General features: G+C 51.3%; 105 protein-coding genes and 2 pseudogenes (2 of these 107 running past the window's edge). 84 read left to right on the plus strand and 23 right to left on the minus strand.

Annotated features, from left to right (window positions below):
• The 4 genes from asd to gatB all read left to right on the plus strand — a co-directional run.
• A protein-coding gene (asd, locus tag JNE38_RS03630; RefSeq protein ID WP_203355282.1) for an archaetidylserine decarboxylase crosses the window boundary here: on the plus strand, nt 1-214 show its end. 629 nt of this gene lie to the left of the window's left edge; 214 of the gene's 843 nt are visible here — the last part of the coding sequence; its start codon lies beyond the left edge, outside the window; it ends in the stop codon at nt 212-214.
• 545 nt (nt 215-759) lie between these two features.
• The gene (gatC, locus tag JNE38_RS03635) at nt 760-1,050 is read left to right on the plus strand and encodes an Asp-tRNA(Asn)/Glu-tRNA(Gln) amidotransferase subunit GatC (protein WP_055747706.1); all 291 of its coding nucleotides are present in this window, start codon (nt 760-762) and stop codon (nt 1,048-1,050) included.
• A gap of 30 nt (nt 1,051-1,080) precedes the next feature.
• Nucleotides 1,081-2,553 (plus strand): Asp-tRNA(Asn)/Glu-tRNA(Gln) amidotransferase subunit GatA, encoded by a 1,473-nt coding sequence (gene gatA, locus JNE38_RS03640; protein ID WP_203355283.1) that lies wholly within the window; start codon nt 1,081-1,083, stop codon nt 2,551-2,553.
• A gap of 4 nt (nt 2,554-2,557) precedes the next feature.
• The gene (gene gatB / locus JNE38_RS03645) at nt 2,558-3,994 is read left to right on the plus strand and encodes an Asp-tRNA(Asn)/Glu-tRNA(Gln) amidotransferase subunit GatB (protein ID WP_203355284.1); all 1,437 of its coding nucleotides are present in this window, start codon (nt 2,558-2,560) and stop codon (nt 3,992-3,994) included.
• Between the two features lie 110 nt (nt 3,995-4,104).
• On the opposite strand, the gene JNE38_RS03650 is transcribed toward gatB, so the two are convergent.
• The gene (locus JNE38_RS03650; RefSeq protein WP_203355285.1) at nt 4,105-4,395 is read right to left on the minus strand and encodes a hypothetical protein; all 291 of its coding nucleotides are present in this window, start codon (nt 4,393-4,395) and stop codon (nt 4,105-4,107) included.
• 134 nt (nt 4,396-4,529) lie between these two features.
• On the minus strand, nt 4,530-6,275 hold the full coding sequence (locus tag JNE38_RS03655) for an RNA polymerase sigma factor (RefSeq protein ID WP_203355286.1): 1,746 nt from the start codon (nt 6,273-6,275) through the stop codon (nt 4,530-4,532).
• Between the two features lie 176 nt (nt 6,276-6,451).
• On the opposite strand from JNE38_RS03655, the gene JNE38_RS03660 reads away from it, so the two are divergent.
• The 5 genes from JNE38_RS03660 to JNE38_RS03680 all read left to right on the plus strand — a co-directional run bounded on the left by JNE38_RS03660 (nt 6,452) and on the right by JNE38_RS03680 (nt 10,255).
• Complete coding sequence (locus JNE38_RS03660; protein WP_203355287.1) at nt 6,452-6,811, plus strand: hypothetical protein; 360 nt, start codon at nt 6,452-6,454, stop codon at nt 6,809-6,811.
• 69 nt (nt 6,812-6,880) lie between these two features.
• Nucleotides 6,881-7,339, plus strand: a complete 459-nt coding sequence (locus tag JNE38_RS03665; protein ID WP_203355288.1) for a hypothetical protein — start codon at nt 6,881-6,883, stop codon at nt 7,337-7,339.
• 43 nt (nt 7,340-7,382) lie between these two features.
• Nucleotides 7,383-8,111: an ABC transporter ATP-binding protein gene (locus tag JNE38_RS03670; protein ID WP_203355289.1), complete on the plus strand. Its 729-nt coding sequence runs from the start codon at nt 7,383-7,385 to the stop codon at nt 8,109-8,111.
• Nucleotides 8,111-9,292 (plus strand): ABC transporter permease, encoded by a 1,182-nt coding sequence (locus JNE38_RS03675; RefSeq protein WP_203355290.1) that lies wholly within the window; start codon nt 8,111-8,113, stop codon nt 9,290-9,292. The genes JNE38_RS03670 and JNE38_RS03675 overlap by 1 nt, the downstream gene beginning before the upstream one ends.
• A 54-nt stretch (nt 9,293-9,346) precedes the next feature.
• A complete protein-coding gene (locus JNE38_RS03680) occupies nt 9,347-10,255 on the plus strand; it encodes a DMT family transporter (RefSeq protein WP_203355291.1) in 909 nt (302 codons plus the stop codon).
• Nucleotides 10,256-10,336: 81 nt separating this feature from the next.
• Here the strand turns inward: JNE38_RS03680 and JNE38_RS03685 are convergent, their stop codons facing one another.
• The gene (locus tag JNE38_RS03685; RefSeq protein WP_203355292.1) at nt 10,337-11,308 is read right to left on the minus strand and encodes an ROK family glucokinase; all 972 of its coding nucleotides are present in this window, start codon (nt 11,306-11,308) and stop codon (nt 10,337-10,339) included.
• 149 nt (nt 11,309-11,457) lie between these two features.
• On the opposite strand from JNE38_RS03685, the gene JNE38_RS03690 reads away from it, so the two are divergent.
• The 4 genes from JNE38_RS03690 to JNE38_RS03705 all read left to right on the plus strand — a co-directional run bounded on the left by JNE38_RS03690 (nt 11,458) and on the right by JNE38_RS03705 (nt 15,922).
• A complete protein-coding gene (locus JNE38_RS03690; RefSeq protein WP_203355293.1) occupies nt 11,458-12,348 on the plus strand; it encodes a diacylglycerol kinase in 891 nt (296 codons plus the stop codon).
• A 112-nt stretch (nt 12,349-12,460) separates the two neighbouring features.
• A complete protein-coding gene (gene rlmD, locus JNE38_RS03695; RefSeq protein WP_203355294.1) occupies nt 12,461-13,903 on the plus strand; it encodes a 23S rRNA (uracil(1939)-C(5))-methyltransferase RlmD in 1,443 nt (480 codons plus the stop codon).
• Between the two features lie 366 nt (nt 13,904-14,269).
• Nucleotides 14,270-14,950: a GntR family transcriptional regulator gene (locus tag JNE38_RS03700; protein ID WP_203355295.1), complete on the plus strand. Its 681-nt coding sequence runs from the start codon at nt 14,270-14,272 to the stop codon at nt 14,948-14,950.
• A 12-nt stretch (nt 14,951-14,962) separates the two neighbouring features.
• Nucleotides 14,963-15,922, plus strand: a complete 960-nt coding sequence (locus tag JNE38_RS03705; protein WP_203355296.1) for a DMT family transporter — start codon at nt 14,963-14,965, stop codon at nt 15,920-15,922.
• Between the two features lie 444 nt (nt 15,923-16,366).
• Here JNE38_RS03705 and JNE38_RS03710 read toward each other — a convergent pair whose 3' ends face one another.
• Nucleotides 16,367-17,227, minus strand: coding sequence for a hypothetical protein (locus JNE38_RS03710; protein ID WP_203355297.1), 861 nt, complete (start codon nt 17,225-17,227; stop codon nt 16,367-16,369).
• A gap of 18 nt (nt 17,228-17,245) precedes the next feature.
• The gene (locus JNE38_RS03715) at nt 17,246-19,108 is read right to left on the minus strand and encodes a hypothetical protein (RefSeq protein ID WP_203355298.1); all 1,863 of its coding nucleotides are present in this window, start codon (nt 19,106-19,108) and stop codon (nt 17,246-17,248) included.
• A gap of 292 nt (nt 19,109-19,400) precedes the next feature.
• Between JNE38_RS03715 and JNE38_RS03720 the strand changes: the two genes are divergently transcribed.
• On the plus strand, nt 19,401-19,730 hold the full coding sequence (locus JNE38_RS03720; protein WP_203355299.1) for a zinc-binding dehydrogenase: 330 nt from the start codon (nt 19,401-19,403) through the stop codon (nt 19,728-19,730).
• Nucleotides 19,731-19,896: 166 nt separating this feature from the next.
• Here JNE38_RS03720 and JNE38_RS03725 read toward each other — a convergent pair whose 3' ends face one another.
• The 3 genes from JNE38_RS03725 to JNE38_RS03735 form a co-directional block, all read right to left on the minus strand.
• On the minus strand, nt 19,897-20,403 hold the full coding sequence (locus JNE38_RS03725) for a DinB family protein (RefSeq protein WP_203355300.1): 507 nt from the start codon (nt 20,401-20,403) through the stop codon (nt 19,897-19,899).
• A 71-nt stretch (nt 20,404-20,474) separates the two neighbouring features.
• The gene (locus JNE38_RS03730; RefSeq protein ID WP_203355301.1) at nt 20,475-20,843 is read right to left on the minus strand and encodes a VOC family protein; all 369 of its coding nucleotides are present in this window, start codon (nt 20,841-20,843) and stop codon (nt 20,475-20,477) included.
• 133 nt (nt 20,844-20,976) lie between these two features.
• Nucleotides 20,977-21,963 carry a sigma-70 family RNA polymerase sigma factor gene (locus JNE38_RS03735; RefSeq protein WP_203355302.1) on the minus strand — a complete coding sequence of 329 codons (987 nt, stop codon included), beginning with the start codon at nt 21,961-21,963 and terminating at the stop codon, nt 20,977-20,979.
• A 624-nt stretch (nt 21,964-22,587) separates the two neighbouring features.
• Between JNE38_RS03735 and JNE38_RS03740 the strand changes: the two genes are divergently transcribed.
• The 9 genes from JNE38_RS03740 to JNE38_RS03780 all read left to right on the plus strand — a co-directional run bounded on the left by JNE38_RS03740 (nt 22,588) and on the right by JNE38_RS03780 (nt 30,672).
• Nucleotides 22,588-24,543 carry an elongation factor G gene (locus JNE38_RS03740; RefSeq protein ID WP_203355303.1) on the plus strand — a complete coding sequence of 652 codons (1,956 nt, stop codon included), beginning with the start codon at nt 22,588-22,590 and terminating at the stop codon, nt 24,541-24,543.
• 95 nt (nt 24,544-24,638) lie between these two features.
• Complete coding sequence (locus JNE38_RS03745; protein ID WP_203355304.1) at nt 24,639-25,346, plus strand: DNA alkylation repair protein; 708 nt, start codon at nt 24,639-24,641, stop codon at nt 25,344-25,346.
• Nucleotides 25,347-25,419: 73 nt separating this feature from the next.
• Nucleotides 25,420-25,929, plus strand: coding sequence for a tetratricopeptide repeat protein (locus JNE38_RS03750; protein WP_203355305.1), 510 nt, complete (start codon nt 25,420-25,422; stop codon nt 25,927-25,929).
• A gap of 167 nt (nt 25,930-26,096) precedes the next feature.
• A complete protein-coding gene (locus JNE38_RS03755) occupies nt 26,097-26,645 on the plus strand; it encodes an NADPH-dependent FMN reductase (RefSeq protein ID WP_203355306.1) in 549 nt (182 codons plus the stop codon).
• A 179-nt stretch (nt 26,646-26,824) separates the two neighbouring features.
• Nucleotides 26,825-27,274 (plus strand): YhcN/YlaJ family sporulation lipoprotein, encoded by a 450-nt coding sequence (locus JNE38_RS03760; protein ID WP_203355307.1) that lies wholly within the window; start codon nt 26,825-26,827, stop codon nt 27,272-27,274.
• A 337-nt stretch (nt 27,275-27,611) separates the two neighbouring features.
• Nucleotides 27,612-28,385 carry a hypothetical protein gene (locus JNE38_RS03765; RefSeq protein WP_203355308.1) on the plus strand — a complete coding sequence of 258 codons (774 nt, stop codon included), beginning with the start codon at nt 27,612-27,614 and terminating at the stop codon, nt 28,383-28,385.
• Between the two features lie 15 nt (nt 28,386-28,400).
• Nucleotides 28,401-29,069, plus strand: a complete 669-nt coding sequence (locus JNE38_RS03770; protein WP_203355309.1) for a hypothetical protein — start codon at nt 28,401-28,403, stop codon at nt 29,067-29,069.
• A 207-nt stretch (nt 29,070-29,276) separates the two neighbouring features.
• Entirely contained in the window at nt 29,277-30,152 is an 876-nt protein-coding gene (locus tag JNE38_RS03775) for a radical SAM/SPASM domain-containing protein (RefSeq protein WP_203355310.1), read from the plus strand.
• A gap of 85 nt (nt 30,153-30,237) precedes the next feature.
• A complete protein-coding gene (locus JNE38_RS03780; RefSeq protein WP_203355311.1) occupies nt 30,238-30,672 on the plus strand; it encodes a HEAT repeat domain-containing protein in 435 nt (144 codons plus the stop codon).
• 75 nt (nt 30,673-30,747) lie between these two features.
• On the opposite strand, the gene JNE38_RS03785 is transcribed toward JNE38_RS03780, so the two are convergent.
• Nucleotides 30,748-31,146: a carboxymuconolactone decarboxylase family protein gene (locus JNE38_RS03785; protein ID WP_203355312.1), complete on the minus strand. Its 399-nt coding sequence runs from the start codon at nt 31,144-31,146 to the stop codon at nt 30,748-30,750.
• Between the two features lie 254 nt (nt 31,147-31,400).
• Here JNE38_RS03785 and tnpA point away from each other — a divergent pair.
• The 6 genes and pseudogenes from tnpA (at nt 31,401) to JNE38_RS03815 (ending at nt 38,485) form a co-directional block, all read left to right on the plus strand.
• Nucleotides 31,401-31,801 (plus strand): annotated as a pseudogene (tnpA, locus tag JNE38_RS03790) (IS200/IS605 family transposase).
• Nucleotides 31,794-32,894 (plus strand): IS200/IS605 family element RNA-guided endonuclease TnpB, encoded by a 1,101-nt coding sequence (gene tnpB / locus JNE38_RS03795; RefSeq protein WP_428993692.1) that lies wholly within the window; start codon nt 31,794-31,796, stop codon nt 32,892-32,894. Before tnpA ends, tnpB begins: the two are co-directional and overlap by 8 nt.
• A gap of 100 nt (nt 32,895-32,994) precedes the next feature.
• Nucleotides 32,995-33,396 carry a MerR family transcriptional regulator gene (locus JNE38_RS03800; protein WP_203355313.1) on the plus strand — a complete coding sequence of 134 codons (402 nt, stop codon included), beginning with the start codon at nt 32,995-32,997 and terminating at the stop codon, nt 33,394-33,396.
• A gap of 278 nt (nt 33,397-33,674) precedes the next feature.
• On the plus strand, nt 33,675-36,101 hold the full coding sequence (locus JNE38_RS03805; RefSeq protein ID WP_203355314.1) for an ABC transporter permease: 2,427 nt from the start codon (nt 33,675-33,677) through the stop codon (nt 36,099-36,101).
• Between the two features lie 28 nt (nt 36,102-36,129).
• The gene (locus JNE38_RS03810; RefSeq protein WP_203355315.1) at nt 36,130-37,215 is read left to right on the plus strand and encodes an ABC transporter ATP-binding protein; all 1,086 of its coding nucleotides are present in this window, start codon (nt 36,130-36,132) and stop codon (nt 37,213-37,215) included.
• A gap of 34 nt (nt 37,216-37,249) precedes the next feature.
• Complete coding sequence (locus tag JNE38_RS03815; RefSeq protein WP_203355316.1) at nt 37,250-38,485, plus strand: efflux RND transporter periplasmic adaptor subunit; 1,236 nt, start codon at nt 37,250-37,252, stop codon at nt 38,483-38,485.
• 85 nt (nt 38,486-38,570) lie between these two features.
• Here JNE38_RS03815 and JNE38_RS03820 read toward each other — a convergent pair.
• The 3 genes and pseudogenes from JNE38_RS03820 to JNE38_RS03830 all read right to left on the minus strand — a co-directional run bounded on the left by JNE38_RS03820 (nt 38,571) and on the right by JNE38_RS03830 (nt 41,921).
• Nucleotides 38,571-39,304, minus strand: a pseudogene (locus JNE38_RS03820) (SDR family NAD(P)-dependent oxidoreductase).
• Between the two features lie 57 nt (nt 39,305-39,361).
• Nucleotides 39,362-40,975, minus strand: coding sequence for a flavin-containing monooxygenase (locus JNE38_RS03825; RefSeq protein WP_203355317.1), 1,614 nt, complete (start codon nt 40,973-40,975; stop codon nt 39,362-39,364).
• Nucleotides 40,965-41,921 carry an alpha/beta hydrolase gene (locus JNE38_RS03830; protein WP_238933550.1) on the minus strand — a complete coding sequence of 319 codons (957 nt, stop codon included), beginning with the start codon at nt 41,919-41,921 and terminating at the stop codon, nt 40,965-40,967. Before JNE38_RS03830 ends, JNE38_RS03825 begins: the two co-directional genes overlap by 11 nt.
• 148 nt (nt 41,922-42,069) lie before the next feature.
• Between JNE38_RS03830 and JNE38_RS03835 the strand changes: the two genes are divergently transcribed.
• Genes JNE38_RS03835 through JNE38_RS03845 form a run of 3 tightly spaced genes read left to right on the plus strand, consistent with a single transcriptional unit; the run spans nt 42,070 to nt 43,650 of the window.
• Nucleotides 42,070-42,762 (plus strand): LuxR C-terminal-related transcriptional regulator, encoded by a 693-nt coding sequence (locus JNE38_RS03835; RefSeq protein ID WP_203355318.1) that lies wholly within the window; start codon nt 42,070-42,072, stop codon nt 42,760-42,762.
• A 29-nt stretch (nt 42,763-42,791) separates the two neighbouring features.
• Nucleotides 42,792-43,163 carry a DUF4180 domain-containing protein gene (locus tag JNE38_RS03840; protein ID WP_203355319.1) on the plus strand — a complete coding sequence of 124 codons (372 nt, stop codon included), beginning with the start codon at nt 42,792-42,794 and terminating at the stop codon, nt 43,161-43,163.
• A gap of 16 nt (nt 43,164-43,179) precedes the next feature.
• Complete coding sequence (locus JNE38_RS03845; RefSeq protein ID WP_203357409.1) at nt 43,180-43,650, plus strand: GNAT family N-acetyltransferase; 471 nt, start codon at nt 43,180-43,182, stop codon at nt 43,648-43,650.
• Between the two features lie 72 nt (nt 43,651-43,722).
• Here the strand turns inward: JNE38_RS03845 and JNE38_RS03850 are convergent, their stop codons facing one another.
• Entirely contained in the window at nt 43,723-44,106 is a 384-nt protein-coding gene (locus JNE38_RS03850; protein WP_203355320.1) for a VOC family protein, read from the minus strand.
• Nucleotides 44,107-44,335: 229 nt separating this feature from the next.
• On the opposite strand from JNE38_RS03850, the gene JNE38_RS03855 reads away from it, so the two are divergent.
• The 14 genes from JNE38_RS03855 (at nt 44,336) to speD (ending at nt 60,379) form a co-directional block, all read left to right on the plus strand.
• Nucleotides 44,336-46,102 carry an amidohydrolase gene (locus JNE38_RS03855; protein WP_428993714.1) on the plus strand — a complete coding sequence of 589 codons (1,767 nt, stop codon included), beginning with the start codon at nt 44,336-44,338 and terminating at the stop codon, nt 46,100-46,102.
• Nucleotides 46,103-46,870: 768 nt separating this feature from the next.
• Nucleotides 46,871-47,920: a Delta(5) desaturase DesA gene (locus tag JNE38_RS03860; RefSeq protein ID WP_203355322.1), complete on the plus strand. Its 1,050-nt coding sequence runs from the start codon at nt 46,871-46,873 to the stop codon at nt 47,918-47,920.
• Nucleotides 47,921-47,986: 66 nt separating this feature from the next.
• A complete protein-coding gene (locus JNE38_RS03865) occupies nt 47,987-49,126 on the plus strand; it encodes a sensor histidine kinase (RefSeq protein WP_203355323.1) in 1,140 nt (379 codons plus the stop codon).
• On the plus strand, nt 49,123-49,722 hold the full coding sequence (locus tag JNE38_RS03870; RefSeq protein WP_203355324.1) for a response regulator transcription factor: 600 nt from the start codon (nt 49,123-49,125) through the stop codon (nt 49,720-49,722). The genes JNE38_RS03865 and JNE38_RS03870 overlap by 4 nt, the downstream gene beginning before the upstream one ends.
• A gap of 191 nt (nt 49,723-49,913) precedes the next feature.
• Nucleotides 49,914-50,663, plus strand: a complete 750-nt coding sequence (locus tag JNE38_RS03875) for a DeoR/GlpR family DNA-binding transcription regulator (protein WP_203355325.1) — start codon at nt 49,914-49,916, stop codon at nt 50,661-50,663.
• 28 nt (nt 50,664-50,691) lie between these two features.
• Nucleotides 50,692-52,218, plus strand: a complete 1,527-nt coding sequence (locus JNE38_RS03880; RefSeq protein WP_203355326.1) for an FGGY-family carbohydrate kinase — start codon at nt 50,692-50,694, stop codon at nt 52,216-52,218.
• A 22-nt stretch (nt 52,219-52,240) separates the two neighbouring features.
• The gene (locus tag JNE38_RS03885; protein ID WP_203355327.1) at nt 52,241-53,341 is read left to right on the plus strand and encodes a M42 family metallopeptidase; all 1,101 of its coding nucleotides are present in this window, start codon (nt 52,241-52,243) and stop codon (nt 53,339-53,341) included.
• A 33-nt stretch (nt 53,342-53,374) separates the two neighbouring features.
• Complete coding sequence (locus JNE38_RS03890; RefSeq protein ID WP_203355328.1) at nt 53,375-54,190, plus strand: BtpA/SgcQ family protein; 816 nt, start codon at nt 53,375-53,377, stop codon at nt 54,188-54,190.
• Between the two features lie 53 nt (nt 54,191-54,243).
• Entirely contained in the window at nt 54,244-55,308 is a 1,065-nt protein-coding gene (locus tag JNE38_RS03895; RefSeq protein WP_203355329.1) for an autoinducer 2 ABC transporter substrate-binding protein, read from the plus strand.
• A 34-nt stretch (nt 55,309-55,342) separates the two neighbouring features.
• Entirely contained in the window at nt 55,343-56,827 is a 1,485-nt protein-coding gene (locus JNE38_RS03900) for a sugar ABC transporter ATP-binding protein (protein WP_203355330.1), read from the plus strand.
• 40 nt (nt 56,828-56,867) lie between these two features.
• On the plus strand, nt 56,868-57,866 hold the full coding sequence (locus JNE38_RS03905; RefSeq protein WP_203355331.1) for an ABC transporter permease: 999 nt from the start codon (nt 56,868-56,870) through the stop codon (nt 57,864-57,866).
• A gap of 24 nt (nt 57,867-57,890) precedes the next feature.
• On the plus strand, nt 57,891-58,937 hold the full coding sequence (locus JNE38_RS03910) for an ABC transporter permease (protein ID WP_203355332.1): 1,047 nt from the start codon (nt 57,891-57,893) through the stop codon (nt 58,935-58,937).
• A 139-nt stretch (nt 58,938-59,076) separates the two neighbouring features.
• Nucleotides 59,077-59,445: a hypothetical protein gene (locus tag JNE38_RS03915; RefSeq protein ID WP_238933696.1), complete on the plus strand. Its 369-nt coding sequence runs from the start codon at nt 59,077-59,079 to the stop codon at nt 59,443-59,445.
• A 133-nt stretch (nt 59,446-59,578) separates the two neighbouring features.
• Nucleotides 59,579-60,379 (plus strand): adenosylmethionine decarboxylase, encoded by an 801-nt coding sequence (gene speD, locus JNE38_RS03920; protein ID WP_428993715.1) that lies wholly within the window; start codon nt 59,579-59,581, stop codon nt 60,377-60,379.
• A gap of 63 nt (nt 60,380-60,442) precedes the next feature.
• Here speD and JNE38_RS03925 read toward each other — a convergent pair whose 3' ends face one another.
• From JNE38_RS03925 to JNE38_RS03940, 4 genes are all read right to left on the minus strand, one after another.
• A complete protein-coding gene (locus JNE38_RS03925; RefSeq protein WP_203357410.1) occupies nt 60,443-61,108 on the minus strand; it encodes an ankyrin repeat domain-containing protein in 666 nt (221 codons plus the stop codon).
• 98 nt (nt 61,109-61,206) lie between these two features.
• Nucleotides 61,207-62,700: an S-layer homology domain-containing protein gene (locus JNE38_RS03930; RefSeq protein ID WP_203355335.1), complete on the minus strand. Its 1,494-nt coding sequence runs from the start codon at nt 62,698-62,700 to the stop codon at nt 61,207-61,209.
• A gap of 138 nt (nt 62,701-62,838) precedes the next feature.
• Nucleotides 62,839-63,534 (minus strand): response regulator transcription factor, encoded by a 696-nt coding sequence (locus JNE38_RS03935; RefSeq protein WP_203355336.1) that lies wholly within the window; start codon nt 63,532-63,534, stop codon nt 62,839-62,841.
• On the minus strand, nt 63,531-65,009 hold the full coding sequence (locus tag JNE38_RS03940) for a sensor histidine kinase (RefSeq protein WP_203355337.1): 1,479 nt from the start codon (nt 65,007-65,009) through the stop codon (nt 63,531-63,533). Before JNE38_RS03940 ends, JNE38_RS03935 begins: the two co-directional genes overlap by 4 nt.
• A gap of 145 nt (nt 65,010-65,154) precedes the next feature.
• Here JNE38_RS03940 and JNE38_RS03945 point away from each other — a divergent pair, with 145 nt between their 5' ends.
• The 4 genes from JNE38_RS03945 to JNE38_RS03960 all read left to right on the plus strand — a co-directional run bounded on the left by JNE38_RS03945 (nt 65,155) and on the right by JNE38_RS03960 (nt 69,565).
• Nucleotides 65,155-65,952, plus strand: a complete 798-nt coding sequence (locus JNE38_RS03945) for a carbon-nitrogen hydrolase family protein (protein WP_203355338.1) — start codon at nt 65,155-65,157, stop codon at nt 65,950-65,952.
• A gap of 350 nt (nt 65,953-66,302) precedes the next feature.
• Nucleotides 66,303-66,551, plus strand: a complete 249-nt coding sequence (locus JNE38_RS03950) for a GlsB/YeaQ/YmgE family stress response membrane protein (protein WP_203355339.1) — start codon at nt 66,303-66,305, stop codon at nt 66,549-66,551.
• A 151-nt stretch (nt 66,552-66,702) separates the two neighbouring features.
• Nucleotides 66,703-68,091 carry an L-cystine transporter gene (locus JNE38_RS03955; RefSeq protein WP_203355340.1) on the plus strand — a complete coding sequence of 463 codons (1,389 nt, stop codon included), beginning with the start codon at nt 66,703-66,705 and terminating at the stop codon, nt 68,089-68,091.
• A gap of 208 nt (nt 68,092-68,299) precedes the next feature.
• Nucleotides 68,300-69,565 carry an MFS transporter gene (locus JNE38_RS03960; RefSeq protein WP_203355341.1) on the plus strand — a complete coding sequence of 422 codons (1,266 nt, stop codon included), beginning with the start codon at nt 68,300-68,302 and terminating at the stop codon, nt 69,563-69,565.
• 65 nt (nt 69,566-69,630) lie between these two features.
• Here the strand turns inward: JNE38_RS03960 and JNE38_RS03965 are convergent, their stop codons facing one another.
• Nucleotides 69,631-71,277, minus strand: a complete 1,647-nt coding sequence (locus JNE38_RS03965) for a peptide ABC transporter substrate-binding protein (RefSeq protein ID WP_203355342.1) — start codon at nt 71,275-71,277, stop codon at nt 69,631-69,633.
• Between the two features lie 211 nt (nt 71,278-71,488).
• On the opposite strand from JNE38_RS03965, the gene JNE38_RS03970 reads away from it, so the two are divergent.
• From JNE38_RS03970 to JNE38_RS04025, 12 genes are all read left to right on the plus strand, one after another.
• On the plus strand, nt 71,489-72,793 hold the full coding sequence (locus tag JNE38_RS03970) for a hypothetical protein (RefSeq protein WP_203355343.1): 1,305 nt from the start codon (nt 71,489-71,491) through the stop codon (nt 72,791-72,793).
• Nucleotides 72,794-73,255: 462 nt separating this feature from the next.
• Nucleotides 73,256-74,794, plus strand: a complete 1,539-nt coding sequence (locus JNE38_RS03975) for an AbgT family transporter (protein ID WP_203355344.1) — start codon at nt 73,256-73,258, stop codon at nt 74,792-74,794.
• 39 nt (nt 74,795-74,833) lie between these two features.
• Nucleotides 74,834-76,093, plus strand: coding sequence for an amidohydrolase (locus JNE38_RS03980; protein WP_203355345.1), 1,260 nt, complete (start codon nt 74,834-74,836; stop codon nt 76,091-76,093).
• A 61-nt stretch (nt 76,094-76,154) separates the two neighbouring features.
• Nucleotides 76,155-77,558: a M20 family metallopeptidase gene (locus JNE38_RS03985; RefSeq protein ID WP_203355346.1), complete on the plus strand. Its 1,404-nt coding sequence runs from the start codon at nt 76,155-76,157 to the stop codon at nt 77,556-77,558.
• A gap of 656 nt (nt 77,559-78,214) precedes the next feature.
• Nucleotides 78,215-78,718: a GNAT family N-acetyltransferase gene (locus tag JNE38_RS03990; protein WP_203355347.1), complete on the plus strand. Its 504-nt coding sequence runs from the start codon at nt 78,215-78,217 to the stop codon at nt 78,716-78,718.
• Nucleotides 78,719-79,184: 466 nt separating this feature from the next.
• Nucleotides 79,185-80,210: a dihydroxyacetone kinase subunit DhaK gene (locus JNE38_RS03995; RefSeq protein ID WP_275296677.1), complete on the plus strand. Its 1,026-nt coding sequence runs from the start codon at nt 79,185-79,187 to the stop codon at nt 80,208-80,210.
• A 16-nt stretch (nt 80,211-80,226) separates the two neighbouring features.
• A complete protein-coding gene (dhaL, locus tag JNE38_RS04000; RefSeq protein ID WP_203355348.1) occupies nt 80,227-80,877 on the plus strand; it encodes a dihydroxyacetone kinase subunit DhaL in 651 nt (216 codons plus the stop codon).
• Nucleotides 80,878-80,910: 33 nt separating this feature from the next.
• Complete coding sequence (locus JNE38_RS04005) at nt 80,911-81,825, plus strand: dihydrodipicolinate synthase family protein (RefSeq protein ID WP_203355349.1); 915 nt, start codon at nt 80,911-80,913, stop codon at nt 81,823-81,825.
• Between the two features lie 171 nt (nt 81,826-81,996).
• Nucleotides 81,997-83,016, plus strand: coding sequence for a LacI family DNA-binding transcriptional regulator (locus tag JNE38_RS04010; protein ID WP_203355350.1), 1,020 nt, complete (start codon nt 81,997-81,999; stop codon nt 83,014-83,016).
• Between the two features lie 106 nt (nt 83,017-83,122).
• On the plus strand, nt 83,123-83,578 hold the full coding sequence (locus JNE38_RS04015; RefSeq protein ID WP_203355351.1) for a tripartite tricarboxylate transporter TctB family protein: 456 nt from the start codon (nt 83,123-83,125) through the stop codon (nt 83,576-83,578).
• 11 nt (nt 83,579-83,589) lie between these two features.
• Complete coding sequence (locus JNE38_RS04020) at nt 83,590-85,095, plus strand: tripartite tricarboxylate transporter permease (protein WP_203355352.1); 1,506 nt, start codon at nt 83,590-83,592, stop codon at nt 85,093-85,095.
• A 75-nt stretch (nt 85,096-85,170) separates the two neighbouring features.
• A complete protein-coding gene (locus tag JNE38_RS04025) occupies nt 85,171-86,160 on the plus strand; it encodes a tripartite tricarboxylate transporter substrate binding protein (RefSeq protein ID WP_203355353.1) in 990 nt (329 codons plus the stop codon).
• Between the two features lie 112 nt (nt 86,161-86,272).
• Here JNE38_RS04025 and JNE38_RS04030 read toward each other — a convergent pair whose 3' ends face one another.
• On the minus strand, nt 86,273-87,631 hold the full coding sequence (locus tag JNE38_RS04030) for a TrkH family potassium uptake protein (RefSeq protein ID WP_203355354.1): 1,359 nt from the start codon (nt 87,629-87,631) through the stop codon (nt 86,273-86,275).
• Between the two features lie 152 nt (nt 87,632-87,783).
• On the opposite strand from JNE38_RS04030, the gene JNE38_RS04035 reads away from it, so the two are divergent.
• The 8 genes from JNE38_RS04035 (at nt 87,784) to JNE38_RS04070 (ending at nt 99,363) form a co-directional block, all read left to right on the plus strand.
• Entirely contained in the window at nt 87,784-89,262 is a 1,479-nt protein-coding gene (locus JNE38_RS04035; RefSeq protein WP_238933551.1) for a spore germination protein, read from the plus strand.
• Nucleotides 89,246-90,343 (plus strand): GerAB/ArcD/ProY family transporter, encoded by a 1,098-nt coding sequence (locus tag JNE38_RS04040; protein WP_203355356.1) that lies wholly within the window; start codon nt 89,246-89,248, stop codon nt 90,341-90,343. The genes JNE38_RS04035 and JNE38_RS04040 overlap by 17 nt, the downstream gene beginning before the upstream one ends.
• A complete protein-coding gene (locus tag JNE38_RS04045; RefSeq protein ID WP_203355357.1) occupies nt 90,340-91,497 on the plus strand; it encodes a Ger(x)C family spore germination protein in 1,158 nt (385 codons plus the stop codon). Before JNE38_RS04040 ends, JNE38_RS04045 begins: the two co-directional genes overlap by 4 nt.
• A 330-nt stretch (nt 91,498-91,827) precedes the next feature.
• Nucleotides 91,828-93,579, plus strand: coding sequence for an ABC transporter ATP-binding protein (locus JNE38_RS04050; protein WP_203355358.1), 1,752 nt, complete (start codon nt 91,828-91,830; stop codon nt 93,577-93,579).
• A gap of 4 nt (nt 93,580-93,583) precedes the next feature.
• Complete coding sequence (locus JNE38_RS04055; RefSeq protein ID WP_203355359.1) at nt 93,584-95,617, plus strand: ABC transporter ATP-binding protein; 2,034 nt, start codon at nt 93,584-93,586, stop codon at nt 95,615-95,617.
• A gap of 287 nt (nt 95,618-95,904) precedes the next feature.
• A complete protein-coding gene (locus JNE38_RS04060) occupies nt 95,905-96,687 on the plus strand; it encodes a sulfite exporter TauE/SafE family protein (protein WP_203355360.1) in 783 nt (260 codons plus the stop codon).
• 33 nt (nt 96,688-96,720) lie between these two features.
• The gene (locus JNE38_RS04065; protein ID WP_203355361.1) at nt 96,721-97,923 is read left to right on the plus strand and encodes an FAD/NAD(P)-binding oxidoreductase; all 1,203 of its coding nucleotides are present in this window, start codon (nt 96,721-96,723) and stop codon (nt 97,921-97,923) included.
• 24 nt (nt 97,924-97,947) lie between these two features.
• Complete coding sequence (locus JNE38_RS04070) at nt 97,948-99,363, plus strand: MBL fold metallo-hydrolase (protein ID WP_203355362.1); 1,416 nt, start codon at nt 97,948-97,950, stop codon at nt 99,361-99,363.
• Nucleotides 99,364-99,484: 121 nt separating this feature from the next.
• On the opposite strand, the gene JNE38_RS04075 is transcribed toward JNE38_RS04070, so the two are convergent.
• Nucleotides 99,485-100,315 carry an undecaprenyl-diphosphate phosphatase gene (locus JNE38_RS04075; protein WP_203355363.1) on the minus strand — a complete coding sequence of 277 codons (831 nt, stop codon included), beginning with the start codon at nt 100,313-100,315 and terminating at the stop codon, nt 99,485-99,487.
• Between the two features lie 251 nt (nt 100,316-100,566).
• Here JNE38_RS04075 and JNE38_RS04080 point away from each other — a divergent pair, with 251 nt between their 5' ends.
• Nucleotides 100,567-100,893 (plus strand): DUF1904 family protein, encoded by a 327-nt coding sequence (locus JNE38_RS04080; RefSeq protein WP_203355364.1) that lies wholly within the window; start codon nt 100,567-100,569, stop codon nt 100,891-100,893.
• A 131-nt stretch (nt 100,894-101,024) separates the two neighbouring features.
• On the opposite strand, the gene thrC is transcribed toward JNE38_RS04080, so the two are convergent.
• The 3 genes from thrC to JNE38_RS04095 all read right to left on the minus strand — a co-directional run bounded on the left by thrC (nt 101,025) and on the right by JNE38_RS04095 (nt 103,835).
• On the minus strand, nt 101,025-102,287 hold the full coding sequence (gene thrC, locus JNE38_RS04085; RefSeq protein ID WP_203355365.1) for a threonine synthase: 1,263 nt from the start codon (nt 102,285-102,287) through the stop codon (nt 101,025-101,027).
• 200 nt (nt 102,288-102,487) lie between these two features.
• Nucleotides 102,488-103,174 carry a 23S rRNA pseudouridine(2604) synthase RluF gene (rluF, locus tag JNE38_RS04090; protein WP_203355366.1) on the minus strand — a complete coding sequence of 229 codons (687 nt, stop codon included), beginning with the start codon at nt 103,172-103,174 and terminating at the stop codon, nt 102,488-102,490.
• 13 nt (nt 103,175-103,187) lie between these two features.
• Nucleotides 103,188-103,835 carry an MOSC domain-containing protein gene (locus JNE38_RS04095; protein WP_203355367.1) on the minus strand — a complete coding sequence of 216 codons (648 nt, stop codon included), beginning with the start codon at nt 103,833-103,835 and terminating at the stop codon, nt 103,188-103,190.
• A 131-nt stretch (nt 103,836-103,966) separates the two neighbouring features.
• On the opposite strand from JNE38_RS04095, the gene JNE38_RS04100 reads away from it, so the two are divergent.
• From JNE38_RS04100 to JNE38_RS04160, 13 genes are all read left to right on the plus strand, one after another.
• Nucleotides 103,967-105,415, plus strand: coding sequence for a nicotinate phosphoribosyltransferase (locus JNE38_RS04100; protein ID WP_203355368.1), 1,449 nt, complete (start codon nt 103,967-103,969; stop codon nt 105,413-105,415).
• Nucleotides 105,416-105,577: 162 nt separating this feature from the next.
• Entirely contained in the window at nt 105,578-106,495 is a 918-nt protein-coding gene (gene metA / locus JNE38_RS04105) for a homoserine O-acetyltransferase MetA (RefSeq protein ID WP_203355369.1), read from the plus strand.
• Between the two features lie 61 nt (nt 106,496-106,556).
• Nucleotides 106,557-108,002: a dipeptidase PepV gene (gene pepV, locus JNE38_RS04110; RefSeq protein ID WP_203355370.1), complete on the plus strand. Its 1,446-nt coding sequence runs from the start codon at nt 106,557-106,559 to the stop codon at nt 108,000-108,002.
• 21 nt (nt 108,003-108,023) lie between these two features.
• Nucleotides 108,024-108,746, plus strand: coding sequence for an SDR family NAD(P)-dependent oxidoreductase (locus JNE38_RS04115; RefSeq protein ID WP_203355371.1), 723 nt, complete (start codon nt 108,024-108,026; stop codon nt 108,744-108,746).
• A gap of 82 nt (nt 108,747-108,828) precedes the next feature.
• The gene (locus JNE38_RS04120) at nt 108,829-109,947 is read left to right on the plus strand and encodes an Ig-like domain-containing protein (protein WP_203355372.1); all 1,119 of its coding nucleotides are present in this window, start codon (nt 108,829-108,831) and stop codon (nt 109,945-109,947) included.
• A gap of 143 nt (nt 109,948-110,090) precedes the next feature.
• Nucleotides 110,091-110,975 (plus strand): LysR family transcriptional regulator, encoded by an 885-nt coding sequence (locus JNE38_RS04125; RefSeq protein ID WP_203355373.1) that lies wholly within the window; start codon nt 110,091-110,093, stop codon nt 110,973-110,975.
• 97 nt (nt 110,976-111,072) lie between these two features.
• Nucleotides 111,073-111,462 carry a CidA/LrgA family protein gene (locus JNE38_RS04130; protein ID WP_203355374.1) on the plus strand — a complete coding sequence of 130 codons (390 nt, stop codon included), beginning with the start codon at nt 111,073-111,075 and terminating at the stop codon, nt 111,460-111,462.
• Nucleotides 111,440-112,138: an LrgB family protein gene (locus tag JNE38_RS04135; RefSeq protein ID WP_203355375.1), complete on the plus strand. Its 699-nt coding sequence runs from the start codon at nt 111,440-111,442 to the stop codon at nt 112,136-112,138. Before JNE38_RS04130 ends, JNE38_RS04135 begins: the two co-directional genes overlap by 23 nt.
• A 123-nt stretch (nt 112,139-112,261) precedes the next feature.
• Nucleotides 112,262-112,702, plus strand: coding sequence for a GNAT family acetyltransferase (locus tag JNE38_RS04140; protein ID WP_203355376.1), 441 nt, complete (start codon nt 112,262-112,264; stop codon nt 112,700-112,702).
• A gap of 42 nt (nt 112,703-112,744) precedes the next feature.
• A complete protein-coding gene (locus JNE38_RS04145; RefSeq protein WP_203355377.1) occupies nt 112,745-113,656 on the plus strand; it encodes a DMT family transporter in 912 nt (303 codons plus the stop codon).
• A gap of 116 nt (nt 113,657-113,772) precedes the next feature.
• Entirely contained in the window at nt 113,773-114,585 is an 813-nt protein-coding gene (locus JNE38_RS04150) for a protein-glutamine gamma-glutamyltransferase (RefSeq protein ID WP_203355378.1), read from the plus strand.
• Nucleotides 114,586-114,689: 104 nt separating this feature from the next.
• Entirely contained in the window at nt 114,690-115,016 is a 327-nt protein-coding gene (locus JNE38_RS04155) for a helix-turn-helix domain-containing protein (protein ID WP_203354637.1), read from the plus strand.
• On the plus strand, nt 114,956-115,343 hold the beginning of the coding sequence (locus tag JNE38_RS04160; RefSeq protein ID WP_203354636.1) for an IS3 family transposase. It continues 497 nt past the right edge of the window; 388 of the gene's 885 nt are visible here — the first part of the coding sequence; its start codon is at nt 114,956-114,958; its stop codon lies beyond the right edge, outside the window. The genes JNE38_RS04155 and JNE38_RS04160 overlap by 61 nt, the downstream gene beginning before the upstream one ends.

The raw sequence follows: 115,343 nt of genomic DNA on the forward strand, positions 1-115,343 counted from the left end.
CAATACCGCGACGACCAACATCAAGCACGGTCGCCAAACCAGCGAGTCGATCGTGGACACCCCGCATTATCAAAAAGGGGATGAGCTGGGCTGGTTCGAATTCGGCTCGACCGTCATCCTGCTGCTCGAATCCAACCACCTGAAGTGGGCGGAAGGCATCGAGAGCGGAAAAAGCCTTCTCATGGGCCAATTGCTGGCGGAGAAGACCGAGTAAGGGATACCTTACTTGATGATGCCAATTGTATAAAAAGCTCCAAGGTTGCTGATTGTCAGCCAACCTTGGGCTTTTTTCGTTGGTATGGAGCTTCGTTTCACTTGTTTCTCCTTTGAAAGTCGGAGAAAGATCCCATAAAGAAACAACATAGAAAATGCTAACAGGGATAGTTTTAAACTGTCTTTGAACGAACGGTGCAGCTGGTCCGAGGAAAAAGCAGAAAAAAGCGCAAGGTATTAGGGACACAGCCGAGGCGGAGGGAAAAAGAGGAACACGCTTGAGCGTCCAACTTGAGACACTGCCCAGATACCAACTGCTTTTGGACGCCGTTCCTCTTTTGGAAAGGAGCCGTGCAGGGATGACCCCCGAGCAAGTGTCCCTACTAACCTGGAGTGTTTTCTGCTTTTTCCTCCTCTCTACCACAGACCGAGCAATATTACCCCGGTAAATCTTTTTTTCCTATGAGAGAAACCCGGTGAAAATTGACTGAACCCGCTCTTTTCAAGTAAGATCAAAGTTATGTGATACGATTCGGAGGTGGAAACATGAGTGCCATTACACGTAAAGAAGTGGAGCACGTAGCTAATCTTGCCCGCTTGCAACTGACAGAAGAAGAAGCGGAGCGTTACACAAAAGATCTCAATGCGATTTTGGAGTTCGCTGCCAAGCTGAATGAACTCGATACATCCAATGTAGCACCTACCAGCCATGCGACGGATGTGAAAAACGTCATGCGTGAAGACGTGAATCGCCCGTCCCTGCCGCGTGAGGAAGTGCTGAAAAACGCACCGGACCACGAAGAAGGACAGTTTAAAGTACCGGCTGTATTCGAGTAATTTCAGGAGAAGAGAAGGGAGGAACCCACTGTGTCGCTGTTTGACAAGCGATTGTCCGAAGTACATAGCGCTCTGCGCGCAAAGGAATTGTCCGTGACAGATCTGGTGCAGGCTTCCATCGCCAGCATCAAGGAGCACGACAACGAAATCAAATCCGTTTTGCATGTAGATGAAGAAGGGGCTCTTGCTCATGCCCGCGGGTTGGACGAGCGTCTGGCCAAAGGGGGCGAAGAGCTGGGGCTGCTGTACGGTCTTCCTGCAGGGCTCAAGGACAACCTCATTACGAAAGATGTGCGCACCACCTGCGCCAGCAAATTCTTGGCCAATTTCGATCCCGTTCATGACGGGACTGTATCCAAAAAAGTGAAAGATGCCGATGCTGTCATCGTGGCCAAGCTGAACATGGACGAGTTTGCCATGGGCGGTTCCAACGAAAACTCCGGCTTCTACCCAACCAAGAACCCTTGGAACACCGAATACGTACCTGGCGGCTCCAGCGGTGGTTCGGCGGCAGCGATGGCTGCACGTCACTTTTACTTTACCCTCGGTTCCGATACAGGCGGCTCTATCCGTCAGCCAGCGGCATTCTGCGGCGTGGTTGGTCTGAAGCCGACGTATGGCCGCGTATCCCGCTTTGGTCTGGTTGCCTTTGCTTCTTCCCTTGACCAGATCGGTCCTGTGACGAAAAACGTGGAGGACTCCGCCTACGTCCTGCAAGCGATCGCTGGACATGATCCGTACGACTCGACTTCCGCGAATGTAGAAGTCCCTGACTTCCTCTCCGCGCTGACGGGAGATGTCAAAGGGCTCCGCATCGGGGTACCGAAAGAGCTGATCGGGGAAGGAATCGATCCAGAGGTCCGCGATGCTGTACTGGCAGCGCTGAAACAGCTGGAGAGCATGGGTGCTACCTGGAGCGAGGTTTCCATGCCGCACACCGAGTATGCCGTGCCTGCTTACTACCTGCTGTCTTCCTCGGAGGCATCATCCAACCTGGCTCGCTTTGACGGCGTCCGCTACGGCGTGCGTGCCGACAATGCATCCAATCTGATCGAGCTGTACAAAGAATCCCGCAGCCAAGGCTTCGGTCCAGAGGTGAAACGTCGCATCATGCTCGGTACGTATGCTCTGTCGTCCGGCTATTACGATGCGTATTACAAAAAGGCGCAGCAAGTGCGCACCCTGATCATTCAGGACTACAACAGCATCTTTGCCGATTTTGACGTCATTCTTCATCCGACCACGCCGTCTACGGCTTTCAAGATCGGGGAGAACGTGGACGATCCGGTCAAAATGTACCTGGAAGACATCTGCACGGTACCGGTCAACCTGGCAGGCTTGCCAGCGATCAGCGTGCCTTGCGGATTCTCGCAAAAAGGCCTGCCGATCGGTCTGCAGATCATCGGGAAAGCGTTTGACGAATCCACTGTGCTGCGCGTGGCTCATGCCTATGAACAATCCGTAGGCTTCCATGCGCGCAAGCCGGAATGGGTGAGGGGGTAAGAGCATGAGCAAGTACGAAACCGTCATCGGCTTGGAGGTCCATGCCGAGCTGTCCACCAACAGTAAAATTTTCTGCGGCTGCAAAACCGAATTCGGTGCGGAGCCCAATACCCATACCTGCCCGATTTGCTTGGGCCATCCAGGCGTGCTGCCCGTGACCAACAAGCAGGCAGTCGAATTCGCGATGAAAGCAGCGCTCGCTCTGAACTGCGAAATTTCCCGCGAGACCAAGTTCGATCGCAAGAACTACTTTTATCCGGATTCTCCGAAAGCGTACCAAATCTCCCAGTTTGACCAACCGATCGGCTACAACGGCTGGATCGACATCGAGGTAAACGGAGAAACCAAACGCATCGGGATCACCCGCCTGCACCTTGAGGAGGATGCGGGCAAGCTGACGCACAGCGACTTCGGCGGCGAGTCTTTGGTAGACTTCAACCGCGTAGGTGTTCCGCTGGTAGAGATCGTATCTGAGCCAGATATCCGTACGCCAGAGGAAGCGCGTGCGTATCTGGAAAAGCTCAAAGCAATCATCCAGTACACCGAGGTATCTGATGTTCGCATGGAGCAAGGCTCTCTGCGCTGCGACGCCAACGTGTCCATTCGCCCGTATGGCCAAGAAGAATTCGGGACCAAGGCCGAGCTGAAAAATATGAACTCCTTCCGCAATGTGCAAATGGGCTTGGAGTATGAAGTCATGCGTCAGACAGAAGTGGTTTCCTCCGGTGGTAAGGTCGTGCAGGAAACGCGCCGTTGGGATGAAGCAAACAAGAAGACATTGACGATGCGTTCCAAAGAAGAAGCGCATGACTATCGATACTTCCCAGATCCTGACCTCGTGCGCATGCAGATTTCCGAAGAGTGGATCGAAGCGGTACGCGCCACGATTCCTGAGCTCCCGGATGCTCGTCAAGCGCGCTATGTCAATGACTTCGGGCTGTCTAAAGACGATGCCGGCGTCATCACGATGTCCAAGGAAACGGCAGATTTCTTTGATGAGACCGTGGGGACAGGGGCAGAGCCAAAAGCGGTCGCCAACTGGCTGATGGTAGACCTCCTGGCTCACTTGAACGCCAATAATCTGGTCTTTGCTGACGTGAAAATGACGCCGCACGGGCTGGGCGAGATGATCAAGCTGATCGCAGACGGCACGATTTCCTCCAAGATCGCGAAAACCGTCTTCAAGGAAATGGTGGAGACAGGCAAAGAGCCGAAGAAGATCGTAGAAGAAAAAGGCTTGGTGCAAATCAGCGACGAGGGCGCGCTGCGTCAGATCGTCGTCGATGCCATCAATTCCAATCTGCAGGCTGTTGCAGACTACAAGTCCGGTAACGAAAAAGCAGCTGCTTTCTTCGTCGGCCAAGTCATGAAGCAAACCAAGGGCAAGGCAAACCCGCCGATGGTGAACAAGCTGATTGCGGAAGTTTTGAAAGAAATGTAAGGCGTGATAAAGAAGCGCTCTCCCGATACAAGGGAGGGCGCTTTTTGTGATGCAGCAAGGTGGGAATCGTCATTCCCACGATGACAGGAGAACCCTACGATAGCCCGTCATTATGTACGTGGTAGAGTGTTTTGCGGCAAGGTAGCCAAAACGGATTCAAGGTCCGCACGCAGCACTTCCATTTCGCTTCTGTTTACCAAAAGAGGCAGAGTACCTGTGGTGACGACTAAGGATTCATCGCCCCTTTCCAGCACCTGTAGGAGTAACTCGTACATCTCCCTCACTTGCTGGATGCTCCATACCGAATGAGTGGAGATGGTTTTCAGCCTGGTCACGGTAAATTCGTTTGCTTCCCTATCCAGCTCTCCGGAGATGATGCTGCCGAGAATGGCATGTTCCATGGTGGTTGCAACTCCTGTCCCGTCTGTTTTCGGTATTATGCCCTTTAGGGTGAATAAATTTTCCATACGGATACGCAAAAGGCTGCACCGCAGCTGAGATTCCAGCGTACAGGGCAGCCCCTTCCTTCGGCCTATCATGCCGTCAGCGCTTGCAGCATATCCTCCATCAAAGCCACGACCTGGCGTTCCTGACCCTCGATCGTCGTGAGCAGCGCGATTGCCTGCTCGTTTTGGGCAGGATCGTTCGGTTCTCCGCCAGCCGGGAACGGGAAGAGAGTGCAGAGCTGAGCGAATCCATCCGCGATCTTTCCATACAAGTCAGAGACTTCCAGGCAGGCGGGGCGAATGTCATCAAAAGCGGGATCTGCCCATGTCTCGGCGATTTCTTTCCAAAATGCGGACGCATTCCGGCGTGCATCCTGTGCGATAGCGAGAGTGTAGGAGTTTCCGTTCGGTTCGATGGTTTTCTTTTCAAACGCATCCAGCCACTTGGCGTAAGCATCCAAGCCATGGGCTGCTCCGCAGGTGGGCTCCTCCCCGTGATAATGGGCGATTGCCATCTGAAGCGCACCGATCAGCATCTGCCGTTGGGTGATTTCAAACGATTCGTCCAGCGCGAGGACAAACAAATCCTCGATCAAGCCGCGGCCTAGATGATCGTACGGGATCGTCGTCTGGTGACCGCAGTTGTCGCCTGCATGCAAAAGCTTTTGTTCGTCATCATATCCGTAAATCAGCCCGAACTCAGGGATAAACAGATCCCATGCCAAGACAGGGTAACCACGATCCACTGAACGATGGATCAACTCCAGCGCTTGCGGGAGCGTTTGGGAGAGCTGTCTTTTTTCACGAGCGTTCGCGCTGAGCAGAGAGGGTTCGACCTGATTGGCGTTGATGCTTGCTGAAGGATTTGGTTTGAATTCGCTGACGGAACGCGAGGAAAAGCCGAGATTGCGGAGGCCTTGCTCCAGCACCCGTCCGAAATCGAACATGGTGGGTCCTGCAATGTGTATGTTTTCCGGCACGACTGTCAATCGGAATGCATGACCGGAAAGACCCATCACCATCGGGAGAGACATGCTGCGCTCGGTTGCGGCCAGCATGCCGTGAAGGGCCATGACGCCAGTCACCCATGTCCGGAGAGAAAAGGCTTCCGGTTTATTCAACACTGCTTTTTTCATATTTCCCGCTTCCTTTCGAGATTGCACGTATTGGTCAACAGCGACACGAGTTTTTTCCTGGATCAGCTTCTTGCGTGAACGCGACAAAACCTGATACACATTGGCTTGGGAAATCTGGAACAGCCGGGCGATTTCCAGCGGAGAGAGATGATCAAAGAAATGAGATTCCACGATCTGCCGCTCCCGTGGATTGAGGCAGTGAAGCATCCCGGTGATCGTCTGGAGCAGCTCCCTGCGCACCAGCACTTCCTCGGGATTCGTATCGGCATCAACCGGCTGCGACCATCTGCGGCCCAAGCGGTGCAGGATGCTGTCCAGGTCCTCCCAGTCAGTGTGCGACGGCTCCGCATGGTCAGAGCGCAGCCCGGAAAAGACGTGCTCGCGCTTTTGGGGATTCTTCTGCAATCGGGTATACGCCTGGTTGCGTACAATGCGATGCAGCCAAGGGAGGAAGCGGCGGCTGTCGATCAAGGTCCCCAGGTGCAAAAAGGCACGGATCAGAGCTTCCTGCACGATGTCTTCCGCCATGAAGGGCTCTTGGGTATACGAGCGAGCGTACCCGTACACTTTGGCACGATGACGCCTGACCAGCTCGCCAAATGCTTCGCGATCGCCTTCCTTGGCCCTCTCTACCAGAATGTCATCCGCAATTCGTTCGTCTTGCTGTTCCTCATGTCGATTCAAGATCAAGGCATCCATCGAAAAACCCCTCGCTAGTTTGTTGACTTGAAACATAGACTTTATCGAAGCGGGTTTTCTGACAAAGTCTCCAAAAAAAATTTTTAAAGCATCCGGAAAGGGATTATTTGTAACGGTTTCCACTCTCCCCTATAATGAAACATACATGCTGGATTGAAAAGGGGGAAGGACAGGTTATGAAACTGATTTCCGTCACGGGGGAGAACGTACCTCCAAGCAAAGGAGGATCTCCTGCAGAGACGTTTGACCGTTCACTTGCTACGTGGGAGGAAAATGGGCAGCAAAAGACACTGACCGTTACCTATGTTCGTTACTTCGCAAAGGTCTTGGCCGAAAAGGGGATTTACGACCAAGAGGCAGAGGGAGTGCCTGTCCATCATCTGGTTGCGCTGTTGTTCGCAGAGAAGAATCCGAACCTTCCGGAAAAACGCCATTACATCAATGATACCGATTCTTTTTTGGAGCTGTTCGAAGGGTTTTCGCTGGCCGCCTATCTGGAGCGCTACCCAGGATTGCTCGCAAAGTCTGCGGTCTAGCCAAAGGGCACATAGCACATAACGCTGGCGGGGCATGCTAAAAGCATCCATTATTTGGAGTTGATGAGCATGCTTCCTTTATTCTTGTCACTGTTCTTGATGAGCTCGATGGAGGGGACGTTCAGGCTTCATGACGGCAGCCCTCGCTTCGTTTTTGAGCAGGCAACGCAAGAGTTCGATGCGTACCTGCAGCATTGGAAAAAAGGCCAGAAGCTTCAGTTGAAGCATCCGTTGTTCAGCTTGTCGGAAGTAGCTTCGGGGCCCACTTCTCTTCAGACGATCGTATTCACGGGAAGAACTGGTGGAATGCCAGGAGAAATTACGCTGGCCTTTTATACGATGGAGGGTGATCAGGTATTTGCGCCGCGGGGAACCGTCCAGACTGTGCGCGTCGATGCCAAGCAGCGTGAGTTTCGTATAGCGGCAGTGGTTCCGCGCTTGCTCGTGGGCCGAGCGGGGATGATCCAGGTGACGTTTGCAGGAGAAGGCGGCAAGCGTGCGGCATATTACGTGAAAGCGGAATTTTAAAGGAAAGAGGCTGTGTCCGCATGCAAGGAGAGGAGGAGTGCGGATGATTGATGTCAAACAGGTCGGCAAACGCTTTGGCCATTTTGCAGCCGTGCAGGATTTATCCTTTCGCGTAGAAGCCGGGGAGGTATACGGCCTTTTGGGCGAAAATGGCGCGGGGAAAACGACAACGATGCGGATGATGGCCACCATCTTGCAGCCGACCGAGGGAGATATCGAGATCAGCGGATTTTCGGTCCGCCGTGATCCGGTGGAGGTGAGGCGGCGGATCGGGATTCTCTTTGGGGGCGATGTAGGACTGTACAACCGCTTGACAGCACGGGAAAACATCGCGTATTTCGGCAGCTTGTACGGACTTGAGCCAGCGAGGCTGCGGGAGCGAATCGACATACTGAGCCGGATGCTGGACATGGAAGAATTCATAGACAGGCGAGTGGGGGCCTTTTCGCGCGGGATGAAGCAAAAGGTGGCGATCGCACGCACACTCGTCCACGATCCGGATGTGATCCTGCTAGATGAACCCTCGACAGGTCTGGACGTGACGGCAGCCAACATCTTTCGGAGAATGGTCAGCCGCATGCAGGACGAAGGTAAGACCATCCTTTTTTCCAGCCACAATATGGGCGAGATCAACAAGCTGTGCAAGCGCGTAGCCCTGATCCACAAAGGACGGCTCCGCTTTGCCGGGACGCTGGAGTGCTTGCGCGAGAAATTCGGGATCGTGGATCTGGACGATATCTTCATGGCAGTGGTGGAAGGGAGCGAGAACTGATGGGCAGGAGTGTCGTCTGGACGGTATTTCAAAAGGAGCTGCTCGATCTGTTCCGCGATCGCAAGACATTGCTGGGGACTTTTTTGGTGCCACTGGTCATTATTCCGTTCGTCTTCTTTTTACTCGGGATGTCCTATAGCAATGTGGAAAAGGAAGCGCGTGCCTACGTGCCGATCGCAGTCGACGGGTCGTCCGGACTGGTGAACGCTCTTCAAAAAATACCCGGCGTCCGCATCCTGAAGCCGGATCAAGCGGAGCAGGCTTTGCAGGCCGGGACGCTTCGTGCCATCATTACGATACCTTCCGATTTTGACGAGCGGGTTCAGGCAGGAGGCACGGCAGATCTGACCGTTGCCTACGACTCCACCAACCAGAAGTCTGTGTACGCGCGGGAAGTGATCGAAAAGACGGTGAAAGCGTACAGCCAGGAGATTGTCGTCAAGCGTTTGAAGCACGCAGGCTTGTCCGAAAAGGCGATTGCGCCAATCACGACCAACTATCAGAACGTCGCTTCGGAGGAAAGGCTGTCCGGGGGAATGCTGGCGGGGATCATCCCGTTGATGCTGGTGGTTTCCTTGGCATCTGGGGGAGTCGCATCTGCCAACGATCTGGTCGCAGGTGAAAAAGAACGCGGAACCCTGGAGTCTTTGATGACAGCTCCTATCGCTGCCAACCATATTTTGACTGCCAAGCTGATGACCGTCATGGTGATGAGCACACTCAGCGCTGCTGCTTCCCTGGTGTCTGTGTCGCTGGTGCTCACCTTCGGCCCATTGGATACGGAGGGTGCCGGATTCTCGCTAGGCTTCTTTTCGCCTGCCACTTTACTTGTCCTGATCCTGACCATCCTGCTCCTGTCAGCCACTTTCGCTGGCTTGGAGCTCGTACTCAGCACGATCGCAAAGTCGTTCAAGGAAGGCCAGACCTACATGAGCGGGGTCATCTTTGCGGCGATGGTTCCGTCTTACATGCTGATGCCGCTCAATCCGGTCGATATTCCCACTTACTACTACGTGCTGCCTGTCTTCAATGGTGTGGCGCTTTGCAAGGAAGTCTTTTACGGCAAAGTCGATCCCCTGCATGCCCTCATCGGACTGGGAGCTTCCTTGCTGTATGTTATCGTGATTATTATGCTGACGTCCCGACTGTTTCGGCGGGAAGGCGCCGTCGTCAAAAATTAAAAAGCCTTAATGGGAAAGACGTCGCGGCTAAGAATGGAAAGCTGGTGAAATTGCGTGAGTCCACTTTATCTAGGGGTCTTGTATGTATTTGTATCTGCTGCTGGCTTCGGCGTCATGTCCATCTTTGCGGTCTACGCTTATGGAGCAGGCGTGTCAGTCTCCACGCTGCTGTTTTTGCGGTTCCTTTTTGCCTCCGCGCTTTTCTTTGGCTGGCTCGCGCTTCGCAAGGAATCCCTGAGACTTCACCGAAAGCAGGCGCTGAGCCTGTTCTGTCTGGGAGGCGTCCTGTATACGCTGCAATCGCTCAGCTTTTTTTCATCGGTTCAGTATATTCCGACATCGATGGCGGCTTTGCTTCTGTATACGTTTCCCGTGTTTGTCGCGATCCTGAGCTACTTCGTGGACAAGGAAAAGCTGCGAAAGAAGACGGTCATCGCGATGCTCATCTCGCTCGTGGGTCTCGGCATGGTGCTGGGACTCTCCTTTGGGGGGATTCGACCGCTCGGGGTCGTGCTTGCGCTGGCTGCAGCCTTGTTTTATTCCGTCTATATCATCACGGGAAATCGGGTGGTGAAAGGACTTTCTCCTTTTGTCACATCGGCGTACATTTCTCTGTTTGCGAGCCTGTCCACGTTTTTGGTGGCCCAAAAAGACGGAGGGATTGATCTTTCTTTTGGTGTGCAAGGGTGGTGGGCACTCGGCGGCATCGTCGTGTTTTCTACGGTGCTGGCCATCAGTACGTTCTTCCGCGGACTTCAACTGATTGGCTCGACAAAAGCCTCCGTCCTCAGCACGTTGGAGCCTGTCGTGACGTTTGCCTTTTCCGCGCTGCTACTGGGGGAGTCGTTTCAATGGCTGCAGCTGCTGGGAGGGGCGGCCGTGCTAGGCGGGGCTGTCCTCATCGTCTCCGGCAGGGAGGAAGGGCCGGGACAAGCATCCTCCGCCAGCAAATCAGCATCGTAGGAAGAGAGCCCTTGCTGCAAGATCGCATAAGGAAAGGCGCTCCCGACGATTAGTTCTCGTGATCGGAGCGCCTGTTTCATGTTAGTCGTTCATTTGAGAGCGGATCATCCAGCCTGCGCCGTATACACCTGCGTCATTGCCCAGGCTCGCTGCCACAATCTGCGTAGACTCCACGACGTACGTAAACGGTACGAAGCGAGCAAATGCCGCGCGGACGCGGGAAAAGAGGAATTCCCCTGCGGCCGCTACGCCACCGCCGATCACGACCTTTGCCGGGTTTAGCAGAATTGCCAAATGGGACAGGGCGAGACCGAGGTAGAGGGAAACCTGATCGACGATCGCTAGAGAAGCAGCATCGCCGTTCACGGCTGCGTCGAGGACGTCCTTTGCCTTGATATCCCCGCGCTTGGCAAATATGGCCGCCAGTACCGGACTGGTTCCGTTCTGTGCTGCCAGCCGGCCTTCGCGGATGATGGCGGTGGCAGAGGTATAGGTCTCCAGGCAGCCTGTTTTGCCGCAGTTACAGATGGAACCGCTGCCAGGCGTCATGGTGATGTGACCGATCTCTCCCCCTACACCGTTGATGCCATGGACCACATTCCCATGGACGATGATACCGCCGCCGACTCCCGTACCGAGCGTGATGGCGACCAGGTCCTTTGCACCTTGTCCGGCACCCTGCCACATTTCGCCCAACGCAGCCATGTTTGCATCATTTTCCACAGCGACGGGCAGGCCTGTCAGCGCTTTCAGTTTATCTCGGAGAGGGACAGGCTTTCGCCAATGCAGATTGACAGCTTGCAAGACGACACCGTTTTTGGCATCGATCGGACCGGGGACGCCAACACCGATTCCCAGAGCCTGTTCTTTGGAATACCCATGTTTTAGAAGCAGTTCTTCTGTCATTTGCGCTATTTTTTGCAAGATACCGTCTTCGCCCTGCGCGACGGGTGTGGGCTCCTGGATTTTGGCCATCAGCTGACCTGCTGGGGTAATCAGGGCCATCTTGATTGCGGTTCCGCCGACGTCCACGCCTACAATGATTTGTTCCACCGACTGTCCCTCCCGTCCATTTTTTTGCCATCTTTTTCTATCTTAACATGCCCAAGACAGCATAGCGATTCCCAAAAATGGCTATACAGGATATGATGGGTACAGAAGCGATAAAATCCGTGAGCGAGGGAAGGAAGAAGGGATCTGCCTTGAAACGAGCCAGATTAATCTACAATCCGAGCTCCGGCCGGGAGATCGTGCGGCGGCGATTGCCGGATATTCTCGATTTGATGGAGTCGGCCGGATACGAAACATCATGCCATGCGACAAGAGGAGAAGATGATGCGACCGAGGAAGCGGCTCGTGCCGTTGCCCGCGGGTATGACCTCATCATCGCCGCTGGCGGAGATGGAACGATCTATGAAGTGGTAAATGGGATGGCGGAGCAAAAAGCACGCCCGACCTTAGGAATAATCCCATGCGGAACGAGCAATGACCTCGCCCGGGCAGTCGGCATTCCGAAATCAATCAGCCGAGCCTGCGAGATCATCACCAAAGGGAAGAAAAAGAAAATCGACATCGGCAAGATCAACAACCGTTACTTTATCAATATCGCCGGTGGCGGCTCACTGACGAATCTGACATACGAGGTCCCGAGCAAGCTGAAGACGATGATCGGACAGATGGCGTACTACGTCAAAGGACTGGAAAAACTACCTTCGCTGCACCCGATTCGCGTCCGCCTAGAAAGCCGCAAAGAGGTGCTATTGGACGAGGAGATCATGATCTTTCTCATCGCCAATAGCCATTCGGTCGGCGGCTTCGACAAGCTGGCACCTGACGCCGATCTGTCAGACGGCAAGCTGGACGTCATCGTGGTAAAGAAGACGAATATCGCAGAGTTTATCCGCTTGGCGACGCAAGCAGTGCGCGGCGAGCATCTGAAGGACCCGAACATCCTCTATTTCCAAGCCGATTACATCAAGGCGACCTCCCCGGGAGGCGAGAATGTGCAGCTCAATCTGGACGGGGAGCTTGGAGGACAGCTGCCTTGCGTGGTGGAGGCTTTGCCAGGTCATATCGAGTTGTTCGTGCCGTAGGAAGATAGTAAAATGAATAACAACTACTGAGGGGATGCCGATGACGCATCCCTAACGTTTGCCCAAACGAGGAATGAGGCAGAGAGCTGCCTTGCAAAGGAGCAAAGAAACTGTGGCCAAGACAACAAAGAAGCGGCGCGGACCGCAGCCGGCAGCAAAGGCGGAGCTCAATGTGCCCGTCCGTGTCGGACAAACCGTGGAAGTGGAGATTACCGGACTGAATCACGAAGGAGCCGGCGTTGGCCGGATTGAAGGATATACGCTTTTTGTCGATGGAGCACTGGCAGGAGAAAAAGTACAGGCCCGCGTCGATCATGTGAAGAAGAACTTCGGTTTTGCCAAGCTGGCAAGCGTCGTGGAAGCGAGCACCTTCCGTTCGATGCCGCCCTGTCCTGTCTACGACCGTTGCGGCGGCTGTTCGCTGCAGCACCTCGCCTACGAGGAGCAGCTGCGCCACAAGCAGCAGATCGTCCGGGACAACCTGCGCCGTATCGGCGGCTTTCCCGTGGAGGGAGAAGGCGCGATCCCCGTTCATCCGACACTCGGCATGAGCGAGCCTTGGCGCTACCGCAACAAGGCGCAGGTTCCCATAGGCGAAGAGAACGGAGCGTTGGTCGGCGGCTTTTACGCGGAGAAATCCCACTCGATCATCGACATGGACGAGTGCCTGATCCAGCATCAGGCGAATGACGAGGCCGTGTCTGCAGTGAAGCGGATAGCCGCGAGTTTGAGCATCCAGCCCTACGATGAAGTGCGACACACCGGCCTTTTGCGTCACGTCGTAGCCAAGATCGCTGTGAAGACCGGAGAACTCATGGTCGTCCTGGTGACGACAGAGGAGACCATTCCGCGCATGGACGAGCTGGTAGACGCGATCCGGACCCAAGTGACGGGCGTGACCAGCATAGTCCAGAACGTCAATCCGGACAAGACCAACGTCATCTTTGGCAAAAAGACCGTAACCCTCTGGGGAAGTGACGTGATCTATGATTATATCGGCCCGATCAAATTTGCCATCTCCGCGCGTTCGTTCTATCAGGTGAACCCAGCGCAGACAGAAGTCTTGTACAACAAGACGCTGGAGTACGTAGGGGCAACCGGTACGGAGACCGTCATCGACGCGTACTGCGGCATCGGGACTATCTCGTTGTTTCTGGCGCAGAAGTCCAAGCACGTATACGGCGTGGAGATCGTTCCGGAAGCCATCGCGGATGCGAACCGCAATGCCGAGCTGAACGGCGTGAAGAACGCAACGTTTGAGACTGGACCGGCTGAGGTGGTCATTCCAGCGTGGAAAGAGCAAGGGATTCGCCCCGATGTCATCGTGGTCGACCCGCCGAGAAAAGGCTGCGACGAGGCCCTGCTCACAACCATTTTGGAGATGCAGCCGCAGAAGGTCGTGTATGTTTCTTGTAATCCGTCAACGCTGGCGAGGGATTTGAAGGTGCTGGCGGAGTCGTATGAGGTGCGGGAAGTGCAGCCGGTGGATATGTTTCCGCATACGGGGCACGTTGAGAGTGTGGCGCTGTTGGTGAGGAAGGATATGGATCGCTGAGATTGCAGTGGTGGAGCGGGTTTGAGGAGTAGCGTAGATGGAATGGAATCGTGAAACAGAAGCTCGAGAATAATAGGGTTGAATCGTAAGACATCAGTTTTTCATCTGTGGATGAAAACAATTTGCGGGATGGATTGAAGAAGTTGTGCGGAGTTATTAGCAACGTGGTAGATGGTAAAAGTTGATACGGCAAACTAAAAAACAGTTATCGCAGAGGACGAATTCTGAGATAACTGTTTTGCATGTTCAAGGATATTTAATCATTTGAAAATGAATGCTTGAAAACTAATTGACGAACGTAGATAACGGAGTAAAATATTTCATATGAGATATATCTCATATCTTTCCAAAAAAGGAGCGATTGTTTTGCCAATCCCCAAAGACATCGCAAAGGTAGAAAAAGCTTCAACCAAGAACAGAGTGCTGCATATGCTTCAAAATTGGATTATAGACGGAACCCTAAAACCAGGGGAAAAAATTTTGGATAAAGAATTAGTCGAATTATTAGGCGTTAGCAGAACTCCAATTCGAGAAGCACTGCAAAACCTCCAAACCTTAGGCTTTGTTGAGATCAGCCACGGAAAGGATACAAGGGTAACGGCACTCCAGCCGGATGAATTATCCGATTTATTTCCTACCCTTGCAGGATTAGAAGCATTAGCAAGCAAAATGGCAACAAAAAAAGCGGATGATGAGCTTATTCACCAGCTTACTGAAATAAATGAACAGTTTCTCCAGGCCATTCAGGCAAACGATAAAAATATGGCGATTGATTTAGATGAACAATTTCATTCCATGATCGTCGCTAAAGCGAATAACAAATACATCACTGAGTTTACAGCCGTACTTCACCTGCATATGAAAAGGTTTAAGTATATCTATTTTACTCCCTCCATGCTCCCTGCAATGGAATCTTACAAAGAGCATCAGCAAATCATTGAGGCTTTAAAAACGCGAGATGAGACGAAAGCTGCCTTGCTTCTGGAACAAAACTGGTTACGCGGAATGGAAACTGTTTCCAATTATATTCATGGCCAATTATCCTAGGGAGGGACTGCTGTGTTCGGGACTCGCTTGAGGAACAATCAACTTTTCTATTACGGCTTATTGGTTATCACCATGCTTTTTTGGGGGAGTGCTTTTGTCGGTTCCAAAATATCTGTAGGAATGGTACCTCCTACCGTTGCGGCGTTGCTTAGGTTCGGATTTGCGACTCTCTTTATGTTTACGCTTATCTTGTTCATAACCAAGGGCAAAAAAGAAAAAACCATTCCTAAAACCCACTTGCCACGCATCGCGCTTCTTGGTTTAATCGGCGTCGCGCTTTACAATCTGTTATTTTTTTGGGGGCTTTCGTTTTCTTATTCATCCGACGGTAGCGTGATGATTCCTACCTCCAGCCCGATCGTCACTGCTTTGCTTGCCGTGTTTTTCTTAAAAGATAAAATGAGCCGGAAACAGTACCTTGGTCTCGGAATTTGTCTGGCTGGCGGCATATTGTTTTTTGCGGGTGTGCATAATGACGGGAAGCTGGTCACGCAGCGTTTTCTTGGCGATCTGCTGTTTCTACTCTCCGCCTGCTGTTGGGGGTTATATACGATGCTAGGGAACAAGGTGCTGAAACAATTTTCACCGCTTCTTGTAACGGCATATGCCATGCTGACAGGTACAGTGATTTTATTTTTATTCGCCTTGAAGGATTTATCCTCTATCGACTGGGGAAGTTTTGATTATCGTTTTTGGATGATTCAATTATATTTGGGCATTTTTTCGACCGCACTCGCGAACTGGTTTTATTATATGGGGGTCAAAATGATTGGAGCGGCAAGAGCTTCTGCGTTTATGTATTGCGTTCCGGTTATCGGTTTATTTTTGTCCACCACGCTATTGCACGAAACACTCACGATTGCACAGCTCGCCGGGTCGGTCATAATGATTGTGGGGGTTTGGTTTGTAAACAGGCGTGCGAAGGATGCCACGTTGAAGCTGCATGATAAAGGAAAAGCAATTGATACATAACAAAAAAGGCACCCTCAAGGGGTGCTTTTTTTACTATTGTTAGTGGAAACTGCCTCACTGGCTACCGGGGTAACAATGCTTAGAATGCTCTTCGATAATTTCCCTTCTGCACGATCAATATACGTTCTTCCTGCAGGGATAAAAACAGGCCTTCTATTTCCAAGGATGCTTTCGCATTTAATAGAGCACGTCAATTGGTTGAAGCAATGGAGGCAAGCATGTTGCAGAGTTTGTTACGATTTGGATGGCTGCTATGAATGAACATGACAACAACGTGATTTGAAGAAATGACTTAAAAGAGCAAAAAGGAAAAAGCGTCGATTCAGATCGGCGCTTTTTCTATTAGAAACCCTATAGCTATCAAAGACTTCAAAATAAAGTCTTAGACTGGCTGATGTTTATATTGAACCACACGAACCTCAGCTCAAAAGGGGTTGTACGGCATCAATGATTGACGTAAATTTTTGTCAGCGCGTATCGAAGCAATGTCGCTGCTACCGGACGGGTAAATGGACGACCCTGATACGTCCAAGTCGTAAGTTCGCGATACATCGCGCTAGTTTTGTTAGCATTGGCGTTATAGACGGAGATTAATTGATTTACATAATCAACGACGTCTTGACGACTGTCCCATATCCATTCGTCGCCGGGAAAAAGGTCGATCGTATAATCCATAAACAGGATTTGATCGGCAATTGTCAGGGGAGGGTTCCCTTTTTCCACGTAATTGGCCAGATCGTTCCAATACTGTGCGTCTGGTTCGTTTATCCATTGACGAACCATTTTTCTTATTTTTTCATAAACGTCGGAAGGCAATTGGGGAGGTCCTACCTCCTCATCGTTCATGGCATCGCGTATTACGGTGTAAATAAATGCTACGGAAGCGGGAATGAGGGTCGTTGCCGTAAATACTGCTGTCGCAAACCCGCCGATTGCCGTCCATTTTTCCCAGTTCCATGACTTTTTTTTCGGAGTGGAGTTTGCTTGTATGGCATGATGGGCTTCTTCGTTATGTTGATCCAATTGATTCAATTCGGAATTGGGCTCTTCACCAGAATATCCGATCGAGGATGAGGAGCTGGATCCGCTCTGAACAGCGTCCAGCGCGGAGGGGTCACCAAAATCCTGGAGCTCAATTTCTTCTAGCGATTTTCTAAGATCAGTTGCTGCTTCCTTATTTTTGCTGGCAAAAGACTCCTCATTCTCTCGAAGTTCTTCTTCTGATTGTTCTAACTCCTCTTTTCGTTGCTCTTCTTCACCAGGGACATCCGATAGCTCTTTTTCTTTATCTTTCTCCTGCGGCATGTTAAGGTGACCTCCTTCTCAACGATTATCTTTCCATGTCGTTTCACTGACTTTTGGAATGGCGACGCATTGAATGATGGACTCGCCGGATGGTTTTTCGATCCGCCTGTAAACGCGATAGCGATCAGCCAATTTCAGCGGGTCTTGAGGGATATCGATCAATGTGGGATGCGCTTTTCCTTCGAGGGTTACTGGATCGGTCCATGGCCCAATTCCTGAAGGTCCCTTGTTATTGACAAACGCTATAGCATAACTGAGTCTTGCTCCGTCAATCCACGGTTCGGTTCCTGTCGTTCCGCTCCATCCTTCCTCCGCAATTTTTGGAGCTTTGGTCGGGGGCTGTGGCGGTTGTTGGGATTTCCATCCATCCAATATTCCCTTCCAAGCTCTGGCGACTTTCAGCCCCTTCTCGAATTTGCTGGAATACTCTTTTCGAATATCGTCAATGAGCTTTTGTCGGTTTGCATTTGCTCGGTCTTTATGCTCGACCGTGTGGGACCCGCTGCAGCAGTCGCCTCCTTCTTGGGTGTCTGGGACAAAATGGGTGAGATCGCTATCACGCTTCAAGTTATCTTTAAATGTCCAACCCCAATTGTCTACCCAATGGCATTGAGCGATGGTTCCCCCATATCCGCTGCATTCCTGATGCCTGTTGTTGTACCGGTAAACCTCCGTGATTTGGGCAAGTCTATCGGCTAACGTTTTCTCCGTGTAGGACTCGACTCTCTGGATAAATCCCATGATAGAGCCTCCGTCGGGGAGTTTCCCACCGGCAATCTGACTTTCCAGCAATGCGAAGTCAAATAACCAAAGGGATTGGTATTTTACAAACCTAGCGTCATCATGCTGGTCATAATGGGAAGCAAGCTGTGCTTCAAACAGAAGAATCATTTTGCGGGCTAGCAAGTAAAGACCAATCGCGCTGACATACAGATCAAAGACTCCGTCTTTATCCAAGTGATCTTCCAAGCTATACACGGCGTCATGTAAGTTCTCACCCGCCGGACTCACCACTTTTTGCAGATCATCAAGAAGTTTTTTCAATGGGTCCACATAACTGTCCCCGTTTTTCATGAGTTTAAGCTCAGATAATGCAATCAAATTGGCCTGAAGCCAATCTGTAAATCGTTTCAGCATTTCAACCGACTTGTTGATTTCCTCTTGGACCATGAAGTCCTCAAGTCGTTTAACTGCGATATCAATCATCTGTTTGATCGCATCGGATTTCGAGTTCTCAGAAGGGAATAGAAAATCAAAGGCTGTGATACTGCCGTCTATGACCGGCCCCCAAGGCATCGGTAGTACCCATGCCAATGTGGATGTTATCTGTTCACCTACTTTGATGATGTCAGAACCACTTGCGGCATAGATGGTCTCGTCAAGCTCAGCGGTTAAATCATTTTTCGCTTCGGGGAAAAATAATCGGGGGGTGCCGCTATTTACATGAACTTTGACATGCTTCAACACGAACATAACAACAGCTTGGTTAGTATCACGGATATAAACGATAGTGCCTGGAGAGATATTGTCGTAAGCTTCGCTTACCATGGCTATTTTTGAAGATTGGAATGTTTCGGATGGAAGTAGGGGAATGGTGGAATCTAAAAGCAATTTCAATTGTTCTTCCAATCGGAGCAGGTTTTTCTGGACATCAGGTTCATACTTTGACAATACTTGAGCGGAACCTTGGAGAGAGAATGGGATATTGAGTAATGGAACATACTTGGTGCACCATTCTACTATTTCCGGGGTAAGCTCGCTCAAGGTAGTTTCATGCCAAAGTTTCATGAAGTCCCGAGCATACCCGACGGAATCATTGGTTGAAATGGAAACGATGATCGGAAGCGCTTGAAGATGGATAGGAACCTTAACAGGCAACACGTTGAATTCCTCCCTGTTTTTGATAGGTAGAAGGTCAATCGTATTTTGGTTTTATTCTATCGCATCACCCTCCTATCTAAGAGAGAATTCGAACACCTGTAATTTCTACTAGATGCATATTTTTCCTTCTTTTGTATTTTAAGTTAATAATACGCAAAGTTGTTTTGGAAAAATGGGTAACTTTATTATCATACATCTCATTAATTCCCATAGTATTTATTTCGTTACCTAAAAATGAGAGGCTCTCGCTTATGATTTGGGAGTACTTCATACGGCAACGAAGTTTACTTTCATGCTGGACACCCTTGGAGGAGAGTCTTACGGGGAAGCTTTGAATTTCATGGAACGGAAAGGAAAAGTGGCAACGATTATCAGCGAGCGTGATGCAAAGTGGCCTGATTACGCAGATGCTATGGAAAAAGAAAAGGACTTGTCCGTAATGTTTGTGTTTACGCGACCAGACGGAAAAAACATGAACCATATTCGAGAATTGGTGGAAGCAAGAAAAATAAGGCCATTTTTGACAGAAATGTACCCATTAACAGTCGAAGGTGCACAAAAAGCACATTTATCCAGTCAAACAGGAAGAGTTCGAGGTAAGATTGTGCTAGTTAATGAGTGAAATCATTGGATGATTTGCTTTACGAGGATACTGGGCTGGTTAGCCTAAACAGTTATCTGTTTGGGAAAATTATATGTCAAATGTGTTGCATGAAAAAACCGGACCTACAAGGAAGTCCGGTTCTCGCAAAAGCAAGCGTGGTTCAACTAACAAGCCCTTCGATCGATTAGTCAGTCTGTTTTAGCAGGCCATACTCTGCCCATTCTTCCTGTGAAGGTCCATATACACCAGGTACTTTCAAACCTGCTTGACGCATGAGAACCGTCATTTGTCCGCGGTGGTGAATGAGATGGCAATTTAAGATGAAAAGTGTTAGTCCATTCGGCCAATTTTCTCCATGTATAACGTTTATTTCTTTTAATGACTCGTCTGTCCATTGCTGTTTTATTGCGGCAATCATGGATTCGCTTGACTGACGAAAGCTATTACCGAATTCCTTTGCAGAAGCGGGAACCTGGCTCCCATGACTCCCCACTGCATCGAATATTAATCCGGTTTTAGACATCATATCGTGCAAAGAAGTAATGATATGCCAAGCTAGTTCGCCCAGTGTTCTATGACCTTGAACTACCTCTTGGTTTAATGAAGCATCTGTCAGCACATCCATGACTTTTTGTGTCGAGTTTGCTTCATGGTTCCAGTTCCTCATAAATTCTTCGATTGTACGATACATTCTTCTCAGCCTCCTCGTGTTCAAATGGGTTTTGCAATACCATTTGGATGCAAGCTACAAAAGTCACCCACTTACAAATGCTGTAGCCCGATGCGATTGCCTTCGCTGTCAATAAACATGCCTAAGTATCCTGCGTTTTCCCCAGCATATGTCTTCTCCATAATGACTTTTCCACCAGCTTCATGTACTCGGGATAGAATGGTTGCCATGTCTGGGCTTCCATCCAGGTATACAGTGAGACCCTCTGCAGATGGTTTGTGATTCGGTCCCTGTACTAAAGCCCCGCCATTAAACTGCTCTTGAACCGGGAAAAATGCGTATTCGGAATCATACATCGGAACCACTTGCAATTCACACTGAAAAATCTGCTCGTAAAAAATTTTAGCCCGTTTCAAATTCTCTGCTGGAATCTCAACCCAAATAAACAAACGTTGCAGCATCCTCAAACCTCCGTCGACTATAGTTTGAAAGCCTTTCGCTATTCACATATATAGACGAATAAGCGGTTCCAAAATCATCGGTGTGTCCCAAAAAGAACACGGTATCTGCTAGTTCGAGACCGACCGGTTGAATTTAAACTTCAGGTTGCCTGCCGGTGGATGTCCTCGCGTTTAACTGTGTGGGAAGACCAAACCGTGAATACAGGGCAGCATCGATGAATGTGTGGATGTGAGCGATTTTTCCATCTTTAATCTCTAGCACATGTAGGCCCCACGGTCTCAACGTCCCATCGGGTTCAGTAGGTGCATATTGTGCATAGGCAGGATTTTTACTGTTGACGCTGACCGGAAGGAGCCGGGAACCAAAACAATGGCTTCGTGTTGCTTCATAGAAGGAAGCGAGGTTGGCACGGTCGCGAACCCACATAACGAATGGAGGCATCGACAAGCTGCCGTTCTCGTGAAATAACTCCATTAGAGCATCGATATCGTATTGTTCAAAAGCTTCCACGTAACGGGAGAGTAGCTGGTGGTCTGCTTCGTCGTCCATATCCCGAAGCTCATCCGACCGAAGATTCACACGAGACATCGTCGCCCGCGCTCTTTGTAAAGCACTATTGACGGCTGCCGAGGTCATCCCCAGTGCTTCCGCAGTTTCTTTAGCCGACCATCGGAAGACATCATGGAGGATGAGCACCGCGCGCTGGCGAGGTGGTAAGGATTGCAGCAGAGCAATAAAGGACAATCGCAGGGTGTCCTTCCGAACGAGAAGATCCACTGGATCGCATGCAGTATCAGGAACCGGCCAAATCCAAGATGTATGGGGTAAAACCGTTCGAGGTTCCACAATCGAAATGGAGGGACCAGACAGGTCCATTGGAAGTGCACGGCGCTTTGCATACCTTAGCTTATCTAGACACACGTTTGTAGCAATACGGTACATCCAGGATCTGGGCGAGGAGTCTTGCCTAAATTGGTCCCAACCTTGCCAGACACGAATAAGCGTGTCCTGAACAGCGTCGTCAGCATCGAAAATGGACCCTAACATTCGGTAACAGTATGAAGTTAACTCCTTCCTAAACTCCTCGACCAACTCTAGCTCTACAGGCTTTTCGATCATATTACCTCCATTATCGACAATGGAATTTCCAAAGCGTTTACACCATATCCTGCTCAGATAGCGTAATATTCTCAGGTGATAAAACCCGATTCTACAAGCTGAATCGGATTCTCTTTTTTAAAAAATTTTACTTCTCTCAGTAAAACCAAAGAATTCTGAAGGTTTCGTATACAAGGCTATTATAATACGTTCAAGGGTTTCAAGAGAAATATTCCGTGCTCCTGCTAAGTTTGCTAAATTCCCCATGACAACCACATTAACTTAAAAATAGGCGATATAAAATTGCTTCTCACCGTATGTCTTAATAACCCTGTAAAATGGCACCCAAAGACTCAAGATTAATAAATAAATCACGAAAGAATAATAGATGTTATATCCATGTTGATAGTGAAAAACCCCTATGATTCGTTCCAACGATTGAAAACAAGGAGATCTGCCAAACACCTCCCTAAAAATCCCGGAGAAGCACCGTGAAAGAATGATAGCGGACTTTATGCTTTTTTAGGACTTTATCGGTAGCCCTCATCAAACATTCCTCCGCCTAGCAACCCTATTCTTGCCCACAAGTCTTATGTTTTAATGAGAAAAGAAAATGTAGTCGAGTAGCTACGGAAGAGGGATAACATGAAGCGCCTAACGATCGGCTTGTTTGCCCACGTGGATGCGGGCAAGACGACTTTCGCAGAACAGCTGCTATACCATACGAACAGCATCCGATCGCGAGGCAGGGTAGATCATCAAGATGCTTTTCTGGACAGCCATGACATCGAGCGGACAAGGGGGATCACCGTGTTCGCCGATCAGGCGGTTATGCACTATAAGGGCGACGTTTATTATTTGATCGACACGCCTGGACACGTCGATTTTTCCTCCGAGATGGAACGAGCGATAGGGGTCATGGATTACGCGATTGTGATTGTCAGTGCGGTAGAAGGCGTCCAAGGGCATACCGAGACAGTTTGGCAGCTGCTGCGCAAGCATCGGATTCCGACGTTCTTCTTCCTTAACAAAACGGATCGGATCGGCGCGGATGCAAAGCGAACAGAGGAGGAGATACGCCGTCATTTGACAGGTGATGTCTGTTCGATCAAGGACCACTTTGTCAACGGTATCGTCGGTGAGGGGTTGCGGGAGATGATGGCGGAGCGGGACGAGTCTTTGCTCGAAGCGTTCCTGGAGGAGAAGGATGATCAAGCTTTTTGGCTGGGCGCCTTGCGGGAGATGACACGAGAGGGCCGTCTCTTCCCCTGCACCTACGGATCGGCGCTGCAGGATGAGGGCGTTGATGAATTCCTGGATCAACTGCACCTGTTGACGACATCCTCTTATGAAGAAACGGCTCCGTTCGGGGGCCGCATCTATAAAATTCGACATGCCGCAAACGGACAGAGGCTAACGTTCATCAAAGCAGTGAGCGGCACGCTGAAGGTCCGGGAGCTGCTCAGGTATGAGAGCGGCGGACTACCATACGAGGAGAAGATTACCCAGATCTTATTGTACAACGGAAGGAAATCGCAGGCGGTTGAGCAAGTGGCAGCCGGCGATTTGTTCGCAGTCGCCGGCTTGTCTGAGGCCGAGGCTGGACAAGGGGTGGGGCATTACACAGACAAGTTTGCTTACGAGACTGAGCCGACGCTGCAGTCGAAAGTGCAATTCGACGATTCGCTTCACGTGCAGCAAGTGCTTGGTGCGTTCCGCATTTTGAATGCGGAGGATCCGTCTCTGAATGTGGTTTGGGAAGAGAGTCTGCAAGAGATTCACATTCGCGTCATGGGTCTGATCCAGCTAGAAGTGCTGGAGCAGGTAGTGAAGGAGCGCTTCGGTTTCGCAGTCTCTTTCGGCCAGCCGGAAATCTTGTATAAAGAAACGATCCAGTCTGCTGTGACCGGCTATGGACACTTTGAACCGCTCAGGCATTATGCTGAAGTGCACCTCCTGCTGGAGCCGGGGGAGCGAGGCAGCGGGATCCACTTCACTAGCCTATGTCATCCTGATGACCTGAGTTTTAACTACCAGAACCTGATTCGGTCTCATCTGTACGAACGGGAGCATCATGGGCTGCTGACAGGCATGCCGGTCACCGATTTGAAAATCACTCTGCAAAGAGGCCGTGCGCATAACGAACATACCCATGGGGGCGACTTTCGTGAGGCCACCTTCCGCGCGCTGCGGCAGGGACTGGAGAAAGCGGATAACCTCCTGCTGGAACCCTATTATGACGTCAAAATCAAGGTGGGAATGGACGAGATGGGGAGGGTGCTGTCTGATATTCAGCGAGCCTCAGGCACGTTCGAGCCGCCGCAGATGTCGGATACCCATGCGGTCATTACGGGAAGGGTGCCCGTGGCGACATTCATGAACTACAGCGCCGAATTCGCTTCCTTCACGCATGGACGAGGCAGCATCCGCTGCGTGTTTGGCGGCTACGACCGCTGCCATAATGCGGAGGAAGTGATCGATAAGAAAGGCTACCAAAAGGACGCAGATCCTCTCTATACCTCTTCTTCGATCTTCTGCGCCAAAGGGGCCGGCTATTCGGTGCCTTGGGACGAGGCGGAAGCCAAGATGCATCTGCTCTGAGCGGAGCCACAGGAACGGCATCATGCTTGCTCTTACGTTTAGATAAAAATAACAGTGATAAAAGCCATTAAAGTGAAGGAAGGTCGTGTCATACCATGAATGCAGAATGGGTCATGCAGGAGCTCGAAGCTCTCGGCAAGGAACGACTCAAGAAAATGTACATGTCCAATGGAGCGCACGAACCGCTTTTTGGCGTGGCGACGGGCGCGATGAAGCCCATTGCCAAGCAAATCAAAATCAATCAACCTTTGGCTGAGCAGCTATACGCCACAGGAAACTACGATGCCATGTACTTTGCTGGCATCATCGCAGATCCGAAAGCGATGACCGAGGAGGATTTTGAGCGTTGGATGGATGGAGCTTATTTTTATATGCTATCCGATTACGTGGTTGCCGTAACCTTGGCGGAAACCGATATGGCGCAAGAAGTTGCCGATAAATGGATCGCAAGTGGCGAAGAGCTCAGAATGTCAGCGGGATGGAGTTGTTATTGCTGGCTTTTGGGAAGTCGGCCGGACGCTGAGTTTGCCGAAAGCAAAATCGCTGGCATGCTGGAGCTTGTGGAAAAGACGATTCACGATTCACCCGAACGCACGAAATCTTCGATGAATACTTTTATGTACACCGTCGGGGTGTCCTATCTGCCGCTCCATGATCAGGCGGTCGAGACCGCCAAGGCGGTAGGCCCAGTAGAAATGAAACGGGACAAGAAAAAAAGCAGCATCTTGCACGCTTCCGAAAGTATTCAAAAAGCGGTAGAAAAAGAGCAGCTTGGTTTCAAACGAAAATATGTAAGATGCTAAACGTCTAAGAATACGAGTCTTGTGGAGTCGGTGGCAGGGGATAAAAACAGGGGACAAAGGGGAGCGAAAATCGATGTTGAGAGATCGTTTGCCAGAAGCGATTCAGCTGCGAGAGGAGGGACGGGCCAAGCAAGACGAAGCCATCCTGAAGGAAGCCAGATCGCTCCTTTTGGAATTGGCGGCTGTTTACCCCGATGACGCGGAGATTCTCTTTCAGACGGGAGTGGCCCATGACAATTCGGGATTGGGAGCGCAGGCCATTCCGTATTATGTTCGAGCCCTCGAATTAGGGCTTTCCGGACCAGACCTGGAGAGATGCTTGCTCGGCTTGGGCAGCACGTATCGGTATTTAGGACACTATCTGCAGGCTGAGGAAACGCTGCGTCGAGGAGTGAAAGAGTTTCCTCACAATAGGGCGATCCAGGTCTTGCATGCGTTGTCCCTATACAACACGGAGTGCTACAAGGAAGCGATGGAAATCGTTTTAACGAATTTGCTGGAGACGACATCGGACGAGAAACTTCAGTATTTCAAGCGAGGCCTCATGTATTACGCCACTCATCTTGATGAAACTGCAGATTAATCTGTACGAAAGCAGTCTGCAAATAAAGCAGCCTTTGGGAATGAGCAGGAGTGAACAGGCGTATATATACTTCCTGAGGATAAAGAATTTTTAAGGAGCCATTCTAAAAGTGCCATAGCCTAAGTAACATAAAGTGAGTTAATAACTTTACTTCTGGAGGTAAGGTAATGGCTAACCAACACTTGAAGATTGGCATTATTCTGGGAAGCACTCGGCAGGGGCGTGTCAGCCCGCAGGTTGGGGATTGGATCAAGAAGCTGGCGGATGGTCGCGGGGATGCCGAGTATGAAGTGGTTGATATTTCTGCATACCAATTGCCTTTCTTTGGCGAAGGAACGGGGCAAGAGCCGGGACTTGCAGCGTGGCAAGCGAAGGTTGAAAGCCTGGACGGATTCGTATTTATCGTACAGGAATATAATCACAGCATTACAGGGGCTTTGAAAAACGCCTTGGATTCGGCGCGTGATCCTTGGAACAACAAAGCTGCCGGAATCGTGAGCTACGGCTCTACAGGCGGAGCAAGAGCGGCAGAACATCTTCGCGGGATTTTGGGTGAGCTGTTGGTCGCAGACGTCCGAGCTCATCCTACCTTATCCTTATTTACCGATTTCGAGAACTTTTCGGTATTCAAGCCAGCGGGGCTTCACCAGACAAACGTCCATGCCATGCTGGATCAAGTGATTGCTTGGAGCGGTGCACTGAAAACGTTGAGATAAGTGCTTTACATGGCGAGGGAGCCAGCCTCCCTCTGACAGTGGGGAAAGGAGTGAGGAAAATGGGGAAGCCCAGGGACCTCAAGCCTTTCCCCTGTTTTTGCATCGAGACTTGATGAACATAGAAACAGCGAGATAGGAAAAGCTATGCGTATGTTATCGCGATAGGAGGCTTTTCCATTTTGCGTACCCTACTACTTGTCGTGTCCATGTGTCTACTCATCGCAGGCTGCAATCCGAAACCAAACCAACAGGCCAAGACCCAATCCGCAGCAGAAGATCCGATGTGCAAACCGACACCGATTCGTTACTTTGATTCGGAACAAAAAGCAAAGGCAATCACAGAACAGGTAAAAGGCATCGATAAAGTAGTCGCCGTCCGGATCGACGATGAGCTGGATGTCGCTATTCAAGTGAGCAACTTTAATCGCTTTCGCTTGAAATCCATTGAAAAAGAAGTAGCGCAGAAATTAAAAAGCAGCTTTCCAAATGCCAAGATTCACGTAACGTCGGATAAGAAATTGATCATGGAGCTGCAAAAGCTGAGCGATACTCCTTGGTCGAACAAGCAAGAGGAAGCCTGCAAACACAAGAAAACGCTCAAAAAAATTGAGGAAGATATGAAGGGGTAAAAAATGAAGAACCTCCCGCCGCATAAGGCTGGGAGGCTTTTTGGGTTCAAAAGTAGCTTTGGAGCGAATTAAGGACATGATGAACGACATCGACAAAGACACTGATTCTATTCAAAAGCCACGTACGCAGTGGTAGTGGATTTAAAGGATTTTCATAGTAGCCGGGGATCAACGCCTCAAAGGGTTCCCGTTTCTAGACGACACCGGCGCATTTACCGTGTGTCGTTATTTTTATTAATGACAAAATGTATCAAGGATATTGGTTGCCCATTTACATTAGCTCATTATCTTTGTATATTGGATAAATGAGAAATCCGAAAATCGAGGAGGAGCTTACATGGCCTGGTCCCATAAAGATTCCCTAAATCTGGAACGCGTGGCAGTTGCTCTAGAGAAGCTTGTTGAGGCAGTCAGTGGCAATAAATTCTCTGCTCCTGTTGGTGCTGAACAGCCTGCTGGTTTTTCAGTTGAATCAGAGTTCTTTCGGAAGATCGCAGAAGTTTATGCGGAGGAAGAGGAACTAAAGCAGGAAAAAAATCTAAAGCGCAAATCAGGAGTGCGGCTATCCCATAACGTGACGGCTGCAGTCAGGAGTTTTTTCCAAGGGGCTTTATCTGAAAACGGTATGGATGTTACGAATGAGGGTCCATTGCTGTTTGTTTACAAAGGCCAAGAAGCAACAGCTTGCATAAGGTTTTATGCCGATTTGGGGTTTCATCGCGGTGACCATTTCTATGGGGAAATCGAAAAGGTCGTTCATCAGGCAGCGTCACGAGGGGTTTCGAATAAGGATGTATTCGTTATCGTCTCTTCCCTTGTCAACAGTATCGACGGTTCTCACGTCAAGCAATTAATGGGGGAGAACGTGCCTGACACAGCGTCATTACTCACTCTGTCGTATCGAAGCTTGCTACAGGAGTATATCGAGTTGTATGTGAATAACATCTCTTCTCTCGCCAATCCGATCCGACAAGTTTTCTTTCTGTCTGCCGAAAATCATCCGAACGTGGCAGGTTGGAATTTTGTCACGAATAGAAAACCGATTCCACAGGATATCATGTGGCTTCGTCCATCAATAACGGAACTGCTGAGTAAGCTAAAATCTTATTAAAGCGGGGGAAAGTTAATGTCAAAGAATATCGATAATAATTTATTATTATTCCAGGCGTATCAGATGTTAAAGAAGGATTTGGAACGGCCCGAATTCCAACATATAGAATCGACTGCAACAAAATTCTTGCATCAATTACAGTATGAAATACAAGAATGGGATGGAATTTCGAACAAAACTACTTTTGATAAGTATTGGACAGCACCGGAAGCGAATGCGGTCTCTGCCGAAGGTATTGCAAAGATGAATAAATCCAACTTTACCGAACTGTTTCTCAAAGACGCCTATACGCAAGACAAAGTTCGTCAACTGCTCTTTATTCGGCAACAAGAATCTTTAGACTTCAGATTGGTAAAAAAAATAGCAGATGTAGGGCTCATTGAGCATTTGGATAAATACCCGTTTTCATTTGGGAAAAAACCACTCTTTTACGTCCATCGGCTCGAGATCATGATTTTTCCTGAATTGGTTACATCAATTGCAGACAGAAAGAAATTAGAGGATACAGCCAAGGAGCTTGGTATTAACGGTAACAGTGTTGGATTTGAGAAGCTTCAGTATCAGATCCGTGAAAAAATTGATACTTTCATTCAGGAAAATAGTCTAGAGAGCGAGAGTGACTTTGTAAAGAGAGGTATAGCATGGTGGGCGATTGATGCTGCCAAGGCTATTAGAAAAAAATAAATTAGGTAACACAGCCCGATGCAGGTCAATCCATCTGCAAAGGGCCACTTTTGTTTTCTTAAGAATGAACCTACCATTTTCCTCACAGGAGTAGTCCCCAAGCCCAGAAACCTCCGTTACCCCCCAACCCCCTCCTATGTTACTATGAAAGCTATATGATCTAGCAATCGACTTCCAAACAGAGACATCCGGAATGGGGACAAAATCTTGAAAACGTTTAAAAAAGTGTATATAGAAATTACCAGCGTCTGCAATCTCGCCTGCCACTTTTGCCCGCCGACGGAGCGAGCGAAGAGCTTTATTCAGGTGGAAGATTTTTCGAAACGTTTAGATGAGATCAAGCCGCACACCAATTACATCTATTTGCACGTCAAAGGGGAGCCGCTTCTCCATCCCAAGATCGATGTGCTGCTGGATATCGCCCACGAGAAGGGCTTCAAGGTCAACATCACGACGAACGGCACGCTGATCGCCAAGAACCGGCATAAATTGCTCGGCAAGCCGGCGCTGAGACAAATGAATTTCTCTCTCCACAGCTTCGATGGGCATGAGGGCTCCACCGACCGCGAAGGGTATCTGCGGGAGATCTTGTCCTTTGTACGGGAGGCGGAGCAGCATAAAGTCATCTTTTCCTTCCGTTTGTGGAATTTGACGCAGGACAACATCACCAACATGCAAAGGAAAAGAAACCGCCAGACACTCGAAGTCATCGAGAAAGAATTCGGCTTAGACTATAGGATCGAAGAAAAGGTTGTGCCGGGCAGCGGAGTGAGGATCTCCGAGACCGTCTATCTGAACCAGGATTATGAATTCCAGTGGCCGAGTCTGACAGCGCCTGAGGATGACGGCAAAGGCTTTTGCCACGGACTTCGCACACAAGCAGCGATTCTTGAAAACGGGACGGTGGTTCCATGCTGTCTGGATGGCGAAGGGGTCATCAATCTGGGCAACATCAACGAGACATCTTTTTCCGACATCGTAGAGGGCGAGCGAGCCAACCAGCTCGTGGATGGATTTTCACGCAGGGAGGCTGTCGAAGAGCTCTGCAGAAGATGCGGGTATCGCCAGCGTTTTGGGGCATAGGGAAGAGATTTGCGTATCCGTTGGCGTTGCTGCTGTGTAATTGGCTATACTGATAGGGAAGATAGACCAAAGGAGAATGAGCCGTTTGAATGCGAATGAAGTGAAAAATGAGTTTCCCCCTCATTATGAGGAATTGAAAAAATCAGCGAATCGAACATCGAATTGGAGAGAACGTTTAGAAGCCGTTGAAGAGTTGGGTAAGTGGAAAGACGCCCAGACAATCGGTCTTTTAAAACGCATTTTGGAAAACGATTCCGTGTACCAGGTACAGCAGGCTGCCTATCATAAGCTCAAGGGGTTTGGCGAAGCAGTCCATTTGCCGCCGCAGAAAAAAGGCGACCTGATCAAAGGAACGACGAAGAGCCTGGTGAGAATCAAGAAGAGCCTGCCGAAAGGGCACACGTTCGAAGAGTTCAAAGAGAAGCTGCAAAAGATGCGGACGGATATTTACGATGCGTACGAGGGCGAAAAAGGGGCTGACTTTGAGCAGTGGCTCCAAAGCACATGGGCCTCGTTGTAGGCAGCAGGAAGGAAACGGAAGGGGAGAGGGTGGAGAGAGGCAAGTTCTCTTTCCACCCTTTTTTTGTGAGACAGCTTATTCAGGAGCCTTGGTCGGCATCACGTTTCGCTCTTCAAAAACACGCTTGGCCGTAAACACGGCATTGAGGGCGCGCGGGAATCCTGTGTAAGGAATGCAATGCGTGATCGCTTCGATGATTTCATTTGCAGTGAGGCCCACGTTCAGTGCGGCGTTGATATGGACGGTGAGCTGAGGCTCGCATCCCCCTTGAGTGGTCAGGGAAGCGATCGTCACGAGCTGCCGCTGCTTCAGATCCAGACCTTCTCTGGAATAGATATCGCCAAAGGCAAATTCAACGACGTACCTTCCCAGATCAGGTGCAATGTCTTGCAAACTTTCAATGACGCGCTGGCCTCCTTCCCCATCCACTTCCATCAATTTTTCCCATCCTCGTGTAAAGCGTTCTGCAGCCATGCGATAACCTCCCGGAGTGCGTAATCATTCATTCGAGAATAAATGGTATCGTTTCGAGTGCGCTCTAATGCAAGGTTTTTTTCTTGGAGTATAATCGCTTATCATTCGTGCCGTAAAACCTCTTGCTTTAGCTATAGGGATATAAGGCACTTTGCTCTGTATCCCCCTTTAGGGGGGCTAAGAGCAAGCAAAAAATAGTTCTTTTTTTGTATATATGTTAGATATCTTTCCTTCATCTAACGTAGAGTTGTATCATTAACCATAGATCAGTGGAAAGCAACCACAATATCGTATTTAACTGTAAATATCACGTTGTCTTTTGCCCAAAGTATCGTAAAAAGGTTTTGAAAGAACCTGTAGACATTCGATTAAAGGAGTTGCTTCTTAAAAAGGCAATGGAATTACTGGCTGAGATTGTTGAAATGGAAATCATGCCTGATCATGTTCATTTGCTCATCAAATGTGATCCGCAATTCAGAATTCATCGAGTTGTAAAACATTTGAAGGGCTATACATTCAGAGTGTTGCGGATGGATTTTAGACATCTCAAAAGCAGACTTCCCTCGCTATGGACAAACTTGTTGCCACAGTTGGAACTGTTCAACTGGATGTGATTAAGAAATACATTGAGTTTCAGAAGGAAAGGAGTGATTGAATATGCACAGGCGTACAAATTCCGTTTATATCCAAACAAAGAACAAACGACACTCATTAACAAAACAATCGGATGCACTCGCTTTGTATTCAATCACTTTCTTGCGAAACGAAAAGACGCTTACGAACAAGAAATGAAAACGCTGAATTACAGCGACTGTTCTGCTATGCTAACTCAACTAAAAAAAGAGATTGAATGGTTGAAAGAAGTAGATTCTACTGCTCTACAATCCACATTGAAAGATTTGGATTCCTCATACAAAAAGTTTTTTAAGGAGAAAAAAGGCTACCCAAAATTCAAGAGCAAGAAGAATTCAAAACAGTCCTATACATGTAAAATGAACATCAAAGTAGAAGGGAATCGCATCAAACTTCCTAAGCTTGGATGGGTTGCATTCGCCAAGTCCAGAGAAGTGAAAGGGCGCATTCTTTCAGCTACGATCAGACGTAATCTTTCAGGCAAATACTTTGTGGCTATTCTATGTGAAACAGAGATTCAGCCACTACCAGAAGTTAAGCAGACAGTAGGAATTGACCTTGGTATTAAGGATTTCGCTACTCTCTCTTCAGGTGAGAAAGTGGAGAATCCCAAATACTATCGCAAGTTTGAAAAACAATTGGCGAAGTGGCAACGGATTCAATCTCGCAGACAAAAAGGTAGTAAAAACCGCAATAAAGCACGTATTAAAGTAGCTCGGCTCTATGAAAAAATCGCAAATACCCGCAACGATTTCCTACATAAGCTGTCAACCAAGCTGATCAACGAAAACCAAGTAATCTGTTTGGAAGACTTACAAGTGGAAAATATGGTCAAAAACCAGAAGTTAGCAAAATCCATTGCAGATGCTTCATGGTCTATGTTTCGTACGATGCTGGAGTATAAGGCAGAATGGTATGGCAGAAAGGTCTCAATTGTTGGAAAACAATTCCCTTCCAGTCAGCCCTGCTCGACTCTAAACTGTGGATACCGTAACAAGGACGTAAAAAATCTAAATTTGCGTAGTTGGATATGCCCGAACTGTGGCGTACAGCATGATCGTGACCAAAACGCTGCCATCAATATTGAGCAAGAAGGACTTCGATTGTTGGCGTAGCCAACTAAACTGTGGGGCACACAGGGATAGCTTGGAATATTTCACTCTGTTAGGAGTGACTACCCAAGAATCCCCTGACTTTAGGCATGGGGAGTGTCAAATGGACAAACGATTCAGTATTCAAGAAGCAGCCAAAATCACAGGGCTGACCGTGCACACGCTGCGTTACTATGAAAAAATCGGACTATTGGATGGAGTGGCGCGAAACGAGCAGGGCTACCGCCAGTATGCGAAGTCTGATCTCGACTGGGTCGATTTTTTGATGCGTTTGCGAGAAACGGGCATGCCCATCGCGGAGATGAAGCGTTTTTCGGATTTGAGGAGCAAAGGGATATCGACCGTACCGGCGAGGAGGGAAATGCTAGAATCGCACCAGGTGCAGATTGAGCTGCAACTGAAATCACTGGAGGAAAATCTGGAGAGCATCAGGAAGAAAATCGATTACTATCAAACGCTGGAGGAAGAAGTCTCCCGTGGCCAACCGCAAAATCAAACAGATTGAGCGTTGGAAGCTTCGCTGTCTACTCCCGAATCAGGATGAATGGCAGTCTGGGTGAGTGAGACATTTGGCAGGGGGGAAGGGAGCCTATTAGGGGCTCCTTTTTTGGTAGAAAATTAGATCCAACAATGATATGATTCCGTATGTGAAAAGTGGGAATATTTCTTATCCTTCAGTATTTTCATGAGGAGAATGACATATGCAATCGGCAATAAAATTCATCGACGCGAGCTTTATCCTCATCGGAACCAGCATCTGCAACCAGGAGGCATCTCTTTCCCATGAATGAAAGGTATTTCTCCCCGCGTCTCGCGAAAGTACTCCGTGACCTGTGGATGTACAAGGGACGCTCTCTCTTGGTGGTGCTGACCATTGCCGTCGGCGTATCCGGCGTCGGAGTCGTTGGACAAGCCATGGTCGTCCTGAGCCGTGCCATGGCAGATACACAGCATGCGGTGTCTCCTTCGCAAATTACATTGATGACCGCTCCGTTTTCGGATGAAGATATGGTGGAAGAACTCTTGGAAATTCCGAATCTTTCACAGGCGGAAGCTCTCAGCTACTATCGTTTGCGGATCAATGTGACGGACGATGGCAGCGGCCAGCCTGACGCAGAGGCTTGGACAAATTTTGATTTATATGCGCTTCCCGATATTTCGCAGGCGCAGGTGGGGCGTATCACTCCCGAAGAGGATGTGAACGAATGGCCACCTGCAGATGGACAGCTTCTCCTGGAGCATCTGGCTGCGCAATACTTGGCGGTAAACGTGCATGACCGCGTGTGGATCGAGACTCCGGACAGCGAGCTTCATGCTCTCGCGGTGGATGGCACGGTGAGAAATCCGGGAATGGAGTCTGCCACTTTATCCCGGGTAGGCTCCGGTTTTGTTTCCATGAATTCCCTCGAGGATCTGGGATTGCCTGCTGGAACCAACATGATTGTCCTGCGCGTCCAAGGGGAGGGGACAGACCGTAAGCTGCTGGAATCGGTAGCAGCCTCGTCGAGAGAGCTGCTGCGAGACAGAGGGATCGAGGTGAAGTCGACCTTGATACCGGAGCCAGGAAAGCACTGGGCTTCGGATATCGTGATGTCGATGGGCTCGATTCTACAGTCTTTAGGGGCATTGACGCTCATTGCGGCAGCTTTCCTGGTCGTGAATACGATGCTCGCCATTTTAGGCAGTCAGCTGCGGCAGATCGGTGTGATGCAAGTATTGGGAGCGGAGCCAAATAGCCTGATACGCCTGTATATGATACAGGCAGGCATATACGGGATCCTGGCACTCGCTGTCGGACTGCCTATCGGTTATGTGGGTGCGAGGGCATTGACCGGCCAATCCAACTACTTGCTGAATTTCCCAAGCGAAGGGTACAGCTTGTCGCTCGGAGTGATGGCCATGCAGGTGGCCATCGGTATTGGCCTTCCCTTGGCAGCTGCCTATCTGCCTGTCTGGCGGGGCACGCGCATCAGTGTAAGAGAGGCGCTGGGAGGAGCGGGGGCAAAGCGCGGACGCCACTCCCGGTTTGACCGATTCATGGAAGACATTCGGGGACTTCCTCGCCCGCTGTTGCTCTCCTTGCGCAATACCTTTCGGAAAAAGGGACGTTTGCTGCTTACTCTCGTTACGCTCGGTTTGGGCGGAGCGACGGTCGTCTCCGTTTTTAGCGTTCATGCATCCCTTATGAACACTCTCGATCAAACTCTGCAATATGCGGATTACGATGTGCGTGTCACGACGGCAGAGCCTCAGGCTGAAAGAGAGCTCGCCGACATTGCGATGAGTGCGCCAGGCGCCGTCCAGACAGAGCAGTGGGGTCTTATCCGCGCGCATCGTTTGTACGAGGATGGGAGCGAGAGTGCCGAGCTGACCGTGCATTCGCTCCCGGCAGACTCTGGATTCATTCATCCGCAGCTGCTTTCGGGGGAGTGGCTGCGTCCGGGTGAAGACGATTCGATCGTATTGGACTCGTATCTGCTCCGCTATTTCCCAGAGCTGCAAGTAGGGGATTCCATCGTACTGAAAATAGAAGGTGAAAAAGAACGGAAATGGCACATTAAAGGCTTCGCGCGAAAGACAATCGGCGAGGTCGTGAGCTACATAACCAAGGAAGGGATGGGGAGAGCGATCGGGGACGACTCGCAGGCATCTCTCATCCACCTGAGAATGGGGGAGCATGACTCCGCTTCCCAATCTGCTGCGCAGCGGGAGCTGAAAGAGCGGCTAAAAGAGGAAGGCTTCGAAGTGACGTCCACCGAAGTCACCACGGAAATGCGCAGCATTCAGGAGGCTCGCATGAATATCGTGGTCGTTTTCCTATCTGCTATGGCGGTCTTGCTGACGCTTGTGTCTTCGCTTGGGTTGACAGGAACAATGAGCCTGAATGTGCTGGAGCGGACTCGGGAGTTCGGCATTCTGCGTTCGATCGGTGCGACGGACGGGATGGTTGCTGGAATCGTCATGGCAGAAGGAGTGCTTCTCGGCATCATAGGCTGGGGAGCCGGCTGCCTTTTGGCAGTCCCCGTCTCCTATTGGCTGTGCCAATCCGTAGGGCTCTCGTTATATCAGGCTCCGCTCGATCTGGTGTACTCGTGGACGGGTGTCGGTTATTGGTTGGGCACTGCAGTCGGGCTTTCCGCGCTCGCGAGTCTCATCCCTGCCTGGAACGCTATTCGGCTGCCCATGCAGGAAATACTCGCGTACGAATAATTCGAGCAACTTTTAGGAGTGGGTTTCATTGAGCGTCATCCTGAAGAATGTGCACAAATCGTATGAAAGCGAAAGCGGTGTGCATCCGGTCTTGAAGGGCATTGACCTGACGATTCAGCCGGGAGAATTCGTTGCGATCATCGGCAAGTCAGGGAGCGGGAAATCGACCCTCCTGAACATGATCACCGGGATTGACAGGCCGACTACTGGATCGGTTCGGGTCAACGATACGGATTTGCACAGCTTGCCTCCCAGAAAGTTGGCTCCGTGGCGAGGAAGACAGATCGGCGTGATCTTTCAATTTTTTCAATTGCTTCCGACTTTGTCTTTGCTGGAAAATGTCATGCTGCCCATGGATTTTTGCGGGATGTATGCCCCGCGGGAACGCCTGCAACGCGCTATGGGGCTTCTCGAACAGGTGCAAATGGCCGAACATGCCCATAAAATGCCGTCAGCAGTCTCCGGTGGACAACAGCAGCGAGTCGCCATTGCCCGTGCTTTGGCAAATGATCCACCCATCATTGTTGCGGATGAGCCGACCGGAAGCCTCGATTCCAAAACGGCTGATTCCGTTTTCACGTTGTTTCGCCATCTCGTAGAGCGAGGCAAGACGGTCATCATGGTCACGCACGATAATGATCTCGCCCATCAGGTTCAACGGACAGTCGTCGTCGTAGACGGGGAGATCGTCAATGAATATGTCATGCAGGCTTTTCCGCATCTCGATGCTGAGCAGTTGGGCCATCTGCATTCGCGGTTGGAGAGAGTATTTGTTCCGGCGGGATCTATGATCATCCAGGAAGGCGACGAGGCTGACCGTGCGTATATCATCGTTTCTGGGGAAGCTGACGTGCTCATTCATCAAGGATTTGGGGAAGATCGTGTCGTCAACCGCTTAGAGCCAGGCCAATACTTTGGTGAAATCGCATTGATCCATGGGAGCCGGCGCACGGCCTCGGTCCGGGCGAGGGAGGACATGGAGCTGCTAGCATTCGGGAAAGAAGAGCTCAGTGGACTGTTAAACCGCTCCACCATGACAGTAGAAGAGATGAACCAAGAGGTGAGGGAGCGGTTGGCACAGCTCGCGACAATGAAACAGGCAGTCATGAAATAGCAGAGATCTTCCGAGAGAGGAAAGATAGGGGACAATGCGCAATAAACGATGGTTTTTCCTGGGTGCCGCACTTCTGCTCGCAGGCGGAGGAGCATGGTACGCCTTGGGAGCAGCTGCTTCTGTAAAAGCAGTAAACATACAGCAGGCTGACTTGGTACAGTATGTTCAGGCAACTGGCCAGGTAAAAGCCGCGACAGAGCAATCTTTTTTTGCCCAGACGAGCGCCAAACTGCTGCATGTCTATGTAAAGGAAGGGGACCGCGTACAGGCAAATCAACTGCTTGCCGAGCTCGATCCCACCGATGCGCAGTACAAGCTAGAGCAACTCGGTTTGCAGCTGGAGCAGGTACAGGCGGAATGGTCCAAACTGCTGGAAGGGCCAAAGGCGGAAGAAGTGAAGGTACTCGAAGAGAGCGTACGTCAGCAAGAAATCAACTTGGAGGTCAAGACGAGAGAATGGAATCGCTTGAAGGAAGAGTACGAGGCCGGTGCCGTGCCTCGAGCGGAGTGGCAGAAAAAGGACGATGAACGGAAGCTGGCAAAGTCAGGTCTCGATGAAGCAAAGCATAATCTCGCACTGCTACATGCCGGACCAGGTGCATCCGATGAAGCAAAGTATCAGGCGAAAGTAAAAGAGATACAGCTGCAGCGGGAGCAATTGACGAATGAACTGCAAAGCATGCGGATCATGGCCAAGGGGAACGGAACGGTTACAGAGGTGCCAGCCAAAGAAGGGCAATGGGTAGCGGAGGGTACAGAGCTGCTGACGGTGGCAGATCTGTCTACTCTTCAGGTCGTATCAGATGTGAAGGAAACGTACATCTCGCAAATACACCTCGATCAAGAAGCAGTCATCGAAGGGGCTGCCATCGGCAAAGAACAGCTGAGCGCACGCGTAACGAAGATGGCTAGTGTTGCGAAGCCTGCCTCCGGGGTCAATCCAGACAAAAAGGCAGTTGTGGAAGTCACTCTTGCGGTTGAGGAAGGAGGCGCGAAGCTGCTCCCTGGCTATCATGTGGATGTGAATTTTGTCATCCATGAAGCAGAATCAGCTATTCAGGTCCCCATCGGTGCCGTGAAGCGAGGGGCAGATGGCCTTCCTTTCGTATGGACGGTGCAGGGGGAGAAGGCGGTCCGCGTACCAGTCGAAACCGGGATCAAAAACGATACGTTCATCGAGGTGAAAAAAGGTCTCGCCAAAGACAGCCTGGTGATTGTGAATGTGCCGGATTCATTGCGGGATCACCAAAGGGTGACCTTGATCCCCTGAGGATAGGGAGTCTGCCATACATGGATAAAAACGGGCAGAACGGTCGAATGGCATTGCCAGACCGTCCTGCCCGTTTCATTTAGCCTTAGCTCGTCAAGCCGCCATCCACGGGAATAATCGCTCCGTTCATATAGCTGGCTTCGTCTGATGCCAGGAAGCATACGACATTTGCAATTTCATGGGCGTAGCGGGGCGCCGCGACGGTCCATTCTGCTCCGGGTTGGACATTTCCATCCCTTTGGTCATATTGGTGAGCACGCCTCCAGGGCAGATCGCATTGATCCGGATTCCCTGTGGGCCGTACTCTACGGCAGCCGTTCGCGTCAGGCCGACGACCCCATGCTTGCTTGCAGAGTAGACCCCGAGATGCGGGCAGCTTTCGATCCCGGCAGCTGAAGAGGTGTTCACGATGACTCCGGATTGCTGCTGCTCCATGACCTTGAGCACATGCTTGATCCCGAGGAACACGCCTTTCAGGTTGACGGCCATGATGCGGTCAAACATTTCTTCTGTCTGGTCTGCCAAAGGCGCAGGCGCTCCGAGAACTCCCGCATTGTTGAAGAACACATCGATGCTTCCGTACGTTTCCATCGCTGCCGCTACATATTTCTCCACGTCGGCATTCTTCGATACATCCGCCTGGACGAAGATTCCCTCTCCACCGAATTCCTTGACCAAAGTCAGTGATTCCTTGCCAAGCTGCGCGTCATAATCGACGAGCACGACACGATAGCCTTGTCCCGCCAGTTTCAGGCTTGCTGATCGGCCGATGCCTCCGCCAGCCCCCGTAATGACCGCTACACGATTTTGTCCGGACATGTGTATACCCCCATTTCGTATCATTCAAAAGCTTTGCCGAGCAAGACGGTTGTCCACTTAGGACACAATCTTGGGAGAGGGTGCGAGTGTGAAGCCTTCGTATCCTTTTGCAGCTATATCACTGCAAATCTGACGGTAGCTGCCAAATCCCCCGAGATAGATGAGGAAGCTTCGCGGCTTGCCTGCGATATTGGCGCCGGTGTACCAGGAATCGGCCTTGGGATACAGCGTGGCGTCTGCGACTTCCTTGCAGTGACGGCTCCAGGCGGCTTCTGCTTCTGGCGTCGCTTCGATCGTCTCCAGCCCGTTCTGGCGCATATACGTGAGGCAATCGCCGATCCAGTCGACATGCTGCTCGATCGCCAGCGGCATGTTTGCGAGGACGGAGGGACTCTCCGGGCCGGTAATCATAAAGAAGTTGGGGAAGCCTGCGTTTGCGAGACCGAGATAGGTCTGGACGTTGGAGCCCTCTGACCATTTTTCCTTGAGTGTCCATCCATCCTTGCCGCGAATATCGATCTTCAGCAGGGGACCTGTCATGCCGTCGTAGCCCGTCGCAAACACGAGGATATCCAGCTCGTACTCGGCATCGGCTGTTCGCAGACCTTTGGGAGTGATCTCCACAATGGGTGCCTTTTTCACGTCCACCAATGTGACGTTCTCACGGTTGTACGTCTCATAGTAATGCGTGTCGAGAATCGGTCGCTTGGTCCCAAAATAGTAAGAAGGGAGCAGCTTTTCGGCCACCTCGGGATTGTGGACCGTCTCGCGGATTTTGCTGCGGATGAATTCGGCTGCCGTCTCGTTCGCGGCTTCGTTCATGGTCAGATCGTGATAGGCGTACGAGAGGAAAAAGCCGCCTTTTGCCCAGGCTTCCTCATAGACTTGCTGACGGACGTCCTGCGGGTCTTCCAGTGCCGAGCGGACGCTGGGTGCGATCGGGAAGCCGCCCCATGATTCACGCATTTGCGGGATGATCTCCGGGTAGCTTTCTTTTGTTTGGCGGATGAATTCGTCCGAGTAGGGATGGTTCCTCGCGGGGATGGTATATTGCGGCGTTCGCTGAAAAACCGTGAGATGCTCGGCTTCCTGGGCGATGACAGGGATGGACTGCACCCCGCTGGAGCCGTTGCCGATCACTCCGACTCGCTTCCCTTTGAAATCGACTTTTTCGTTCCGTGGCCATTGCCCGGTGTGGTACCACTCGCCCCCGAACTGCTCCAATCCCTTGAAGGGAGGAAGGTTGGCAGCGGACAGGCAGCCTACGCCGGAAATGAAATACGTCGCGGAGACTTGCGTGCCGTCGTCGAGGGTAATCAGCCACTTGCGGGTCGCTTCCTGGTAATGGGCCGCTGTCACTCTCGTCTCAAACTGGATGTCGCGGCGCAAATCGAATTTGTCCGCTACGAAATTGAGGTAACGCAAGATTTCCGGTTGCTCGGGATAGCGGGAAGACCAGGTCCACTCTTGGAGAAGCTCAGCGGAGAAGGTATAGTTGTAATAGATGCTTTCCGAGTCGCAGCGTGCACCGGGATAGCGATTCCAGTACCAGACACCTCCGACACCATCCCCAGCCTCGTAGACACGAGCAGTGAAACCAGCCTCGCGCAGACGGTGGAGCATATACAGCCCGGAAAAGCCAGCTCCGATCACGATCGCATCATAACTCATGCTGCATCAGCCTCCCTTGATTCGCAGTCTCATCTAAAAACCGAGAGATTCTGGCCAGGATCGCGTCGATTCGCTCCGAGAAATGCAGGACATTGGAGAAGTAACCGTGAACCAAGCCTTCCTCACAGACCGATTCGACCCTGACCCCTGCTTCCTGCAAGCGCTTGGCGTACGCCAGACCTTCGTCGCGCAGCACATCAAACTCTGCGGTGATCACGAATGCGGGAGGGAGCTTGCCGAGGTCCTCAGCCAGCAAAGGAGCGACATACGGGTTTACCCGGTCTTCACCTTTGACGTAGTGCTCGCCAAACCACATCATCAGCTCGCGGTCCAGACCGAATCCTTTTTGGAACGATTCATACGATCGAGTGGTATAATCGAGATTGGTGACCGGATAGAACAACACTTGAGCGGCAATGGAAGGACCGCGTTCATCCCGGGCTTTCAGCGCGACGACTGCAGCCAGATTCCCGCCAGCGCTGTCCCCGCCGACGACGATGTTGGAAGCGTTTCCATGAATGTCCGAAGCATGCTCATGGACCCACTTCAAAGCGGCATAGCAATCCTCTACAGGAGTCGGATACGGATGCTCAGGAGCGAGCCGGTACCCTACAGAAACGACGACTCGGCCTGTGCGATTGGCGAGCAGACGGCAGCTTGCATCGGTCATCTGGATGTCACCGATGACCCAACCGCCGCCATGATAGTAGACAAAGAGAGGCATGGGACCTTGCCCTTCCGGAGTGTAGATCCTCACAGGGATATGGGTATCGCCATCGACCGGGATTGTTCGGTCCTCTACTTTTGCGAGGGGGGCCAGCTCTACGTTCAGCGGGGGAGCTTGAGAGAGTAACTCTCGAACGGCATGCGGTTCCATCGATGGGAAGCTCGACATCACTTGAAACATTTCCACATGCATCACTGCTTTTGGGTCCAGGTTTGCCACATCAGATCTCCCTTTCTCGAGTGGATGGTTTCATCACTCTGCCAAACGCTCTGGCGTGCATCGTGACTATCCTCAGCATAGTTCGAATGATAAAATCTGAATATTCCTCATTTTTCGCATGCAACTTACCCGAAAAGGAGATGATCAGATGGTTTCCACTACTACCTTTCAGGAGCAAATGCAAAAGCTCGAGGCCGTGTCAAGCCATGAGGAGCAATTGTACATGATCCTCCAGATTTACCTGGAGCTCTTTCCCGTACGCAATGCATACCTCATGAGATACTCACCGCTCGGGCATTTGGCTGAAGGCATCATTTCCTTGCAAGCGACGGGGATGGTTCACATAGGGGAGATACGAGAAGACGTCCGTTCCTACCCTATTATTTTCACCGCCATTCGGGAGCGCCAGGCCAAGTTTTGTACGGGTATTGACTATCTCAAGCAAATGAGCACCAAGGACATCATGCCTTCATCCATCCATTCCATGCTCGTGGTGCCCATCTGCAGCGGGCCTGTCGTCGTCGGATATATTTGCAGCTCTGATTTTGACCCGCTGCCCTTTGACGAGAGCTTGCTGCCGTCTATGACGATGTATGGCAAACAGGTGGGTAGACTGATGCTAGGCTCCGCCGGCGCGGATAATGAACAGCACGTGCTGAGCAAAAGGGAACTGGAGGTCATGCGGCGAATAGCGTGGGGAGAAAATACAAAAGAAATGGCAGATTCGATCAAGATTAGTGAGTTCACCGTGAAGCAGTACGTCAAATCCGCCATCAAAAAGCTGGGAGCACAAAATCGGTCCCATGCGATCGGGGAGCTGTATCGCAGAGGGTATATGTAACGGGAGCGAAGTGCAGAAAGGAGCTGTCCATGGTTGTAAAGGTAGACCAAAGAGGGGATTCAAAAGTCGCGATAGTCGTACATGATGAAGTCGTGATCAACAGTGTGCAGGATGCGCTGGACCTGATCGCAAATGTCCACTATAACGACGGATGCGACAAAATGATCGTGAAAAAAGAGCACATCACAGAAGATTTCTTTGAACTCAAAACAAGGCTGGCCGGAGAAATCCTGCAAAAATACACGAATTACCAAATGAAGCTCGCCATTGTCGGGGACTTTAGCGGGTATAGCAGCAAGAGCCTAAGCGATTTCATCTATGAGAGCAACAAAGGGAAAAGCGGCGTCTGGTTCCTCGGAACCGAAGCAGAAGCGCTCGATGTGCTGCATCAGAACGGATGAGGAAGAGGAATGGATGATGAATATCCAATTGAAGCCGGTGACGAGAGACAACTGGCTAGAGGCTTTGGAGCTGCAAGTGATGGAGGAGCAGAAAAGCTTCGTGCCGACTGTGGCCGTATCCTTGGCGAAGGTGCACATCAAGCCGGATGGGGACGGGGTCGAATACCTCCCCTTTGCCATTTACCACGAAGAAAGTATGGTCGGGTTCATCATGCATGCTTTTGAAGAAGAGACCCGGGACATGTACTGGATCAACGGCTTTCTGATCGATGCCAGCCACCAGGGAAGAGGGTATGGAAAAGCAGCGCTTCTACAGATGATCGACTATATCACCCAACGCTTCTCCCAGTGCCAGGAAGTGAGGCTGACAGTCTGCCCGCACAATGAATCGGCCCTGAAGCTGTATCGCCGTACGGGTTTTGCAGAAACAGGGGATGTGTATGGCGGAGAGCTGGTCATGAGGTTGCCGGTAACAGGCTCCCTTTAGCATGAGCGAAAAAGAAAAAGAATGACCGAAAGCCACTCCCGCGAGAAGAGTGGCTTTCTCTATGAAATGCGGTTATCTCTGGAAAAATTCGACCCATTCACCCTCGGGTCCGAAGATGAAGAAATAGCGGTAGCCATTTGGCAGCGCCACGATTTCAGGGTCTACGAACTGTGCGCCGAGCTTTTTGACACGCTCGTACTCTTCTTCCAAATTGTCTACGTTCACAGCGAAGTGATGGACTTTGCCCTCGGAAGGGAGGTTGTCGTTGTAGCCATGGATGATTTCCAGCTCCGTCTCGTCCGCGTTGCCGAAGCCGAGGAACGCCAACTGGAATACTCCGTTGGTGTGCGTGATTTTTCCTTTCAGTTCAAAGCCGACGATTGTTTGATAGAACTCGATGGCTTTCTCAAAATCCTTTACGACCATGCCGATATGGTCAATTCGCTTCTTTGCCATGTGAATTCGCCCCACTCTCATTTGTGATGAGTTCTTCTTTTCATTTAAAAATTACAATTCCGAGTTGTCAAGTAAGAATTGGTTGGGAAGTTTACGAATGTGCATATTGGGAAGAGGAAACTCATGGAATTTTCTGAGTTGCAATGCTACAATCTTCCTTGTGCTTTCAGATCTTTCAGACAGAGAAGCAACATGAAGTAGATAGGTGGGGATCTATTTGTTCAAGAAAATGACCAGCGCCCTGCTCGTCACGGCACTGATGAGTCCGATGGCGGCAATGGCGCAAACGACGGGAGCGCCGCAACCGCAAGCAGCAGGACAAGCTGTAGTGAAGACAGTGGCAGCAGTCGTGCAGCCAGCGGATCAGGTATTTACGAATGCCGTGGTGTATACCGTGGATCGCAATCGGAACATCGCTCAGGCGATAGCTATCCGCGGCGGCCAGATCGTCTATGTGGGAAGCGACGAGGGCGCGAAAAAGTTCATCGGGAAAACGACAAAGGTTACGGATCTGAAGGGCAAGATGGTGCTTCCGGGCTTCATCGACAGCCATACGCACGCCAGCAAAACAACCGGACTCATTTATTCCATCGATTTGTTTGACGGCGGCTCCGTAGAAGAGTATGTAGCAACGATCAAGGACTTTGTCAAAGCGCACCCAAACGAGGAGACTCTGCAAGGCCGCGGTTGGAGCAATCCGGTAGTGCCAGGGATCGGTCCACGCAAGGAAGCGCTGGATGAAATCGATGCGACGACACCAATCGCACTGACCTCTGATGACGGACACTCCCTGTGGGTGAACTCCGCAGCGCTGAAGCTCGCGGGAATCACCAAGGATACCAAGAATCCGGAGGGAGGCATCATCGAGCGCGACCCGAAAACGGGAGAGCCATCCGGAACCCTGCGTGAAAAAGCCATGGACCTCGTGCTTAAAAAAATCGGCGGCTATACGATTCAGCAATACAAATCCGGCATTGAGGAATATCAGGAAAAGGCAGTCGAGCGCGGCGTAACGACTGTGCGCGACCCTGACATGCTCCGCTATCCAAACGTACTGGAAGCGTACGAAGAGCTGGCAAAAGAAAACAAGCTGACTATCCGCTTCCGCAATGCTGTGACAGCGAATCCTGACAAAGGACCGGAGCAAGTCGCAGAATTCGTGAAGATCCGAGAGCGCGATCATTACCCGCTGTTCCAGGTGAACGCGGTGAAAATCTTCATGGACGGAGTAGTCGAGGGAGCAACCGCCTACCTGGAGAAGCCGTACGAGCATAAAGAAACGAACGGCGAGCTGATCTGGAAAGTGGACAACTACAACAAGACAGCAGCGGCGGCAGACAAGGCCGGCTTCCAGCTGCACGTCCACTCCATCGGGGATGCTTCCACACGCATCGCGCTGGACGGGATGGAATACGCCGAGAAGCAAAACGGCGCACATGATGCCCGCCACTCGCTCGTGCATCTGCAGCTGGTCAACCCGCAGGATATCGAGCGCTTCAAAAAGCTCGGGGCAGTCGGCATTGTTCAGCCGTTCTGGTTCATGCAGGAGGATGGCTTCTATGACGAGATCGAGGTGCCGTACCTGGGACAAGAGCGCGCAGAAAAAGAGTATCCGATGAAGAGCTTTCTCAATCAAGGCGTACACATCGCGTCCTCCAGCGACTACATCGTGACGCCTGAATTCAATCCGCTGCACGGCATTCAGCAAGGGATTACCCGCATTGCAGAAGGGGAGACCGATCCGAGCAAAATCGCCAACCCTGACGAGCGTGCCACCCTGCCGGACATGATCGCGAGCTTTACCATTGACGGTGCTTACGCAAACCACGTCGAGGACATCACCGGATCACTCGAGCCAGGCAAAAAAGCTGACTTGGTCGTTTTGGATCAAAACCTGTTCACAACGCCGGCTACCGAGATCAAGGATGTGAAGGTTCTCTTGACGATGGTGGAAGGGAAAGAAGTGTACCAGGCGCAAAAGGTAGAAAAGAAATAGGCATGTAAATGAAAACGGGTGCTCCCGAGTCGATTTGAACGACTTTGGGGGCATTTTTTTGTATATATCAACTTTGCTGGGGGGAGGAGAAGCAGGCTTCCGATCTATGCTCCGGAGTCGCTCCGCCTGGAAACCTGCTTCTCCTGCGAGCTGTTGTGGTTTCTAGTCACCTTTTTTGCGGTTATTCAAGGGGAAAAGCTTTTTCTTTTGATTGCTTCACTTCGAAGGTATCGGTGAAACAGGAAATGACAAGCCTCCATTCTCCAAAGAGATTGCTCCATGTAGGGTTTTCTCAAAGAACCTCCTTGAAAAGCCCACAAAATAAGGCAACTGGGAGATCCAAGGCTGGCTGAGGAAAAAGGAGAAATAAGCGGAAGATCTTTGGGGCCCAGCCGAAGCGGAATGGAAAAAGAGAAACACGGTCTTAAGCGTCCACCTCTGAGATTCAACTTGAAACGGCTGCTTTGGACGCGGTTTCGCTTTTTCCATGGAGCTGTCCAGGGATGACCCCTCAGCAGGGGACCCAAGAAGTTGGAGCGTTTTCTCCTTTTTCCTCTCCTCCACTAAAGCCCGAACACCCAAATCATCCCTTACTTGTAAAAAACCTTGAAGAAATCGCTTTCACCCATGACATTTGTCATATCCTTGACTTGACGTTTATGACTACAGCGAAAAGTCTGTATTTTCTACAATATAAGTGAAAAGCTTGCAGCGTAAGACACCTGGCAGACAGGCGTCCTGCGTCTGTCAGATCAAGGAGGATATGCGATGCACCAAGCGAACATTGCCCATTTGAAGAAAGATGTGGCCCCTTATGAAAAAACGGATACGAAAATGAGTATCCGCCAAGTAGTCAACACGATCGGACCACTGCTCTTGCTTTGGTATGCGGCATATCTTTGCCTGTCTGTCTCTTATTGGCTCACCCTTCCCCTGACCATCATCGCTGCGGGATTTACCGTCCGCACGTTTATTCTCTTTCATGATTGCTGTCATCAGTCGTTTTTCAAAAGCCGTCTGGCCAATGACATTCTCGGCAACATCACCGGTGTGCTGACGCTGTGCCCGTATGAACAGTGGAAGAACAGCCATTCGATCCATCACGCTACCAGCAGCAACCTCGACAAACGGGGTGTGGGTGATATCTGGATGATGACAGTGGACGAATATGTGGCCGCACCGGCATGGCAGCGTTTCTTTTACCGAATCTATCGCCATCCGATCACTCTGTTTATTTTCGGTCCTACTTTTGTCTTCGTTTTCCAATACCGTTTCAATCGCAAAGGCACGAGGCGCAAAGAGCGTCTGAATACGTATCTCACCAATGTTCTGATCGTCGGGCTGTATGCTCTCATGATCTGGGCGGTGGGCTGGCAAGCGTTTTTGATGATTCAAGGTCCGATCTTCTTCGTATCCGGACTGCTTGGCGTTTGGCTGTTTTATGTGCAGCACACCTTCGAAGATTCTTACTTCGAAGAGGAGGCCGATTGGAGCTATGTAAAAGCTGCGGTTGAGGGAAGCTCCTACTACAAGCTGCCCAAGGTGCTGCAATGGATCACAGGCAACATCGGATTCCATCATGTCCACCATTTGAGCCCGAAGGTACCGAATTACAACCTGGAACGGGCGCATAACGAGACCAAGCCGCTCCAGCAAGCGACGACCATCACGCTGAAATCGAGCCTGAAATCGCTGCGCTTCCGCCTGTGGGATGAAGAGAACAAAAAGTTTATCGGCTTTCAGGACATCCGTCGTCAGGCGGCTGAATCGCTGACAGACTCGATCCCTGTGCCAAGACCGAGCTTGGAAGGAAAATAACCCTGCCATCCGCCTTCCGTTTCAGATACACTTAGCGTAAGTGGCGAAGAAAAAAGGTGGGCAATCATGCAGAAGTGGTATCAAATCCTTCATAAAAATACGGGACTGAGCCCCTACGTGTGGGTGGTCTTCTACATCCTCCCGTTCTATTTCATATTCCGGTCCTCCTCCACGTATGAGGTCGTGATCGGAATCGTGATGATCCTGATGTTTTTTGTTTGCTATGTGCTCGCCTTTTTGTCCAAAGGATGGGCGGTTTATTTCTGGACGAGCCTGCAAATCATCATATCGATATTGATGACCGTTCTGTTCGGCTATGTGTACTTCTCGCTGTTCCTGGCGTTTTTCATTGGGCATATCCAAAACAAGGTCGGGTTCATCACACTGTACACGATCCATCTGATCAGTATGATCGTCACGGTCAATATCGGCTTCTTGTCGAAGAACGCGGAGTTTTTTAACCAGCTGCCATTTGTTCTCGTGAGTCTTGTCGCAGTGATTCTCCTGCCCGTCACCACATACAACTGGAACAAGCGGGAGAAGCTGCAGGGACAGCTGGAGGATGCAAACAAGAGAATTTCCGAGCTGGTGAAGCTCGAGGAGCGTCAGCGCATCGCCCGGGACCTGCATGATACGCTCGGGCAGAAGCTGTCCCTGATCGGGCTGAAGAGCGATCTGGCCTCCAAATTGATCAGCAAAAATCCGAGCAGGGCGCAAACGGAGCTGGAGGAAATTCGCCAGACAGCGAGGATCGCCCTGAAGGAAGTGCGGGAAATGGTCACTCAGATGCGCGGGACTAGGCTGGAGGATGAGCTGTTTCGGGTCAAGCAGATCACAAAGGCGGCGGAGATCGATTTCATCCTGGAAGGAGATCCGAATCTGCAGAATACGTCGCTGATGACCGAAAACGTGCTCAGCATGTGTCTGAAGGAAGCCGTCACGAACGTCGTGAGGCACAGCGGCGCGACTACGTGCTCGGTACAGATCGAGCCGTCGCGCACCGATCTGGTGCTCAAAGTCAAGGATAACGGGATCGGCATGGCAGCGGAGTGCGCGTACATCCGAGGGAACGGACTGCGGGGGATGAAAGAGCGGCTCGAGTTTGTAAACGGCAGCATGGAAATCGAATCAGAAAAGAATGGAACCACGGTCGTAATCAAGGTGCCAAACGTCTTCAAACAACCGGAAAAGGAGGCGGGGGTATGATTCGTATCGTCATCGCCGAGGACCAGCGGATGCTGCTGGGTGCGCTGGCTTCCCTGCTCGATTTGGAAGAGGATATGAAGGTCGTCGGTCGGGCGAGCAACGGGGAGGATGCCGTCAAGCTCGTCCACCTGCATCAGCCGGACATATGCATCATGGACATCGAGATGCCGGTCAAAAGCGGGCTGGATGCCGCGGAAGAATTGAAAGGCTCCGGCTGCAAAGTGATGATCCTCACGACGTTTGCCCGTCCAGGCTACTTTGAGCGTGCATTGAAGGCCGGAGCTAATGGTTACTTGCTCAAGGACAGCCCCAGTGAGGAGCTGGCCAGCTCGATTCGCAGCATCATGGCGGGACGGCGCATCTACGCTGCAGAGCTGGTGGACGAAGCGTACGGACAGGAAAATCCGCTGACCGAGCGGGAAAAGGAAGTGCTGGAGCTGATCGCCGACGGGAAAAATACCAAGGAGATCGCAAGCCAGCTGTTCCTCACGACGGGCACCGTCCGCAACTACATCTCGGTGATTCTCGACAAGCTCGGAGTGAGCAACCGCATCGAGGCCATTACGCATTTCAAGGAAAAAGGCTGGTTTAAATAGAAAATCACAGCAGCAGCTAGTCGTCTCCATAGGCTAGCTGCTGTTTTCATTTTCCCGTATTGCAATCGCATTAGTGATCAAATATGATCGAAATAACATTTTGAAATGATCAATTTCTGATAATTCATGATTTATAATTGATCGAAGATGATCATTCATGTATCATTTCATTCAAGAGGAGATCGATAAGCATGGCAACAGATCGCGAGAAAGAGATTCTGAATTTTCTTAACAATAAGTCCCCGATGACAGTAGAAGAATTAGCGGCTTGCTTGTACGTGTCGGAGGTCACAATCCGCAGGGATCTTACTTCGATGGAGAAGCAGGGAATGATCGTCCGTAAAAGAGGGGGAGCTTCCCTTCCCGAGCTGGGCTTCGAGCCGATGTTCAACCAGAGGCAAAAGAAAAATATCGAGCTTAAGCAAGCCATCGCCAAGTATGCGGCAAGCACGATTCAAGAAGGCGAGGTCATCGCGCTGGACGTCGGAACCACAACGGCAGAGCTGGCGAGGGAGCTTACGAAGCGCTCGGGAATCACGGTGTTCACCTCCTGCATTCAGGTTGCATCCATTCTCGCCAAAAGCGATCTTCAGGTGTACATGATCGGCGGTTTGATCCGCAAAAGCGAAATGTCGATGGTTGGCAGCATCGCCCTGGAAACGATCATGAAATTCAACTTTGACCGCTTTTATCTCGGGGTAGCTGGGATTAGCTTGAAAGCTGGTATTACGGATTACAGCATCGAGGAGACGGAGATCAAGAGAGCATTTATTCATCGTTCGAAAGAGGTGATCGCTCTCGTCGACCGCACCAAGTTTGGCGAATCTTCCTTGATCAAGGTATGTGAGGGCGAGCAGATCGGCGAGATGATTACGAACAAAGGCGACATTACAGCAGAACGTCCCGAAGATCACTTCCGAGGGAAAATCACTTACGTGTAAGGCTTAGTTCGCTAGGGGAGTGAAAAATGTGGCCTATGTGTTGGGAATCGATATAGGCACCTATGAATCAAAAGGAGCGCTGGTAGATGAGACCGGGAAGCTCCTCGTAAGCAAGTCTGTGGCCCATCACCTGGAAATCCCGCAAAAAGGCTGGGCGGAGCACGATGCTGAGCAAACGTGGTGGCATGATTTTACCCATCTGAGCAGGACCATCACGCAACAGGCCGTCAAACAGCATGGAATCAGACCGGAGGAGATCAAGGCAGTGGGAGTCAGCTCTATTGCCCCGGCGGTAGTACCGGTGGACTCTGCGGGGAAGCCGCTTCGCAAAGCCATCCTGTACGGAGTAGACACGCGTTCCCAAAAGCAGATCCTAAGGCTAAATGAGTCAGCGGGCGAGGAACAAATCTTTCGAGTGGCTGGGCAGACCTTGTCGGCTCAGTCGGCCGGACCGAAAATTCTCTGGATTCGTGAGGAGGAGCCGCTCGTTTATGAACGAACAGCCAAGTTTCTCTGCGGTTCGGGCTATCTCGTTTACAAGCTAACCGGCGAAATGATCATCGACCGCTATACAGCAGCGTCCTACTCACCACTCTTTGACATCCACGAGCTTCAGTGGAACCGTGAAATGGCGAGTGGCATCTGTGAAGTGGATCAATTACCTCGCCTCGTCTGGAGCCATGAAATTGTAGGGGAAGTAACGAATCAGGCATCTGCTCAAACTGGATTGGCTCCGGGTACAAAAGTAATCGCAGGGACAGCCGATGCACTGTCTGAGGCGATCAGCGTGGGAGCTGTGCACACGGGTGATCTGATGCTCATGTACGGCAGCTCTACGTTTTTCATCCTCGTCTCTCCCCATTTGCCGATCACCAAGACATTGTGGGCGAATTTGCATGCTACTCCTGGACGACATACGATTACGGGCGGGACGGCTACCGCAGGATCGCTCACCCGATGGTTCATTGATCATTGCTTGTCAATTTCGGGGCCAGCTAGAAGCATGAATGTCGATGAAGCGTACACGTACGCAACTAGACTGGCGGAGCAAAGCCCCCCAGGTGCAGGAGGACTACTTACGCTGCCTTACTTTAGCGGAGAGAGGACACCCATTCACCACGCTGCAGCGAAAGGCGTCTTTTTTGGACTGACGCTGCATCATACGCAATCAGATATGTACCGTTCGATACTGGAAGGCATCTCTTTTTCGATTCGCCATAACATGGACGAAATCAGAAGCATGCAGGTGCCCATTACTCGTGCGATCGCTGTCGGGGGAGGGGTAAAAAATCGTCTGTGGCTGCAATGCGTGAGCGACATCTGCCAAGTGACACAGGTCATTCCAGAAATCACGCTTGGAGCCGCTTATGGCAACGCCTTTCTATGTGCGCTGGGTCTCGGCTGGTACTCCGATCTCTCGGATATGGACCGATGGGTGCGGGTACAAGAGGAGATTACTCCCAGCCAGACGCATCGTGCTATTTACGAGCGCCATTACGAGCTCTATCAACGGCTGTATAGACAAACGCGAGATTTGATGGATGAGCTAACCTAACCAAGCATCGGGGGAACGAAGCATGATTCCAGATTATCAAAAATGGAAAGAAGTCCTTCGCGAATTGACGTCCTGCCTAGCTTTGTCCGGGTATGAGGATTCCGTCATCCGCTATGTAAAGGAGAAGCTGGCGGGCAAGGCAGAAGAGATCGGGGTTGATCCGCTGGGAAATGTCATTGCACGCATGAATTCGTCAAAGATGAAGGATCCGTACCGCGTCATGGTGTTCGCGCATATGGACGAGTTGGGAATGATCGTGACGAAGATCGAAGAGGATGGCTTTTTACGAGTGGAACGGTTGGGCGGAATTCCAGAGAAAAGCTTGGCGGGCACCACCCTTTTAATCGAAGTGGATGGGAAACGGTGGCCTGGGATCGTCGGTACAAAATCCCATCACGTCACGAGGCAGGACGAGAAATATAAAGTGCTGCCGATCAACGAGACATATGCCGATTTTGGCTTTCGGAGCAAGCGTGATGTCCTTGCGGCAGGAATATCTCCCGGCACTCCGGTAGGTTATGCCCGGCAGTTTTTTGACAACGGTTCGATTGTTTTCAGCAATACACTCGATAACCGTGTAGGTTGTCTGGCCTTGCTGGAGCTGGCAGATCGTTTGCAGGCCACAGAGCTTCCATGTGAATTGTACATCGTCTTTTCCGTCCAAGAAGAGTTCAATCTACGCGGGGTGCTTCCGGCAATCCGTAAAGTAAATCCGCATTTGGCAATCACACTTGATATTACAATAGCGACGGATACCCCCGATCTGAAGGGTAGCGCAGATATCCGTTTGGGCGGCGGTCCCAGCATGGGCATGTACACTTTCCACGGGCGAGGAACGCTGGGAGGACTGATCCCCAACCCTAAGCTGGTGAGGCATGTGCAAAAAATAGCCAGAGAGCATGATATACCCTTGCAGCAAGCTGTCTTCATGGGGATATTGACGGATGCGTCTTTTAGTCAGCTGGAGAACGACGGCATCCCGATGATCGACCTCGGTTATCCGGCCAGGTACACGCATGCTCCAGTGGAGGCGGTCGACTTGCATGATGTTGAGCAGCTTATTTGTCTACTGGAGAAATTGGTGCTCACGTGCGATCACCGGCTGGACCTGAGCCGCGGCTAACCAATTTACATAGCAGAGGAGTGGAATCAATCAATGACTTGGTTGAAAGAAGTAATCGGTACGGAAAAAGCCATCATCGCCATGTGTCACTTGCTCCCATTGCCGGGGGATCCTTCTTTCCAAAAAGAAAAAGGGATGGAATACGTCGTGGAGATGGCACGAAAGGATTTGCATGCCCTGCAGGAAGGCGGAGTAGATGCGGTCATGTTCTCAAACGAATTCAGCCTGCCGTATTTGACAGATGTAAAGACAGAAACGGTAGCGGCCATGGCGAGAATTATCGGAGAGCTCAAGAGCGATATCAAGATTCCTTTCGGGGTGAATGTGCTGTGGGATGCGAAAAAGTCGCTCGATTTGGCAGCGGCGACGGGAGCGCTCTTCGTGCGAGAGATCTTTACGGGTGTGTATGCAAGTGACTTCGGGATCTGGAACACCAATGTAGGGGAAACGGTGCGGCATCAGTATCGGATCGGGGCAGAAGGGGTAAAGCTGCTTTTCAACATCGTTCCAGAAGCGGCAAAGTATTTGGCAGACCGGGATATTGAAAATGTCGCAAGGTCAACGGTTTTCAACAACCGCCCGGATGCCCTGTGCGTATCCGGACTGACGGCAGGGACGGAGACAGATTCCCAAATCCTGAAGCGGGTGAAGGAAGCGGTGTCGGAAACGGTCGTTTTGGCGAATACGGGAGTCCGCATGCAAAATCTGGAGCAGCAGCTAGCCATCGCAGATGGGGCGGTCGTAGGAACGACGTTCAAATTAGACGGAAAATTCGAAAATCATGTAGACCAAGAGCGGGTACGTGCCTTCATGGATAAGGTCAAAGCGTTTCGACAAGGTAGTGCATGACATGTGACAGTGTCATTTTCATTACACACAGTAGATAAGGGAGGTCGACGTTCATGAACAGGGGCAATAAGAGCATGACGCTCGTGAGCCTGATGCTGGCTGTCTTTCTGCTCTTCCTGACAGCATGCAGCGGAGGGGGAGGCGGGCAGAGCGGAGCGGGCACGCAACCACAGGGTCAATCGGGCGGGGCGGAGGGCGGCAAAAAGTACAAGATTGCTACGGTAGTCAAATTGACGGGTGTCGCCTGGTTTGACCGGATGAATGAGGGTATCAAGAGATTCGGCGAGGAAACAGGCAACGAGACGTTCATGCAAGGGCCGCAAAAAGCAGATGCTGCACTGCAGGTCCAAATCATCGAGGATCTCATCGCGCAAAAGGTGGACGCGATCACGGTCGTGCCCTTCTCGGCAGAAGCGTTGGAGCCGGTGCTGAAAAAGGCACGTGAAAAGGGCATCGTGGTAATCACGCACGAAGCAGATGGCTTTGAGAATACGGACTTTAACATCGAGGCGTTCGACAATCTGGATTACGGCGCGTTCTTGATGGACAGTTTGGCCAAGGCGATGGGGGAGCAAGGTGAATACATGACGACGGTGGGCAGCCTGACGACGAAATCGCACATGCAGTGGGAAGAGGGTGCTTACAAGCGCCAGCAGGAGAAATACCCGAACATGAAGGCCGTCGCCCGTAAGCTGGAGACCAATGACGATCAAAAGACGGCGAGTGAAAAGTTCCGTGAGACACTCAAAGCATACCCGAACCTGAAAGGCTTCCAGGGTGCATCCGGAAACGACGCTGCAGGTGCGGCTTTGGCAGTCGAGGAAATGGGCCTGCAAGGAAAGGTGAATGTCGTGGGCACGAGTGTACCTTCTGTCAGCAAACAGTATTTGGAGAGCGGAGCCATGAGCATGATCGGGTTCTGGGATCCAGCTGATGCCGGGTATGTCATGAACAAGCTGGCAGTCATGGTGCTGGACGGCAAAAAGGCAGACATCAAAGAAGGTGCGAATCTCGGAGTGAAAGGGTACGAAAGCATCAAAGTGGTAGGCGGCAAATACTTGTTTGGCAGCGCTTGGGTCGGTGTCGGCAAGGACAATATGAACGATTACAACTTCTAATCCCGCATGTGCATAGAGAGGGTGAACCGCAATCATGTCGCTCATACAATTGTCAGGAATCAGCAAGTCATTTGCCGGTGTTCAGGCGCTGAAGGATGTCAGCCTGGAGCTCGACTATGGGGAGATCCACTGTCTGGCCGGAGAGAATGGTTGCGGGAAATCCACTCTGATCAAAGTCATGTCCGGTGTGCACGCACCGGACCATGGCGATATGCGGATTCATGGTCAGAAACGCAAGCTGCTCACTCCGATGGACGCGATTAACGAAGGGATTCAAGTCATTTATCAGGACTTTTCCATCTTTCCCAACCTGACCGTCGCGGAGAACATCGCGCTCAATAGCGAGCTGGCGCAAAACAGGAAGCTGGTGAATTGGCGCCGGATGAGGCAAATGGCCAAGCAGGCGCTGGAGAAAGTGAATGTCACGCTGGATCTGGACGCAAAGGTCGAGACGCTGTCCGTCGCCGACAAGCAGCTGATTGCCATTTCGCGGGCGCTGATGCACAAGGCCAAGCTGATCATCATGGATGAGCCGACGACAGCCTTGACGCAAAAAGAGGTGAGGTCGCTGTTTTCCGTCATCAGCGGATTGAAAAAAGAAGGAATCACCATCCTGTTTGTCAGCCACAAGCTGGAGGAAGTCTTCGAGATTTCCGAGAGAATCACGATTTTACGCAATGGTCAAAACGTTGTGTCCGAGCGGGTCCAGCAGCTGGATCAGGGCAAGCTCGTCTTCTACATGACGGGCAGGCAGATTGAAGAGAGCTACTACGAGATCAACGAGGAGAAGACAGTACCGATCCTGCAAACCGAGGATTTAGGGTTGCAGGGGTGCTTTGAACATATATCGCTGCAGATCCACGCAGGAGAGATCGTCGGGCTGACAGGTCTCTTGGGGTCGGGGCGCACGGAGCTGGCCGAGTCGCTCTTTGGGCTGCGGCCTGCGACGAGCGGCAAGGTTTACATGGATGGAACAGAGAGGCAGATTCGTTCGGTACAAGACGCGATCGAGCAGCGGATTGCCTACGTGCCGGAGGATCGACTGACCGAGGGCCTCTTTTTGGAGCAATCCATTGAGCGCAACATGGTGATCAGCGTCATCGATCGGCTGTCTCGTACCTGGCAGTTGATCGATCAGGCGAAAGTAAAAGCAACAGTCCGGGATTGGATCATGAGTCTGGGGATTGTCGCACACTCGCCCTCGCTGCCCGTCAAGACGCTGTCCGGCGGCAATCAGCAGCGTGTCGTTCTCGCCAAATGGCTGGCAACCAAGCCGCGCCTGCTCATTTTGAACGGTCCGACAGTCGGTGTCGATATCGGCTCAAAAGAAGACATTCACCAAGTGATACGGGCTCTTGCCAAGGATGGCATGGGCGTGTTGATGATTTCCGATGACCTGCCCGAGCTTCGGCAAAACTGCAATCGCGTATTGGTGATGAAGAGAGGGAGATTGGTTGGGGAAATCGCAGGCAAGTCGCTGACCCAAGAGGAGTGGACACGGCTGCAGGAAGCCACCTGAGGATAGAGATGACAAAGGGAAAGAGGTGTACACCCTGCCTATGAAAAAGATGGTGCAGACCAGTGAATTTTACGTGGCTGTCGTCGTCCTTGGGCTTTTTCTTGTGATCGGCAGCCAAAACAGTGCTTTTTTTACGGCCACGAATCTTTACGATCTCATCCGAAGCGGGATCGTTCCCGGAATATTTGTCATGTGCGCCATGCTCGTGATCATCTCGGGCGGCATTGATGTTTCGTTTCCAGCTGTCGCGACCTTCAGCATGTTTTGCGCCACCAAAATCCTTCACTCCATGCATTACGAGGGACCGGTCGTTACTGCGTTTTTCTTGTCAGGCTTGATTGGGCTCGGGCTGGGTCTGATCAACGCCGTATTCATTTCTTTGTTTCGGCTGCCCACCCTGATCGTGACATTGGGGACTTCTTCGATGTTCAGCGGATTTCTCCTGACGTTCGTCGGCAGCAGCCAAATCAATGATTTGCCGAGACCGTTTCTCACATTTTCCAAGGAGCAAGTGTTCAAGTTTACAGGTGAGGGAGGCATCACGGTCGGACTGCCTGCCGCTGTCCTCATCACGTTTGGGGTCGTCATCTCGGTCGCTTTGCTGCTTAGGTACACGATGCTCGGCAGAGGCATCTACGCATTGGGCGGCGATGCCGTGTCTGCGCAGCGAATCGGTTTTTCTCCCGTACGGATTCAGTTTTTCGTCTATAGCCTGGTCGGGTTCTTGGCGGGGATCGCAGGCATGATTCATACGACCATGATGCGCAATTCCAATCCAGTCGATCTGCTCGGCACAGAGCTGTTGATCATTGCCGCTGTCGTTCTGGGAGGAACACGGATTACAGGAGGTCATGGAACCGTGCTGGGGTCTCTCTTGGGGCTTGTCCTCGTCATCACGATCCAGAACAGCTTGATTCTGTTGGGAATCCCTTCTTATTGGCAGCGTTTTGTGATCGGTGCCTTGATCCTGATCGGAACGGGCGTGGCTGCGTATCAGGTGAAGAGATCGATCGCGAGGCGAAAATCAATCGTAACGTAACCACTTTTAGAGAGGAGGTCTGTTATGACTAATCGGAATGGAAGCAATCCTGAGCCAATCACGCCCATTGACAGCTCGATCTTTTCCATGAAGCGTTATTTACCGCAGGACGCAGGCACGATCAGGATGTCTCTCATCATGCTCGTCGTGTTTGCCTTGATGGCGGGAATCAGCCCGGGCACGTTCCTGTCGCTGGACAGCTTTTCCTCGATGGCTTTTCAGTTTCCCGTGTTCGGCATCTTTGCGTTAGCCATGATGCTGACGATGATTTCGGGCGGCATCGACCTGTCCATCGTGGGGATCGCCAATCTGACTTCCATCATCGCTGCGTCCGTCATGGTGCGTCTCGTACCTGCAGGAGCGACTGCTGGGGAAAGCCTTTTGTATATGTCGCTTGGTGTCATCGCTGCGCTCGTGGTGGGGATGGCCTGCGGGCTGCTCAATGGCTTTGCGGTGACGAAGATCGGAATTCCTCCCATTCTGGTTACCCTGGGAACGATGCAGCTATTCATGGGGCTCGCGATTATCCTGACCAAAGGACAAGCGATTGTCGGACTCCCGGATCTGTATACGGCCATAGGGAATGGCAGCTTGTGGATCATTCCCGTACCGCTCTTGATGTTTTGCCTGTGCATTGTGGGGACTTATATGCTGCTCGGCAAGCAGTCCTTTGGGATGAAGCTGCAAATGCTGGGTACCAATCCGACGGCATCCCTATACGCTGGTGTGAACAATACGGGCGTGCTGCTGGGGACATACGCCATCAGCGGGATTCTTGCAGCCATAGCTGGCCTCGTTATCGTGGCACAGACGAATTCAGCCAAGGCAGACTACGGGACCTCCTATATTTTGCAGGCGATTTTGGTAGCCGTGATGGGGGGAGTCGATCCCAAGGGTGGTTTCGGTAAAGTATCTGGAATCGTTATGGCGGTCCTTACGCTTCAATTTTTGTCGAGTGGCTTAAATGCGCTCCATGTTGGGAATTTCTTCAAGGATTTTATGTGGGGAATCGTTCTCTTGCTGGTCATGGTCATTAATGAAAGGAGCAATCGTAGAAAGTTCCGACACTGAGTCACCCTTTTTCCTGTTTCGCCCTCTTCGAAAGAATGTACGTTTGCCTACGTGACGCCTCCCCATGGGTTCATATACTGTAGGGTACCTTTTTGCTCGCTCGTAACCATCACGGATGAAGGAGAGGGTAGCCTTGGCAATGAGGCAAATGACGAGGGTGAGCCTGCCGTACCCGACGACATGGGAGATCCGGGCTCGGTTTGGGGGAAGACCGGTATCACAAGGGACATTGTTCATCCAAAGCGTCTTAAACAACAACAGTTTGAGTGGCGCGGTGAATTTTCGGGGCAATTTCATTCCCATTCAGGGAGTCTGGAATGAAGCTGCCCGCCAAATCGCGTTTCACACCCAGTTTGCTTCTTACGTCGGCACGTTGCTGTATCAAGACGAACCTCTGCTGAATCTCCGCCACTACGTGCTGCGGGGACAGGTAGCAATGAAGCCTCCCTCCATACGTGCAGGGGAGACGGGGACTTGGCAAGCGGTCATTCATCTTCCGCTGCGCTAGCCATGAAGGTCTTGTCCAGAAATGGATGGGACCTTTTTGTTTTTCTTTCTTTCTCATGAGGGATGAAAGCAGGCAATTGGGTAAATTATCAAAGAGAGTTCGCAGCGGGAAGGAGAAGACTAGCGTGAAACCGATGACAGAACGGCACGTCACCCTGCACGGCTTCAACAATCTGACCAAGTCTCTGAGCTTCAATATGTACGACATCTGCTATACGAAAACGAAGGAAGAACGGGAAGCCTATCTCGAATACATCGACGAACAGTACAATGCCGACCGTCTGACCCACATCTTAAAAAACGTATCCGATATCATTGGCGCCCATGTTTTGAATATCGCCAAGCAAGATTACGTCCCTCAAGGCGCCAGTGTCACCTTCCTCGTGTCGGAGGGGCCTGTGGTAGAAGTACCGACTGAATCGTATGAGGAATCGCCGGGGCCTTTGCCGGATTCCGTCGTCATGCAGCTGGACAAGAGCCACATTACAGTTCACACGTATCCTGAATACCATCCGGATGAAGAAATCAGCACGTTTCGAGCGGATATAGATGTCTCCACCTGTGGGGAAATCTCTCCCCTGAAGGCGCTCAACTACCTGATTCACTCGTTTGAGACGGACACGATGACGATCGATTACCGGGTACGCGGCTTCACCCGTGATATCAATGGCGACAAGCTGTTTATCGACCATGACATCAGCTCGATCCAAAATTACATCCCGGATGAAGTGATTGACCTGTACGACATGATTGATGTGAACGTTTATCAAGAAAACATTTTTCACACCAAATGCAAGCTGAAGCGGTTCGATCTCAATAATTACCTGTTTGGCTACACCAAGGACAAGCTGACGGCAGACGAGCAGAGGGAGATTACCGAGCGGCTGCACAACGAAATGGACGAAATTTATTATGGGAAAAACATCATACGGTAGCCTAGGGCAAGCAAAAAGGAGCGGAATGATTCCCGCTCCTTTCTTTTATTACTCCTGCCGCTTTTATTTTGCTCCAGCCCGCGTCAGGGCGTCCGCCATTTCCTGATAGCCGCGGCTTTTGGCGTGCTGCAGAGGGGTCACCCCGTCGTGGTCGGCCAGATTCACATTCGCCCCGTGCTCGATCAAGAGGTTGACGATCTGTTGATGCACTTCGCCGCCGTCTCCGAGGATGACGGCTTCGAGCAGCGCCGTCCAGCCCAGGCGGTTGATATGATCGATGTTCACATCAGAGTGAGTGAGCAGCTCTTCGACGATGGCGACATGTCCGCGATCCGCTGCAGGGATCAGGGCGGTGCCTCCAAAGCGATTGGTGACCGTGGTATCTGCTCCTGCGGCGATAGAGGCTTTGACAAATTCGAGCTTGCCTGCAGCGCTGGCATAGAGCAGCGGGTTGTCCAATCGCTCGTCGCGGATGTTTAGATTCGCCCCATGCTCAATCAGCAGGTTGAAGATGTCCAGTTGATTGGTATGCACGGCGATCAGCGCGGAGGTTCTGCCTGTTTCATCCGTGGCATTGATGTCAGCGCCATCAGCCAAAAGCTGGTTGATGGCATTCTTATCCCCTTGCTTGGCGGCCTCGAGCAAGGCCTGGTTCTGCTTCCTGATTTCCATGTTCACCGACTGGGTCGCTTGCTGTTCGTCGCTATTTAGCATGGTGTCTACATTCATCTCGCAGCCTGCGAGTGCCAGCGTGAGAGCGAGCAGGCTGATTGGCAGCAAAGCGAGCCCTCTCCTTTCTGCTGGTATGGAATGGTACATTGCCTCTATTATTCCACAGTCAGCTCAGCCTGAGAATCCCCGGCCCAATCGCCAACAGGCGTAACGGTGTAGGTGGTGCCTACAGACAGCTTGCCGTTTTGCTGCAGATCAAAAATACCGACTGCACCTTTGCGGCTGGAGTATTTGTAGGTGGCCAGCAGCTTCTCTCCATTTTCAGCAGTCAGCTCGACGCTGCGTCCAGAGAACAGCTCATCGCCCGGATCCTCGGCCAATGTAACGGAGATCGAGGTGTCAGAGAGTGCTTTTGCTTCGGTGATTTCCACTGGGGCGATTTCTTTTGCGACAAATGTCGGGTTCTTGATGTCAGCCCAGTCAGAGGTTACCGTGTACGTCACGCCCGGAGTCAGTACTTGACCTTCTGGCAGACGGAATTTTGGCTCTTGCTTGCCGTCCGTCGATTGGGTAAATGGCACGTATTTGGCTGCAATCGGTTGGCCGCCTGCCGGTGTAATGGTCACCTGTCTGGCTTGCATGGACGAAATGATTTGATAAGTGGTTCCGTTTGCACGGTTGTTTTCATCCAGGACGAATGCATTGTCGCCACGGCCTGCACTGTACGCAGTGATGACGTACCCGTAGTCGGTGACGTTATCGGATTTCAACGCCTCCACTTCGAAGGTATCGTTCGTTACTTGTCTGCTCTCGTTCATTTGCAGCTTGGTGGCATTGCCTGTGAAGGTCCCTGCTTTATTGCCTTTGTACGTCAGGTTGTAAGTCGTGCCAGCATTTTGGACGGAGGTCGGGACGATGTAGGTCGCGATAGAGCCGGTTTTCAACCGGGGCATGTTTGTCAGGGTCAGACCGTCGTTGAAGACGAAATCGGCTTTTGCTTTCGCGAATACCTCATCTTCTGCGGTCAGCGGCTTGTCGAAGGTCACAATCAGCGTGATGGCATTGAGAGACTTCACGCTTGTGATCTTCGCTTTTTCGGATGGAATCGCTTTTTGGGCGGTCTTCAACAGATAAGCGACTTCTCCGCGGGATGCAGCTTGGTTGCCGGAGTAGAATCGTTCCATCCAGTAGCTCACGGATTTGACATCGCGCTTCAGTGCTTTGGATACAATCTGCACGAGCTCGGCATCCGTGACGGCACCTGCCGGATTGAACTGTCCGTCTTCTGCTTGCATGATTCCCAGTCCGACTACTTCAGAAGCGTATTTGTATGCCCAGGATTTCGGTTGAATATCTGTCAGATTGGCAGGGGATGGAGCAGTGCCTTCCAGATTGAAGGTCTTCACAACCATTTTGGCCAGCTCGGCGCGGGTGATTTGCTTGTGGGCGCCCATGGAGCGATCGGAGTACCCTTGCATGACGCCGAGACGCGCCATCTGGTTGACTGCGTCCCCAATTTCCTCGGCGGTAAGTGGGGAAGGGATGGCGGCTGAAGCTGCCTGAGTGGTCAGCGCTGCAAACGGGAGTGAGGCTGTTCCCAATGCGGCTGTCAGTACCAGAGCGGCGACTTTATTTGAAATCTTTTTCATCAGAATGTCCTCCTCATATCGTGAGTGGCTATTGTTGCTTGCCTTACTCACAGGATAGACGAGAGACCTAAACTGGCTAGAAACCTGTCCTTAAAAGATTCGAAACCAATGATTAAAAAAACCTAAACAAAAACGTGCTTACACGGTAAAGCGATAGCCCGCCCCCCAAACCGTCTCGATGTATTGGGGATTGGAGGGATCGATCTCGATTTTTTCCCGCACTTTTCGGATGTGGACAGTGACCGTCGCGATATCTCCGCTAGAGTCCATTCCCCAAATGCGTTCAAACAACTCGTTTTTGCTAAACACGCGGTTTGGATGGCTCACCAAAAATTCCAGCAGGTTGAACTCACGGGTGGTGAAAATGACCTCCTGATTGCGGACGTACACTCTCCGGGATGCTTTATCCATGACGATGCCGCGGATGTGGATTTCATCTTTCTGCTGCTGCCCTTGCTTGCCGAGCAGTCTCTCGTAGCGGGTCAAGTGAGCTTTCGCACGGGCCACCAGTTCGCTTGGGCTGAAAGGCTTGGTGATGTAATCATCCGCACCGAGATTGAAGGCGCGAATCTTATCGAGCTCTTCTTTCTTGGCAGAGACGATCAGGATCGGCACCTCCTTTGCCTGGCGGATCTGCCGGCACAGCTCAAAGCCATCCAGGCCACCAGGGAGCTGCAGGTCGATGATGATCAGTCCATATTCCTCATTCAAAGCGAGATGCAGCCCTTTATCACCTGTGTGGCACAGATCGACAGCAAAGCCGTTCAGCTCAAAATAGTCGCGCTCGAGCTGGGCGATGGTCGTTTCATCTTCAATGATCAGGATTCGTGTCATGTGCGTGGTCCTCCTGGTTTTGTGCTGCGTTTGAGCGAGAAGAACAGGCTGGTGCCGACGCCTTGCTCGCTTTCGACCCAGATCTTGCCGCCGTGTCCCTCAATGATCTCTCGGGCGATCGCCAGCCCCAAGCCGCTGCCGCCCGTACCGGAATTGCGGGACTGCTCTGCGCGGTAAAAGCGTTCAAAGAGATGCGGAAGGGCTTCCGGGGGTATTCCCATCCCGTTGTCGTGGATCTCGATGGTGACCCAATGCTGATCGGCTTGCAGCGAGACGCCGATCCGTTTCTCCGATTTATCCATGAATTTCTGGGCATTGTCGATGATGTTCAAGACCGTGCGCTTGAGCTTTTCCACGTCGGCGAGCACCCAGGTGGGTTCCTCGATGCGGTTGGCCCACGTCAGGTCGATGCCTTGCTCCTCCAAGCCGTAATGGAGCTCCTCGATGCAATCGTCGAGAAACGGCACGATGTTCACAGGCTCGAAGGTAAAAGGCACCTGCTTCAAATCGAGCTTGGAGTAAAGGAACAGCTCATCGACCAGCTTGTCTAAATCCACGGCTTTGGAGTAGATGATCTGGACGTACTTGTCCATTTTCTCCGGCGTATCGGCGACGCCATCCCGGATTCCCTCGATGTAGCCTTTGATGTTCGTGATCGGGGTGCGGAGGTCGTGCGAGATGTTGGATATCAGCTCTTTGCGGCTCTCCTCATCCTGCAGGCGCAGCTGCACCGATTCCTGCAGCCGCTTGCGCATGTTCTCAAACGCTTCGTTCAATTGACCGATCTCGTCCTTGGAACGCAGGTCCAAAGCGAACCGCAGATCGCCCTCCTGGATGCGCTCAGCTGAGCTGCGCAGCAGATTGAGCGGCTTGACCACGCTCTTGGTAATCCAGCGGTACAAGAGCACGTTGGCGATGACGAGTACGCCGAGCAGGATGAACAGGAGAATGGGAAGCAACCGGCGCGTCACCTCCGCAAACGGACTGCGCTCCCGGATGACGAAGACGCTGCCCTTTGCTCCATCCGAGTACAGAAAATCGAATTTCGCGTAGGCGTAAAAGCGTTCCCCGATGTTGAAGGTATTGCGAATCTGGCTGTTGTTCAGATCGTACGGAGGCAGGTTTTGCTCCAGCTGCGGCTGATGGAACGTGTACGATTCAAACACCTGGTTGCTCTCCCGCCGTACGTAGAGCCCTGCTCGCACGGTCCGCAGCTTGAAATCGTAGTCGACGAGCAATTGCTTGTTCAAAAGCTCGTCCGGCGTATTTTTTGCGAGGTATTTCAAGTCGAGGAAGATCGATTCTTCCTGCTCGGTCAGCGGATTCAATTGGTAATGGACTTTGTAAAAGTCCCGGATGCTGTGAATATCACCGGTAGCGGCAATGGTAAACAGCCCTGCTGTCAGCCCAAACATCACGAGGCTGATGACCAGCATCCCGGTATAGGAAAGCAGCAATTTGATACGGATGGACATTGTCTCACCTCTTTGCATTCTGACAAGTCCATTATATACAAGCCGCGCAATTGGTAAAGCCCATCGGAAGCCGTTACTTACAAACAGATAAAATCAGTTATACTATTCAGTAAGTATGTTGACCAACGTGAAAGGCGGAGAAAAGATGAAAGTAGCGATCGCGCAGCTGACTTCTACCATGGATAAAGCGGAAAACCTGCAAAAGGCATTGACCTACATCGCAAAAGCGAAAGCGTCAGGGGCAGATTTTGTGATCCTGCCCGAGATGTATCTCGCACCAGCCACTCCGAAAACAAACGTCACGCCAGCGCAGGTAGCGGAACCTTTGGACGGACCATTCGTTACCGGGCTGGCCGAGGCGGCTCGCGAGCATGGGGTGTATGTGGTTTGCGGCATGTATGAAAAAATAGATCAGGATCCAAACCGGGCGTACAACACGACGGTATTCCTGAATCGCTCCGGCGAACTGATCCATGCGTACCGCAAGACGCATCTGTACGATGCTTTCGCGTTCGTGGAATCGGACGCCATCGCTGCGGGTGACAACCCGTATCAGGTGGTGGAGACCGAGTTCGGGAAAATCGGGCTCATGGTTTGCTATGAAGTGCGGTTCCCGGAAATTGCGAGACAGTTTGCCCTGCAAGGCGCAGACATCTTGTTCGTGCCGGCGGGATGGGTAGCGGGTGCGATGAAAGAAGATCACTGGGAGACGCTCGTCCGTGCGAGAGCGATTGAAAACACGATGTTTGTGTGCGCGGCAGATCAAGTAGGCAACATTTTCGCAGGACGCAGCTTGATTGTCGATCCAATGGGAGTCGTCCTGGCGAGTGCAGGTGAGGAAGAGACGCTCATCGTCGCCGAGCTGGATCTGGATCGGATTTCCCGTGTCCGCAGCAAATTGCCGAGCGTGGCCAATCGTCGACCGGAGTTTTATATCAACTAACCAATATCCGAGCCAGCACAGTGGATTTGGCGGGGAGTACCTCATCCGTAAGTAGAGTGCTGAGGAGTTCCTTACGGAAAAAGGAGAAAAAAGCGAAGGTATTGGGGGCACCTGTGCAGGGATGACCCCCGCGCAGGTGCCCCTACCAACCGGAGTGTTTTCTCCCTTTTCCGCCCCTCCACTACAGTCTATTTCATTAGAAAAAGGTGTATTTAGCATGCTTCCTTGCATGAAAACAGGCATGTACCTATGAACACATCCGAGCAATTTCAATATGATGGTAACAGATAACTATACATTTATCTGGTCCTTATGGAAGCGTCACCATCATGAGAAAGGGTGTGTGTCTAATGTTCTGGATCGTATGGGCATTGGTCGGTTTGGTCGTATGGTGGGGTATGAACATGCTGATGACAGGAAAAGCAGGGGGCAGCAACTGGTTGGCATCCCTGATTGTCGCGCTGCTCGGCAGCTGGCTCGGTGATCTGGTCTTGGGCAACTGGCTGTGGATGTTGGCAGGATTCAATGTCATTGCCGGGGCGATTGGCGCCATTGTACTGGTTTGGCTCTGGAATCTCATTACCAAGCAAATGAAATAACCGTACGCAGGTGGGACCAGGAGTCGCTATGATTGCGATTCCTGTTTTTTAATTCTAAATTCGCACTTTACAAATCGGATTTATAAGAATATAAATAGAGAAGGCTCATCATACATTAGAGAAAAAGAAAGACCGAAGAGGAGGAGAAAGCATGTCTACGCTCTTAATCATTGCCAACATCATCATTTTGCTCTTATTCATTATTGGCTTGTACACGCTGCAAAAGAAGCACGTCTCGTTCTCCAAGCGGGTTTTCATTGGATTGGGACTCGGGATCGTGTTTGGCTTGGTTCTGCAATTTGCTTATGGTGCCAAGTCAGACGTGCTCAAAACGACGATCGACTGGTACAATATTGTCGGAAACGGCTATGTGAAGCTGCTCCAGATGATTGTCATGCCGCTCGTTTTCATTTCGATCGTCTCTGCTTTTACCAAGCTGAAATTATCGAATAACATTGGGAAAATCAGCTCGTTGATCCTGGGGATTTTGGTCGGGACTACGGCTATTGCCGCTGCCATTGGTATTGCTTCTACGCTGGCCTTCAATCTGGATGGAGCCCAGCTTCAGCAGGGAGCCGCAGAAACAGCACGAATTGAACAGGTCGGACAAAAATTAGGCGACGTTCAGAATACTTCGCTGCCGCAAAAAATCGTTTCGCTCCTGCCTGCGAACCCGTTCCAGGACTTGACGGGAGAGCGCCCGACCTCGACGATCGCAGTCGTGATTTTCGCAGCTTTCATCGGTGCAGCCTATTTGGGAATCAAACGCAAAAATCCGGAGCAGGCTGAGCTCTTTTCCAAGATCGTCGACACCCTCCATACGATTACCATGCGTGTGGTTACCCTGATCTTGCGCTTGACCCCGTTCGGCGTGCTGGCCATCATGACAAAAGTGACGGCTACCAGCGACTACAATGCGATCTGGCAGCTTGGGAAATTCGTCGTCGCGTCCTATGTAGCCCTGATCATCATGTTTATCGTGCATCTGCTCCTGCTGGCTTTCGCAGGCTTGAATCCGATAACCTATGTGAAAAAAGCATTCCCGGTTCTCACGTTTGCCTTCACCTCCCGTACCAGCGCAGGGGCATTGCCGCTGAATGTGAAAACACAGACGCAGGATCTGGGAGTTCCCGAGGGAATCGCCAACTTCGCAGGCTCCTTTGGTCTCTCCATCGGACAAAATGGCTGCGCCGGTACGTACCCGGCTATGCTCGCCGTGATGGTCGCACCATTGGCAGGCGTAGATCCACTGTCTCCATCGTTTATCCTGCTGCTCATTGCGGTCGTGGCGCTCAGCTCGTTTGGTGTAGCTGGCGTAGGCGGTGGAGCTACGTTCGCCGCGCTGCTGGTCTTGTCCTCGCTGAATCTCCCTATCGCGATCGTAGGTCTCTTGATCTCGGTTGAACCGTTGATCGATATGGGACGCACGGCCCTAAACGTGAGCGGCAGCATGACGGCAGGTCTGCTCACCAGCAAGGCGACAAAAGATCTGGATACGAATGTGTACAACGACACGAGAGACAACTCGCTGACTGTATAAAAAAAGAAAAAGGCTACTCCGCCATAGGAAAAGGGCGGATGTAGCCTTTTTTTGCATGGTAAGGCTTCGCTAGGACGTAGAGCAGCCATGGTTTCTCATCGTGAATATAAACATTTGAGATTTACCGTTACCTAGATAATTAGGTATATTATTTTTAAATGCAAAACAATAGTTTTGCATTTAAAACAAAAATGGGAGGTGCACGCTGATGTCTACTGCTTCTAATCCTCGGAAACTGCGTTGGTGGGGCGTCATTACGCTGCTGCTCGTTGTAATCATTTCCTACGTTGACCGTATGAACGTGTCGGTTCTGATTACAAACAATGAATTTTTGGAACATTTTGGGATTAAAGGAGATCGTATCGCACAGGGCGAGCTGATGTCTCTGTTCCTGATCGGGTACGGTATCGCTGCCTTTTTCCTCAGCCCGTTGTATGAAACGTTTTTTGGCGTTCGCAAAGGGCTTCTGATCAGTATCTTGATCTGGGCTGTCATGACGATCGTCTCGCCAGTCGCCAGCTCCATTGGCCTGCTGCTCCTGATTCGCTTTATCCTGGGGGCAAGCGAAGGGCCGCTGTTCTCGCTGAAAACCATGTACATCAAGGACATGTTTGACCAGCATGAACGCGGGAAACCGAATGCCGTCAGCTCCATGGGTGTGTCGATCGGCCTCGCTGTGGGCTTCCCGATCGTGACTTACATTATTTTGCATTCTCATTGGCAAGCTTCTTACGTCATTCTCGGTATTTTAAATCTGATTATCGGGCTGCCGCTGATTCTCCTCTTCATCAAGGAGTCGGGAAAGAAAGATTCAAAACGAGCCAGTGCTAAGCCGAAAAGCTTGAAGGAGACGTTCCGCCAGGCGTGGAAAACCCCGGGGCTGGTCTGGATTCTGCTGATTGAGATTGCCACACTCAGCTACTTGTGGGGCAGCAGCTCCTGGCTGCCTGCTTATTTGCTTAATGAGCGCCATTTTTCCATCAAGGAAATGGGGATATTGGCTTCCCTGCCCTTTATTTTCAGTATCGGATCGGGCTATCTCGGCGGGTATATCATCGATCGCATTTCTCCCAAACGCGTATCCATGCTCTTTGTCGTCGGCGGTTTGGGTACGGCCATTAGCGTTTCCATCGCAATCTTCTCGGCCAGCCCTGTCGTCTCGGCGATCGGCTTGATTGTGGCCAATCTGTTCTGGGGCATTCAAGGTCCCGCGATCCCGAGTATTGTTCAATCCGCATCTCCAGACTCTAGCGTAGGATCTACGTACGGGATCGTCAACGGGGTAGGAAATCTCGTATCCGCTCTCATGCCGACCGTCATGGGGGCGATGATTGCGGGGAACGGGTCAGAGAGCTTCACCGCAGGATTTACACTTTTGATCGGCACGCAGGTGCTTACGGTGATCTGTGCGATCGTGGCCCTGAGGTACAATGTGTTTGCAGCAAAAGAAGCGGGCGCACCGGTAGAGCGCTGACACGGATCATCAGCAAACAAGCTGCACTGTCCAATGGGACGGTGCAGCTTGCTTTTTGTCATTGATTATTTGACGACGGAAGTGAACTTGAAGTATGCGCCACCCAGTGGGAAGATGACGAAGTCTTTGACCTTGTCATTTTTCACATAAGGGCTGCCACGGAAGTTGATCGGTGCGAGTGGCATTTCATCCATGAGGATTGTCTCTGCTTCTAGCAAAATTTGTTTGCGCTTATCCAGATTCGGCTCATGGTAGCTCTGGTCGATCAGCTCTTTAAACTTCGGATTCTCCCAGTCTGGATGGTTGTTTCCGCCTGTCTTGTCGCGGAACATCTCCAGGAAGTTGATCGGGTCATTGAAGTCGGCACCCCATTGGAAGCGGATCATGTCAAAGTTGGCTTGCGATCTCATGTCACGATACACTTTCAGTTCGGCGGTGTAGAGCTTCACGTCTACGCCGAGCGTTTTCTTCCATTGGTCTTGCAGGGCTTCCGCGACTTTTTTATTGACGTCAGTCGTGTCAAAGGTGTAAGTGACTTCCGGGAACTTGGACAACCCCAGTTCCTTCATGCCTTCTGCCAGGAGCTGCTTCGCTTTTTCAGCATCTTCCTTGAAATAGCCATCCTGCTTCAAGCCCATGGAGGTAGGTACCCAGCCGTAAGCTGCCGGCACGCCTGTCTGCAGGATGTTGTCGATGATTTCCTGACGGTTGATGGCATAGGAGAAAGCTTGTCTGATCTTTTTGTTGTTGAATGGCGGCTTGGTGGTGTTGAAGACGACGGACTGAGTGCCAGGGTTGTCGGCTACCATCAATTTGCCTTGATCTTTGATCGATTGGATCGCGTCCGCTGGCAGGGTGGAGGCCGGATAGCCGCCCCAGTCCACTTCACCGTTTTCAAACATGGAGAAAGCGGTGTTGTTGTCATCAATCATGACGATTTCCAGACGGTCCAGCTTGACGTTGTCTTTATCCCAGTAGGTAGGGCTCTTGGTAAACACGATTTTGCTCTTGTGCTCCCAAGATTCCATGTTGAATGGTCCGTTGGAGACGATCGTTTTTGCTTCTCCTGCCCAATTCGGGTTGCCCTCCACGGTTTTTTGATGGAGAGGGAACAAGGTTGGGAAGAAGGTCAGCTCACGGAAAAACGGAGTAGGAGACTTCAAGTCGAATTCGACCGTGTAGTCGTCCAGCGCTTTTACACCTACGTCCTCGGCTTTGCCTTTGCCCGTGTTGAATTCTTCTCCGCCTTTGATGTAGTAGAGCTGGTAGGCGTATTCGGAAGCCGTTTTCGGATCCAGATTGCGTCTGATCGCATAGACGAAATCATTCGCGGTCACAGGGTCGCCGTTGTTCCACTTGGCTTCCTTGCGAATCTTGAAGGTGAATTTCGTGTAATCCTCGTTGTTGGTGAAGCTCTCCGCTGTGGCGTTGGTCAGTTGACCATTCAGGTCGTAGTTGGTCAGACCTTCGAACGCAGCGTAGATCATGTCAAACGAGTCTGCGTCGACAGCGATCCCAGGGTCCATGGAAGGCGGCTCGCTGTTAATGCTCCAGTGCAACACCATCGGTTCTGTCTTTGTAGCCTCAGTCGGTGCTGCTGGAGTCTGTGCAGATGAATCGGGTGTGGTCGGCTGAGATGTGTTGGAACAGCCTGCTAGAACCCCACCAAATAACAGGGTTAGACAGGTTGCCAGTGCAAGGCCCTTTTTCATAGTGATCCCCCTTGAAGAAAATGAAAGCATGTATTCAGAATATTTCTTTCTCTTTTTAAAGGCAATTCAAAACTTATCTTTATCGGCAAAAATATTCGTGATCCTGTTCGTTTTTCCTAGTGTTCATGCTACCCCATTACGTGGAGGCATCCTTGTCTGATATAGTAGGAGTTACATATCTCAAATTCATGATCAGGAGCTAATCGGAACTATGTACAAAATAGGTGTGGTGGGCCCGCCCCCTTCAGTAGAGCGGATTTTGGCAGTCGCCAATGAGTTTGAACACGGCATCGAATTTGTCCCGATCACCTATGAGGATGCGAAGGTCGTGAGCAGCATTGTCTCGGAGCGTAATTGGGAATTCAATGGATGGTTCTTTTCGGGGCCGATCCCGTTCACCATTGCCAAAAACGCACTGAGTCAGGACGCGAACATCGTGTATTGTCCGCCAACCGGATCGAATCTGTATCGCTGCTTCATTCAGATGTCGATTGAGCATGATGAGGTCGTCAAGCGCGTGTCCGTCGACATGATCGAATCAGAAGGGATGTATCTGCAAGAATCGTTGTATGAGCTCGACATTCCCGAAGAGGACATGCATGTTTTGACGTACGACGAGAATTACGACGCGGAGAAAATCATCCAATTTCATCTCGACCTGTGGAAGGAAGGGAAGACGCAAGGGGCCTTTACGACGCTCTTTGCTGTAGAGCGTGCGCTGCAAAAGGAAGGCATACCCGTCTACCGGGTACTGATGACGAAAATGGAAATCCGGCAAGCCATGAAAATCGTGATTGAAAAAGCGAAAAGTTCGTATTTCAAAGATACTCAGATCGGCGTAGAAATCATCGAGCTGGAGCAGATGGACAAGATCGCGGAACGGGCAAAAACGAGATTTCACCTGCAGCATTTGGAGCTGAAAATCAGACAGATCCTGCTGCTTTTGTGCGAAAAGCTGGATGGCTCGCTCTTGGCCAACGGCAACGGCCGCTATCAGATTTTCAGTACACGCGGCGCGATCCAACGGGAGATCGAGATGCTCCGGAACACGGTTCAGCAGCTATCGCTGGAAGCGGATGTCCCAGTTGCAGTCGGCGTAGGGTTTGGGGAAACAGCCTTCTCGGCGGAAAACAATGCCCGTAAGGCGATCCAGCATGCGAAGGAAAGGCCCGAATTCGGGATTGTCATCGTTCAGGATGATGGCGTCATCATCGAATCGGTGGGGGAAACGGAGCAGCTGTCGTACTCGTACCGTTCCAGCGACAGAGAGCTGCTGGACAAGCTGAACAAGGCCAATGTCAGCGTCAAAACCTATCACAAGATCGAAGCGCTGATACAGCGAATGGGCTGGAGCACGTTTACCACGACGGACATCGCATCTTATTTGTCCATGACGGTACGCAATGCTCAGCGGATCATGGGAAGCCTCTGCGAATTCGGTCTGGCTGAATTAAAAGGTGAGGAACAGCAAGCGGTGCGAGGCAGACCGAAGAAAATGTATACGTTGAAAAAGTGAGGAAACACTCGAATCTATCGGGTGTTTTTTTGTGTGTATATCAACAAAGCCGAAGCGGAATGGAAAAAGAGAAACACGGTCTTAAGCGTCCACCCCTGAGATTCAACTTGAAACGGCTACTTTGGACGCGGTTTCGCTTTTTCCTCTTCCCCCACAATAGCTGGATTATCGCGTTTTTCTCAAATGAAAATCTACGTGGAAGCTTTTGTATTTTGCAAGAAATCAAACAATTGTATTGAAAAAAATTAACGCACGCTATATAATTCAATTAAACGAAATTGTCTCTTTATATTCGTATATTGAGAAATCAGCCAGACAACACGAAAGGAGAACTTGCTTACAGCTTTTATCTGAAGCGAAATTGAAAGGGCTTTCATTTGTTGCTTCAAAAGACTGATCACTCACTCAGCAGTGAGTTGCAAGAAAAAGAAATTTAGAAAACGGCCCGAGGGGGATTGCTCTATGAGTGCACAACCAGCAAAAATCAACCAACATGAGCAACATTCAGATGGAGTCGGCCTTTTGAAATGGGTCGAGCGGATCGGGAACAAGCTGCCAAATCCGTTCATGCTGTTCCTTTATCTGATTGCAATATTGATGGTCGTAACAGCGCTGCTGTCCTTTTTTCATGTAACAGCGATTGACCCGATCAAGAATGAACAGGTAGCTGTCAAAAACTTGCTGAGCCAAGAAGGGCTGCAATGGCTGCTGCCCAACATCATCAAAAACTTCTCAGGATTTTTACCGCTTGGCTCCATTTTGACCTTGATGCTCGGGGTAGGGCTTGCTGAGAAAGTCGGGCTTCTGGAAGCGGTTATTCGCAAAATGTCGCTCCGCGTAAGCGCTAGGTATGCGAGCTATTTGGTAGCATTCATCGCGTTTTTCAGCCACGTTTCCTCTGATGCTGCTTTCGTTATCATGCCTCCACTCGGAGCATTGATTTTCCTTGCTGTAGGTCGTAACCCGATAGCGGGTCTGCTGGCCGCGATCGCTGGTGTCGGTTCTGGTTTTTCTGCGAACATCCTGATTGTGACCACCGACGTGCTGCTCTCCGGTATCAGCTCGGAGATTTCCAAGGCCGTTGATCCGAATGTAACCGTAAGCGTTTTGGACAACTGGTTCTTCATGTCCGCTTCCGTCATCTTGCTGTCTGCGGCCATCGGTTTTATCACAGACAAGTTTGTCGAACCGAAGCTGGGTGTCTACAAAGGGGAGAAACGCAGCAAGCTGGAAGATTTGTCTGACATTCAAAAGAAAGGCCTGCGTGCAGCAGGGATCGCCGCGCTGGTGTTCATCGCTGTACTCGCAGCATTGGTTCTGCCTGCAAACGGTATCCTGCGCGATCCAAAACAAGGCACCATCGTTCCTTCTCCATTCATTTCAGGCATCGTGCCAGTCATCTTGCTGTTCTTCTTCACAGTAGCGATCACATACGGTATTCGAGTAGGCATGATCAAAAAGCAAAACGACATTCCTGCTTTGCTGACCGACCCGATCAAAGGAATGGCTGGATTCATCGTCATGGTGTTCCCGCTGTCTCAATTCGTGGCGATGTTTAACTGGAGCAACATGGGTAGCTTCCTCGCCCTGTCCATTACAGACGTGCTGGAAAAAATGAACATGACTGGAGCACCGGTCTTTATCGGCTTGATGTTCCTGTCCGCGTTCCTCTGCATGTTCATCGCCAGCGGTTCGGCGATTTGGTCTCTCTTGGCGCCGGTGTTCGTTCCGATGTTCATGGCTTTGGGATTCCACCCTGCATTTGCGCAAATTGCATTCCGGGTAGCCGACTCTTCCGTGATTCCGTTCGCGATCGTGTCGCCGTTCATCCCGCTGTTCCTGGGCTTCTTGCAGGAATACAAAAAAGATGCCAAGCTGGGAACCTACTATTCCTTGATTCTGCCTTACCCGATCGCCATCTTCATTCTTTGGACACTGATGCTGGTCGTCTGGTATTTCGTAGGCTTGCCAATCGGTCCTGGGGTCTATCCGCATCTCTAATGGCGTGAGTGCCCCAGAGTTAACAGGAGGTATTGAGTAATGTTGGATCTGGTTTCATTACGAAGAGATTTTCACATGCATCCGGAAGTTGGTTTCACGGAATTTCGTACAGCTTCGAAAGTGGTAGAAATTCTGACTTCCCTGGGCTATGACGTGATTTATGGACAAGACGCGCTGGACGGGCCTTCTCGCAGAGGCCTTCCGGCGCAGGGAGTGTTAGAAGAAGCTTACGAACGGGCATTGCGTGATGGCGCGAACCCTGCCATTGTGGAAAAAATGCGCGGCGGCTACACGGCTGTGATCGGTGTGAAAAAAGGGAAAACGGATGGACCTACCGTTGCTTTCCGCTTCGATATGGATGCTTTGCCCGTACTGGAAAGCACAGATGGGGATCATTTCCCAGAGGCAAACGGCTTCCGTTCCCGCTATGAAGGGAACATGCACGCTTGTGCCCACGACGGTCATACCACCCTTGGTCTGGGGCTGGCGGAAAAGCTGGCAAACGGTGATTTTGCCGGTACGCTCAAATTGATCTTCCAACCTGCTGAAGAAGGTGTGCGCGGCGCTTACTCGATCGTGCAAAAAGGGCTCCTGGACGATGTCGACTACCTTTTCTGCCAGCACTTGGGAGTCAATGTACCATTGGGTGAAATTCACGGCGGCTCGCACGGATTGCTCGCCACCACCAAAATGCTCGCACATTTCCACGGTGTGTCTTCCCACGCCGGAGCATCGCCGGAGCATGGGAAAAACGCCTTGCTGGGTGCAGCTACTGCTTTGCTCAACATTCATGCGATTACGCGTTTTAGCACAGCAGCGACCCGCATCAACGTAGGGGTGCTGGAAGGCGGAACTGCAGCGAACATCATCCCGGCTTATGCCAAAATGATCGTGGAGACCCGCTCCGAGACAGAAGAGGTCAATGCGGAGGTAGAAAAACGGGTACGAAACATCATTGCGAGCAGTGCAGCGATGCACGAGCTGGACTATGCGATTGAGGTCATCGGGGCGGCCATCCCAATCAACTACGATGAAGATATGGCAGACTTGGCTTTGGAAGAAGCGAGACACGTCGAAGGGTTCCACTCCTTTAAAAAGGGCGAATATAACGCGATGGGCAGCGAGGATGCCAGCTTCATGATCAAGCGCGTACAGGAGCGCGGCGGCAAGGGAACGTACATGTCGATTGGTACGGATATCCCGGCACCTCACCACCATCCGAAGTTCGATATTCAGGAAGAAATTCTTCCGCGCAGTGTCGAACTGCTCACTCGCATTGCAAAACGGCTTCTTACTTAAGAAACCCTTCTATTAGTCGCACTCGCCTACCCTTACAGCAAAATAGAGAGGATGTTTCTACATGCATACACAACGGATTGCAGACATGATCGAAAGCAAAAGAGAGTCGTTTATCAAAGTAGCTGACCGCATCTGGGAATTTGCGGAGACGCGTTTTGAAGAGTACCAGTCGGCTGAGCTGCTCGCGAACACCCTGGAGAGCGAAGGGTTTACCGTAGAGAGAGGTGTCGGCGGGATCAAGACGGCTTTTGTCGGAAGCTTCGGAAGTGGCAGCCCGGTTGTGGCGATCTTGGGAGAATTTGATGCCCTGTCCGGCATGAGCCAGAAAAAAGGACAGGCAAAACAAGAAGCGTTGGTGCCGGGAGCGAACGGACACGGCTGCGGGCACAATCTGCTCGGGACCGCTTCCCTGGCAGCAGCGGTAGCGGTCAAGCAATACATGGAGGAAAACAACCTGCCAGGTACCGTTCGCTACTATGGATGCCCGGGTGAAGAGGGCGGCTCCGGCAAGACCTTCATGGCGCGTGCAGGGCTGTTCGATGACGTGGATTTTGCCCTTTGCTGGCATCCGATGGGCTACAACAGCATCATGGCGATGAACTCGCTGGCGAACTATCAGGTGTACTTCAAGTTCAGCGGGAAAAGCTCCCACGCAGCTGCAAGCCCGCATCTCGGACGAAGCGCACTGGACGCGGTCGAGCTGATGAACGTCGGCGTGAACTACCTGCGTGAGCACATCATCCCGGAAGCACGTGTGCACTATGCGATCACGAATTCTGGCGGACTTTCCCCGAATGTAGTGCAGCCGTACGCGGAAGTGCTCTATCTGGTGCGAGCACCGATCGTGGCTCAAGTGCAGGAGATCTACGAGCGTGTCTGCAAAATCGCCAAAGGCGCTGCGCTCATGACAGAGACCGAAGTGGAAATCGTGTTTGACAAAGCCTGCTCCAACCTCATTCAAAACAAGACACTGGAACAGGTCATGTATCGCAACTTCCAGGAGCTCGGGGTGCCGGTGCACGATGAAGAAGAGCTGCAGCTGGCCAAAGCCGTTCGTGCGACTTTGACTGAACAGGAGCTCCGTACATCCGAAGTGCAGACGCCAGGAGGCCCTGACGCGGACATGGTGACATGGCTGAATGAGTATACGGGAGAGCTGCGACCGCTGAACGGTTCTACAGACGTCGGGGATGTAAGCTGGATTACACCGACGGCGCAATGCACGACCGCTTGCTTTATCAACGGCTCGACACTGCATTCCTGGCAATGGGTAACGCTGGGCGCGACATCCATGGCTCATAAAGGAATGCTGCACGCTGGGAAAGTCATGGCATCTACGGCAGTGGACATGCTGAAAAACCCAGAGATGATCGACAAAGCCAAAGCGGAGCTGAAAGAGCGTCTCGGCAACTCTACCTATGTGAATCCAATCCCTGAAGGCGTCATGCCATCTGTTAAGAAGTAAGCAGTCCTGGAAAACACGAAATAGCAAGTTCTTCCCAAGCCGACGGTTCTTACATGACAAGAATCGTCGGCTTTTTCTTTATCAACCTAGTAGATGGTGGTGGGAGAAGCAGGTTTCCGATCTGCGCTCCGGCCTACACCCTACGATGAGGATAAGACTGTCCGCTCCACAACGATTCACGGGGAAGCGGTAAAGCAGTAGCCGGTTCCCAGCGAATACAGGGGTACCGCTTCTGAATCCCGTGAATTCGTTGTTCCGCTAGGTTGGGTTCCGGAGTCGCTCCGCCTGGAAACCTGCTTCTCCTGCGAGCTGTTGTGGTTTCTAGCTACAGGAGAAATAAGCGCAAGCTCTTAGGAACACCGACCGAAGCGCAATGGAATAAACGAAACACGCCTTTAAGCGTCCACCTCTGAGGAGCTCCCTGAGACGGCTGCTTTGGACGCGGTTTCGTTTTTTACAGGGAGCTGGACAGGGATGACCCCAGCGGGTGTTCCTGCAAAGCTGGAGTGTTTTCTCCTTTTTCCTCCCCACCACTACAGTCTGGCCGAGTATAGGTTTAAGTAAGATTTACACACCTTCCACGAGACATCCATTCAGACTTAACACGCCTCTGCTAGAGTAAGGGTATAGCCGCAATCGGAAGGAGGCGTGGGAGAATGGACATACGAATTGAACTGGCAAAAAGGGACGATTTCTCCGAGATGATTCAGCTGGCAGATTTGACGCTGCCGGATCGCATGAATCTGCACGAATTGAAGAAGTACATCGAGCTGTTTCCCGAACTGATCTTCAAGGCAACCCATGAAGGCAAGTTAATCGGCTTTGGGTGTGCGGGAATCGACATGTATCAGACGACGGGCTGGCTCTTGTTCAGCAATGTGCACCAGGAGTATCAGGGCAAAGGGATCGGCAAAAAGCTGGTTGAAGCACGTCTGCAGGCTCTGCGTCAACACACCACCCTCCAGCGTGTTCTCGTCACCGTCAGCGAAACCAATATCAAATCCATCCGGGCGTTAGAAGCATTCGGCTTTACGCTCGCGAAAAAGGAAGAGGACTACTATGGGACAGGCAAGCAGCGCAACATCATGGAGCTGCCTATGCTGACCATACCAAACCTAGCGGACAAAGAAGCAGGAGTGGCGATGAACCCTCTCTTGTAAAGAAAGCTTGCATCTGAGTAGAAAAAGACCGATGTCTCCCGCGTAGATGGCAGGGGCATCGGCTTGTTTTTGCAGAGTCGAGGAAGAGAGAGAAAAGTAAAAAAATTAAAAATTTAAGGATTGAATTGAAAGCGCTCTCCATTTATACTGAGGACATTGAAACGTTTCATTCGCAAAATTCAATTAAATATTATATGATCATCAAGCTATATAGGAGTTTCTCCTTTATTTTTTTGAAAATCATTGAAACGTTTCACTATCATCAAGTAATAAGCAAGAACAAAGAACTGATAAAAATGAAGAACGATGGAAAATCGAGTGTGTTTAGTAAAAAATGGCCGATCAATCCCATGCGTATGATTCCATGCAGGTTGTGAGATGAGGCCTATTTTTACGAACTGTAGTGAAACGTTTCATTATTTACAGAGAAGCTCTGAACTGCCAAAAAATCAATGGAGGGGAAAGTATGAGCCAAGCAGTGAATCGGATGAAAAAATTCCTGAATGATCCGGAAAATGTGGTGGATGAAATGCTGGAAGGGTTGCTCCTCGCTCATCCAAACCAGTTGAAGAGTGTGCGCAGTGACAATCGTGCACTAGTCAGAGCGGGCGGTCCCACCAATGGAAAGGTCGCCATTGCGACGGGAGGCGGCTCGGGACATTTGCCGTTGTTCTTGGGTTACGTGGGGCCAGGGATGCTGGATGGCGTCGCTGTGGGTAATATTTTTGCTTCGCCGAGTGCGAGGCAGATGCTGGATGTAACTCGTGCCATCAACAGTGGTGCCGGTGTTTTGTACATATACGGTAATTACGGCGGGGATGTCATGAACTTCGATATGGCCGCAGAGCTTGCCGAGATGGAGGACATTCGGGTGGAGACGGTAGTCGCTACTGATGATGTGGCCTCCATGCCCAAAGGGAACGAAGCGGGACGACGTGGTGTTGCAGGAATGTTCTACCTGTATAAGCTGGCTGGTGCAAAGGCGGAGCAAATGGCTACCCTCGATGAAGTGAAGCGTATTGCGGAAAAGGCAAATGCCAACGTGCGTACCATGGGAGTGGCTCTGACTCCGTGCATCCTTCCGGCAGTCGGGCATCCGACGTTTACCATCGGAGAGGGAGAGATGGAAATCGGAATGGGGATTCACGGTGAGCCAGGCATCCATCGCGGCACGATCGAGACCGCAGAAGAAGTCGCTAAATCTCTAGTGTCCACCATCCTGCAGGACTTGCCAATCGAAGCTGGAAATGACGTCTCCGTACTGATCAATGGCTTGGGGGCAACTCCTTTAGAAGAGTTGTATGTGGTCTATCGCTCCGTTCATCAGCTTCTGGCAGAAAAGGGAATCCGCGTCTACCGGCCATATATCGGGGAGTTTGCGACTTCTATGGAAATGGCAGGATTGTCCGTCTCCATTTTGAAGCTGGATGACGAACTGCGCGAATTGCTCGATGCTCCTTTCCAGACTCCGTTTCATGTACAGCAATCCTAAGAGAGGAGGGAGCGGCGTGAGAGAAACCCTCGTGTTTGAAGATGTTCAGGCGGTCCTGCAAGAAGTGGGCAAGAGAATGGATGAGAACAAAGACTTCCTTTGTCAATTGGATGGAGCATTGGGAGACGGAGATATCGGGCTGACCATGTCAAACGGTTTTCGTGCGGTCAACGATCATCTGATTGCCACAGCCGAGAGCGATATCGGAAAGGCATTGATGAGCGCTGCGCTGGAAATGGGAGAAGCCGTAGCCTCCACGATGGGAACCTTGATGTCATCTGCATTGTTCCGAGCAGGCAAAGCCATTCAGGGAAAAACGGAGCTTGCTCCCGATGAGGTCATCCTGCTTTTTCAGGCGATCGTTCAAGGATTGAAGGAACGCGGGAAAGCGAATGTCGGCGACAAGACGATTCTGGATTCGCTGGTACCAGCTGTCGAAGCGATGCAAAAGGCGCGGGGTGAGGGCAAGTCACTGGTAGAAACGATGCTGGCCGCATCTGAGGCTGCGGACAAAGGCGCCAAAGAAACGATAGACATGCAGTCCCTGCATGGTAGAGCAGCGAGATATTTGGAGCGCTCGATCGGTCACCAGGACCCCGGCGCGGCAGTGGGAGCTCTTTTTGTCAAAGGTTTTTCCGATGGGATCACAGCCGCGATGCTGCGATAGAGAGAAATGGGCTAAAGAAGAGGAGATGACGATATGAAGCATTTGCACGGTGTCACAACAGCGATGGTTACCCCGTTTGGTGAAGATGGTCAGGTGGACCATGACCAGATGAGGAACTTGACGGAGTTCTTGATTTCCAAAGGAGTTCATTGCCTTTATCCATTGGGAACCACAGGCGAAATGCTCCGTTTGTCGGTGCAAGAGCGAAAAGAGGTCGCCCAGACAGTCGTGAAAGCGGCGGCCAATCGGGTAACGGTATTCATCCATGTCGGTGCCATGAATCAAGAGGACACGATTGAACTCGCGAGACATGCGCATGAAGTCGGTGCAGATGGTGTAGGCGTAGTAACTCCCGTATTCTTTGGAGCCACTGACAAAGAGCTGGAGGAGTACTTCGTAGCTGTCGCATCCAGCGTCCCTGCTGATTTTCCGGTCTATCTCTACAACATTCCGCAATGTGCGGCAAACGATCTGAAGAGCGATGTCGTCCAGAGAATCGCGAGCCGCTGCAAAAATGTGATCGGGATTAAGTACAGCTATCCGGATATGCTGAGGACCAACGAGTATCTCGCAGTAAACCAAGGCACCTTTTCGGTATCGCACGGGACAGACCGATTGTTCTTGGCTGGGCTCGCTATGGGCTGTGAAGGAACGGTTTCCGGGGTCTCCTGTGTGTACCCTGAGCCGTTTGTAGCACTCTATCAAGCGTTTCAAGACCATGACCTGGAAAAAGCGAGAGAGCTGCAGCGAATCGCCATCCGGTATTGCGAAACCTTAAAAAATGGCAGCAACATGGCTTATTTTAAAGCAGCGTTGCGAATGAGAGGGATCGATGTCGGCAAAATGAGAGAGCCTCAGCTCGATCTGACAACAGAAGAGAGAGAGGCGTTGCAAGCGTGTCTGCAAAAGCTCGATGAAGCATCGAAGGAAGTTGTCTGCCAGTCATAGGACACCTGCGACTGAACCAGCAGCACAGTAGAGTGAGGGTACCGCCGCCTTCCTCAGAAATCCCTGACGCAGATTGCCTCCTTTGCCTTTGCTCCGGGTCGCTGTATTTCCGTAACTGACAGCGAATGCTATAATGTCGGTGAAACGTTTTACTATGTTTTGGAGGTATCGATGAAAAAGGTCACGATTAAAGACGTAGCAAAACAAGCCGGCGTATCGATTGGTACGGTTTCAAAAGTGTTAAATGACAAAGGATATGTGAGCGGCGGGATATACAAACGGGTAACCGATGCGATCCAGGAGCTGAACTATCAGGTGAATGCGAATGCGCGAAGCCTGAAAGCCTCCAAGACAAACAAGGTCGGGGTCATCGTACAGGATATTTCCAATCCGTACATGATGTCGATTGCGAAAACCATCGAAGATAAAATCCGTCCCAGTCATTATCACATGCTCGTCATGAGCCACAATGAAGATCCTGATACCGAACGCGAACTGCTGCAGTTGATCTTGGAACAAAGGGTGGATGGACTGGTTCTGGTCCCCACGAGCGGTAATGCGGACATGATTCAGAAAGTTCTGGACCATAAAATCCCGGTCGTGCTGGTCGATCGCAAGGTAGAGGGCATCACGACAGATTACATTGTCGATGACAATTATTACGGTTCCTATGAATCGATCGCCTACCTTCATTCGTTGGGCCATAAACGGATCGGAGTCATCTATGGAACGACGAACAGCTCGATCGGGAAAGAACGGTACGAAGGTGCTGTAGATGCTCTCAAGCATTTTGGGTGCTCCAATGAAGAGGCGTTGCTGGTCTCGGGGAAATTCAAGGCGGAGGACGCCTACAAAGCGACCATCGAGCTGTTGTTCTTGCCCGAGCCGCCGACTGCTATCTACTGCTGCAACAACACCATGACGGTAGGAATGCTAAAAGCCATCCAGGAACAAGCCTGGCGCTTTCCTGAGGACGTTTCCATCATTTCATACGGAGATCTGAATCAATGGGAACTGATTCAGCCTCCCTTGACGCTGATGACACAGCCGCTCAAGAGAATTGGGGTGGAGGCAGCCATTATCCTCAAAAATCGACTGACGATGGAAGAGCCGTTTCCACCCAAGCAAATCGTGATAAAGCCGGAGCTGCTGGTACGTGCATCCTGTGCCAGAAGATCAGAAGGGGAGTAGGGAAATCCCTTTTGCAAGCCATTCGCATCCATTGACAAGCGAGATGACGAGAGCATTGAAAGCGTTTTCGAGAAGGTGAACGTATCCCAGTAAGGATGTGGTTTCGATGAAGAGGCAAAATGCAGGCGTATGGGTCGGGGGCATCGTGGTTCTTTTTGCCTTGATTATCTTTATCCAATCGCTTTCCCTGAAGTACTACACCAAATTCGGCCCTGGACCTGGTCTGTTTCCCATATGGCTAAGTGGCATTCTTCTGCTGATCGGCATCGCGTACATATGGCACTCTTTGAGAAAAGAAGTGATTACCTGGGCCGATATTTTACCAAAAGGACGAGAAATGGGAAACGTGTTGTCGGTCATTCTCGCCGTGGCCATTTTCATGATCATTGTTAATGTGACGGGTTTTATCATCGCGAGCACGGTTCTTCTCTTCATTCTTTTGCGCCGGGAGTATAAATGGTACACAGGCTTGGGGATTTCCTCTGGAGTATCGATTGTGCTGTTTCTCGTTTTCAAATCTTTTTTTACGATTCCGCTACCCGTTAACATGTTTGGGTGGTAAGGAGGGGGAAGATGGAAGCACTTGGACAACTAATCGGTGGATTTGAGACAGCCTTCACCTGGTGGAATCTATTGTATTGTCTGATTGGGGTCACAGTGGGGATGCTGGTAGGGGTTCTTCCCGGGCTCGGCCCTACTACGGGTACCGCTTTATTAATCCCTATGACCTTTGGAATGGAGCCTGTATCGGCCATCATCATGCTTTCGGGAATTTACTATGGGTCCATGTATGGAGGAACGATTACTTCTGTCTTGATCAATACGCCAGGCGAAGCGGCATCCGTGATTACTTGTCTGGATGGTCATCCTTTGGCAAAGCAGGGAAGAGCCGGCGTCGCATTGGGTGTCGCGGGGATCGGCTCTTTTATCGGAGGGACGATCTCCATAATCGGTCTTGCTTTTATAGGCCCTGCGTTGGCGGAACTGGCACTCAAATTTGGGCCGCCCGAGTTTTTTGCCCTCATGATATTCGGTCTGATCATGGTGATCGGCCTGATGGGCAGATCTTTGATCCGTGGCTTAATCGCTGCTTTTATGGGACTGATTCTGTCTCTGATCGGAATGGACCCGGTCTCGGGTGCTGTCCGCTTTACGTTTGGGGAAGCGCACTTGATGAACGGTCTGGATCTCGTCACCGTGGCAATGGGACTATTCGGACTTTCTGAAATCCTGTTCGGAATGGAAAATCTGCAAAATTTGGATAAGCCGGCAAAGGTAAAGGGTCTCCTCCCGCGCAAGGAAGAGTGGAGACCGACACTGAGTGCCATCGGACGAGGGACTGGTCTTGGCTTTTTCGTAGGACTGATCCCCGGCTCGAATTCGGTCATACCTGCAATCCTTTCCTACACCTTGGAGAAGCGGATTGCCAAGGATCCTTCCCGCTTTGGGAAAGGGGCCATTGAAGGAGTGGCTGGGCCGGAAACAGCAAACAACTCGTACTGCGGCGCAGCATTGATCCCTTTATTTACACTGGGAATACCCAGTTCACCTACGATCGCGATTATACTGGGAGCCTTCATCATGCACGGCCTGACTCCGGGGCCGACGCTCTTCCAGAACAATCCTGATTTCGTGTGGGCCATCATTGCGAGCATGTTTATCGGGAACCTGATTCTTTTGATCATGAATCTCCCGATGGCAGGGATGTGGGCCAAAATTGCGGCGGTGCCTCCCAAGTTGCTGTACCCGCTCATTCTGATCATTTCCATCATCGGTGCATACACAGTGAGCAACAGTTTGTGGGATGTCGGTGTCATGTTCGTATTCGGGATCGTCGGTTATGTCATGAAGAAGCTGGATATCCCGATGGCGCCCATCGTCTTGACCTTTGTCCTGAGTAAATTGATGGAAAACTCCTTGCTGCAGTCGATCAAAATGCTTGAAGGGAATGTCCTGCATTTGTTTGCGAGGCCGATCTCCGGGACGCTGCTGGTGCTTTCCCTCATCGTTCTGGTTTTGAGCGTCATTGCAGAAGTGAAGAAGAAGAAAGCGAGCTTCGCGGGAGATGTAGAAATGTAGTCACAACGTACAGGTTTTTGCTTTGCAGCGGTGTCGTGAGAAAGCGAAAAATCAAGCCAAAGGGAGGATCAAGGGATGAAAAAGATTACATGGGGTTTGATCGGATTGTCACTAGCGCTCGTGGTGGGATGCAGCTCGCAAGGGGGACAGGCAGGAGGGCAATCGGGACAGGCAGAGGGGAAAAAGTATCCGGAAAAAGAAATCACCCTCGTCGTTCCATACGCGCCGGGGGGAGCATCCGATAGTACAGCGCGAATCATTGCCAAGAACATGGAAGAAAAGCTGAAAGTGCCGATTGTCACGGTGAACAAGACGGGAGGTACGGGGGGTGTGGGCATGACCTTTGTCCAGAGCAGCCCAAATGATGGGTATACCATTGGCTATGTACCGGTAGAGATGACGATGCACAAAGCCCTTGGTCTGTCGGAGCTGGAGCCAAGCAAGTTCGACCTGCTCGGTCAAGCGACGATGATCCCTGCAGCCATCACTGTTCCTGCTGACGCTCCTTACAACACCATTGAGGAATTTGTGGAGTACGCCAAACAGAATCAAGGAAAGATCAAGGTAGGCAATTCAGGCGTAGGCTCCATTTGGCATATTGCTTCCACTGCATTTGCCAATAAAGCGGGTGTGCAGTTTACCGATATTCCGTTTGACGGTGCGGCTCCTGCAGTGACTGCCTTGATGGGGAACCACGTAGATGCGGTGGCGGTCAGTCTCGGGGAAGTAAAGAGCGGAGTGGAAGCCAAAAAACTGAAAGTGCTGGCTGTCATGAGTGCAGAGCGTGACAAAAACTTTCCGGATATCCCGACTCTGAAGGAAAAAGGGTTGGATGTGGAAGTGGTAGGATGGGGAGGCTTTGTCCTGCCAAAAGGAACTTCGGAAGAGTATAAGAATGTATTGGCGGATGCTCTGAAAGGAGCAGTCGAGTCCGACGATTTCAAAAAGTTCGCGAGCGAGCGCGGGATGTCGGCCGTGTACAAATCACCGACAGACTTTACGGCATTTGCCGAGCAGCAATTCAAGTTTTTCTCGGACTTTATTCCGACGCTGGATTTGAAATAAAAGAAATGACGGGGGACCCTTGGAATATCATTGCCGCTCAGATGCATGAATAATACAAGTAAAAGCGAAGGCCTGAGTGAATAAGAGATCACACAGGCCTTTTTCTTTTTGGTTACTGCCCGATGATCACGCGCTCTTTCGGATGATGGTAGCGGACGATCTGGTCTTTCCGTTTCAGGAACAGCAGCAGGTTGATAATCCCGATTCGGCCAATGACCATGGTGATGATCAGAATCAATTTGCCCCCTGTGCCGAGATGCGAGGTAATGCCGGTGGACAAGCCGGTGGTACCAAAGGCAGAGCAAACCTCGAACAAAACATGCTGGAAAGGGAGGTCCTCCAGCCACACCAGCAGCATGACGGCCGTAAAGACGAGGATGACGGCGACGAAGAAAACGGTGAACGAGCGCATGACGTCCTCGTCGACGAGCTCCCTGCCGAATACTTTGACGTCCTTGAATCCGCGCATGTTGGCAAAAACAGACGCCACCAGCACAAAGAACGTCGTCGTCCGAATCCCCCCGCCGACACTGCTCGGAGAGGCCCCGATGAACATCATCCCGGATAGCATCATCAAGGTAGGAGTAGAGAGCAGGCTGATATCCATGGTTGTCAGACCGCCGCTTCGGGATGAAACGGAGTGAAACAAAGAGTAGAACAAGATCTGGTCCCACGTCTGGCCTTGGAAAAAGGCGCTGCGCTCAAACAGGTAGATGAGCAAGGCACCCGCTACGATGAGCGAGAAAAAGGTCAAGGTCGTGATTTTGGTAAACAAGGTAAACGTAAAGCGCTGCTTTGCACGGCGATAGGAAAGGTAGCTTCTCAGCTCGACAAGCACCGGGAAGCCAATCGCCCCACAGATGATCAGAATCATGACGATCGACTGGAAGATGTAATCGTGCGTAAACCCAAGCATCGAATTTCCATATAGGTCAAAGCCCGCGTTGGTAAATGCGCTGACGGATGCGAAATAGCCATGATAGAAAGCGGTATACCAATCCTCGTAATAGCCGGCTAAAAGAAAGTGAGTTCCCAGCAATATCGTACCGGCCAGCTCAATCATCAGGGCGATGACGAGAATATTTCGCATCAGATCGACCAGACCGGATAAGGTAGAACGGTTGTGGTCGGTCGCAATCCAGATTCGCTGCTCCAGGCCGATTTTCTGCCCCAGCAGTAGCCAAAAAAAGGTGCCCAATGTCATGATCCCGATCCCGCCTACCTGAAAGAGCAAGGTTAAAAAGAGAATCCCGTACTCATTGAAGACCTCATGGACCGTGATCACGGTGAGCCCGGTGACGCTGATGGCACTCGTCGCAGTGAACAGAGAGTCGATAAATGACAGCGAGACTCCTGGATGATGAAAGAATGGCAAGAGCAATAGCAATGTGGAGACGAGGATGAGTCCCACATAAAAAAAGACAATGATCTGTACGGACGTCAATCGACGTTTTTGAGAGGATGATAGCAAAACGAATGGCCTCCTGGTTCATACTCGTAAGGGTAATCATACCAAAAAAAGCGAGGAAGCAAAAATAGTACGAGCTAGAATGAGGAGGGTGAGTACATACTCCTTGGAAAATGAGGGAAAATAGATTGTGCTTTCCAAAGGGGGGGATATGTGTGAGCCGGCGACTTTCAGATATTCCAACAGGTTCAGTCGAGAGAGATGCTGCTGCGATTCAGGAGCTTCTCCAATATAGCGACGACTTGCAAATTCAGGATTTCGGGCGGGATTGCGAACAAGTGAAGCTGATGTTTTTCGATACGTTGACAGACAGCCAGTCCATTCACGAACAAGTTCTGCAGCCCATCCTTCAAAAACCGGGCGCTGCGATCGCGGACTGTTTGCCAGCCGCCTCGGTCAGCACCGTCCAAACGCTGAGCGAAGCGACTTCGTATTTGCTGAAGGGGTATGTGATCGTACTCCTTACCGGGCAGCAAGACATCGTATGCATCGCAGCCAAATCGAGCTTTACCCGTTCCGTTGATGAACCCGTGAATGAAAAGGTGGTTCGCGGAGCGCATGACGGTTTTATTGAAAATTTGAATGTGAATGTCCATCTGGTCCGGAAAATGATTGAAAATCGGCAATTAACGGTCACGTATTATACCATCGGAAGGGAGACACAGACGCGGGTAGCCCTTCTATATATGAATAACCTGGCAAACAAACAGGTTGTCCAGGAGATGGAAAAACGAATTCAAGCCATCCATGCAGATAGCATATTAGGGACCAATTTTATCGAAGAGTATGTTGAAGACACTCCCTACTCCCCGTTTCCCCAGCTTCTCAGTACAGAGCGCCCTGACCGGGTCACGGCTAATCTGATGGAAGGTAGGGTGGCGTTATTAGCCAGCGGGGCTCCTACGGCTCTGATTTTTCCGGTGACGTTCTTCGCGTTTTACCAATCTCCAGATGACTACAATAGCCGCTGGTTTGCAGGGACATTTTTTCGTTTGATTCGATTGATCAGCTTTTTCATCGCTATTTCATTTCCTGCCATTTACATCGCGACGGTTGCTTTTCGATTTGAAATTTTACCGAGCGACTTGATCATCGCGATCAAGCAATCGATCGATAAAGTTCCCTACCCGCCCTTGGTGGAAGCCTTCATCATGGAAATCACGATCGAACTGATTCGGGAAGCGGGGATTCGCTTGCCCTCGCCACTTGGGCAAACCATCGGCGTGATTGGCGGTATCGTGATCGGGCAAGCGGTGGTGCAGGCAAGCCTCGTCTCCAATATCATGGTCATCGTCGTGGCAATCACGGCGATAGCTGCCTATGTCGTCCCGTCCAATGAAATGGGCACAGCGGTTCGGCTGCTTCGGTTCGGATTCATGATCTCGGCAGCCACGCTCGGACTTTTGGGCATTGTATTGAGCTTTACGCTGCTACTTATTCACCTGTGCGCCCTAGAGTCCTTTGGCACACCTTATTTCGCGCCCCTTTCTACCGGTAAATGGAGGAATCTCAAAGATACGATAGTCCGCTTCCCGATGTGGAAAATGAGCAGCCGGCCCGTTGATGCAACTCCTCAAAGAAACACGCAAGAGACAATCTCTCGAGGGTGGCAACCAGATGATTCCAGAGAATAGGAAAATTTCTCCCCTTCAACTCATGTTCGTCATCATCCAGAGCCAAGTAGGTGCAGGTATTCTTTCGCTGCCCTATCAGGTCCACCTTTCTGCTAAAGGAGATAGCTGGATATCCATGCTGCTCTCGGGAGTGCTCGTACAGATCCTGATTGTGGGGTACTGGATGCTGATGAGCAGAAATCCCGGTTCCACCCTGTTCCGTTTGACAACAGAACGGACAGGGGCCGTTTTCGGATTCCTCATCAATCTGTGCTACATCGGGTACTTTTTGTTCATCGCTACACTCATTCAGCTCAACTATTATGCCATCATCAGCAAATGGGCTTACCCCAACACGCCCAAATGGCTTTTGCTGGGGCTGATGTTTTTGGTCTCGGCTTACTTATGCAAGCAGAGCCTTCAGGTCATCGCTCGATTTTATATCCTCCTGAGCTTTTTGCTGATTCCCGTCATTATCTTGCTCATCCTCGCCATCTCAAAAGGACATTTGATCTATTTGCTGCCAATTGGACAGGCAGGTCTCGGGAACATTTTCTTAGGGATAAAAAGCACCATTGTCGCCATGACCGGCTTTGAGGCGATATTCGTGCTGTTCCCGTATGTGCAAGGTTCCCCGAAAGTCATTTTGAAAAAGCTCATGGCGGCGAATCTCTTGGTCACGTTGTTGTACACGATGACTATTTTTGCTGCTATCACGATTTTTAACTCGAAGCAGCTTATGCTCATCCCGGAGCCGGTTTTATATATGCTAAAGGCTCTGTCTTTCATTGTAATCGAGCGGTTGGAATTCATTTTTCTATCGTTTTGGATAACAAAAGTGATCAGCTCTTCCGCCATCTTCATTTTTTTAAGTGCTGTTGGAATTTCTCATATGCTGAAAAAACAAAGCCACACTCGTTTGGCGGTTCCGGTATCCATGATTCCTTTTGTCATAGCCCTGTGGGCGGACGATCCGTTTATCACGGACAAGATGGCGGACCTGCTAGTAGTGATCAGTCCTGTCATCTTCATCATCATTCCTGCCGTTCTGCTCGTGATTTCTTCTCTTCAAAAAGGAAAAGGGAGGCAAAAGACCGCATGAAACCATCTTTGTTTGCAGCGGGTATCCTCGCTCTTCTCTTTCTCAGTGGATGTTGGGATCAACGAATATTAAAGGACAGAAACCTCATCATTTGCATAGGTAGAGACTTGGCGGAAGAGGGGAAAATTCAAAACTCCTTCGCATTGCTGACGCCAGCCATTAAGCAGACGAGCTCTCCTTCTTCATCGCAGCAACCAGGATCAGGAGCAGTGAGCGGAAAGCAAAAGAATGTGATTTCGGCGGTCGGAGATACGATCAACCAGACAGCGATGATGATGGACAGAAAAACATCGGAAACCGTAGATGATTCAAAAAATCAAGCCGTTCTGATTGGGGAGAAGCTGGCTAGACTGGATCTCTATTCGACACTGGACCTGCTGTACCGGGACCCCATGGGGGAATTAAAAGCGAAGGTTGCCGTTGTGAAAGGCGAGGCCAAACAGCTCATGGAGCATATCGCAGCAAGAGATCCTCTGGTCGGCTCCTACCTCGTCGAGCTGTTGGAAAGCCAGGTGGAAAGACGAATCATACCGGAGGCGACACTCCAATCCATCTATCCATCCCTGCTCGAACACGGAGAGGACCTGATTATTCCATACCTGGGCCTAGTCGATGGGGAACCTGCCGTCATTGGGAGCGTTCTGACTCATGACAAAAAAATGACAGGGACGCTGACTCCGGATGAGTCGCTTCTCAGCATGATGTTTTCAAAATTCGACCTGAAGGGAGCGAGAATCAATCAAAGAATCGGCGGGGATGAAAAGCTGCGCACGCTAGGCTACATCAGTTTCCTGGTGGGAAATGTGAAGAGAAAAATGGATGTAAAAGTGGAGAGTTCTTCCTCTCAGAGCATCATCGTTGACTTGCATGCAAAGCTAAAGGTTACCGTTGTCGAGTATCCGCATAACCAGTTGAACACCGAAGCCAAATTCAATGAACTGAATCGAAAATTATCAAATCAATTAACGAAGGACGCAGAAAAAGTGTTGCACAAGCTGCAGGAAGCCAGATGCGATTTCTATGGGGTAGGCCGTCAGATCATGGCTTTTCATCCGGAAACCTGGAAGAAGCTGGACTGGGACAAGGACTTTTCACGCATTAGCTTTCGCCCCCGGGTGGAGGTAGAGATCAAAGGGACCGGTCTGATTCATTAAAAAAACATCCGTTGACAATGGTGCAGCCGGGATGATAAAGTTCAGAATGTATCAATTGGAAATATCCAACAATTTTAGGAAGGTGGGGTTGTCATGAATTTGTTGAATGATCGTCGCAGACAAAATCACATACATGACGTAACCACACCATATGGGCAAGTCGAGTAGATTTTTATCTCCACGCACATCATGGCGCAGGTTACCTGTCTTCGTAACCGGCGCTTTTTCTATTTGCAATAGAAGAAAAGGCAGATTGCTTGCGAGCGATGTGCCTTTTTTTGTTCATCAGGTCCGAAGTCAGTGCGCTACAAAAGAAGGGGGGTGCAGCGGATGTTCGCGGTTTTAGCAAAACTGAATTGGTTTTTTCGAGAGCATAGAAAGCAATATGTAGTCGCGATTACGCTGTTGATCGTCGGAGGCATCCTGGAGGTGATTCCGCCCAAGATCATCGGGGTGGCGATCGATGAGCTTCAGCTGGGAACCATGACGGCGGAGCGGATGTTTCAGATCATTCTGTTTTATGCGGTCTTGACCGTTGTTCTCTATCTGGTCAATCTCGTCTGGGTGAACAAACTGTTTGGTGGAGCGTACCTGGCAGAGCGGACACTGCGTTCCAAGCTGATGACGCAATTCCTCAAGATGACGCCAACGTTTTATCAGAAGAATCGCACAGGAGACCTAATGGCCCGCGCGACGAACGACCTGAAGGCCGTGTCGATGACGACGGGCTTCGGCATTCTGACCTTGGTGGACTCGGTCAGCTTTACCAGTGTGATTATTTTGACGATGGGCTTTTTGGTCAGCTGGAAATTGACGATTGCTTCCATCCTGCCGCTGCCCTTGATGGCTTACGCGATCAATCGGTACGGCAAGAAAATTCACGAGCGTTTTTCACTGGCGCAGGATGCCTTTGGTGAGCTGAATGACCAGGTGCTAGAGTCGGTCGCCGGCGTCAGGGTCGTCCGCGCCTATGTCCAGGAGACAGCAGATGAGGGACGATTTCGTGCAAAGACGGACGAGGTGTACGAAAAGAATATCGCGGTGGCCAAGGTCGATTCCCTCATCGAGCCTACTGTGAAAATTCTCGTAGGGATCTGTTACATGATCGGCTTGATCTACGGTGGATATCTGGTCTTTCACCAGGAGCTGACACTCGGGGAGCTGGTCTCCTTCAACGTTTACCTGGGGATGCTCATCTGGCCGATGTTCGCGATCGGGGAGCTGATCAACGTCATGCAGCGGGGCAGTGCATCACTCGATCGGGTCAACGAGACGCTGGCGTATCAGGCAGACGTGACGGATCACGAACAGCCCGAGCGACCGGCGATCCCAGAGATGATTCATTTTGATGGTGTGACCTTTCGCTATCCATCCGCCCATGTCGATTCTCTCAAGGACGTCTCGTTTACGCTTGAGCGAGGGGAGGAGCTGGGGATCGTAGGAAGGACCGGAAGCGGCAAAACCACGCTGGTACGCCAGCTGTTGCGGGAATACCCACTGGGGGCGGGGATGGTCACAATCTCGGGCATTCCATTGGAGCAGATTGCGCTCGATCAGCTCAAGCACTGGATCGGCTATGTGCCCCAGGAACAGATCCTGTTCTCCAAAACGGTACGGGAAAATGTGCTCTTCGGCAGCAAAGACGGGACAGAGGAAGAGCTGCATGAGGCATTGCGCCTAGCCGCTTTCGCTCGCGACGTCCAATTTTTGCCGGAAGGGGTGGAAACTGTCGTCGGGGAGAGGGGAGTCGCGCTCTCTGGAGGACAAAAACAGCGGGTATCGATCGCACGGGCTTTGCTGGTTCAGCCGGAAATCCTGATTCTCGACGATGCCATGTCGGCAGTTGACGGCAAGACAGAGGCGGAGATGATCGCCAATATCCGGCGTGAGCGTGCCGGAAAGACCACGATCATCACGACCCACCGTTTGTCTGCCGTAAAGCATGCCGATTGGGTGCTGGTCCTCGATGAAGGGCAAATCGTCGAAGAAGGAACGCATGAGCAGCTCCTCGAACGAGGCGGTTGGTACAAGGAGCAATACATGAGACAACAGATGGAAGCACAATGGACGGAGGGCGAGTGATTCCATGTCGACAGGAAAGCGGTTATTTTATTACGCGGCGATTTTCAAGAAAACAATCCTTTTGGGCCTGCTGATGCTATCCATCGCGGTAGCCGCAGAGCTGACGGGTCCCTTCCTCGCGAAAAAGATGATCGATACCCACATCCTTGGGATCGAGCTTCCGTGGTATGAGACAAACAAGCGTGACGACTCTGCCATGTATCAAGGGAAGTGGTACACCCGCCAAGACCATCTGGCAGAAGGGGAACGGAATGGTGCCCAAGTACGTGTGCTCCAAGTCGGGCGGGCCTATTACTTTATCGACCAACCGATCGTTGCAGATGGCAAGCGTGAGTTCCGGAATGGGACACTCACCATCTCGCATGATTCCGGGAAGGATGTCTATCCGGCACAAATGCTGACCAGTCAGGAGGTCTTTGGCTTCTTTCGTCCGGAGACCAGAGGCTTGCTGATGCTCGCCGGCCTCTATATGGGGCTGCTCGCGATGGCGTCCCTTTTTCATTACGGACAAAAGTTCATGCTGCAGAAATCTGCCAACCAGGTGATACGAAAGCTGCGGGTAGATGTGTTTGCGCATATCCAGCGCTTGCCGATTCCTTATTTCGACAAACTTCCCGCTGGAAAAGTGGTCGCCCGTGTCACCAACGATACGGAGGCAGTGCGCGAGCTCTTTTCCAAGGTGCTCGATCAGTTCTTCAGCAGCTGCATTTATTTGGTGGGTATCTTCATCGCATTGTTCTTGCTCGATGTAAAGCTCGCTTTGGTGTGTCTCGCCATCCTGCCGATCATGGTCGTTTGGGTCATTCTCTATCGGAAGTACGCTGCCGTCTACAATCATGTCATCCGTAGAAGGCTCAGTGACATCAACGCCATGATCAACGAGTCCATCCAAGGAATGGCCATCATTCAGGCGTTTCGCAGAGAAAAGGAAACCAAGCGGGAATTTGACGAGCTCAATGAAGAGATCTTCACTTACCAGAAAAAGATGCAGTTTTTCAACTCGGTGGCTTCCTTCAATCTGGTGCATTTTTTGCGCAATCTCGCTTTCATCCTATTCATCTGGTATGTGGGTGGAGCATCGGAGGGGATCGGAAGCCTGTTTACGCTTGGTGTCTTGTACGCCTTTGTCGACTATCTCAACCGACTGTTTCAGCCGATCACTCAAATCGTCAACCAGTTGTCCTTGCTGGAGCAGGCACGGGTAGCGGCAGAGCGGGTATTCGAACTGATCGATGAGGAAGGGATTCCCGTCGATCCGGGGAAAATTCCTTGCTATCAGGGGAATGTCCGCTTTGAAAATGTCACGTTTGCGTACCAGGCAGACCGATACGTGCTGCGCCAGGTTTCATTCGAGGCGTGGCCGGGAGAAACGGTCGCGCTGGTCGGACATACAGGCTCGGGGAAAAGCTCCATCATCAATCTGCTGTTCCGCTTTTACGATATCAGTGACGGGGCGATTCTGATCGACGGGAAAAATGTGCAGGACATGACGAAGCAGCAGGTACGACAGCATATGGGGATCGTCCTGCAGGACCCGTTTTTGTTTACGGGGACGATTCTTTCCAATGTGACCCTGTCCGACCCGTCGATTTCGCGGGAAAAGGCGGAAAAAGCGCTGCGGGATGTTGGGGCAGAGCAGCTTCTGCGCACACTGCCGAAAGGCTTTGACGAGCCCGTCATGGAGAAAGGAAGCACCCTTTCCGCGGGTCAACGCCAGCTCATTTCGTTTGCACGAGCCCTTGCCTTTGACCCCGCAATACTCGTGCTGGATGAAGCCACGGCAAGCATCGACACCGAGACGGAGGGCATCATCCAAGAGGCGCTTGAGGTCTTGAAAAAAGGCAGGACTACGTTCATCATCGCTCATCGGCTGTCGACGATCAAAAATGCGGATCAGATTCTCGTCTTGGATCGGGGAACCATCGTAGAACGTGGCAAGCACGACGATCTGATGGAGAAGAGAGGAAAGTATTTTCAAATGTATCAACTGCAGCAAGGGGAACGTTCATCGAATGGCGCAGTGCTGTCAGCGCCGTGAGCCCGTAAAAAGCCGAGGAAAACTTGGGGATGCTCTCCCTTGTTTTCACGGCTTTTTTCGTTCCAAGAAACGGGGATCCTTTTTTTGCCAAGAATGCTAAACGGATTATCAGATTTGAAAAGGGCATGAGCTTCGTTTGTGACTGAATATTCCACCAAAAGTCATATTCAAGATTGACAATTTTTAGGCGAGGCGAAATGCGGAAAAAGGCGGTATGACGGGAAAAATCGCTTTGGCATGTTGCTTGCTATATACGTTCGAGCAAGAAGGGAGGGACTTGTGCAGAAATGACTTCGATTCAAGTGATTCTCGCGATCGTTTCCGGTGGGATTGTCGGATTTGTTTTAGGTTTGCTTGGTGGGGGCGGTTCGATTTTGGCAACTCCTCTTTTGCTTTACATAGTTGGAGTTCAGGACCCGCATGTCGTAATAGGAACCTCGGCATTCGCGGTTGCGGTAAATGCTTACATCAATTTCATTCCCCACGCGAAGGCCGGTCATGTCCGATGGAAAGCAGCAGCCTGTTTCGCCATTCTCGGTTCGATTGGAGCTTTTTTCGGGTCATTTGTCGGCAAGTTGATACCTGGAAAGCAACTGTTATTTTTCTTTGCGGTTTTCATGATTGTCATGGCTGTCCGAATGTCCATGCCCAAGAAAAAGAGTGAGGAAACGGTTGACGCAGGCGCTCAGGTTCGTTTTCTGCGAGTTGCTGTCATCGCTCTTGCGGTGGGGGCGCTGTCCGGATTCTTTGGAATTGGGGGAGGCTTCCTCATTGTTCCTGGACTGATGTTCGCAACAAAGATGCCAATGATTGCAGCCATCGGCTCATCATTGCTTTCGGTAGGGACTATTGGTATGACAACGGCAATGAATTACAGTCTGTCCGGGCTGGTGAACTGGTGGGTAGTGCTGGCGTTTGTCGGCGGAGGAATGATCGGCGGGTTAGCAGGCTTTTTCCTCGCCAATCGGTTAAGCCAACAGCGACGGGTACTCCAATATTTGTTCTCCGGGGTCGTGATGGCAGTAGCCATTTACATGCTGTTCATCAATGCAGAAGCCTTGAATTTGTGAAGGTCACTTTGAATAGAGATGGGGTGGAGGGAAATGTCAGGGACGAAGACGCATTACAAAATAGTCATCGTCGGCGGCGGAAGCGCGGGAATTACGGTTGCTGCCCGTCTCCTGCGGCTATCGCGCGATTTGGTTGGAAATGTTGCCATCATTGATCCTGCAAGGAAACACTACTATCAACCATTATGGACGCTAGTGGGCGCTGGTGAATGTACCAAGGAGGCTACGGAACGGGAGGAGGCCTCGGTGATCCCGAAAGGCGCTGCATGGGTGCAAGATGCCGTCACCGAATTTCGGCCGAACGAGAATGCCATCGTATTGGCGTCGGGAAGCAAATTGAACTATGACTATCTGGTGGTCGCTGCAGGCATTCAAATCGATTGGGATAAGGTGAAGGGGCTAAAAGAGAGCATTGGCAAGGAAGGTGTATGCAGCAATTACTCTTACGATTATGTCGAGAGCACGTGGGACACCATTCGGAATTTTAAAAGAGGAACGGCGATTTTTACCAACCCGAACACTCCGGTGAAATGCGGCGGGGCTCCCCAGAAAATCATGTATCTGGCGGACGATTATTTCCTCAAATCAGGCGTCCGGTCTCAAGCCTCCATCACGTTTGTCTCTGGCGGAGCGACGATATTCGGTGTGAAAAAATACGCGGACGCATTATCGCGAGTCATTGAAAGAAAGCAAATAGAGACGCGGTTTAGGCATAACCTGATCGAAATCATCCGTGATAAGAAACAAGCAGTTTTCGAGAACCTCGATACGGGCGATCACGTGATCATGCCCTATGACATGCTCCATGCGGTGCCGCCGATGAGCGCCCCCGATATGATTAAAAAAAGTCCGCTTGCCGCAAGCGATGGTTGGCTCGACGTGGATAAGTGGACGCTGCAGCATAAACGCTTCGGCAACGTATTTGGGATTGGGGATTGCACGAATTTGCCAACATCAAAGACAGGGGCTGCGATCCGCAAGCAAGGGCCGGTGGTCGTGCAAAATCTTTTATCCTTGATGAGCGGAAAGCCCATTCGCAACCAGTACAAGGGTTATACCTCATGTCCGCTCGTGACGGGCTACGGAAAATTGATATTAGCTGAGTTTGATTATGAGATGAATCCCCAAGAGTCGTTTCCCTTTGATCAATCCCGTGAAAGGCTAAGCATGTATCTTCTGAAAAAAGAATTGCTTCCTGTCATGTATTGGCATGGCATGCTCAAAGGCTTCATGTAAACGGAGAGTGTGGGAGGTTGACGTATGTTACTCAAATATTTCTATGATGAAAAATTGGCTGCGGCGTCCTACCTGGTGGGATGCCAGGCGACCGGTGAGGCGATCGTGATTGATCCGGCGCGCGATATCGAAAAGTATGCCAAAGCGGCGAAAGTCAACGGGGTAAAGATAGTCGGCGTGACGGAAACGCATATTCATGCGGATTATGTCTCCGGCGCAAGGGAGATTGCTTCGAGACTCGGAGCTGTTTTGTATTTGTCCAATGAAGGGGGGCCCGATTGGAGTTACCAATACGCAAGCGAGTACAAACACCGTTTCCTCCAAGACGGGGACACATTCAACATTGGCAACCTGACATTCGAAGTGCTCCATACACCGGGACATACGCCAGAGCATATCTCCCTGCTCTTGACGGATGGAGGCTCGCCGGCGAAAGGACCGATCGGAATTTTTACAGGCGACTTCGTGTTTGTCGGAGACGTTGGACGTCCGGACCTTCTGGAGAAAACGGCAAACGTGAGCGGCTCCACCGAAGTGATGGCACGTAACATGTTTCGCTCTTTATCACGCTTCAAAAAGCTTCCAGACTATCTTCAAGTCTGGCCTGCGCATGGGGCAGGCAGTGCGTGCGGCAAGGCCATAGGGGCAGTCCAGTCAAGCACTGTCGGTTATGAAAAGCGTACGAATTGGGCGTTGCAGCATGAGGATGAGGATGATTTTATTCAGAGCTTGCTGGAAGGGCAGCCGGAGCCGCCCACATATTTCTCGAGGATGAAGCAAGTGAACAAGGAAGGGGCACGGCTGCTGCGAGAGATTCATGCGCCGCTTCACTTGGATGGCTCTATAGACATAGTCGAAACGTGGGTGGACCAAGGCTTGGTAGTGGACACTCGACCAGCAAAAGTCTTCGCCCAGAAACATGTACAGGGAGTAATCAATATTCCATACGACAAGTCATTTGTCACGTGGGCGGGATGGCTGCTGAATGATGATCGACCGATTTACCTATTGGCCGAAAAGCAGTCGGTTCCGGATATCTTGCTGGATTTGCAGTCTATCGGAATGGATCACGTGGCTTCCACGATGGACTTGACTGTCTTCGATCTCCATGGCGACTCGAGGTTTGGGAAATATGAAGAAGCGACACCTGAGGAGGTGGGGGATGCGGTGCAAACAGGACAACTGCATGTGCTTGATGTCCGTTATGAAAAAGAACGGGCGGAAGGGTACATCCCCGGGGCAGCACCTATCATGCTCGGTTTTTTGCCGCAGAGACTTCGGGAATTACCGCGCGACAAACCGATCCTGGTCCAATGCAAAACAGGTAAAAGATCAGCCATCGGCGTGAGTCTCCTGCAAGCGAACGGGTTTAAGCATGTACAGAATCTGATCGGCGGTTATGACGAGTGGGTCAAACAAGGACTTCCGATCGTCAAGTGAGTAGGGATAAGGAACCGATCTCCTGACAGATACTCTCTGGAATAAGCGTAGAGATTCCCTAGTAACAAAAAAGCTGCCCCCATCGAAGAAATGGGAAGGCAGCTTTTCGTTTGGTGATGGCTTACATGAAGACAAAGAAGATGATCGCAGCCAGCACGATGCGGTACAAGGCGAACGGAACCAGCTTGATCTTGTTGATCAGCTGGAGGAAGAAGCGAATGGCCAGCAGGGCAAAAATGAAGGCACTGATGAATCCCACGATGAAAAAGGGGAGTGTATCAGCCGTGATGTACTGCCAGTGCTTCAATAGTGACAGGAAGCTGGCGCCTGCCATGACAGGAACCGCCATGATAAAGGTAAAGTCGGAGGCTGCACGGTGACTGAGGCCGAGCAGCACGCCTCCTGAAATGGTAGAACCCGAGCGGGAAAAACCCGGCCAAAGGGCAATACATTGAAACAGGCCGATGATGAGAGCTTGCTTGTACGTGATCTGGTCGACGCTCGCAGCTTTTGGCTTGCCTGGACGGAACCAGTCTGCGGCAATCATCAGAAGCGCTCCTGCTACCAGTCCAATCAGCACGGTGTTGATCGAGAACAGATACTCATCGATGTAATCATTAAACAGCAAACCCAGTACGGCAGCCGGCAATAGACCAACAAAGACCTGCGACAAACGGAGCTTGTGTCCGGGGCCGTTTCCATCCGGAGACATTTTTTTCAGACCGAGAAGGCTGAGAAAGCGATCCTTAAAGACGATGACGGCAGCTAAAATCGAGCCGAGCTGGATGACCACCTTGAAGGTGTTCGCAACTTCAGGCGAAAACAGGGCCTTTGAGTGCAATAGGGTATCATCGACGATAATCATGTGCCCAGTTGAAGAGACAGGCGCAAATTCCGTGAGACCTTCTACGAGTCCCAACACAAACGCCACGAAGATTTGCCAAAGATCCATGGTTACTCACCTTTCCAAAAACGCCCCTCTAGTTTGGGCGCATGTTTTTATAGGAGTTGTCCCTCATACACTGTAATACAAAAGCCGTGAAATAGTAAGCCTTTCCTTGATCAACCAAATGACCAAGAGAAGATACGTATGACGTTATCCAAATGGTACAGGACATCCGAAAAAAGATATCGGAAAATATCCTGCTCAGGGTATGATGATAGCAGGCAAGACCCCTACTATGAACAAAAGGAGAATCGCATATGCCACAATTAATCGTACGAGGCATCAAACCAGAAAAATTGGCAACAGTCAGTGAGCCGCTCCTTGAGGAATTGGCCGTTCTCTGCGGCTGCGGCACGGATAATTTTACGATCGAGTGTTTACATACGACAGGTGTTTTTGGAGGAGGGGTGGTAGAATCCTTTCCTTTCGTAGAAGTGGCATGGTTCGAGCGGGGACAGGAGACGCGAGACAAGTTTGCGGAAATCGTCACACGGCACGTCCTGTCACTCGACATCCCAGAAGTGGAAATGGCCTTTATTGCCTACCAAAAGGAAAGCTACTACGCGAATGGAAAACATTTTTAGACAGATTTCCCGGGAAAGATTTTTCGGTTTCGACAGGCTTGTTCGATCTACAGAAGTAAGGCAGTCCAAAACAGGAAGCAACTGTTTTGGACTGCCTTTTTTGAGCGCTTAATAAACCCCCATTTCGATTCTTACAGGAGACGAGCGATGTTCTCCAAGGAAAGCTCGGCGGATTGAATCGTGTTGCGGAAAGCCCCTTTCGATGTCTCGCCCAGGTGATATTCGTGCAGGGCGTCGGTGTCTTTCAGCATATTTCCAGTCAAGATGCAGACGGCGGTTTCGTCCTTGTCGATGATTTGCTGGGAAACGAGCTTGCGCAGGCCGGCCACCGTTGCAGCAGAAGCAGGCTCACAGCCGATCCCGCTCTTGTCCACCAAGGCTTTGGCATCCAGGATTTCCTGGTCGGTGACGGAGCATGTCACGCCTCGTGTCTCCTCAAGTGTGCGCAACGCTTTTTTCCAGCTGGGCGGATTGCCGATGTTGAGAGCCGAAGCTCGTGTGTAGGGATGAGGCTCTGGGATGAGCTGGGTGCGCCCTTTCGACACCATCTGGTGAAATGGACTGGCACCTTCCGCCTGGACGAGGGCGACACGGGGAACCTTTTCGATAAAACCGAGAGTCTTCAGATCCTGGAGTCCTTTTCCCAGTGCCGTCACATTGCTCAACGCACCGCCGGGAATCACCACCCAATCAGGCAGATTCCAGTTCAGATACTGGGCAATTTCATACACGATGCTCTTTTGCCCTTCTATGCGGAACGGGTTGATCGAGTTGCAGATGTAGAGGCCGAGCTCCTTGCTGTGCTGCTCGTAGAAGCGGATGCCGTCGTCATAGGTACCGTCAAAGCTGATGACCCTGGCCCCGTAAGCAAGTGTCTGCAGTACTTTGTTCAGAGAGATGTTTTTGTTCGGGACGAATACATACGATTCGCCCTGTGCCATGCTGGCGTACATGGCCAGAGAAGAGGAAGTGTTGCCTGTGGACGTGCAGGTAAAGCGCTTGTAGCCGAGGGAGCGCCCGTGGGAGACAGCGACAGTCATCCCGTTGTCTTTAAAAGAGCCGCTTGGATTTTCACTTTGCGCTTTCAGCAGGACTTTACGATTCCCGGTGTATGACTGAAGCAGCTCAGAGGAGTACAGGCCGGTATTGCCCTCGTATTTGGTCGTAATGAACTCTTCCGCGAGCTCGGGAAAGATCAGCTCCTTGTAGCGCCACACTCCGCTGGCATAGGGAGTCATGCGTTCTGACAGGCGATCGTGAAAGACGCGCTTCAACTGTTCCGCGTCCAGATGCTTGGTGTCGTGGACAATGTCAAACAAGCCGCCGCACACGCATTGATAGTCAAAGGATTCAGCAGGGTATTCCTTGTTGCAATCGACACAAACCAATTTCATCAGCCATGAGATCCAGCCATCCTGGGGATGAGTGGCTCTCTCCACCTCTTTTCTATGTATTTTGTTGGCGTAAAAAGAAACCGACTTATGCCCTATATAGTAGCGGGAGGATGTTGGGATGTAAATGCGAAATATTCTTGAAAAAGATCGGGCTCAATAAAAAACAGGAAGGAGCATGAAGCTGCTCGATCCTGTTTGGGTTACAGATTCTTATTCAATTCCACCAGCTCTTGCTGGGTCAGGTCGCGCCATTGTCCGATCTTGAGATTGTCCAGCTGGATGTTCATGATCCTTACCCGTTTGAGCTGGCGCACCTGATAGCCGAACGCCTGGCACATGCGTCTGATCTGGCGGTTGAGGCCTTGGGTGAGGATGATTTTGAAGACACGGTCGCCGATTTTGGTGACCTTGCAAGGCTTGGTGACGGTACCGAGGATTCGGACGCCTCCGGACATCCCCTGCACGAACTCTGGCGTGATGGGCTTGTCGACGGTGACGATGTACTCTTTTTCGTGGTTGTTCTCTGCCCTCAGGATTTTGTTGACGATATCCCCGTCATTGGTGAGCAGGATCAACCCCTGGGAATCTTTATCCAGTCTGCCGATGGGGAAGATACGCTCGGGGTGATTGACGAAATCGACGATATTCCCTTTGACATGAAGTTCGGTCGTGCAGGTGATCCCCACAGGCTTGTTGAGCGCGATGTAGACTGCTTTTTTCTTGGCTCCGACAGGTTGTCCATCGATGCGTACATCGTCGCCCGGTGCTACGGTGCTGCCCAGCTCGGCCAGCTTGCCATTGATCGTCACCCGCCTGGCTTCGATGAGCTTGTCGGACTCTCTGCGCGAGCAAAAGCCGGTTTCGCTTATGTACTTATTGATTCGCATGCAACTGTTCCTTTCATAGCTTCTGCTGTTTTTCGAGCAGCTTATTGCGCCAGGGCAGGGCGAGCTCCTCCACTTCGAGCATCCGCGCCAGCGCCTTTGGGTCTGGAGCTGTCTCGTGGAAGTACAAGTGGTGAATCGATGCGACACTCACCTGCAAGGGATGGGCGGACAGCTGGATGATAGGGGAATCCGACTTGATCGTTCCTTCCTGCAAGACACGGAAAAAGTACCCGGTGTACCCGGTCGCGATGATGTGTTTTAACAGCTGGTTGTTGTTATTGCGTTTATTAATCGTGGCACAAGGATATCGACCTTGTGTGACTTGCAGAATCGCTTCCCCGAACTGATAGACATCCCCGATGCACACCTGATCTTCACGCATATTTTCGGCAGTCACATTTTCACCGAATGCCGATTTTTCCAATGGTAGATCGAGTTCCTTCTCCCAATGGGCATAATGTTCAAAAGGATAGAGGCAGACGACACGGTCTGGGCCGCCGTGATACGCATGATTGGCCACATCGTCCTCTGCGATTTGATGAGCGTGGACATGCAGCTCGTCCGTTTGCTCCTTCCATATGCCGGAGCGAAATTCTTGTCCGTTGTATAGCTTGTTCTTGGGCAATCCTTTGCTCACGTATACGATTTTTCTGTCTGACATTTCATTCACTCCCAACATCTGCACTCCCTTCATACTATAACAAATCCCCATCCGCTACCACTGTGCACAGGGACATCCTCTGGCAACTCTGGTATGATGGTGAAAAGGAAGATACAGGAGGCTTATGTCCCATGCAATCGTCGGGTGTGGTACTGCACACAGATAAATATCAGATTAACATGATGTATGCCCATTGGATCAATGGCACGCACAATCGGAAAGTGGCGTTTGAGGCTTATTTCCGAAAGCTGCCTTTTGGCAATGGCTATGCCGTATCGGCCGGGCTGGAGCGGATCGTCGCGTACATACAGAACCTGCGTTTTGAAGAGAGCGATCTCGTCTATCTGAGTGAGCAGGAGGAGAACTACGACCCTGCTTTTCTGGAGGAACTGCGGAGTCTGCAGTTTACGGGGACGCTGTACTCGGTAAAGGAAGGCACGCTGGTATTTCCGAATGAACCGCTGATCCGCGTCGAAGGCCGGATGATGGAGGCGCAGCTGGTGGAAACTGCTCTGCTGAACTACATGAACTATCAGACTCTGATCGCGACCAAGGCTTCCCGCATTAAAAATGTGGCGGGCTCCGACGTTCTGATGGAATTCGGAACCCGGCGCGCACAGGAAGCAGACGCAGCGCTGTGGGGGACGAGAGCGGCTTATGTAGGCGGCTTCGACGCTACCTCCAACATGCTGGCAGGCAAAATGTTCAACATCCCGACAAAAGGGACGCACGCCCATTCCTGGGTGCAGAGCTTTGATAGCGAGGAAGAGGCATTCGAGCGTTTTGCCCAGGCGCTGCCAGGCCAGGTAACTCTTCTCGTAGATACGTACGATACGCTCAGCAGCGGAGTCCCTCATGCGATCGCACTGGGCAAAAAGCTGGAAGCGGAAGGGAAACAGCTGTCCGCAGTCAGACTGGATAGCGGTGATCTGGCTTACCTGTCGATCAAGACGCGGGAGATGCTGGACAAAGCGGGGCTGAATTACGTCAAGATCGTCGCATCCAACGACCTCGATGAGCATACGATCATGAACCTCAAGGTGCAGGGTGCGAAAGTGGACAGCTGGGGTGTCGGCACGCAGCTGATTACGGCGGCTGATCAACCGACTCTGGGCGGTGTCTACAAGCTGGTAGCGAGAGAGGGAGCGAATGGCGAATATTTGCCGACGATCAAAATCTCGGGCAATCCGGAGAAAGTGACGAATCCCGGAATCAAGGATATGTATCGTCTGATCGATCCGGAGACGAACAAGGCCATCGCTGACTACCTCTGTTTCCCGCATGAGGAACTGGTGTCGACGGGAGCTCCCCTGCACCTCTTCAATCCGAGCCATCCGTATCTGAACAAGCAGCTGAAAAAGTACAAAGCGGAAGCGCTTCTCGTCCCGGTCTTTCTCGATGGCGAGCTCGTGTACGACTTGCCGTCTCTGGAAGAGATTCGCGCCTATCACCGCGAGCAGCTGAATCTGTTCTGGCCGGAGTACTTGCGGATGCTCAATCCGGAGCATTACCGCCTGTATATGAGCGACGAGGTCTGGGAGACGAAGAATCGTTTGATGAAAGAACACATGCAAAAATAAGGAAACAGGCAGCGTTCAAAAGCAGGCACAATCCCTGTGGATGGGCGTTGCTTTTTTTATTTTCACCGATTATCCTAGCAGGTAGGAATGTATCTTTGTCGAATTAGTCGGATTATTATTTTTCTGCCTGTTTTTTTGCAAAGGAAGGGAAGGGGGATACACATGCCAATCAAATTGCCTGACGAGCTGCCAGCAACGGAAATACTGGCTGGGGAAAACATTTTCGTGATGAAGGAGAGCAGAGCCTTCACGCAGGACATCCGGCCGCTGCGCATCGTCATTTTAAACCTGATGCCAGTCAAGGAAACGACTGAAACCCAGTTGCTCCGTCTCCTGGGGAACACACCGTTGCAGGTGGAAATCGTGCTGCTTCACATGTCCACTCACACCTCTAAAAACACATCGGAAGAGCATTTGTCGATGTTCTATAAAACGTTTGAGGAAATCAAGCATGAGCGCTTTGACGGAATGGTGATCACCGGAGCGCCCGTTGAACAGCTTGAATTTGAGGAAGTGACATACTGGAAGGAGCTGCAGGAAATTCTCGATTGGAAGATGACGAATGTCACCTCCACGCTCCACATTTGCTGGGGAGCGCAAGCGGGGCTGTATCATCACTTTGGAGTTCCCAAGCATCCGCTGCCGGAAAAGATCTTCGGAATATTCCCGCACACGCTGAACAAGCAGAATGTAAAGCTGTTCCGCGGGTTTGACAACTACTTTCACATCCCGCACTCCCGTCATACGGAAAATCGCCGGGAGGACATCGAGAAAGTGCCGGAGCTGGAGATCTTGTCAGAATCCGAGGAGTCGGGCATTTACGTCGTGGCGACCAAGGACGAACGGCAAATTTTCGTGACAGGGCACTCCGAGTACGATCCCACGACCTTGCAGGACGAGTACCAGCGCGACGTGGGCAAGGGGCTGGATATCGCGGTTCCGCGAAATTACTATCCCAAAGATGATCCGAACCGCGAGCCGATCGTCACCTGGCGCGCGCACGCAAACCTGATGTTCTCCAACTGGCTGAACTACTACGTCTACCAGGAAACGCCATACGATTTGAACAATGGCAAGTAAGAACAAAAAAGCGACCATCCGAGCCGATCGGATGGTTTTTTTACAGAGAAGGAGGGAAAACATGGTCAACTGGTATGAGGAAGTGCAAAGGCGCGAGGAAAAACTGCTCCATGACATGGACGGGCTGCTGCGCATTCCCAGTGTGAAGCAGATGGAGACGAGCGCAGAGGGAGCACCGATGGGAAAAGAGATTGGCCGCGCGCTGGAGTATATGCTGGACCTGTCTTCACGAGATGGCTTTCGCATTGCCAATCTGGAGGGGTATGTCGGGTACGCAGAGCTGGGGGATTCCCCATCGGACGATTACATAGCCGTTTTGGGGCATTTGGATGTCGTAGCCGCGACGGGAGAATGGACATCGCCGCCCTATGAACCGAAGATCCGGGAGGGAAGGCTGTATGCGCGCGGAGCCATCGATGACAAGGGACCGATGCTCGCTGCTTACTACGGTCTCAAAATCGTCAAGGAGCTTGGGCTTCCCCTGAGGCACAAGATCCGTTTTATCTTTGGCACCGATGAGGAGAGCGGAAGCCGCTGCATGGCGCGCTACCGGGAGACGGAAAAGCTGCCGCTTGCAGGCTTCACGCCGGATGCCGATTTCCCCATCGTTCATGCGGAGAAAGGGCAGATCAACACGCGAGTGATGCTGGCAAAGGCAGAAACGCCTGCAGAGTGGCCCGCAGATGAGCAGCCCGCTGGATACCTGCGTTCCTTTTACGGAGGGGGTACGGCCAACATGGTGCCGGAATCCGCTCGAGCTGTCATTGCAGGTGAGGCTCCTGTCCTGGAGCATCTCGCTTGTGCATATAGGGCTTACTGCGAGGGCAGAGGGCGCAAGGGGACGGCGCAGATCGAAGCAGGGCAGATCGTCCTGGCGATGGAGGGAAAGGCGGCGCATGGGATGGAGCCGCATCTGGGAGTCAATGCCGCTCTTGAGCTCATCCATTTTCTTGCACCGCAGAGCCTTCAGCCGGATGCGGAGCGCTTTTTGGCGTGCGTGGATACGCTGCTCTTTGAAGATTATGGGGGAGTGGCATTGGGGATCGCTTTTGCGGACGAGATCTCCGGTGCGCTCACAATCAATAGCGGCATCCTGCAATTTGAACCTCTGGGCGAGTCGTTTTTCCACATCAATCTTCGTTACCCCGTGACGGATGAAGCGAGCAGAATACTGGAAGTCATCTCAGAGCGGGTAGGAAAGTACGGCTTCGTCGTGGAGCCGCCTCTCTTGAAAAAAGGTCATCACGTCGCAAAGGACCATCCGATGATCCGCATCCTGCAGCAAATCTATCAGGAGACGACGGGCGAGGAGCCGACACTGCTGTCTACAGGCGGGGGAACCTACGCCTATCACATCGGCAACGGCGTAGCATTCGGTCCGCTGTTTCCGGGGAAAACTTCGCTGGCCCATCAGGCGGACGAGTACATCGAGGTGGAAGACTTGTTATTGTCTGCCGCCATGTATGCGCGGGCGATCTATGAAATGGCAAATGCGGAGTATCGGTAGAACGAGAGGAGGGGACCAAAGATGCACGATTTGAAGGGGAAGGTAGTGCTCGTCACGGGAGCAAGCTCCGGGATTGGCCGCGCGGCAGCGCAGCTGTTGGCATCCCGCGGTGCACAAGTCGCCATTCATTATCACGCCAACCTGCGTGGAGCAGAGGAAGCGGCTGCCGCGATCCGGGCGGAGGGAGGAGAGTGCTCTATCTTTTCGGCGGATGTATCCGACAGGGAGCAGGTAAATCGGATGGTCGGGGAGGTTCTCGATCAATTCGGAGCCATTCACGTGTTGGTGAACAATGCGGGAGCGGGAATCCATCCGAGCTCATTCATGGAGCTTTCGGAGGAACTATGGGATCGGACCTACGCTGTCAATGTGAAGAGTGTTCTTTTTTGCTCGCAGGCTGTGCTTCGCGACATGCTTTTGCGGAAAGAAGGAAAGATCATCAATATTTCCTCGGGCGCCGCTCGTTTTGGGGGAGCCAAAGGAGCTGTCAATACGCTGACCATCGGGATGGCAAAGGAATTTGCCGATCAGGGGATTCTCGTCAATGCAGTCGCACCTGGCGTCATTGACACGGCGTGGCATGAAAAGTTTTCTACAGGGGAGCGGCTGCAGAGCTTTTTGCCGAGTGTGCCATTGAAGCGTGCGGGGACACCTGTTGATGTAGCGGAGATGATTGCTTTTCTTGCATCAGATGCGGCGAACTACATCACGGGGGAGATCCTCAATGTGAGTGGGGGCAGATAATAACCCATTTGCTTCTTCAATCGGGCTGGCGAATGGCCGATATAGAAAAAAGTGGTAGATAAGCTGGGAGGGGAGATCGTACATGAAAAGGCATTGGCAAAAGGCGATGCTTGCAGCAGTAGTTGCGTTTGGCGTGGCGCTGGCAGGTGCAGGACATGGTTCTGCGCATGCAAAAGCAGCGGCATCGGATACCGTCCAAAAGAAAATCACGAAGCTCAGTGCGGATGCAAAAGCGGTCAAGCTGAAAAAAGAGGGGACGCAGCAGCTTGCGTTGACGGTTTCCTACTCGGATAAAACAACCGAGGACATCACCAAAAATGCCGATTGGAGCACAGCGGACAGCGAGATCGCAACAGTAGAGGCGGGTCTGGTGACAGCCACCGGTTCTGGCAAAACCAAGATCAAGGCAAGCTACGGCGGGAAATCTGTCACGATTCCTGTCGAGATCGAAGGGATTTCCAAGCTTGCGGTCGATCAGAAAAAGCTGGCTCTGAGCGTAGGAGCGACCAAGCAAGTCGTTGCTAACGCTACTTATTCAGACAAGTCGACAGCGGCGGTGACAGAAGGAGCCGAGTGGGCGACAGCAGACAGTGAGATCGCTACCGTGGAAAAGGGGCTCGTCACAGCAGTAGGCTCCGGAAAGACGAAAATCACCGTCACCTACGGCGGCAAATCAGTGAGTTTGCCAGTCGAAGTGGATGTGATCTCGAAATTGCAGCTGGACCAGAAAAAAGTGTACGTGCGTCCAGGTGCGACCCAGACGCTAAAGCTGACGGCAAGCCTGACAAACGGGGATAAGGTCGATGTAACCGAAAAGGCGGAATGGACGACGAGTGATGAGAAAGTCGTCACGGTGGCTGGCGGAGTAGTGACTGGCGTAGGTCCCGGAAAGGCCAAGCTGACTGTGAAGTACGGAGGCAAATCAGTTACCGTTCCAGTCGAGGCTGCCGTTCTGTCCAAGCTCGAAACCGATCTGAAAAAGGTAACGCTCAAAGCAGGCGAGACGAAGGCACTGAAAGCGTTCGTCACCTACTCGGATAAAACAAAAGAAGAAATAACGGAAAAAGCTGACTGGACTTCGGTGAATCAAGCAGTGGCGACCGTCGAGGCAGGCAAGATTACGGCTGTCAAGGCGGGTAGGACCACAGTGATCGCCACCTTCAACGGAAAGCTGGTCAATGTCCAGGTGACCGTACAATAAGGAAATACGTTCAGATTGAGGAAACCCCGTCTTTTGGGGTTTTTCGTTTTAGAGCCGGCAAGGAGCATGAGCAAGTACGCCTTCGAGCAGTCCCTGTGGTAATCTGTAAGGAGCTACTAACAGGACGCGACGGGGGCATTTTCATGGATATCAGGCAATTGCAGTACTTTGTGGAAGTGGCAAAACAAAAGAGCTTTACCAAGGCTGCCAGCACGCTGCATGTCTCTCAGCCCTCCATCAGCAAGATGCTGAAAGCGCTGGAGGAGGAGCTGGGGGTCGTGCTGCTCGATCGGACGGAACGAAAAATGGAACTGACGGACGCAGGAGTGCTCGTCTATGACCATGCGACGAAGGTTCTTCAGCTGATGGACAGCTTGGCGTCATCGATCGGAGAGGTCCGAAACATGGAGCGCGGACGTGTCAAGATGGGCATGATGCCAACGGTGGGCTCGTTTTTGCTGCCGAATGTCATCGCCCTGTTCAAAAAGAGCTATCCGGGGATCGAAATCGAGATGAAGGAGTACAGTGCCAAGCACCTGGAAATTCATGTGGAGCAAGGAAGTATCGACGTAGGCTTGACGGTGCTTCCAGCCGATACGGAGAAATTCGGTGCGGTCCCTTTGCAGGCAGAGGACTTGGTCGCGATCGTTCATCGGGAGCACTGGCTTGCGGGGCGTGACTCCGTAAGCCTTGCAGAGCTGAGGGAAGAAGCATTTATTTTATTTACCGAGGAATACGCCATTCACGACGTGGTCAAGCAGGCGTGTGTACGCTCTGGATTTGAACCGCGCGTCGCCTACATGAGCTCGCTCTGGGACTTTGTCGGTGAGTTGGTGGCGACGCAGCTCGGGATTTCGCTCGTCCCGCGCTCCATCGTGAGGCGTCTGAACAACAGCGAGCTGCGCACCGTCGACATTTCAGCACCTGTGATCGATTGGCAATACGCGCTCATCTACCGCAAGGACGGCTACCTGTCCTACGCGACGAGGGCATTCATTTCGTTTGCCGAGCAGCATCTGTCTCCATAACCAAATGGAATAGAGTTCATGATATTTATGTATTGTACGAATAACGCCGAGACCATATAGAATGGACCTACCAACAAGAAGAATCGGGGTGTTCAGGATGAAATCATGGCTCACGGCGCTGCCGCAAATCTTGCTGCTGTTCGTCTTTGCATGGGTAGGAAAATGGCTGTCCGCTGCGCTGCAATTACAGATTCCGGGCAGTTTGATCGGCATGGGGCTGCTGTTTTTGTGCTTGCAATTGGGCTGGATTCGCCTGAAATGGGTCGAGGCTGGAGCAGCTCTCGTATTCTCCCAGATGATTCTGTTCTTCGTGCCTGCGATTGCGGGAATCATGCAATATCCTTGGCTTTTGGGCATCAAAGGACTGCTCGTTATGCTCGTCGTGGTGAGCGGGGCAGCACTCGTGATGATTTCGACAGGCGTTGTTGCTGAGCGCATGTTCAAGCTGGGAGAGGTGAAGCGGCGTGATTCTGTGGAAGATATGTAGTCTCTTCGTGACGATTCTCTTTTTCGTATTGGCCAAAAAGCTGAACCGCAAAAAGCCGGGCCTGCTGTTCTCTCCGGCTATCGTGGCGCCGCTGCTGATCATGCTATTGCTGCTCGTGACGGATACGCCTTTTCAGAAATACCAGGAAGGCACGAGCATCATGAACGAAATGCTGGGGATTGTGACCGTCGCATTTGCCATCCCGCTCTACCGCAACTGGGCGATCCTGGTTTCGCATTGGAGGATGATCGTCAGCAGTCTGGCAGTGGGGACGTTCATCGCGATCATCGCTGGTGTCTCGACTACGATGCTGCTCGGACTAGGGAAAGAAGCAGCGATTAGCGTCATTCCACGCTCCATCACCTTGCCGATTGCAGTCGGGCTGTCTGAATCCATCGGCGGAATCCCTTCGATGACGGCTTTGTTCGTGATGCTGACCAGCTTTGCCGGCGTCTTTTGGGGACCGACCCTGATCAAGCATTTGCGGCTGCGTCATCCGGTATCAATCGGCCTGATGTACGGAATGGGCGCGCATGTTCTCGGTATGGCAAAGGCGCTGGAGCTCGGCGATCTGGAAGGCAGCAGCGCGACACTTGCTGTGATTACAGGTGCGGTCATGACGGTGGTATGGTCCTTCGTCTTACTCCCGGTCATCCTCTCCTGGATGGGAGTGTAGAGAGGGATGTCAGTCAGAATTTGAATCTTCAGGGGCTGTAAGCGAGCCCCTTTTTGTATGGTTTTAATTGTATATTTATTAGTTTGGTTGTATAAATATTAAAAAGAAGAAGGGACTGGTTGAATGCGCATCCAATCATTTACTCTCGATCACTTGGAGGAGGTTTTCTCGCTTTGGCAGCGCGCGGGCTTGAAGCTGTCTCGTTCCGATACGCCATTGGGCATTCAAAGAAAGCTGGAACGTGACGGGGAGCTGTTTTTGATCGCTCTCACAGACGACGACAGGATAGCAGGCGCCGTGATGGGGAGCTATGACGGCCGCAGGGGCTGGGTCAATCATTTGGCAGTCGATCCTGCCTGTCAGGGGCAGGACCTCGGAACGCGCTTGATGCAGGAGCTGGAGCAAAGACTCGGACTGCTCGGGTGCGACAAGATCAACCTGCTGATTGAACCGGAAAATAGCCGTGTGCAATCTTTTTACGGCAAGCTGGGCTTCAAGCGGGATGAGCTGATTTTCATGGAAAAATGGATTCAGCCCGCCCAAAATCGCCCGAAAGGTGTATGATAGGTGACAGACTAGCAATGAACTATTCATCAAGGAGGCTATATGAAACCGATTTATGCCGCCCTCCTGCTGTGCACGAGCTTGTTGTGGGGAGGGAACTTTGTCGTTGGGAAGTTTCTGGTCGGTCATGCCTCATCCCTGACGTTGACTGATCTGCGATGGCTCATTGCCGTCGTGTGTCTCATTCCGATGGTCTGGTTTCGTGAAAGACGCATCTTGCCTACCAGGCAGGCAATCATTCCATTGATTTTGATGGGAGTAACGGGGGTAGCGCTGTTCAATCTGTTCATGTTCTGGGCGTTGGAGAGAACGAATGCGACCAACGTGGGGCTCTTGTCTACCCTGAATCCCGTATCGATCGCTATCTTCTCGTTTTTGTTTGTAAAGGAAAAGATCAAGCCGCTGCAGATTCTGGCGATGCTGATTTCCTTTGGAGGAGTATTGGTGGTCATGAGCAAGGGTGATTTGGGACATCTGGCGAACCTGCATTTCAATGCGGGCGATCTTTGGATGCTGGCTGCCGTATCCATGTGGGGCATCTATTCCGTATGTGCTCGCTGGGCGATGAAGACGGTCACTCCGCTCATGTCAACTCTGTATTCCGGAGTGTTTGGCGTCGCGCTGATGCTGCCGTTTAACCTGAGTACATTTACGGTTCAAAATACGAACTGGACGTTCTGGATCTCGCTGTTTTATGTGGGGGTTCTGGCAACCGTTGTCAGCATGGTCATGTGGAACGTCGGTGTGCAAAAGGTCGGAGCAACCTCTGCCGGAATGTTTCTGAATTTCAATCCCGTTTTTACTGCCATTCTGGCGTTTCTTTTGCTGGGAGAGCGGATGACGGCCACTCAGCTCGCAGGGAGTGTCGTCGTGATCATAGGTTGTTATCTGTTCTCGCGTCTGAAGAATGTTTCACTGAGAGGGAAGGCCGAAATCAAGCAAGCCGAAATCTAAAGAAGGTAGGCTCCACCCCCGTCTGGTTGAATCGAGCGGGGGTTCTTTTTTGCCTCACATGGACCTGGACTCTTGCATAGACATAATCATGATGGAGAGCGAGAAGGGGGATACCCATGATTTGGATTGCAGGGAGACAGGTCGACCCGTCTTCGCTGACTACGGCTTGGAGGCTGAACCGAGTACAGGTCGAAATCGTCGAAAAAATGGCCCGAAGCCAGGAAGCATTCGAGTATCCGACACCGGAGATGCTGCAATTTGAACTGAAGATGAGAGATCACCTCGTGAGGTCGGCAAGAGCGCTCAATGACAGCGGAATTGCCTTTTCTACTTTTGTGGATTCACGATGCAATGAGCGGTACTGGTACAGGACGGAGCTGGGCGGGTTTCAGCTGCGAAATGGGATTCTGTCGTCGCAAGGAATTATTGACATCTTCCGAAATGGAAGACTGTATGCAACCGAGTGTGCGACAGCCATGGTGATTATTTTGTACCATGCGACACTACACTCGATTCGGCCAGCCGATTTTGAACGGCTGTTTGCGGACATCTTGCTCTACGACTGGCGCTACGATCAGGACTTGGACCTGCAGACGGGGACTACCAATACCTTTTTGCCTGGCGACATCCTGTATTTTGCCAACCCGGAATTCAATCCTATGAAGCCGTGGTGGCAGGGAGAAAACGTAGTCGATCTGGGGAGAGGACTGTATTACGGGCATGGTGCAGGGATCAAGACGGCAGATGAGCTGATCGATTTTCTCAATGACGAGAGAGCGCCGGGTGCGACTCGATCCGCCTATCTCGTGCGTCAGGCGACAAGACCGGGCTTTGCTTACCTGTCGCAATTCAGTGACGGCCAAAACAGCATGTCAGGGAGGCTGCAAAGTATCTCGGCTCAGATCGGATCGGCCCATTGGAATGAATGAGAAGAAAGAAGAAAAAGCCTCGTGCCCAGTGATGTGCACCCCTTAAAGTAGACATTGGAAAAACCCCTACGGTTTACCGATGAAAACTTTAGGGGTGCATTTTTATGCCAGCAAAGAAAGGCCAAAAGTTTAAACATTATTGTGAAGAGCTAAAGTTGCAGGCGGTTCAGATGAAATTAGATGGTGTTTCCCATCGAGAAATAGCAGAGAAGTTACATATCCATGATGAAGGACGAATTAAGATTTGGATGCGGAAGTATAAGAAACTCGGAGAGTTTGGGCTTCTGGATCAACGTGGCCGCCGTAAGGAATACATCGATTCGAACCGATATCTGGAGAAGTTAGAGAGGGAAAATAAGATGCTAAAAAAGTGTTTGGAAATCTGGATGCAGGAGGTGCAGTCCATAAGTATGCAACGATCAAACAAGTAGCTGGTGAATATACCATAAGTGAACTTTGCAAGTTGTTTAGAGTCTCAAGAAGTGGATACTATGCTTACCTAAAACGACAAGTAACGGATAGGAACAAGCCCGTAAAAGACTTCATCCAGGCAGTGTATAGGAAGTATGACGGAAAATATGGATATAGACAAACTCAACTATTTCTCCTGCAAGATTGCGGGGTGTGGGTCAATCATAAGAAGGTACTTCGACTAATGCAAGAAATGGGACTTCGTTCTCGAATTCGCCGCAAATATCGAAGTCATTATGTTTCGTCTGTAGGGAGACGAGTTGCCGAGAATGCCCTACAACGTGATT

Origin of the sequence: Brevibacillus choshinensis (assembly GCF_016811915.1) — a bacterium.
In the GTDB taxonomy this organism is placed as follows: Bacteria; Bacillota; Bacilli; order Brevibacillales; family Brevibacillaceae; genus Brevibacillus; species Brevibacillus choshinensis_A.

Coding starts and splice junctions, on each gene's coding strand:
- JNE38_RS03665 (WP_203355288.1), top strand. CDS start 6,881: ATGCTTCCTTTATTCTTGTCACTGTTCTTGATGAGCTCGATGGAGGGG.
- JNE38_RS03725 (WP_203355300.1), bottom strand. CDS start 20,403: ATGTATCGTACAATCGAAGAATTTATGAGGAACTGGAACCATGAAGCA.
- JNE38_RS03965 (WP_203355342.1), bottom strand. CDS start 71,277: ATGAAAAAGGGCCTTGCACTGGCAACCTGTCTAACCCTGTTATTTGGT.
- gatC (WP_055747706.1), top strand. CDS start 760: ATGAGTGCCATTACACGTAAAGAAGTGGAGCACGTAGCTAATCTTGCC.
- JNE38_RS03960 (WP_203355341.1), top strand. CDS start 68,300: ATGTCTACTGCTTCTAATCCTCGGAAACTGCGTTGGTGGGGCGTCATT.
- JNE38_RS03970 (WP_203355343.1), top strand. CDS start 71,489: ATGTACAAAATAGGTGTGGTGGGCCCGCCCCCTTCAGTAGAGCGGATT.
- gatB (WP_203355284.1), top strand. CDS start 2,558: ATGAGCAAGTACGAAACCGTCATCGGCTTGGAGGTCCATGCCGAGCTG.
- JNE38_RS03765 (WP_203355308.1), top strand. CDS start 27,612: ATGGCCTGGTCCCATAAAGATTCCCTAAATCTGGAACGCGTGGCAGTT.
- JNE38_RS03720 (WP_203355299.1), top strand. CDS start 19,401: ATGCTGGACACCCTTGGAGGAGAGTCTTACGGGGAAGCTTTGAATTTC.
- JNE38_RS04020 (WP_203355352.1), top strand. CDS start 83,590: ATGGAAGCACTTGGACAACTAATCGGTGGATTTGAGACAGCCTTCACC.
- JNE38_RS03905 (WP_203355331.1), top strand. CDS start 56,868: ATGAAAAAGATGGTGCAGACCAGTGAATTTTACGTGGCTGTCGTCGTC.
- JNE38_RS03860 (WP_203355322.1), top strand. CDS start 46,871: ATGCACCAAGCGAACATTGCCCATTTGAAGAAAGATGTGGCCCCTTAT.
- JNE38_RS03910 (WP_203355332.1), top strand. CDS start 57,891: ATGACTAATCGGAATGGAAGCAATCCTGAGCCAATCACGCCCATTGAC.
- JNE38_RS03770 (WP_203355309.1), top strand. CDS start 28,401: ATGTCAAAGAATATCGATAATAATTTATTATTATTCCAGGCGTATCAG.
- JNE38_RS03755 (WP_203355306.1), top strand. CDS start 26,097: ATGGCTAACCAACACTTGAAGATTGGCATTATTCTGGGAAGCACTCGG.
- JNE38_RS04060 (WP_203355360.1), top strand. CDS start 95,905: ATGACTTCGATTCAAGTGATTCTCGCGATCGTTTCCGGTGGGATTGTC.
- JNE38_RS03745 (WP_203355304.1), top strand. CDS start 24,639: ATGAATGCAGAATGGGTCATGCAGGAGCTCGAAGCTCTCGGCAAGGAA.
- JNE38_RS03840 (WP_203355319.1), top strand. CDS start 42,792: ATGGTTGTAAAGGTAGACCAAAGAGGGGATTCAAAAGTCGCGATAGTC.
- JNE38_RS04005 (WP_203355349.1), top strand. CDS start 80,911: ATGAAGCATTTGCACGGTGTCACAACAGCGATGGTTACCCCGTTTGGT.
- JNE38_RS03815 (WP_203355316.1), top strand. CDS start 37,250: ATGCGCAATAAACGATGGTTTTTCCTGGGTGCCGCACTTCTGCTCGCA.
- JNE38_RS03730 (WP_203355301.1), bottom strand. CDS start 20,843: ATGCTGCAACGTTTGTTTATTTGGGTTGAGATTCCAGCAGAGAATTTG.
- JNE38_RS03850 (WP_203355320.1), bottom strand. CDS start 44,106: ATGGCAAAGAAGCGAATTGACCATATCGGCATGGTCGTAAAGGATTTT.
- JNE38_RS04065 (WP_203355361.1), top strand. CDS start 96,721: ATGTCAGGGACGAAGACGCATTACAAAATAGTCATCGTCGGCGGCGGA.
- JNE38_RS04100 (WP_203355368.1), top strand. CDS start 103,967: ATGCAATCGTCGGGTGTGGTACTGCACACAGATAAATATCAGATTAAC.
- JNE38_RS04130 (WP_203355374.1), top strand. CDS start 111,073: ATGAAATCATGGCTCACGGCGCTGCCGCAAATCTTGCTGCTGTTCGTC.
- JNE38_RS04120 (WP_203355372.1), top strand. CDS start 108,829: ATGAAAAGGCATTGGCAAAAGGCGATGCTTGCAGCAGTAGTTGCGTTT.
- JNE38_RS04075 (WP_203355363.1), bottom strand. CDS start 100,315: ATGGATCTTTGGCAAATCTTCGTGGCGTTTGTGTTGGGACTCGTAGAA.
- JNE38_RS04150 (WP_203355378.1), top strand. CDS start 113,773: ATGATTTGGATTGCAGGGAGACAGGTCGACCCGTCTTCGCTGACTACG.
- JNE38_RS03785 (WP_203355312.1), bottom strand. CDS start 31,146: ATGGCTGCAGAACGCTTTACACGAGGATGGGAAAAATTGATGGAAGTG.
- pepV (WP_203355370.1), top strand. CDS start 106,557: ATGGTCAACTGGTATGAGGAAGTGCAAAGGCGCGAGGAAAAACTGCTC.
- JNE38_RS03995 (WP_275296677.1), top strand. CDS start 79,185: ATGAGCCAAGCAGTGAATCGGATGAAAAAATTCCTGAATGATCCGGAA.
- JNE38_RS03660 (WP_203355287.1), top strand. CDS start 6,452: ATGAAACTGATTTCCGTCACGGGGGAGAACGTACCTCCAAGCAAAGGA.
- JNE38_RS03805 (WP_203355314.1), top strand. CDS start 33,675: ATGAATGAAAGGTATTTCTCCCCGCGTCTCGCGAAAGTACTCCGTGAC.
- JNE38_RS03985 (WP_203355346.1), top strand. CDS start 76,155: ATGCATACACAACGGATTGCAGACATGATCGAAAGCAAAAGAGAGTCG.
- JNE38_RS03890 (WP_203355328.1), top strand. CDS start 53,375: ATGACTTGGTTGAAAGAAGTAATCGGTACGGAAAAAGCCATCATCGCC.
- JNE38_RS04115 (WP_203355371.1), top strand. CDS start 108,024: ATGCACGATTTGAAGGGGAAGGTAGTGCTCGTCACGGGAGCAAGCTCC.
- JNE38_RS04055 (WP_203355359.1), top strand. CDS start 93,584: ATGTCGACAGGAAAGCGGTTATTTTATTACGCGGCGATTTTCAAGAAA.
- JNE38_RS04095 (WP_203355367.1), bottom strand. CDS start 103,835: ATGTCAGACAGAAAAATCGTATACGTGAGCAAAGGATTGCCCAAGAAC.
- JNE38_RS03935 (WP_203355336.1), bottom strand. CDS start 63,534: ATGACACGAATCCTGATCATTGAAGATGAAACGACCATCGCCCAGCTC.
- JNE38_RS03835 (WP_203355318.1), top strand. CDS start 42,070: ATGGTTTCCACTACTACCTTTCAGGAGCAAATGCAAAAGCTCGAGGCC.
- metA (WP_203355369.1), top strand. CDS start 105,578: ATGCCAATCAAATTGCCTGACGAGCTGCCAGCAACGGAAATACTGGCT.
- JNE38_RS04125 (WP_203355373.1), top strand. CDS start 110,091: ATGGATATCAGGCAATTGCAGTACTTTGTGGAAGTGGCAAAACAAAAG.
- JNE38_RS04015 (WP_203355351.1), top strand. CDS start 83,123: ATGAAGAGGCAAAATGCAGGCGTATGGGTCGGGGGCATCGTGGTTCTT.
- JNE38_RS03955 (WP_203355340.1), top strand. CDS start 66,703: ATGTCTACGCTCTTAATCATTGCCAACATCATCATTTTGCTCTTATTC.
- JNE38_RS03930 (WP_203355335.1), bottom strand. CDS start 62,700: ATGAAAAAGATTTCAAATAAAGTCGCCGCTCTGGTACTGACAGCCGCA.
- JNE38_RS03950 (WP_203355339.1), top strand. CDS start 66,303: ATGTTCTGGATCGTATGGGCATTGGTCGGTTTGGTCGTATGGTGGGGT.
- JNE38_RS03875 (WP_203355325.1), top strand. CDS start 49,914: ATGGCAACAGATCGCGAGAAAGAGATTCTGAATTTTCTTAACAATAAG.
- JNE38_RS04025 (WP_203355353.1), top strand. CDS start 85,171: ATGAAAAAGATTACATGGGGTTTGATCGGATTGTCACTAGCGCTCGTG.
- JNE38_RS03845 (WP_203357409.1), top strand. CDS start 43,180: ATGAATATCCAATTGAAGCCGGTGACGAGAGACAACTGGCTAGAGGCT.
- JNE38_RS03670 (WP_203355289.1), top strand. CDS start 7,383: ATGATTGATGTCAAACAGGTCGGCAAACGCTTTGGCCATTTTGCAGCC.
- JNE38_RS03675 (WP_203355290.1), top strand. CDS start 8,111: ATGGGCAGGAGTGTCGTCTGGACGGTATTTCAAAAGGAGCTGCTCGAT.
- JNE38_RS03740 (WP_203355303.1), top strand. CDS start 22,588: ATGAAGCGCCTAACGATCGGCTTGTTTGCCCACGTGGATGCGGGCAAG.
- JNE38_RS03940 (WP_203355337.1), bottom strand. CDS start 65,009: ATGTCCATCCGTATCAAATTGCTGCTTTCCTATACCGGGATGCTGGTC.
- JNE38_RS04080 (WP_203355364.1), top strand. CDS start 100,567: ATGCCACAATTAATCGTACGAGGCATCAAACCAGAAAAATTGGCAACA.
- JNE38_RS03655 (WP_203355286.1), bottom strand. CDS start 6,275: ATGGATGCCTTGATCTTGAATCGACATGAGGAACAGCAAGACGAACGA.
- rluF (WP_203355366.1), bottom strand. CDS start 103,174: ATGCGAATCAATAAGTACATAAGCGAAACCGGCTTTTGCTCGCGCAGA.
- JNE38_RS03825 (WP_203355317.1), bottom strand. CDS start 40,975: ATGAGTTATGATGCGATCGTGATCGGAGCTGGCTTTTCCGGGCTGTAT.
- JNE38_RS04050 (WP_203355358.1), top strand. CDS start 91,828: ATGTTCGCGGTTTTAGCAAAACTGAATTGGTTTTTTCGAGAGCATAGA.
- JNE38_RS04140 (WP_203355376.1), top strand. CDS start 112,262: ATGCGCATCCAATCATTTACTCTCGATCACTTGGAGGAGGTTTTCTCG.
- JNE38_RS03900 (WP_203355330.1), top strand. CDS start 55,343: ATGTCGCTCATACAATTGTCAGGAATCAGCAAGTCATTTGCCGGTGTT.
- JNE38_RS03975 (WP_203355344.1), top strand. CDS start 73,256: ATGAGTGCACAACCAGCAAAAATCAACCAACATGAGCAACATTCAGAT.
- JNE38_RS04155 (WP_203354637.1), top strand. CDS start 114,690: ATGCCAGCAAAGAAAGGCCAAAAGTTTAAACATTATTGTGAAGAGCTA.
- JNE38_RS03945 (WP_203355338.1), top strand. CDS start 65,155: ATGAAAGTAGCGATCGCGCAGCTGACTTCTACCATGGATAAAGCGGAA.
- JNE38_RS03650 (WP_203355285.1), bottom strand. CDS start 4,395: ATGGAACATGCCATTCTCGGCAGCATCATCTCCGGAGAGCTGGATAGG.
- JNE38_RS04045 (WP_203355357.1), top strand. CDS start 90,340: ATGAAACCATCTTTGTTTGCAGCGGGTATCCTCGCTCTTCTCTTTCTC.
- JNE38_RS03865 (WP_203355323.1), top strand. CDS start 47,987: ATGCAGAAGTGGTATCAAATCCTTCATAAAAATACGGGACTGAGCCCC.
- JNE38_RS03925 (WP_203357410.1), bottom strand. CDS start 61,108: ATGAATGTAGACACCATGCTAAATAGCGACGAACAGCAAGCGACCCAG.
- JNE38_RS03895 (WP_203355329.1), top strand. CDS start 54,244: ATGAACAGGGGCAATAAGAGCATGACGCTCGTGAGCCTGATGCTGGCT.
- JNE38_RS03750 (WP_203355305.1), top strand. CDS start 25,420: ATGTTGAGAGATCGTTTGCCAGAAGCGATTCAGCTGCGAGAGGAGGGA.
- JNE38_RS04145 (WP_203355377.1), top strand. CDS start 112,745: ATGAAACCGATTTATGCCGCCCTCCTGCTGTGCACGAGCTTGTTGTGG.
- JNE38_RS04070 (WP_203355362.1), top strand. CDS start 97,948: ATGTTACTCAAATATTTCTATGATGAAAAATTGGCTGCGGCGTCCTAC.
- speD (WP_428993715.1), top strand. CDS start 59,579: ATGACAGAACGGCACGTCACCCTGCACGGCTTCAACAATCTGACCAAG.
- JNE38_RS03990 (WP_203355347.1), top strand. CDS start 78,215: ATGGACATACGAATTGAACTGGCAAAAAGGGACGATTTCTCCGAGATG.
- JNE38_RS03980 (WP_203355345.1), top strand. CDS start 74,834: ATGTTGGATCTGGTTTCATTACGAAGAGATTTTCACATGCATCCGGAA.
- JNE38_RS03855 (WP_428993714.1), top strand. CDS start 44,336: ATGACCAGCGCCCTGCTCGTCACGGCACTGATGAGTCCGATGGCGGCA.
- JNE38_RS04010 (WP_203355350.1), top strand. CDS start 81,997: ATGAAAAAGGTCACGATTAAAGACGTAGCAAAACAAGCCGGCGTATCG.
- JNE38_RS03915 (WP_238933696.1), top strand. CDS start 59,077: ATGAGGCAAATGACGAGGGTGAGCCTGCCGTACCCGACGACATGGGAG.
- JNE38_RS03885 (WP_203355327.1), top strand. CDS start 52,241: ATGATTCCAGATTATCAAAAATGGAAAGAAGTCCTTCGCGAATTGACG.
- JNE38_RS03800 (WP_203355313.1), top strand. CDS start 32,995: ATGGACAAACGATTCAGTATTCAAGAAGCAGCCAAAATCACAGGGCTG.
- thrC (WP_203355365.1), bottom strand. CDS start 102,287: ATGAAATTGGTTTGTGTCGATTGCAACAAGGAATACCCTGCTGAATCC.
- JNE38_RS04040 (WP_203355356.1), top strand. CDS start 89,246: ATGATTCCAGAGAATAGGAAAATTTCTCCCCTTCAACTCATGTTCGTC.
- JNE38_RS03870 (WP_203355324.1), top strand. CDS start 49,123: ATGATTCGTATCGTCATCGCCGAGGACCAGCGGATGCTGCTGGGTGCG.
- JNE38_RS03710 (WP_203355297.1), bottom strand. CDS start 17,227: ATGCCGCAGGAGAAAGATAAAGAAAAAGAGCTATCGGATGTCCCTGGT.
- JNE38_RS03735 (WP_203355302.1), bottom strand. CDS start 21,963: ATGATCGAAAAGCCTGTAGAGCTAGAGTTGGTCGAGGAGTTTAGGAAG.